Here is a 109,860-nt window from a genome sequence, read left to right on the forward strand (position 1 = left end):
GGTGATCGCCTTGGCGTTGTGTACCGAACCAGATGTGATCATCGCTGATGAACCGACCACAGCGCTGGATGTTTCGGTTCAGGCGCAGATTTTGGACCTGATCAAGGAATTGGCGCGGGAACGGCAGGTCGGCGTCATTCTGATCACCCATGACATGGGCGTCATCGCCGATACGACCGACCGCGTGACCGTTATGTATGCTGGCAAGGTTGTCGAAACCGGAACAACCGCGCAGGTGATGGGGCAGCCCCAACACGAATACACGCGGTCGCTGATCGCGGCGGTGCCACGGCCGACGCTCAAGCTGCACCGTTTCCCTCAGATCAGCTATGGCGGTCGTGAGACGCGCTTTGCGATCGAGGATATGGCGCGCCATTGGCCGAAAGTGGACAATGACACATCCAAGCCCGTGTTCGAAATTCGCAACCTGACCAAACGCTTCCTGCAACGGCGCGGTCTTTTGCCTTGGGATCGGACCTATTTCACCGCCGTCGATGATGTGAGCTTTGATATCCGCGCGGGCGAGGTTTTCGGCGTGGTGGGTGAATCCGGCTCGGGCAAGTCCACCGTGGCGCGGATGATTGCTGGCTTGTACCCGGTCGATGGCGGCTCGATCACGTTTGACGGGCAGTTGGTCAGCGATCTGGGCGACAAAGCTGTGCAGGACGCGTACCGCAAGAACATCCAGATGATCTTTCAGGATCCCTATTCCTCGCTGAACCCCAGAATGCGCGTGGACGAGATCGTGGCAGAACCGATCCGTCATCACCGCCTCATGAGCGGTTCAGACGTCAAACGTCGGGTGGATGAGCTGTTGGATCAGGTGGGTCTGGGTTCGGAAGCGGGCCTGAAATACCCGCATGAGTTCTCGGGCGGGCAGCGTCAGCGTATCTCCATCGCGCGCGCCTTGGCGACGCAGCCTCGGTTCCTGATCTGCGATGAGCCGACCAGTGCGCTAGACGTCTCGATCCAGGCGCAGATCCTGAACATCCTGAAGGACCTGCAAGAGCATCTGGGCCTGACGATGCTGTTCATCAGCCACGATCTGCCGGTCGTGCGGCAGATGTGCGACCGCGTTGCCGTGATGAAGGCAGGGCAGATGGTCGAGATCCAAGAAACCGATGCCCTGTTTGCCAATCCGCAGACGGACTACGCTAAGGAACTATTGCACCTGATGCCACGACTTGATGATCTGTCGACCGAAGGACTGGACGTTTAGGTCTTGGTTCTGGGGTCCACATAAGTCCAGCGATAGGCGGGCGGGGTCGGTCCCTTATTGCGGCCACCTTGCTCCATCTGCTCCCATGCATGAGTCAGGATGCCGACCGAACGGGAAAGACAGAACAACCCGCGCGCCAAGGGTGGGGCAAAGCCCAACTCGGCATAGATCACTGCCGTCGCGCCATCGATATTCATGGGGACGGGCTTGCCTTTGCGATGGGCCAGCTCGGCCTCAATCGCCTGCCCGATCCGCATGAAATCACCGCTGCATGCCCCTTGATCGACGGCTTCCGTGACCAGCGCCATCAGGCGCGGCGCGCGCGGATCAGTCGGGGTGTGAAAGCGATGGCCAAAGCCCGGCAGGATCTTTCCGTGAGTGGTGATCCAATCATCCAACGCTTGCCCCAAATCGCCCGAATGTCCTGCAACAAAATGATAGAGCTGCACGGCCTGCTCTCCGGCCCCGCCATGCACATCGCCCAGCATGTTGACCGCGCTGGCCATCGCGTTGTTCAGGGGCAGACCGCAGGTCACGGCCATTCTGGCGGCAGCAATTGAGGGCGCTTGCGGACCGTGATCGACCGCCGCAACCAAAGCTGCTTCGAACAAACGGGCTTGGGCGTCGGTCGGTTTCTCGCCGCGCAGCATGAACCAGATCATTTCGGCGAAACCCAGATTGCCGATCAAATCCTGGATTGGCTCTCCGCGCAGGTGTATCCGGCCAGGCTCCATGTCGATGATCGAGGTTTGCCACCAATCGGATACATCGCTCATATGATGCCCTCCTTTTTCAAGGCGTCGATCTCATCCTGCGACAGCCCGAGTTCAGACCAGATTGCGGAATTGTCTGCGCCCAATTCCGGCGGTGCAGTCCCAGGATGTTTGCGCGACCCGTCCATGACAATAGGGCTGCCAGCGAGCTGTAGGTCTTCACCGTGAATGTCCAGCGTACCGATCAAACCCCGCCCAGATAATTGCGGGTCGTCGAGTGCATCGGCGACGGTCAGTACCTGCCCGGTGGGCACTCCAATATCATTCAACTCTCGCACCCATTCCTTTGCCGGTCGCGTGGTCAGCGTGAGCTCCAATTCCGCGCGCAAGGCGTGACGATTGGCCTTGCGATCCTCTCGTGTTGTGTAGGCTGGATCGTCCAGCAGGTCGTTCCGACCCAGTTGCCGAGCCAGTGCTTGCCATTGTTCATCCCGATTTGCAGCGATGTTGATCGGACTGTCTGCAGTGGCAAAGGTGCCCGAGGGGGCCGAGGTTGTGTTTTCGTTCCCATGCGCGGCAGGCGTGACGCCCCCGATCAGGTGGTTTGACACCACCCAACCCATTGTGGAAATCACCGCCTCGGTCATCGCAACATCGAGAAACGCGCCACGCGGGGTCGCGTTCAGGGCGGATGAGATGGCGAATGCTGCGGTCAGCCCGCCGACCGTATCCGCTAACGGAAACCCGACGCGATAGGGGGCGGTTTCGGGCGCGCCGGTGATGGACATGACACCGCTGATGCCTTGTACGATCTGGTCATAGGCGGGATCATTCCGGCGTGGCCCGTCCTGCCCAAAGCCACTGATTGCGCAGTAGATCAGTCGCGGGTTTTCAGCTTTCAGGATTTCATAGCCCAGACCTAGTCGATCCATAACGCCGGGCCTGAAATTCTCGACCAGAACATCGGCGTTGCGAACAAGCTTTTTCAGCAGCGCTTTTCCGTGCTCATGTTTCATATCCAGCGTCACGGATTTCTTCGCGGCATTTTGCGCAAGAAAGCTGATCCCCATGCCAGCTTTGTTGCGATCAGGATCAGCGCCCAACACCCGGGCAAGATCGCCCGAGCCGGGGCGTTCGACCTTGATCACCTCGGCGCCCATCAGCGCCAGCTGATAGCAGCAATAGGGGCCAGCAAGCACGTTCGTCAGATCCAGAACGCGGATGCCGGCCAGAGGGTCAGTCCCCATCCGCAATCCCCGCAGCCCGTGCCCGCGCACGGCGCGCGCGGTAGCTTGGCAGCAGCACCAGAAGGACGGCGATCACCAGCAGGCCTAGGGTCATCGGGCGCTCCCATATGAAGGCGATACCGTCATAGAGCTGCATCGAGCGGGCAAAGTTGTCCTCCATCATCCCACCAAGGATGAACCCGATCAGAAGTGGGGCGAGGGGGTAGTCCGCGAATTTCAACGCGGTGGCGCAGATGCCGAAGCCGACGAGGAGCAGTAGCTCGGTCGCGTTGTTCTGGCCGATATAGGCACCCATCAGGGTGAAGAACAGGATGAACGGGATCAGGAAATTGCGCGGTACGGCCAGCACTTTGGCGATGTAGGGGATCAGCGGCAGGTTCAGGATCAGCAGCACCAGGTTGCCGATGAACATCGACATGATGACGGCCCAGAAGATCTGAGGCTCATCCACCATCAGGCGCGGGCCGGGTGTCACGTTCAGCGCGATCAGAGCGCCCAGCAGGATGGCCGTCGTGCCCGACCCCGGGATGCCCAGCGTTAGCAGTGGTACGAATGACCCGGTACAGGCCGCGTTGTTGGCAGATTCCGGTGCGGCCAGACCTTTGATCGAGCCTTTGCCAAACTCTTCCTGTTCCTGCTTCGGTGCAATATTGCGTTCGACCGCGTAGCCAAGGAAGCTGGCAATTGTCGCCCCAGCCCCAGGCAAGACGCCGATGAAAAAGCCCTGAACTGACTGACGGCCAATGACGGGTGCAATTGCTTTCGCTTCGTCCTTGGTGATGCGGAGGTCCTTGATTTCTCCGTCGTCGCCTTTCAGGTCTTTGGGTTTCAAGACGAGAAACAGCGCCTCGGGCAGGGCGAACATCGCCATAGCCAGCGTAATGAAGCCAAAGCCGGACTGAAGGTCCATGATCCCCATGGTGAAGCGGGGCAGGTTGAACAAAGCGCCTTCGCCCACGGTTGCCATAATCAGGCCAAGGATCGTCATGATCATGGCTTTGGCGACCTGACCCGACCCCGCAAAGGCCGCGATAGCGGACAGGCCCACGACCATAAGGGCGAAGTACTCGGCCGAGTGGAACAGCAGCGCGACCGAGGACAGTGCTGGCGCAAAGACCATCAACAGAATAGCGCCGAGCGTACCCCCGGCGAAACTGGCGATGGCCGCGATAGTCAGAGCCTTACCGGCCTTGCCTTGCCGCGCCATTGGGTAGCCATCGAAACTTGAGGCCACTGTGCCCGCTACCCCCGGTGCGTTCAGCAGAATGGAAGAGGTCGATCCGCCGAAAATCGCGCCATAGTAGACGCCTGCCAGCAGGATCAGGGCCGCGGACGGATCGCCCATTGAAATTGCGACCGGGATCATGATGGCGATGATCGACATCGGGCCAAGGCCTGGAAGCATGCCGATGAAGGTGCCGATCAGACAGCCCGCGATGACCATCAGCAGGTTTTGGATTGAGAATGCCGTTTGCAGGCCGATCAGAAGTCCTTCAAGCATGTCATCCTCCGAAAATGCCTGGCAGGGGGCGCATGTAGATGCCCAGGACTTCCTGAACCAGATACCAGACCGCGCCTGTGGCGATGAAGGCGACCGGCAGCATGAGGTGCCACTTGCGCTCGCCCAGAATGAAAGAGCCGAGGATTAGGAAAGCAGAAGTTGAGATCAGAAAGCCGACGGGACGAAGGCACAGGGCGTAGATCACCATAAGGGCCAGCAGCATCAAAGCTTGATCAAGGTGGTAGTCACCTAGTCTGCGATAGTCGATATCGGCCGCTTTGGGCTCGGATTTCTCAAACCCCAGCAGGATGATCGTGCAGGCGATGATGCCCAGAACAGACAGCACTTTGGGGAAGGTGCTTGGCCAAATAGGGTTGCGCTGCATGAAAGGGGGCAGGCTGCCATCCATCGTAAACCAGGCGGCGTAGCCATAGGCCAGACAGACCCCAAGCAAAACAAGCGCGATCCAGCGATCCAGCGCCATGACATCCCCTCCCTCGTGTTTTTGTTGATTGTGGCAGAGCGGGCGGGCCGCTCTGCCGTGAGTGGTGCCTAGAGGAAGCCCAGTTTTTTCATCAGATCGCTGATCTGCTGTTCTTGCTGCTCGAGGAAGGTCGAGAAATCATCGCCTGAGTTGTGGATGTTCACCCAACCATTGCGCGCGCGCACTTCTTCCCACTCGGGGGTGTCATACATCTTGGCGATGGCGTCTTGGTAGGCGGCCAGCTTGTCTTCGGGCAGGCCGGGCGCTGCGAAGAAACCGCGCCAGTTGACGAAGGTGGTGTCGATGCCCTGTTCCTTCATGGTCTGTGCGTCGGGCGCTGCGTCCACACGCTCATCCGCAGTCACACCGATGATTTTCACCTCGCCTGCATTGGCCAGATCAACCGCTTCCGAGAAGCCAGTGGAAAGCGCTGCGATCTCACCCGACAGCAAGGCTGCCATGGCTTTGCCGCCTGCATCATAAGGAATGTACTTCACGCCAAGCGCGTCCTTACCCGCTGCTTCCATCACCATGGCCGCAACCAGATGGTCCATTCCGCCCGGAACCGAGCCACCGCCGATAGCTGTTGCACCTGGGTCCGCGTCATAGGCGGCCAGCAGGTCCGCCATCGAATTGATCGGGCTGTCCTTACCGACAACAATGGCCGCGTAATCGCCGATTGTGCCCGAGACCAGCGTCAGGTCGCGGAAGTTGTGCGGAAACACACCCGTCAGTGAGCGGATCACGATGGGCGTCGAGTTCACCATCAGCGTGCCATGGTTGCTGTCGGCGTTTTCGATCAGATAGCCGATGGCTTTACCGCCGCCGCCGCCCGACATGTTCTCGTAGGACGCGGTGCCGACAAGCCCCGCTTTGGTCAGCGCCTCGCCGGTGCCGCGGGCGGTACCGTCCCAGCCGCCGCCTGCGCCGCCGGGGATCAGGAAGTGGATGCTGTCCACGACCTCGTGGCCGTCAGCCAAAACAGGTCCCGCAAGACCAACAGCGGCCACAGCCGCGATCAGGGCGCGACGGCCCAGTTTGAAAGTTGTCATGATGTCCTCCCATTTGACAACTGGCCGCTTGACGGCACAGATTGTGATCAAGAAAACACATCAACCTGACATCAACCTGTCATGCGCGAAAATACTGCGAACGCCTCATGAAATTCCTGCTGGTCGAAGACAATATGGACCTCGCGAACGCTATCGGTTCGCGGATGCGACTGGACGGCCATGTCGTTGATCATGCTGCAACTTTGGACGATGCGACCGCGTTTGTCGAGGCTGAGGAATATGACCTGATCCTGTTGGACATCATGCTGCCCGATGGGGATGGGCGCGATTTCCTCAAACGCCACCGTGCAAGTCATCTGGACACACCTGTCATCGTTTTGACCGCGCGCAGCCAAGTCTCGGATCGAATCGGGTCGCTGGATCTGGGGGCCGACGACTACGTCACCAAACCCTTCGATCACGCAGAGCTCGAGGCCCGCTGCCGCGCCGTTTTGCGCCGCAAATCCGGGATCGCCAAAACGACGATCGAGATCGGCGGTATCGTTTTCGACCCGGTTGCCGGTCACCTGATTGTCGGCGGTGAGACGCTGTCGCTGCGCAACCGGGAACTGCGCCTGTTGGAGTTCTTCATCAATGCGCCCGGTCAGGTGTTCTCGAAACAAAAACTGGCGGACAGGCTGTTTTCCTACGATGACGATGTCTCGGACAATGCTATCGAGGTGTATGTCGCCCGCCTGCGCAAACATCTCGAGCGTTCGGAGTTGAAAATTACCACGTTGCGTGGCCTGGGCTACAGGTTGGATCATGTCAGCTAGCCCCGCGGTTTCAGGATCTCTTCGTAATCGTCTGGTGCTGACCCTGATTGGCGGCGCGGCCATTCTGGCGTTGCTTTTGTTCTTTACAGTGCGCAGTTATGCCGCTCGCGTCGCGCAGCAAGGGCAGGACAATATCCTTGGTGCCTCCGTCACCTCGATCCTCGATGCCGTCGCTCTGCGGGACGGAGAGCTTGAGGTCGACATCCCCTACGCCGCCTTCTCGATGCTAAGTACGCCGTCGGATGATCGGGTGTTTTACGCCATCTTTCAGGACGGAGAACTGTTGTCCGGCTACGACGATCTTTCAGCCACGAATGGAACGCCCAATGGCGAATGGGTTTTTCAATCGGGCGAGGTGCGCGGAGAGAGCATTCGCCAGGTCAGCGCCAGCCGCACTCTCGTGGGTTTGGGAACCCGGACCGAAGTCGAAGTGGCCCTTGGTCAAACGCAAGACGCATTAGCCGAAACCCTCAGGCAGATTTCACGAAACGCGGCGTATTTGGGGATAGGTTTCTTCACGCTGGTCGCCGGGTTATCGTTCTGGGCAACGTCTGCCACCATCGGGCAGTTGAACAAGCTGACGACGTCGGTGACACGTCGGGGCCCACAAGATCTCAGCCCATTCAGAAAACCGGTGCCGCGGGAAATGGCCCCGCTTGTGTCGTCGCTGAACTCTTTGATGGGGCGTTTGGATCAGTCGCTCAGCCAGTCCGAGGATTTCATAGCCGAGGCGGCACACCGGGTTCGGACGCCATTGGCAACGGTTCGGTCTTATGCGGACGCGACGTTGCAACGCGTTGAAAAGGAAGAGAATCGAGAGGCTTTGCGCTCGATGGTGCGAGCAATTGACGAAAGCTCTCGGGCGGCGGGGCAATTGCTGGATCATGCGATGATCACCTTTCGCGCCGATCATCTGGAGCGGGAAGAGATTGATCTAGTCGCTCTCGTCCGCGATCTGGTTCAACGCCTCACGCCCATTGCCGAGATGAAGGACCTTTCCCTGACCTTGGTCGGAGACCCCGTTGTGACCTATTCCGGCGATCCGATCCTGATCCAGAATGCCGTGCGCAACATGGTCGACAACGCGCTGAAATATGCCCCCGCCGAAAGCGTGGTCGAGATCGAGGTCTCGCAAGGGGCGCAAGCGCAGATCAGCGTGAGCGATCAGGGGCCGGGCTTTCCGCCAAGTGAAATCGACACACTCACCCGGCGGTTCGAGCGTGGGAAGAATGCGGCCGGGACCATTGGCTCGGGGCTTGGCCTGACCATCGTTCAGGATGTCGCAAAGGCCCATGGCGGCGATCTGATCCTGACCAACCGGAAAGGTACAGGCGCATGCGTTACCTTATTGCTTTGATCGTCACACTTTTGGCCTCAGCCTGCGTGGCCGAGGAGTGGGAGGACCAGCGGGTGTTCAACGCCGCCGCTGAAGGCCCGCATTTGCGTATCATCTCCAGCACCGACACCGCGCTTTTCGCGCCGTTGATCGAGGGGTTCCTGACGCAAAATCCAGATGTCTCCGTCGAGTATCTGGTGACGGGAACCGCCGATCTGAATGCGCGTGTGCGGGCTGCGCCTGAGGCGTTTGATGTTGTCATTTCCAGCGCGATGGATCTGCAGCTGAAGCTTGCGAATGATGGGTTTGCAATGCCTTTGAAGGATATGCCGGGCGCGGAATGGGCCCAGTGGCATGACAGCCTGTTTGCCTTTACCCAGGAGCCGGCGGCCATCGTTATCAACCGTGCGGCCTTCGCAGGGTATCCCGTTCCGCAAACCCGGCAGGAACTGATCGAGGCCCTGCGCGCGCGCCCCGAAGCCTTCCGTGGGAAAGTCGGTACCTATGATGTCCGCCAATCTGGCTTGGGCTATTTGTTCGCCACGCAAGATGCTCGCGCCTCCGAGACCTTTTGGCGTCTGATGGAAGTCATGGGCGGGCTGGACCTGCGTCTGTATTGCTGCTCGGGCGACATGATTGACGATCTGACAAGTGGCTCGATCGCGGTGGCCTACAACGTGCTTGGTAGCTACGCAACGGCACGGGTTGAAGGCAAAGAGGCGCTCGAAGTCATTCTGCCCAGCGATTTTCAGACAACCATGATGCGAACGGCAATGGTGGTTAAAAACACGCGATATCCTGCTGTCGCCAAGGCGTTTGTCCGCAACCTGATCGTTGCAGTGCCTGAGCTGGCACCTTTGCCCTTGCTCACCTCACAGCAGGCGCAGGAGGCCGCAGTTATCACGCTGGAGCCCGCTTTGTTGACCTATCTCGACACGCTCAAACGCAGGAAATTCCTGACGGCCTGGGAAGACGCCGTCATTCAGAAATAGCGCGATCCTCAAGGGCCTTTAGCTCAAGCTGCAGGCCTTTTTCATAGTCTGTTGATCCGTTCTCAAATCGCCACAGGCAATAGGCTGCCATTCGCCACGCATACCACGGACGTAGTGCTTCGTAGCGGGCAACTGTTTTGGGGCAGTTATACTTGGCCAGGAACTGCGCGTGTTCATCTGGGTTAAGCGGAGCGCCGCGATACAGATGCTGCATGGCAGACGATAGGAACAGGGCCAGATCCTCGCAGGGATCGCCAATTGCCGGGCATTGCCAGTCGATCAGGGTCAGGTTGGAGCCGTCCACCAGAATGTTCCCGGCCACAGGGTCGCCGTGGATCATACACGTTCTTTTTGTTGGAGGCACAGGTTCCTCGGGCCGCATCGCGGTGACGCGATCTTTAAAGCCAGAGGAACACAACGCCAAGAGCTCAGCCCCGTGGCGAGCCAGATCAGCGCTGCCGTTCCGTCCTGTAGGCAGCGGCAAATCGACCGTCGCACCATGCAATCTGCGCAGCAAAGAGGCGACCTGAGCCGTTCCACTTTCCCACGGGCGACCCGGTGCGTGATCGTACAGAACCCAGGCGTCGCCCTGATGTTGCCCAGTTGCCCGCAACCGGGGTACGAACCCGTCCTGCTCAAACGCGCGCAGACACAGCGCTTCGAGTTGGGCGTCATTGCTGAACATGGGGTTGCGCAGTTTGGTTCTGTAAAGCTTCAATACCGTGTCGCCACTCTCGCCCAGAACTTTCCACACCATATTGGTCCGACCCCCAAACAAAGGTTCGAACCGCACGGATCCCGTGATCAGCCCGCGCGTGCGCAGCTGGTCAATCAGGTCTGGTAGAGGCGCGTTGACATGGGGCAGGGGATGTACCGCTCAGCAAGGGAATCGTGATTTGCCAAGGTTTGGACTGCCAGCCCGATCAGATCAAGCGCCTGTTCGGATCGCCGTCACCTCGTCCGAGCGGACAGTGGCCCCACTTTGCAGGGACAGATGCACCGTGCCATCCGCGATTTGCGCCTCAACCACGCGGTTGTAGCTAGCGGCCAATCGCTGCGATAACAGTTCGTCATTCTTGTAACTCTCCAACGTGGCGGAATACATGCCCTGTCCCAGCGGATCGCCAGAAGCATCGGTGCCGGCCCAGAGGAGTTCGGTGTCTGTGTGATTGACTGGAATGCGGTCGATTACGGTGCCGGTTGAATTGCGGATCACCATGATGGCTTCATCACTTGTTGCATCGGCCTGAGCAAACAGAGTGACCGGCTGGCCTTCGAATCGAAAGGCTGAAGCGGATCGAACATCAACGCCCACCCAATTGGAAAGCTCACTCAGCTTTTGCCCACCCAAGGCCGTGCTCAGGGAAGACAACAGGTCATTGGTCTGAACCTGCTGTTCGACCATCGAGAACTGGGCCAGCTGAGATGCGTATTCCGAGGAATCCATAGGCTCCAACGGGTCCTGGTTTCGCGCTTGTGCGGTGAGCATCAGCAGAAAGGTCTCAAAATCCGAGGTCAGCTTGGATGCCTGCGAGGCAGCCGAGGTCGGGGTCAGTATCGGGGTCTGAGCGGAACTTGTAGGAGTGATCATCTGTCAAAGCCTCATATCAATGCCACGACCCGAGAGATTTCGGGGAATGATCGGAGTGTTTGGCGCGTCCGGTTCATTCGAATAGGAAGGTCCATAGTCGCTTGCCTTCGGGTTTGCAGTATCATCCTGCGCATCGTCCGATGTGCTTAGGTCAAACGAGATGTCGCCATATCCAAGGTTTTGGAATTCAGCCTCCAAGACGGCGAGATGTCGGCGTATCAGGTCCAGTGTTTCGGGGCGCTCGGCGGCTATGGTCAGAACCATCCCATCCTCGCGACCGTTGAGCGTGATGGAGACCCGCCCCAGTTCCTCGGGGCTGAGCGCGATCTCGATCGTACCGGAACCCGCCCGAACCTGAATCGCCGCCGCCATCTGCCCGGCGATGGCTCGGGTGATCTCAGCCTTGGCAGCCTGTGAGGCTGGCTGCGCAACCGAAGCCGTGTCGCGGACGTTTTGAAACAGCGGTTCTTCGCGCGTGGCAATCACACCATCCGTTTCAGGAATCACTGCGGCGGTTTCGGCATCTGCGTTCCGAACTGACGCCATCACCTGCATCTGCGCGAGAGTCGGTGTGGGTCTGGGAGATTGAGGCGCAGTTGGAGCCGCATTTATCTGGGGCGCAACCGTTGTATCAGCGGGTAGCGCCGAAGCGGAAGGTTGCGCACGCTCAGCTATAACAGGCTGCCCAGCAATCGGCTTTGCAGGCAAGACCTGACCGTCCGAGGCCTTGGCCGAATCCTGTTGGACCGTGTTGGGTTGTGGCTGAACAGGTGAACTGCGCGTGTTTTCGACTTCGGGCCTTTGCGGTGCGGCATTCGAAACCTGTTGCATTGCGCACGGGTCGGTTTTCGGCGCCTCTGTACGCTCGAGATTCGATGGAATAGGCGCAGTTTCAGACCCTTGCGTTACCTGCGTCGCGCTCTGCACGGGCAGTACGACCAAGTCCCCAAACACGTGTTCCTCAGGAGCGTCAGGCTGGGTTGACAGAGGGTCAGCAAGAACCTTTTCTAGGGCAGGATCCTCCGGCACGACGTCCTGCTCAACGGCGGTTTCATCCTCGGCTACAACCTCAGATTCAGGCTTCGGCGTCTCTTCCTTCAGAACATCCTGAAAGCGCGTAGACGTCTCCGATGTGGTTTCGCGTGTCCCCGGTTTCGTGGCCGCAGTTTGCGTTGGTGTCATCAGCGTAAGAGGGTTGGGCATTTTGCTCCGGCTCCGTAGTGGTTGACCGTCAAACTGCCCAAAGGAGGTTACGTTTATTTTAACCGCTTTCGTCTTTGATCAAGAAAGTTCGATGCAATTTTCGGAGAAGCCGATGAATATCCCTCCCCTCCAGTCGATGCCGCCGCCCTCAACCCAAGACCGCCTGCAAGCCGCTGCAGTCGAGCTCGAGGCGGCGTTTCTGGCCGAAATGCTGAAATCCGCAGGCTTGGGAAAAGCACGCGATTCGTTCGGTGGCGGTGCAGGTGAGGACCAGTTCTCGTCCTTTCTTTTGCAGCATCAGGCCCGGCAAATGGCGCAATCCGGCGGAGTTGGCCTGTCTGAACTTCTGTTTCAATCCTTGATGGAGAATTCCGATGACACATGAATCTAACCTTCTGATCAAATCACTGGAGGAGGTCCTTGATCTTGAGCGCTCCGCGCTTGTGGACGGTGATCTTGAGCGACTCAATCATATGGTCCCTGAAAAAGAGAAACTGATTGGTGCGATCAACGATCTTCAGGTGCTGAGCAGCGATGATCTACTTCGCGTCCATAAAAAAGTGGAACGCAATCAAGCGCTTCTGGACAGCGCGGCCGAAGGGATTCGCGCGGTTGCAAGCCGCATGGCAGAGCTGAACCGCGTGCGGCAGGAATTCAGCACTTATGGGGCCGACGGGCAACGCAACGGCTTTGCCGTGCGGAGTCAGGTAAAGCTTGAAAAACGCGCATAGGGCCGGAGTTGATTCAAATCCAAAATTATGAGTCGGGCCGCTTTAGCACTCCGTTAGGGGATCGAGGTCAAAGGTGGTGCTGCACCTGAAACATCGGGTGGCGCGACGGGCCGGACGGCGCGTCGCACAGGTCAGAAAGACACCAAAGCCCGCTTGTCTAGCGGGGTGATCTTGGGCGCTGAAGCCCTAACGCAAAAGGATGGAATTATGTCCAGTATTCTGACAAACAACGGCGCGATGGTTGCGCTGCAGACCCTGAAATCGGTCAACAAAAACCTCGAGATGACCCAGAACGCTATCTCGACCGGCAAGGATGTCGCAACAGCAAAAGACAACTCGGCCGTCTGGGCGATTTCCAAAGTGATGGAATCGGACGTCAAAGGCTTCAACGCGATCAAAGACAGCCTTTCGCTGGGTGAATCGACGGTTGCCGTCGCACGGAACGCGTCAGAAACTGTCACCGACCTTCTGACCCAGATGAAGGAAAAGATCGTCGCGGCGCAGGAAGACAACGTGGATCGTGGCAAGATCAACGATGATGTAACTGCGCTGAAGAACCAGATCACTTCGGTCGTGGGGGCTGCCCAATTCAATGGGTTGAACCTTGTTGATGGTTCGGCTGGCTCGGCGTCTATTTTGGCCTCTTTGGATCGGGACAACACTGGTGCTGTGACGGCTTCTTCCATAACGGTAGCGGGTCAGAACCTGTCGACTGGTGGCTACACCTCAGCGGCGGTATTCGACGGCTCGACCGGCTCGTCGACAGCCAATGACCGCGTCGGTGCCACCATTGCCGCTGGTGCTACATCGGCAACCGCACTGGTGACCGATGAGTCCAGTGGTGCCTTCGCGGCGGGCGATAAGGTGGTTGTCGCTATTGATGATCAGGTTGTGTCCTACACCGTGTCTGCGGCAGATGCGGCAGCCACCACAACCGGTGACCTTGTTGCCGTTGGTTTGAAAGCCAAGATCGAAGAATTAGGCATAACTGGTCTGACCGTTGACTACGACTCGGGCACGGCAGGCACTCTGTCCGTTACGAATGGCACGGGTTCAGACGTTTCGTTCTCTGCTCAGTACGTGAACGCAGGCTCGGGTGGTCTGGGAGCGCTGACTGGCATTGACGTGTCGACCGGTCCGGGGGCAACCGCCGCGCTGGCGGCCGTTGAATCGCTGATCGACACCTCGATCGACGCTTCGGCCGCCTTCGGTTCGGCCCAGGGTCGGATCGAGACCCAGAAAGAGTTTATTTCGAACCTGACTGACTCGTTCAAATCGGGCATCGGCTCTCTGGTGGACGCCAATATGGAAGAAACCTCGGCCCGGTTGCAGGCGCTGCAGGTGCAACAGCAGCTGGCCACCCAGTCGCTGTCGATTGCCAACCAGGCGCCGCAGTCGATCCTGTCTCTGTTCCGCTAAATCCGGAACCTGGCCGGGGCGTAAACACCGCGCCCCGGTCCTGACTGCCTGAAGACGGCCTATTGGAAGGATTTCAAGTGACACCGCAAAGCTACGCTCAACGCGCCTATGCGCAATCTGCAGCTCCGACCCGCACGCCGCGGGACACGGAGTATGAGGCGATCTCGAAGATCACGCATCGGCTCAAGGCAGCGGCAGCCCGGAAGGCAACGGATTTTTCCGAATTTGTGCAGGCATTGCATGAAAATCGGCGGTTGTGGACCGTGCTGGCGACCGGCGTGGCGGACTCGGATAACTCGCTTCCGAAGGACCTGCGCGCGCGGATTTTCTACCTGGCCGAGTTTACGGAGCAGCACAGCGCACAGGTTTTGGGGAACACTGCGACGGTAGAACCTTTGCTGGAGATCAACATGGCCGTTCTGCGCGGTCTGCGACACATGAGGGCCGCCGGATGAGTGGCCTGGTCCTGAAACTTGCCCCGAAAGAGCGGGTGTTGATCAATGGTGTAGTGATCGAAAATGGAGACCGCCGCAGCCGGTTTTCGATCATGACACCGCAAGCCAACGTTTTGCGACTGCGCGATGCGATCCACCCGGACGAAGTCACAACACCTGTGCGCCGCGTTTGCTACGCTGCTCAATTGGTATTGTCTGGTGATATGGAGCCTGATCAGGCGCGCCAGCAATTGCTGCGCCGGGTTGAGGAACTAAGCCAGGTGTTCACGGATTCAGACAGTCGTCGTGTTCTGAGCGAGGCGACCGAAGCACTGGTGGCCGAGCAATACTATAAATGCCTCAAGTCCCTCCGCTCTTTGTTGCCACGGGAAGAGCGGCTGATGGCGTACCAGCAATGACGTTCCAGCCTGTCATACCCTCTGGCGGTATTGTCGGCTGGCGTTTTTTGCAGCGGACCTATGAGGCGCAGCTGGAGAGCTTTACGAACTCCAGCGTCAACCAGAGGGACAGGCAGTATTTTCTGGAAAACATAAGCAAGGTTCAATCCGCCGAAGACCTTGTGTCGGATCGTCGGTTGCTACAGGTTGCTTTGGGCGCTTTCGGGTTGGAAGAGGACATCAACAATCGGTTCTTCATCCAAAAGATATTGGAGGATGGAACCAAAGCCTTTGATGCCCTGTCCAACCGATTGTCCGACAAACGGTATCGCGAGTTTTCTCAAGCGTTCGGTTTTGGCCCCGGAGAGGTGCGCAAGACCGGTCTGATCACGAATATGGAGCAGATCGCCGAAGACAATCTGGTGTCCCGTTTCGAAGTTTCCGTGGGTGAGACGAATGAGACAATGCGGATTTCCCTCTACGCGCAACATGCGCTTGGTGAACTGGCTGCCGGTGACAGCAGCGCGGACACAAAATGGTTCGACTTGATGGGCTTGCCACCCTTGCGTAGCATGATGGAGACTGCGCTTGGCCTGCCATCCTCGTTTTCGCAGCTCGATCTGGACAGGCAGCTTGAGGTGTTCAAGGACCGTTTGTCAGGCTTGACCGGATCGGATGATCTGGCCCAATTCACTGAGCCTGAAACCATTCAGAAACTGACGGATACGTATCTGGCCCGCAGTCAGATCGCGCAACTGCAAAGCACAATATCACCGGCCCAGACCGCTTTGATCTTGTTGGGTGCGGGCTAAAGCTGGTGCATCTTGCACCAATCGTCAGGGTGGCGGGACGGGACCCAATCCATTCTGCGCATCATATGGTCGAACTAAATCAAACGCAGCGAGCTTGATATTTCGCCGAGCTTAAGCTGGGTCCCCGACTTCAACATCAGCCGCTGTACGCAGGGCAAAACATGTGACCGGCTGCGACACGTTGCGCAGTTTGATGTCGCCGAGCGGGATTGCATTGCAGCAGGCAGGCTCAATGTCTTGCGAGACGACAATGCGGTAACCGGTCGATTTACTATGCTCACCCAAACGCGCGGCGACGTTGGCGGCTTGTCCGATAACGGTGAAATCCAGCCGTTCGCGCGAGCCGACATTGCCATAGGTCACCCGGCCATAGGACACGCCGATCGAGCAGTCGCAGTGGATATCAGGATCTTCCGAACGCAGTTCCGCGAGTTTTTCGACGATTTCTGTTGCCGCCTGTTGGGCATTCGCGCGGGCTTGCGCGGGTTCCTCACCCGCTGGGAAAACGGCCAAAACGGCGTCGCCGATGAATTTCAGAACTTCGCCCCCGTTTTCATCCACGATACCCGAGACCGTCTCAAAGAACTCGTTCAGCAGATTGATATAGGCATCCCGGCTAAGGCTTTCTTCCAGGCTGGTCGAGTTTCGCAGATCGCAGAACATGATGGCCGCATCAATCTCATCCCCGTCGCCGCGTCGGATCTCTCCGCCCAGCACGCGCGCGCCTGAGCGCTTGCCGACATAGGTTTCCAGTAGAACCTGTGCGTTTTCGCGCTGCATGAACACCTCATAAAAGCGGGCGATCACGGCCGAGCATTCGAACACCAGACCAAGATTCTCCGTCGTGAACCCATCGGGATGATCGCAGCTGAGCGTCAGCACGTTTGTTCGACCGTCCGAGAAGGGCAGCGGCATGGCGACATAGTCCGTGGCCCCTTTGGCGCGCAGATCTTCAATGATGGGAAAGCTGTTATGCGGGTTCTCGTCGTTCACCCTTTGGCGCACGCCGCCCAACCCGTTCGAGACATGGCGCAATGGGCTGTTGATGAACGCAGGGTGGTCGTAGATTTCATAGGTGGGCGCGCGGGTCAGAATCTCATCCTCGCCCTTTTCCCAGATGAAGTGTTTCCCCGCGATCAGAGGATGCAGGGACCATGCAAGAATGCTGAGGCGCTGGATCGCGATACCGTGTTCCAGCATCTTTTCGGCCAGCGCCTTGGTGAATGCTTCGGGCGTATCCGACAGCGACGCCCCACGCATCAGCCAGTCGATCAGCGGACCGCTGATATTGGTGTCTTCGATGTCGCGCAGTTGGTTATTGCCCAGGTCGATATCCGTATAGGCACTGGGCATGAACCCAATATGCCCCCGAATTGCAGCGCTCTCTGGCAGGGCGTCGTCATAGGCCCATACCGAATTGGCCAGGCGATCTCCGGGCAGGTTGATATCGTGATAGGTCGCGGTTCCCTTGAAGGGGCAAAAGGTTTGCAGGCCGGTTTCACCGCTCAGGTCGACGCACACATCCGCGCGTGGGACGTAGATCGTCGGCGGCAGCCGGGTTTCATACATCACCTTGGCGTTCTGGCTTTCGGCCAACAGGAGGCCATCGCGAAAAATCGCGATCCTGTCGGACAGATGTTCGACCGAGATGTCATAACCGTTGGATTTTGGTGTGGTGTGGACGTTCATCGCCATCCCTCCCTTGCCCGGGGTCCCTATAGAATGGGCGTTTTGGTCGGGCATTCCAAGAGGGGCGCGGATTCTAAACCATCTGAATGACGTCTTTTTCGATCGACAGCATATAGCCCTTTTTTGCGATGTTCTTGACCAGCAACTCACTGACCATCTGATTGCCCAAGGCGTCGCGCAGCCGTTTGATGCGGGTGGCGCCTGCTGCCTCGTCACAATCGGCTGCATCGCGCCCCGATATCGTCGCCTCGATCTGAGCGCCTGACAGGACCTCATCATCCAAACGGGATTCCGCCAGCACCGAGAGGGTCTCCATGGCCGCTGGGGTCAATTTGAAGTCCATGTTGTTCAGGTAGACGGTGTTTTCCTCGCGGCTGATCAGCAGCGATGTCACCTGGATGCCGGTGCGTTCGATCTGTGCCATGCGCCGGTTCAGCAGCGCAAGCATCACCAGAAACACAAGGGCTGAGATCATCATCGCGCAGGCAAAGACCAGCAGTACATAGATCACCATGCGGTAGCTGGACAGCGTATCGGCAAAGGCCGTTCCCGATTGGGCCAGAATCTCAAGCAACCGGATTTCGGTTTGTGAGGTCAGATCCGCCTCAACAAATAACCGTTCGACGCGAGCGTTGAAGGCATTGGCATCGGGCAGTGTCCAGAACAGGAACAGCGCGGCGGTGATTAGGATCACGACAATGGCGGCAATGCCCAGACCGACAAGGCGCACGCCCGAGCGTCGCGCCTCAGAAACGGAGATAGAATTTTCCGGCATTGGCCTTCCTTTGATCTAACCCTTCCGGCCCAAAAACGGACTGGACATTCAGCAGGGTCCACCCTGAACCGCTGAGGCGCTGGGCGACTTCACTCGTTGCCTGTCCCTTGTCGCAGGACGAAACCTGCATCACGCCATAGTGCAGGCGCAGCGGGTTGTCCTGTTTGGCCTTGTAATCGGCATAACATTCCGCAGCCAACGCCACCGGGGCCACCGATATCAGCGCAGCTGCGACCAGAGAAGAGAAGATCTGTTTCATAAGCTGCATCCTGCGCATGGCTTGGGCTGATATTCAATGACCAAAGGGGTTTGCGGCGCCTGATATCCAATAACACGGGGCCGATATTGCTTGTCTGAGGGGGGTGGACCCAGTGTTGAGGCATCAAAGACGCGGTCCATCACGGGGTCGCCAAAAATCTCGGAAAGGACAGGCATCATGCACAAGAAATTCATCGCTCTGATCATCGCGACGGCTATGGCGATTACCGGCGTGTCGGCCTCAAAGGCGCGTGCTGCGGACACTGGGGATATCCTCGGGGGGTTGGCCGCGATCGCGATCATTGGCGCAGGTGTGCACTACTATAACAAGGAAAAGCGCAAGGATCGTGAGAAAGCCGCGCGGCAATACAACCATGTGCAAACTGCGCCTCAGGTCAAGTATCCCAAGGTGAAGCCTTTGCCCAGACACGTGGCACGCTATGACCTTCCACAACGCTGCCTGCGCCAGCATGACAATTACGGGCCGCGTCCGCTGCTGGGAACAAAGTGCCTCAACAAGCACTACAAACATTCCAAAAGCCTGCCGCAAGAGTGCAAGGTCGGTTTCTGGAATGGCAACAAGGTTAAGCGGGCGTATGAACCTGCATGCCTGCGTCATCACGGATACCGCGTCGTTTACAAGTAACACGGTCGAGCAGGAGCGGTGCGAAACAGCACCGCGCTGAGAGAGGGTGGCGCAAGCTGCCCTCTCTTTTTTTGTTGCGGCGGCTGTGAAAACGCGGTTTTCCGAAGGGATGATAAAACCGACTTTTGAACTTGAACAGGGGCTGCACGCGCGGGGCTATGTCCGGGTTGCAGGCGTGGATGAGGTCGGGCGCGGCCCGTTGGCCGGACCTGTGGTTGCCGCCGCCGTGATCCTGAATCCAGACGATATTCCCGAGGGGCTGAACGATTCCAAGAAGCTCTCGCTCAAGCGACGCACAGCGTTGGAGGCAGAGTTGCGGGACCGGGCCGAGATCGCCGTGGCCGAGGCCTCGGTCGCCGAGATTGATGAGCTCAATATCCTGCGCGCTTCGCATCTGGCCATGGTGCGCGCGGTGCAGGCACTGGATCCGGCACCCGATTACCTTCTAATCGACGGGAACATGATTCCAAACGGGCTGCAGATCCCGTCCGAGGCTGTGATCAAGGGGGATGGCAAATCCGTGTCGATTGCGGCGGCTTCGATCATCGCGAAAAACTGGCGCGATCAGCTGATGGTGGATTTAGCGCAACAGCATCCCGGCTACGGCTGGGAGGCAAACGCCGGATATCCGACAAAACAGCACCGCGAGGCGCTGCAAAATCTTGGCTTGACCCCACATCATAGGCGTTCGTTCAAGACGGTACACAATATCTTGTATCAAGAGTAAATCGTAAGTCTCTGATTCAAAAAAAGAAATTGACGGCGAATCGTCTTTGACTCATCCTTGTCTCAACCAAATGAGCGCAAAAGCGCCGTGGATACTTGAGGCAGTGATATGACAACGACCACCAAAAAGGGCGCAAAAGCGCTCCCTTTAAACACGATTCTATCTGGCGACTGCATCGATGTGATGAACAGTCTGCCCGAGGCGTCGGTTGATCTGATCTTTGCGGATCCGCCCTATAATTTGCAGCTGAAAGGCCAGTTGCATCGCCCCGACAACAGCCAGGTGGATGCGGTTGACGATCACTGGGATCAATTCTCAAGCTTTGGGGCCTATGACCAATTCACCCGCGATTGGCTCAAAGCGGCGCACCGGTTGCTCAAGCCGAACGGCGCGATCTGGGTGATCGGCTCGTACCACAACATCTTCCGCGTAGGCTCAGCCCTGCAGGACGCGGGATACTGGATTTTGAACGACGTCGTATGGCGCAAGTCGAACCCGATGCCGAATTTCCGCGGCAAGCGTTTCACCAACGCGCATGAGACGATGATCTGGGCCTCGAAGCGCGAAGGCGCGAAATACACGTTCAACTATGAAGCTCTGAAAGCGCTGAACGAAGGGGTGCAGATGCGCAGTGACTGGGTTCTGCCGATCTGCACAGGGCACGAGCGCCTCAAGGACGAAAACGGCGACAAGGCGCATCCGACACAGAAGCCCGAGTCTCTGCTGCACCGCGTTTTGATTGGCTCGACCAATCCGGGTGATGTGATCCTCGATCCGTTCTTTGGCACAGGCACAACAGGGGCCGTCGCCAAGATGCTGGGGCGTGAGTTCATCGGCATCGAGCGCGAGGAAAGCTATCGCAAAGTGGCCGAGAAGCGGATCTCGAAGGTGCGAAAGTTCGACCGCGAGGCGCTGGAGGTCAGCGCCAGCAAACGCGCCGAACCGCGTGTTCCTTTCGGCCAGTTGGTCGAACGCGGGATGCTGCGCCCGGGCGAAGAGCTTTACTCGATGAACCAGCGCCACAAAGCCAAAGTTCGCGCCGATGGAACGTTGGTTGGCGACAACGTCAAAGGCTCGATCCATCAGGTTGGCGCACATCTTGAGAACGCCCCCTCCTGCAACGGTTGGACCTATTGGTGCTTCAAGCGCGATGGCAAAACGGTGCCGATCGACGTTCTGCGCCAGCAGATCCGGGCCGAGATGCACAACTGATATCACGAAAACCGCCGGTGCCTGTGGCCTGACACAAGGCACTACGCCTTGCCCCGCCGTTCTCGGCGGGGTCTTTTGTTTTCCAGTCAGAGGTGATTGCATGGGCGCGTCGCCAGCACTGCCTCAGAGGTTCCTGTCATGAGCGAGACAACTGCCAGCCCATCCAGACTGGAACGGTTCGCCGTTACCCAGCCGGATGTTGTGGATCTGGACAACAAATACACCGAAGCCGCGATGCAACGGCACAAGCAGGAGGGTCTGGAACTGGCCGTCCGCGCGCGCTGGATCGCGATGGCTTTGACCGGGGTTTTGTTGATCTTTCTGAACCCGCAATGGGAGGTGCTGTGGTATCATTTCATCCTGCTTCTCATCTGCGCAAATGGCTGGTTGATCCGGCGCGCAGGGCGGGTTGGACAATCGCGGACCGAGCTGTTGCTGATCTTTGTCGATCTTCTGATCATGACGCTTGGGATGATTGTGCCAAACCCGTTCAGCGATGATGTGCGGCCGCTGGCCATGCAGTACCGGTTCGACAATTTTCAGTATTTCTTCATTATTCTGGCTGCTGGGACGCTGGCCTATTCGTGGCGCACGGTTGTCGCGATTGGCTCCTGGACAGCACTAATTTGGACGGCGGGTTGGATCATCGCCTGGTGGGTAGCCACGCCGATTCCGGGGATCAGCCAGAAGGTGGCCGCGGCTCTGCAGGGCTATCCGGACGTCGCAGAACTGTTGGATCCCAACAGTTTCGATATCCCGCAGCGCATTCAGCAGGTGATCGTGTTCGTCATGGTCGCGGTGACGCTTGGCGTGTCGATGCGACGGCTAAATCGCTTGTTGATGAGCAATGCAGGGCTGGAGCGGGAGCGGGCGAATCTGTCGCGTTACTTCTCGCCCAATGTGGTCGATGAACTCAGCCAGAACGACGAGCCGCTGAAACAGGTGCGCAAGGCGGATATCGCGGTGCTGTTTATCGACATTGTGGGCTTTACGAAATTTGCAGCCGGACGGGACCCCTATGAGGTGATTGAGGTGTTGCGCGGGTTTCATGCGCGGATGGAGGCTGAGGTGTTCCGTCACCATGGCACGTTGGACAAATATCTGGGTGACGGGCTTATGGCGACTTTTGGCACGCCGGTCGCAACGCCTTTGGACGCCAGCAATGCGCTGGGCTGCGCGCGCGCGATGGTTGGCGTCATCGACGATTGGAACCAGGAACGGCTTCGTGCGGGAGAGCATGATATCCATGTCGGGATCGGTGTGCATTTTGGTTCGGTCGTTCTGGGGGATATCGGGGCCAACCGGTTGGAGTTCGCAGTCATTGGAGATGCGGTGAATGTCTCGGCCAAGTTGGAGGCGATGACCCGTGATTTTAACGCCCGGATCGTGGTCAGTGATGCGTTGCAAGAGCAGGCATTGCGCGAGAATCCGAATAGTGGATCGCTGATGGATGGGTTCCAGAAACGCACGGGTCAGACCGTTCGCGGAGTTGAAACCCCTATGGATATCTGGGTTTTGTGAACAGCTCCCGCCTGTTTGGGCAGCATCAAAGATGCAGCCCCTCCAGTTGGGCCGGGCAGCGCGCGCTGCGCGCTGCGGTCACGCCCTTGGGCCGGGGTTCAGTGCTTTGTTATAGGGGTGCCAGTCGGTGATCTCGGGGTAGTAGTGCCGCCGCCATGCACGGACGCGCGGGTTCATGACGCGGCGCCACAGCGGCGGGATCATCGCGGCGACGGTCATGACCGGATAGCCGTAGGGCAGTTGCGGCGCGTCCTCTTCCGCGTGGTTTTGCAGCAGCGGGAAGCGACGGTTGGGTTTGTAGTGGTGGTCCGAGTGGCGCTGCAGGTTGATCAGCAACCAGTTCGACGCTTTTTGTGAGGCATTCCATGAATGCCGGGGCAGAACATGTTCGTATTTGCCCTCGCCCAAATGTTTTCGGGTCAGGCCGTAGTGTTCCACGTAGTTGACCAGCTCTAACTGCCAGATCGCGACGCCCGCTTGCAGCAGGAAAAGTGCGAGGCCGGGCCAACCTCCGATCAGGGCGGCGAGGATCAGCATGCCGCCTTGCAGCGCCCAGTAGCGCCAAAACGGGTTCGAGCTGTCAGTCCACGGTCGGTCCTTGCGGGTCAGCCTGTCCCGCTCGGCCCGAAAAGCTGAGATCAGGCATTGCAGCAGGACGCGGGGGTAAAAGCGGTGGAAGCCTTCGTTGTAGCGCGCCGTCACTGGGTCGCGTGGGGTGCCGACGTGGCGGTGATGGACCAGCAGATGCTCGGACCGGAAATGAGAATAGAGGACCATCGCGAGAAGAAGATCGCCCATCCAACGCTCAGAGCGGGATTTCTGGTGCATCAGCTCGTGGCTGTAGTTGATCCCGATCGTGCCTGAAATGACCCCCATACCGAAGAACAGCCCGATCTTCGACCAGTTCGACAAGTGTTCGCTATCGGTTGCGTACCAGATCAGGCCAAACAGCGTGAGGAATTGGACAGGCGCCCAGAGCTTGGTCAGCAGGATATACCAATGCAGCGCATCATCAGGGGTTTCAGGGTCGGCGTTTTGCAGGTTGAGGCCGGTCAGGCGGTCCAGAACCGCAAAGGCCCACCATGTGGAGAGGGGGATCAGCAAAACCCACCACCCCCCTGCAAAGGCCGTTGCCCAGATCAGCGGGATCAGCAAGAAGGACACCCAATAGGGCAGGGCAGCTTGCCAGCGCGAGAGGGTTTGAGTCGCGATCATCCATGATGCTCCGAATAGGCAGGTGAACCCTAGCCGGACAGACCGGGCTTGCCCAGCGGGCTTATTGATCCTGCCACAGGTCGTAGGCTTTGCGCATCACTGTCGGCAGGTCGCTGGGTTTGAAGTCATGCTTGGGCAATAGGGTCAGCCCGTCGGGTTCGGTGCCCTCGGGCAGCGGTGCGGTCCAGATCCGCAACACCAGATGGAAATGCGTGAATGTATGGCGCACCTCGCCGTTCAGCGCGCGCCACTCTGCCGAAAACGGCGGGGCCTCGGGCGGGGTCTCGGACCAGTCCGAGCCGGGCCAGCCCAACATACCACCCAGCAGACCCTTGTCGGGGCGGCGTTCCAGCAGGAACGCTCCGTTTGGGTGTTGCGCGATGTAGACATGGCCGAATCGCGTGGGTTTGGGCTTTTTGGGCGACTTCTTCGGCAGCTCAGGTTGCGTGCCTGCAGCGCGGGCAAGGCAGGGGGTCTGCACGGGGCAGATTCCACAGGCCGGGGATTTGGGTGTGCAGATTGTGGCTCCCAGATCCATTACGGCCTGCGCGTAGTCTCCGGGGCGCCGCTCGGGTGTCAGAGCGGCCGCTTTCTCTTTCAGAACAGGTTTTGATCCGGGCAACGGGTCGTGAATATCGTAGAGCCGGGCCATCACCCTCTCGACATTGCCATCTAGCACGGTTTCGGGCTGGTCAAACGCAATGGCCGAGATCGCGGCGGCGGTGTAGGGGCCGATCCCCGGCAGCTCCAACAACGCGCAATAGGTGTCGGGGAACTGTCCGTCGTGCTTCTCCGCTACAACACGGGCGCACTTTAGCAGGTTGCGGGCGCGGGCATAGTACCCGAGGCCCGCCCATTCCCCCATGACCTGATCATCGGGGGCGGCAGCCAGCGCCTGCACGGTCGGCCAGCGCGTGGTGAAGCGGGTGAAATAGTCCCGCACAGCGGCGACGGTTGTCTGTTGCAGCATGACCTCGGACAGCCAGACCCGGTAAGGGTCCGGCACCACGCCTGCGGCGCGATCGGCAGGGCCGACACGCCATGGCATCTCGCGCGCGTGGCGGTCATACCAGTCGAGCAATTCAGCGCTCAGGTTAAATTCGGGGCTGTCACGCAAGTTTTATCTATCTCACTGTCGGGTTTCGCTGGCGCCTGCTGGCCTGCCTACTACAATAGCGGTGCAGGAGTTGGAAACCAGATGCAGCGCAGACGTTCTTCGACCCGCGGGTTCAAACGCACCGCGACATTGCTGAACGATCAGATCAGGCGCGCCGGCGAAAGCCGGGGCTTTGCCGTTTCGCGCCTTCTGACCCACTGGGCCGAGATCGTGGGCCAGGACACTGCCGCCATCGCAAGACCCGTGAATGTGGGCTATGGCAGGAACGGGATGGGGGCGATCCTGACCGTGCTGACAACAGGGCCGCAGGCCCCCATGCTGGAAATGCAGAAAGAACAACTGCGCGGCAAGGTGAACGCCGTCTACGGCTACAATGCGATCAGCCGAGTGCGCATCACCCAGACCGCTCCGACCGGATTTGCCGAGGGGCAGGCCAGTTTCGACCACAAGCCGAAACAAGCGAAACCAGAGATCAAACCTGAAATCATGGCCGAAGCGGGCAGGGTCTCGCAGGATGTCCATGATGAAGATTTACGTGCGGCCCTTGAACGTTTGGGCCGCAACGTTTTATCCAAGCAGAAACGCTGAGAAAGGGCTGAGAATGAGCCGTATTGCAACCGTAATCTGTGCGGCTGTCGCCGTAGCCGCTGGTGGCTATTGGATGACAGCTTCGAACACGTCTTCCGTCAATCCTTTGGTTGGCAGCGCCATCGCGCAAGAGGCCAATCTCGACACCTCTACGATCATCGAGATGGTGCAAGGGGCCGAGGATGCGCCGGTCGAGATCATCGAATATGCCTCCTACACTTGTCCGCATTGCGCCACCTTCCATCAGGGTGCCTATAAGCAGCTGAAGAAGGACTTCATCGACACCGGCAAGGTCAAGTTCATCTATCGTGAGGTCTACTTTGACCGCTATGGCCTGTGGGCGTCGATGGTTGCGCGCTGCGCAGGGCCTGAGAAGTTTTTTGGCATTACCGATCTGATCTATCAGGGCCAGTCCGAATGGACCCAAGCAGGTGGTCCAACCGAGATCGTGGACGAGCTGCGCAAGATCGGCCGTCTGGCGGGTATCGACAATGACCAACTCGAGGCCTGCCTGCAGGACGGCACGCGCGCCCAGACTCTGGTGGCGTGGTATCAGGAAAACGCTGAGCGCGATGATGTGACGGGCACTCCGTCCTTTGTTGTGAACGGCAAGAAGGTTTCGAACCAGTCCTATGAGGATTTCAAGAAGCTGATCGAAGACGAATTGGGCAGCTAATTGCTCTTTGGTCGGCCTGTTCTCGGGCCGACCATTTCCGTCACTTAGGAGATGGGGCCGCTTTCAGGATCATCTCTTTGACCTGCTCGGGGTCGTTCACTTGCAGCCGGACGGGCAGGGTGACGACCTTGTTGCGGAAAGCTTGCGGCAGGCGCACTGCGTCTTTTTCCGTTGTAACCATCTGAGCGCCAAGCAGGCGCGCCTCGTTTTCAAGCCGGGTCATCAGCGCCGAGGTCAGTGGTTGATGATCGTCGAGCGCCTCGGCACGCAAGAGCTCGGCCCCTTGCTGGCGCAGGGTCTGAAAGAATTTCTCAGGGTGGCCGATCCCGGCAAAAGCCAGAACCCGCGATCCAGCCCAGTCCATGCCGGTTTGCAACGGCGCGACAACGCCCGTTGCATGGGGCACCGTTAGCTTGTGACCCCATTGTGCCGCGAAGTGCTCTTGCGCTTGCGTATCGCCCAATGACAGAACCAGATCGGCGCGTTTCAGGCCGACCTCTACGGGTTCGCGCAGAGGACCGGCGGGCAGGCACAGGCCGTTGCCGAATCCACGCTGGGCATCCACCACAATGATCGAGAAATCCTTAGCGACCGCGGGATTTTGAAAGCCATCATCCAGAACAATCACGCTTGCGCCCGCCTCGGCCGCGGCGCGCGCACCCGCGGCACGGTCCTTGGAGACCCAAACCTCGGCGAACATGGCCAGCAGAAGCGGCTCATCCCCGACCTGCGCGGCGCTGTGTTTGGTGGGGTCAACCCGAACAGGGCCTTCCAGCGACCCGCCATGGCCGCGCGTGACGACATGCGGCTCGTGCCAGGCATTGCGCAGCTGTTCCAGCACCCAGATCACCGTAGGGGTCTTGCCGGTTCCGCCAGCATTCAGGTTGCCGATGCAAATCACTGGCACACCCGGCTGCAGTCCAGAATTAGAGCCGACCCGTCGCGCAGTGGCCGCCGCATAAAGCCGCCCCAATGGGCTGAGCAGTCGGGCACGCAGCGCCGGGCGCGCGGGGTCCGAGTTCCAAAAGTCAGGGGCGCGCATTGTGGTTACTCCGCTGGTCCAGAAGGTCCTGCAGCAAGTCGACTAACAGCTCGGCCTGAGGTGCCCCTTCGGTGATCGCCTGCCATCCCGCCAGCGCCATCCCCGCCGCGCGATCCGGGGCCAGAAGGGCGACGACCGCATCTCCAAGCTCGGTCGCGGTTTTGACCGGATGGGCGGCACCGGCCTCGGCAAGGCGAGCATAAACCGACTGATAGATATCGATATGAGGGCCATAGATAACCGCCGATCCCAGTGCGACAGCATCCAGCGGGTCCTGCCCGCCCGCGCCGCGTTCCAGCGAGCTAGCCATGAAGGACACCGGTGAAACGCGTTGCCAAAGGCCAAGATCTTCGGGCTCAGAGCTGACAATCACCTGCGTCGTGTCCTCGATAGGGCCGCCGTCATCCCAACTGGAACAGCGCAGATCCATGGTTTCAAGCCGCCGCTGCAGCGGCGCGGCCTCGGCCCGATCCGCCACGTGCAAGATCAGCGCCAATCGCGGCAGAATGCGCAGCGCTTGCCGATGGGCACTGAGGACCGAGATGAACTCTTTCGCCTGAACCCGCGCGGCCAGCCAGACCGGACGTCCGGCGAGGGCGTGGTTGGTCTCGATCAATTCGTCCTCGGGCCAGGGGTGCGGGTTCGGACTGAACTGCAGTGGGGGCGCCTTGCGCACTTTGGAGGAAGCAACCCCCATCCGCCGGATCTGGCGGGCCGTTTCGTCGGTGGTGGTGAGGATATGCTCGAAGCAATCGAACGTATATCTGCTGATATCCGGCAGCCACCGCGCATTGCGGGACAAGACGACGTCCAACTGCGCCTCGATCAGAAGCATCGGGATTTTGCGCTCTTCCGCGCGGGTAATGATGCTGGGCATCAATCCCCCTCCGACCCAAAGACCCAGTTCGGGGTGCCAATGGTCCAGAAAGGCCCGCGCCGCCCCGGTTTGTTCGGCGGGTAGGTTGACCATGGGAAAGGGGCTTCCGGTCCAGCGGCTCAGGTCGATCTCTGGCGGGGTGCTCAGCAGAATCGACAGGCCGGGTCGGGCCTGTTGCAGTCTGAGGCAAAAGTCACTGATCGCACGCAAGCGGTCGCGTGTTGCGATGTGAACCCAGACAAGCTCTCCGTCCGGGCGGGGCTGATCTGGTCGGATGTTTTGCTGTGCACCCCCCCACGACAGGACCCGGTAGGCCGCAAGACTCAGAGATCGCGGTTTGCTCATGGGGCGATGCCAGGGCCGTTCGGATCAAGCCGGGACGAAAGCTGGTTGTGGATGTCCTGCGCCGCGGCCAGAACGCCGTTTAGCCGAGGCTGCGCGTTGTTGAACCGAAGGGGCTGGCCTGCGCGGTCGGTACAGATCCCTCCGGCCTCGCGAATGATCAGGTCGCCCGCCGCGATATCCCATTCCCAACTGGGTCGTAGGGTCAACATGCCGTCAAAACGCCCCTCACCGACCAGGGCCATGCGATAGGCCAGCGACGGGCGATAGGCACGGTCAAACTCCGGCACCTCGCCATCGCGCCAGTGTTGGCTGTTCATGTTGGGTTTGGCGGCAAGAATTGTGGCAGCCCCAAGCGCCGAAGCCTCCGAGGCGCGGATTGGCGCACCATTCAGGGTGGCGCCCTGACCTTTCGCCGCCGCATAGAACAGGTCGCGAAGGGGCAGATAGATCACGGCTGCGGTGACTTCTCCGTGCTCCGTAACGGCCAGCGAATGCGCCCAGGTGCGCGAGCCTTCGGCAAAACTGCGGGTGCCGTCAATCGGGTCGATAATGAAGGCGCGGTCCCGCGACAGGCGGTCCGGACTATCCTCGGTCTCTTCGCTGAGCCAGCCATAGTCGGGCCGCGCTGTGGGCAGCATATGTTCCAGCATTTCGTTGACGGCCAGATCGGCCTCGGTCACTGGTCCGGCACCGTCGGGCTTGTCCCAACGCTGGGCCTGCGCGCCCGAGAAACGGGTTGCGATCTCTCCAGCCTTGCGTGCGGCGTCAATCAGCAGTGGCAGGTCAGTTGCCGGCAAGGGTCATCCCTTCGATCAGCACCGAGGGCACAACGCGCGACAGATAATTGCGCGCGTCATTGGCCGGGATGATCCGTTTCAGCATGTCGCGCAGGTTGCCCGCGATGGTGCATTCATTGACTGGATGCGTAATTTCACCATTCTCGACCCAAAACCCGGAGGCCCCGCGCGAGTAATCCCCCGTATTGGGGTTGATCGTCGATCCGATCATCGAGGTGACCAGCAACCCGGTACCCATATCGCGCATCAGATCCGCGCGGCTTTGGGTGCCTTGGGTCAGGCTGAGGTTCCAGTTGCTGGGCGAGGGCGGCCCAGAGACACCGCGCGCTGCATTGCCGGTTGAGGTCATGCCAAGCTTACGTGCGCTGGCCAGATCCAGCGTCCAGCCGGTCAGCACTCCGTTCTCGACAATCGCCCGGCGGCGCGTTGCCAGCCCTTCGGCGTCAAATGGGCGCGAGCCTGAGATACGTGGGCGGTGCGGGTCTTCGACCAGCGACAGATGTTCCGGCAATACCTGTTCGCCCAAACAATCCTGCAGCCACGACGCCCCACGCGCGATCGCTGCGCCGTTGCTGGCGGCGAGTAAGTGCCCGATCAACGATGATGAAATCCGCTCGTCAAACAGTACCGGAAAACTGCCCGTTGCGGGCTGGCGCGCGCCAACCTGTTCGACCGCGCGTTCCCCGGCCTTGCGTCCGATCTCCTCGGCGTCCCGCAGGTCGGCTTGGAAGGTGCGGCTGTCGCCGTCATAGTCCCGCTCCATTCCGGTGCCTTCGCCCGAAATCGCAACGCAGGATGTTGATCGGCTACTGCGCGCATACCCGCCCGAGAAGCCGTTGGTGGCAGCCAGATGCACCCGATGTGTGCCATAGCCCGCCGCCGCATCCGAGACTTGCGATACGCCGGAAACAGCCAGAGCTGCGGCCTCAGCCGACAGCGCATCTTGCATCAGCGCTTCGGCAGAGGGTTCGGGGGAGGGATCAAAGAGCTCAAGCGCGTCGAGATCCCAGCTGTTGGTCAATTCCTCGCTGGCCGCCAGACCGGTAAAAGGATCTTCGGGCGCTTCGCGCGCCATGGCGACGGCCCGTTCGGCCATGGCCGTCAGCGTTTCGGGACGGCTGTCAGAGCTTGAAACAATGGCCTGTTGCTTTCCCAGAAACACCCGAAGCCCCAGATCGGTGCCTTCTGAGCGTTCCGCATGTTCCAGCGCGCCGCCACGTACCTCGACCGATACGGAAGATCCGTCGATCACGATGGCATCTGCCGCCTCTGCCCCGGCGAGGCGTGCGGCGTCAAGCAATAGCTGGCTGATTTCTTCTGGTGTGCGGGTCATGCGGCCTCCGGATGTGTTGCCAAGGACCTAGCCTTGCACCGCGCCTCTCGCAAGACCCTGACGGTATTGTGTGGGAGGGCCGATCACTAGCGGCCCTCTCTAATATCATTACTTAATGCGCTGACCATTGGCCTTAATCTGACCGTCTTCAGTGAATTCGATTGTCGAATTCAGCGTGTCGGGTTCATCACCCGGAACAGCCATCATGCCCATCATCATACGCGCACCCAAGGCGTCGTTGTCGGACATCAGGCCCATGCCGATCAGTTTGTCGATCAGTGCGTTGGCCCCAACCAATTGCAGGTTCGCAACGCCAGTCGGAATGGGCATGCCGAATTCGTCGAGATTCTCGTTGTCCAACGTAAAATCACCGTCCCCGGTCAAGCGCGCGCCAACCATCGAGACCAGCAATTCGTTGATTTTCAGCGAATGCAGCTCGGCTGGGACTTCTGCTTCTTCTTCAAGGGCTGCAGCCTGCTCAGGATCGAAGATGTTCAACAGAACTTTCGCCGTGCCGGTCGTGTCCAGCGCAATGGTGGCCGGATCGCGCGGCAGGTTGCCTGCCGGGTCGAAAATGCTCCAGAGGACATCTGACATGGTGAAATCGGTCAGGTTCAGGCCGAAGGCGAAGGGCGCGGCTTCCTCCGATTCTTGCACTGGGATGTCCAGGTTCAGACCCGCCTTAGCCATCGCGATCTCGATGGGAAAGGGCAGGTCACCGGTCGTCACTGCCAGTTTCGCGTCATTCTGTTCAAGGTCATAGGCCACACGCTCGCCATCTACGCTGGCCTCAAGTCGGCCACCTTGGGACGAGCTTGCCATGGTGAATTGCTCACCTTCGCTGACGCCGCTGATGTCTGTCTTGCCCGAGCCATAGGCGACCATGCCGGAAAAGGCGAAGCCTGCGTCATACAATGCCTGCGGATCAGCCAGATCGAACCCAGAGGGCAGGACACTGTCGCCGCTGGATGTCAGGCCGTTCAGTACCCCGTCAATCAACCCCGATTCCCCGGTTTCAGGGTCTTTGAAGCTAAACTTATAGGCCATTTGGTCGGCGTCGAGTGTCTGCGTGATCTCGCGATTTTCGCCGATCAGCATGCGCGATGTGCCTTCCATACCCGTAAACTCGATACCACCTTCCAGCGCATCTTCGGGAATTGGCTCGTCGCCGCCTTCGATCGAATCCAACACAATCCCGAGGGCTGCCGCCGAGTAGTCATAGGTCATGTCGGACGGATCACCTGACACAACCATTTCCAAATCTGTCTGGCTGTAGGTCAGGTTTGCTGTGAACTGTTCATCTTCGACGCCGCCCGAAATGACCATCGGAAAGCTACCGGGGAAGCCGACGTTGACGGTGCCATCGCCGTTTTCGGTCAACGTGACCTCGGGCATGGTCATTTGGAACTGTCCGTCCTCTTCGGGGAAGTCCATGGACAGGGTCATATCGTTGATGGTCATGACATCGCCAGCGCTGCTGGGTTCACCCTCGACCGTGTAACCTACGGACCGGAAATACTCTTGCCAGTCGTTCCAGACGTCATTTGCGGTAAGGTCGGCGTATGCACCTTGAGTTGCGACGGCATAGGCCAAAACGGCGCCACAGCTGCGGCGGATGAAAACAGACATAAGGTAACCCTTCTTGATCAATTTGCGCGCATGGTCGGGGTTGTGGCAGGCATCGTCAAGGGGGCAAGGGCTGGACCCTTTCCCCGTTTCCGCGTTACGCCTGTAGCCAAAGGTCAGCCCAAGACGTGAGGAGCGTTAAATGCAGGGAAAAACAGTACTCATAACAGGGGCCAGCCGCGGAATCGGTGCCGAGGCCGCGCGCGTGTTTGCCGCAGCAGGGGCGAATGTCGCGCTGGTGGCCCGTAGTCATGATCAGATTGACGCGCTTGCGGCCGCTTTGGGCGACAATGCGATGGCACTGGCCTGCGACGTCAGCGATTTCGCGCAGGTCGAACAAGCGGTGGCCGATTGCGTCGCGCGTTTCGGCGGTTTGGACGTTCTGATCGGCAATGCCGGTGTAATCGAGCCGATCTTTCACCTGTCGAACGCCGATGTCAGCGCCTGGAGCCAGGCCATTGATATCAACCTCAAAGGTGTTTTCTACGGAATGCGGGCCGCTCTGCCGGTGATGCGGGCGGCGGGCGGAGGGACGGTTCTGACCGTTTCCTCCGGCGCTGCCTCGAACCCGGTTGAAGCATGGAGCCATTATTGCAGTTCCAAAGCAGGTGCGAAAATGCTGACGGAATGCCTGCATCTGGAAGAGGGCCATAACGGCATCCGCGCCATGGGCCTGTCACCGGGCACAGTGGCAACTGACATGCAGCGTGTCATCAAGGCCAGCGGCATCAACCCTGTCAGCCAGCTGGACTGGGATGTTCACATCCCGGCGGATTGGCCCGCACGGGCATTGCTGTGGATGTGTTCTTCGGACGCCGACGAATACCTGGGGGCTGAGATTTCGCTGCGCCAGGACGACATTCGCCAAAGGATCGGCCTGACGTGATTGAACTGACCAAGGAAGACGGGTTATGGACCGTCACGATCAACAATCCGGGCAAGGCCAATGCACTGACAGGCGCGATGCTGACCGAACTGGCCGAAATCGCCGAGGCCGCAACCGAGGCGCGCGCCCTGATCCTGACCGGCGCGGGCAAGGTCTTCAGCGCCGGTGCTGATCTGGACGAAGCCCGCGCGGGTCTTGCCACCTCGGTCGTCTGGGAGCGGTTGTCGGGTGCAATCGCGGCACTGCCATGCCTGACCGTTGCGGCCCTGAACGGAACGCTTGCGGGTGGCGCGAACGGCATGGCCTTGGCCTGCGACCTTCGAATCGCGGTGCCTTCGGCCAAGTTCTTCTATCCGGTGATGAAGCTTGGTTTTCTACCGCAACCTTCCGATCCCAAGCGCATGGCCGCATTGATTGGTCCGGCGCGTACCAAACTGATTCTGATGTCGGGCCAGAAGATCTCGGCTGACGAGGCGTATGTGTTCGGTCTGGTGGATCGCATCGTCTCGTCGGACGATCTTTTGTCGACGGCGCGCGAGATGGTGGCCGACAGTCTGGCTGCCAAACCAGAGATCGCAGCAGGGATTGCAGAGCTGTGTCGCTGAGATTGTCCGCAGTCAGGCTGCGCGTCGCTGATCCGGCTCGTCTGGCCGGGTTCTATCGAGATGCTTTGGGTATGTCGGTGCAGGAAATCGGCGAATCCTGGCGTGTGGGATACGCCGGCGAAGATGCTGATCTGCTGCTGCTACCGGGGGGTACGGGGTATTCCCACGATCAGGGGCATCGCTATTGGAAGATCGGGATCACTCTGCCCGATGTCGATCTGGCCGCCGAGGCGCTGCGGGCCAAAGGTTATACAGTCAGCGAGCCGCGTCAGTTCCTCGATATCGGGTATATGGCGCATCTCAGCGACCCCGAAGGCTTTGTGATCGAGCTTTTGCAACATGATTTTGAAGGCAACCGGCTGGAAAATGCTGCCGACCCTGCGGCCCCGTTCGCCGGGGCGCGAGTGGGTCAGATCACCTTGCGCACAGGGGATATCGCCGCCGAGGATGCGTTTTGTCGTGCTCAGGGTATGAAACTGCTGTCGATGCAGGATGTGGCGGCCCATGGGTTTGACCTGCATTTCTATGCCTTCACGCATGAGTCTCCGCCCGATCCTGACCTTTGGGCGGTCGAGAATCGCGAGTGGCTCTGGAAACGCCCTTACACAACTCTTGAGTTCCAGCATGCGCAAGGAGCCCAATTTGCGCCTGTTCCCGACTATCAGGGGATCGAGGTCGAGGGTCTGCCCGCCCCACTTTCGGATACCTTTGGTGATCCGTTTCTGCCCGGCTAAAGCGTTTTTGCGTTTTACTTGAGGTGAGATCATCGAAATGCGCGTTCGACCGCAGGGAGAGGCAGCGTATTTCGATTCAAATCGAACGCAAAGCGATCTGATCAGCGCCCGCGCCGTTTACCCGGAACTTTTGAACGGAAACCGGGCGGGCGTTTGCGCACCCAACTCAGAAATTTCTCAAGCCTTGGATGGGCGCGCAGGGCCTCAATCGTGTTGAAGCTGCGCGCCAGCTCTGCCTCGGACAGGGTGGCGTGGACCTCTTTGTGGCAGATTTGGTGCAGCAGAACGGTCGGTCCGCCCTTGCCTCCTTTGAGTTTTGGGATCAGATGATGCAGGCTGCCGCCGCCATCGGGAATGGGGCGGTCGCAAAGCGGGCAGATCGGATCGCTGTTCGTCATGGTTGGGAATGATGCGCCTGCGGGCGGCGAAGGCAAGAGGGCGAGGATGGCGCAGGCAGTTGTGATCGGGGCGGGACCGGCCGGGTTGATGGCGGCTGAGCAGCTTGCCCTTGCAGGTCACTCGGTTCTGATGGCCGAGGCCAAGCCCTCGGTCGCGCGCAAGTTCCTCATGGCGGGCAAGTCGGGTTTGAACCTGACCAAGGATGAACCCCTTGAGACCCTGATCCAATCCTATGATGAAGCCGCAGACTGGCTGCGCCCGATGCTGGCCGAGTTTGATGCGCAGGCCGTGCAGAACTGGGCGCGCAAATTGGGGCAAGAGCTTTTCACTGGCTCCACAGGCCGTGTTTTTCCGACCGTTATGAAGGCCTCACCCTTGCTGCGTGCATGGCTCGCGCGTCTGGCTGATCGCGGTGTCGAGATCCGAACCCGCTGGCGATGGACCGGGTGGGAGGGGGAAGCGCTGGTTTTTGATACCCCGGATGGTCCGCAACGGCTGCAGCCCGACGCAACCGTGCTTGCCATGGGCGGGGCCAGCTGGGCGCGGTTGGGCTCGGATGGAGTCTGGGTGCCATGGCTGGCAGATAAAGGTGTGCAGCTTGCGTCATTTGCACCCGCAAATGCTGGGCTTTTAGTCGACTGGTCGGATCACATTACCGCGCATTTCGGCGCGCCGATCAAAGGGGTCGCGCTGCAAGCCGGAACCCAGCGCACACGGGGCGAGGCGGTGATTTCGACCCGCGGGTTGGAAGGCGGGGGTATCTACTCTATCTGCAAGCCCGTGCGAGAGGGCGCGCCCCTGACGATCGACCTGATGCCTGACCTGCCTGTCTCAGAAGTGGCCGCACGCCTGGCAAAACCGCGCGGCAAGATGAGCCTGTCCAATCACCTGCGCAAAGCTCTGAAACTCGGGCCGGTGCGAACCGCGTTGTTGATGGAATTTGCCCGGCCCCTTCCAGACGCACCCGACGATGTGGCCGCATTGATCAAAGGCCTGCCGGTACGCCACGCAGGATTGCGCCCGATGGATGAGGCGATCTCAACCGCCGGAGGCCTCACGCGCGCTTCTGTGACCGACGAATTGATGCTAACCGCGATGCCCGGAGTGTTCTGTGCCGGTGAGATGTTGGATTGGGAGGCGCCTACTGGCGGCTACCTTCTCACGGCCTGCCTGGCGACGGGGCGATGGGCAGGAAGGTCGGCGGGCGACTGGCTGAGTCGCTAACGCGACCGGGCCAGCATCGCCAGCCGGATCATCGCGCGTTCGACCAAGGCCATCGCAGGGGCCGTTTGTCCGGCCGAGCGCAGCGACAGGTCGGTATCTGTCAGTACTGTCAGCGCCGTCTGTAGCTTTGGCGCACCCCATCCTTGAGCCTGCCGCAAAATACGGTCGCGTCGTTTGCCATAGACGGGCGGGCGCAGTTTGCCGATGCCTTGTGCCGCCCCACCGGGGTCTGAGGCACAGGCGTAAAGCGTGCGGAAATGCCGGGTCGCGCCGATGCACAGCGTCACCCCATTGGTGCCCTGCGCCTGCAGACGACGGATCAGCGGCCCGATCTCTCCGGCGCGGCCTTCGGCGACCACGTTCAATACATCATCCAGCGCCGCCTCGGTCGAGCGGGGCGCGCAGGCTTCGATATCTTCCAGGCTGAGTTCGCTCTCGTCGCCACGTTTATAAAGCGACAGCTTCTCAACCGCTTGGGTGAAATCACCGGGGCTGAGGCTAACCGCCAACTCTCCCAGCGCTGACATCGCGTCGCGCGGGATGTTCTGCAAGCCGGCTTGAGTCAGGATCCGTTCAACCTCGGCCCGAGAGGGCGGATCGTCGTAAATGCCCACCGCATAGGCTGCCGGATGCGATTCGAAGGCCTTGCGGATTTTCGAGCTGGCTTTCAGCTGGCCCGCCGTCACAATGATCTGAGCATCTCCGGGGGCCCAATCCTCAAGCGCGGCAAGGATCGACGGGGCGGCAGTATCTGTAGACTCTTCCACGAACACCGCGCGGGGGCCGGGGAAAAACCCAACCGCTTTGACCGCATCCAGCAGCAATGCCGGGTCGCCGCGCAGATCGCTGCCGGGTATCCGGGTCAGGCGCATTTCTTCTTCGGCGTTCGCCCCAAGCAAGGCGGTCAGTACCTGCTGTCGTTTCAAAGCCACGCGCATGGTATCGGCGCCGTAGATCAACAACCCGGTTTTGTCCGCGTCCGGTCTGGCAAAATACCCGTCAGCCTCGCGCGGGCTCAACTTCATGAGGTCAGGCCCGGCGTCGCATAGAGGCGATTGACGATCTGGTCGGACAGAATCACCATCAAGCGCTCTCGGGCGTCGCGCTCATCCGCCAGGGTCGAAACGCTGGAACCTGCCGCCGAGTAACCTACGAAATCCGTGACGGCTCCCGAGGCCAGAATCTGCCCGGTTTCATTCGATTTCAGCGTGTATTCGGCGCGCCCGTCTACAGATAAGCGGTTGATTTCATTGGTGGACGTGATTGCAGCAGCCTGGACGGCGGTCTCAACACGGACATCCAGACGGTAGGCATTGCCTGAGGTCGCGCTGCGCCCCAGCTTTTGTTCGAGGTTCTGAACCAGCAGGTAACTCTCGACCGTGTTCGGGGCCGATACCTCAACCTTGCCAAACAGTTCCGACCCCGCCCCACCGGGCGCATAGATCGGTTCAAACCCGCAGGCGGCCCCAAGAAAACAGGCAGCCAGCGGGGCAAACAAAAAACTTCTGCGGTTAAACGACGACATTCACGATCCGGCCCGGGACAACAATCACCTTCTTCGGCGCGGCTCCCTCCAACGCCTTTTGCACAGCTTCGGTGCTGAGCGCGATTTTTTCAACCTCATCCTTGGGCATATCCTTGGGCACGCTGATTTCCGCGCGGCGTTTGCCGTTGATCTGGATCGGCAAGGTGATGGTGTCATCGACCAGCATCGCCTCATCCGCGACCGGCCAAGCAGCTGTTGCCACAAGACCCTCACCACCCAGCAGCTGCCAGAGCTCCTCGGACAGGTGCGGCGTCATTGGCGACATCAACTGTGCCAAAGTCTTAGCGGCTTCACGCTTGGCCTCGGTCCCTGCTTTCGACTTCGCCAGAGTGTTGGTGAAGGCATAAAGCTTGGCAATCGAGGCGTTGAAGCCAAAGGATTCGACTCCCCCTGAAACATCATGGATCGCTTTGTGCATCTCGCGCAGCAGGGTTTCGTCTTCTCCATTGCCCGGAACGTCCGACTCGGCGATCTCGGACGCGATGCGATGCACACGGCTAAGGTGCTTGAACGCGGCCTCGGCGCCGGAAGCTGTCCATTCCACGTCCCGCTCGGGCGGCGAATCGGACAGGACGAACCAACGGGCAGTATCTGCGCCGAACGCCGAGATGATGCTGACTGGGTCCACGACGTTTTTCTTGGATTTCGACATTTTGGCCGACGGGATGATTTCGACCTCGGTGCCATCGGCCAATTTGCCGTCGGTCACGTCCTCGGGCAGGTGATAGACCGGGCGGCCATTCGCGTCGCGCGTCTGGTAGATCTCATGCGTTACCATGCCCTGAGTGAACAGTGCATTGAACGGCTCGATGGCCTTTTTCGGTAGGTGGCCGGTGATCTGCATCGCCCGTGCGAAGAAGCGCGAATAGAGCAGGTGCAGAATGGCATGCTCAATGCCGCCAATATACTGGTCGACATTCATCCAGTACTCGGCTTCTGCCAGATCGGTCGGGGTTTCCGCGCGTGGGGCGGTGAAGCGCGCGTAGTACCAAGACGAATCGACGAACGTGTCCATCGTATCGGTTTCACGCTTGGCCGGAGCGCCACAGGACGGGCAGGGCGTATCCCGCCAGCTGGGGTGGCGGTCCAGCGGATTGCCGGGGATTGAGAAGTCGATGGGTTTGCCGTTGCCGTCATCATAGGGCAGCTCGATCGGCAGATTCTCTTTCTTCTCGGGCACCGTGCCGCATTTTTCGCAGTGGACCACGGGAATCGGGCAGCCCCAGTAGCGCTGGCGGCTCAGACCCCAGTCGCGCAGACGGAATTTGGTGACACCTTCGCCCCAACCCGCCTTTTCGGCAAAATCGACAGTGGCGTTGATGGCCTCTTCGCCGGTTGCCTCGGTCAGACCCGCGAAATGGTTCACCCAGCGGACTTTCTCGGTTTTTGGCGGAACGAATGCGAGCTTGTCGACCGGAGACTCATCGTCCAGCGCAAAGAACGTATCGACCACGGGCAGGCCGTATTTGCGGCAGAAATCCAGATCGCGCTGGTCATGGGCCGGGCAGGCGAAGATCGCGCCGGTGCCGTAATCCATCAGGATGAAATTCGCGATCCAGACCGGTAGTTCCCAATTCGGATCCAGCGGGTGCTTCACCTTGATGCCAGTGTCATAGCCCAGCTTCTCGGCGGTCTCGATCGCTTCTTCGGTGGTGCCACCCTTGCGGCATTCAGAAACGAATTCAGCGACTTCCGGGTTTTCGGCCTCAAGCTTTTTGGCAATCGGGTGATCTGGTGAGATACCGACAAAAGACGCGCCCAGCAGGGTGTCGGGGCGAGTCGTATAGACGGTGATCGGCTCACCTCCGTCGGTGCGTTCAAAGCCAAATTGCAGGCCACGCGACTTGCCGATCCAGTTCTCTTGCATCAGGCGGACTTTGGCGGGCCAGTTTTCAAGCGCGTCTAGCGCATCCAGCAATTCCTCGGAATAGTCCGAGATCTTGAAGAACCATTGCGTCAGCTCGCGCCGTTCCACCAGCGCGCCCGAACGCCAGCCGCGCCCGTTTTCAACCTGCTCATTGGCCAGAACGGTCATATCGACCGGGTCCCAGTTCACGACGGCGTTCTTGCGATAAACCAGACCGGCTTCGAGCATATCGAGGAACAGCGCTTGCTGCTGGCCATAATATTCCGGGTCACAGGTGGCGAATTCGCGCGACCAGTCGATCGACAGGCCCAGAGGTTTCATCTGCCCGCGCATGTCGGCGATATTGCCATAGGTCCAGTCTTTGGGGTGGCCGCCAATCGCCATCGCGGCGTTTTCGGCCGGCATACCGAACGCGTCCCACCCCATCGGGTGCAGGACGTTATGGCCGGTCGCCAGCTTGTGCCGCGCGATCACGTCGCCCATCGTATAGTTGCGCACATGCCCCATATGGATTCGGCCAGATGGGTAGGGAAACATCTCAAGCACGTAGTATTTCGGCTTGTCCGCCGTGTGGTCGGCGGTGAAGATTCCGGCCTTGTCCCAGGCCTCTTGCCATTTTGTTTCGATTTCACTGGCCGAGTAGCGCGACATCATGCGGTCCTTCGTAACTGAAAACGCCGGGTAGGAACCCGGCGTGGTCTTTAGAGCGATTTTGATCGGGTTGCTAGAACTTGTTGTCTGCAATCCGTAGCTGTCTTGCGCGCGAGAGGATCGCATCCTCAACCGCGCGGGTCGTTGCGGCGCTGACCGGAGAGCCCCCGCTGGACTGCAGCGCAACCGAAAGGGAGCGCGCCGCAAGCGCCGGGTCACTTATATGCACGGTGGCGCGATACTGCCGCCCACCGCCCGGAGGGGTGCCGTAACCCGTTACGATTACACCGGTAAAGGGATCAACCTCTTGCACGGGCAGGAAATTCAGAACATCCAATGACGCCGCCCATAGGTAACGGTTCACGTTGGTGGTCTGCTCGGCATTGTTGGGGCCGAAGATATCCCAGATCGACGTACGTTCGGGATCATCCAGCTCGCGCTCATCGGTGCGGGTGCTGTTGGAAGTAAGTAGGTCCGGGTTCGTAACGGCGCTGCGATTCTGTCCGCATGCTGCAAGAGTGGCAGTCAGAAAGATCAAACCCAAAGTCGTCGGCAAGCGCATCGTTGGTCGGTCCTGTTTCGCTATAATTGCGGTCATTGGAAGCTACTCCTAGCCAAGGACCCTTTGCGCAACAAGCCTATTCTTATCAAATCCCACTATATCCGCGTGACAGGGCGGTGATCAGGACTGTGGCATCCTTGCACCAATCCAACTTCAATGCGGTCCCGGTATTTAGGCCAACCTTGCACAAAGGGGGGGAAAAGAGCGAAACGATGTCCGTGCTGAGACATATGCTTTGCATGTGTCGAGTAGATAAAACTTTTTGAAACCGAGGGAAACAAGATGAAAAAAGTTCTCTTCGCAACGACGGCGCTGGTAGCGACCGCAGGCGTTGCAGCAGCTGAAGTTAACTTCAGCGGTTACGGCCGTTTTGGTCTGGGTTACGTTGAAGATCGTAGCCGCACCGTAACTGCTACCGGTCCTGGCGCCGATGGCCTGAACGGAACCGCCGACGACGTAAGCGCGTCCGGTTCGATCGAATCCGATGACGTTATCCTGGTCTCGCGCTTCCGTCTGAACATTGACGGCATCGCAGAAACCGATGGCGGCGTTCGCTTCGAAGGTCGTATCCGTGTACAGGCTGACGACGATGGCCAAGGTGAAGCTGGTACAGCTCAGCTGAACGGCGCACGTTACTCGGTTATCTTCGGTGGTCTGCGTGTTGACGCTGGCAACATCGCCGGTTCGTTTGACAACCTTGCAAACTACTACGGCTACGAAGTTGGTCTGGAAACATTCCTGGGTCAGTACTCGGGTGTTGACTATAGCTTTGCGACCTACAGCTCGTCGGGCGCAGGCGTAAACGGCGTCTTCTTCCAGTACGCTGTTGGTGACTTCGCATTCGGCGCGTCGTACGACCAAGCCGCATCGATCACTTCGACTGGTACAGCGGGTAGCCCCGACCTCGTTCTGACCGAAGAAGATGCAGACCGTTGGGACATCAGCGCGACCTACACCTTCGACAACATCACTGCCGCTCTGGCCTACGGTCAGACCGACGGTGGTTCGGGTGACGACCCAAGCCTGCTCGTTTTCACCTTGGGTGCTGAGTTTGGTGACTTCGCAGGTACTCTGTTTGTTGCAGACGATAACACCGAAGTAGATGCCACCGACGGCACTGCATACGGTTTGTCGGTTGCCTACAACGTTGGCGCTGCGACCACCATCCAGTTCGTCTACGGTGACGGTTCGGCTGATGGCGATACCCGCAACGTTGGTATCGGCGCTCACTACGACCTGGGTGGCGGTGTATCGCTGCGCGGTGGTATCGGCCAGATCAAAAACGGTGAAGACGACAGCTTTGTCCGCGCCGACTTTGGTGCCCAGTTCAACTTCTAAGTTGATCTGAACCACACGGTTCTAGGGCGGGTCTTCGGACCCGCCCTTTTCTTTTGCGCCGACTTGGTGTTTGTCTCGCTGCAAACCAGATTTAAGGATCGCTATGTCGCTGTCAGAGATTTCCGCCCGTATCGCAAAAGCCGAAGCCAAAGCCGGGCGGGCTGCGGGGTTGGTGAAGCTGATCGCCGTATCCAAAGTGCAACCAAACGAGCGTGTGCAGGATGTGCTGGAACAGGGCCACCGGTGCTTTGGCGAGAACCGCGTGCAGGAAGCGGCCGGTAAATGGCCCGCGTTCAAGGAACAATTCGAAGGAATTGATCTTCACCTAATCGGCCCTTTGCAAACCAACAAAGCCCGGCAGGCGATGGAGCTTTGCGATGCCATCCACTCGGTCGATCGCCCGAAATTGGCAAAAACTCTGGCGCGGTTGGCGCAGGAGCTGGGGTCCTGTCCGGACCTGTTCATCCAGGTCAATACGGGCGAAGAGGAACAGAAGGCCGGTATCCTTCCTGCAGATGCGGATGGGCTCATTGCAGAATGCCGGACGCTGGAACTGCCAGTTCGCGGTCTGATGTGCATCCCGCCGGTCGAGGAAGAACCCACGCTGCATTTTGCCTTGCTGGCCAAGATTGCCGCCCGCAACGGCCTCGAGGGTCTTTCGATGGGCATGAGCGGTGATTTCGAACAGGCGATAGCGCTGGGGGCTACCCACGTGCGCGTTGGCTCGGCGATCTTTGGCGAACGGGTCAGACCTCAGGAATGATCAGGCGGGTGCCGGGCGTGATCCGCTCGGCTATCCAGCGCAGGTGGTCGCGACGGAAGGCGACACAGCCCTCGGTCGGATAACCCAACCTCCGCCATTGGTGCAGGAAGATGGCAGAGCCTTTGTCCGGCACCGCATTCGGCCAGTTCCAATCGGTCAGCAGCACCAGATCATAGAGAGGGTCCGCGCGGCGTAGCCGTTCATGGCTGAACGGATAGGGGGCGGTGACCAGTTGGTTATAACGACTGTCCTTCGAATCGTCCGACCACAGGTCTTGCGGGCCGATCGGAATGGCCCATGACGTGGGGGCCGAGATCCGATCCGCGCGGTAGAGCATGCCGACAATGCGATGAACACCGACTGGCGTGGCGCCATCGCCTTCGCGTTTAGTGGTACTTCGCCCGCCTTTCCCGATCGAGCAAGGAAAGGACCGCCCCCGGAACCGAATGCCCCGTGGGGTCAGCACCAAGTCTTCGGGCGTCACAGCAAATGCCCGGATTTCGAGGCCTTGGTCTCAAGATATCCGCGGTTATGGGCGGTTTCCCCGACCTTCAGCGGAACCCGCTCTGCGACGGCGATTCCAGTGCGCTCCATCATGGCGATCTTCGCGGGATTGTTGGTCAGCAACCGGACCGAGCTGAAGCCCAGCGATTTCAGAATATCCGACCCGAGGCGGAAATCGCGCTCATCATCTTCAAATCCAAGGCGATGGTTGGCTTCGACCGTGTCAAAGCCCTGATCCTGCAGGAAATAAGCGCGCATCTTGTTGGCCAGTCCGATTCCGCGCCCTTCCTGGTTCAGATAGAGCAACACGCCTGCACCCTCGGTACCCATCTGAGCCAGTGCGCCGCGCAGCTGAGGGCCGCAGTCGCATTTTAGGCTGCCCATGATGTCGCCGGTAAAACACGCAGAATGAAGCCGCGCCAAGACGGGCTTGCTGCGATCCGGTCGCCCGACCTCGACCGCGTAATGCTCTTCCCCGCCGTCTTCAGGGCGGAAAACGTGCAACCGACCGGCCTCGGACACTTCCATCGGCAAGCGCGCGGCGACAACCGGGTGCAACGCGCTGCGATCTGCCAGATGCGGCGCGGCGCGTGTGTGATCTATGCAAGTCAACCCGTGGGTCGCCACAAAACTGCGGCCATCTTCGACCGGCAGCACCACGGCAGCAGGCAGCAATCGGGCGGATTTGGCCAGAGCGATGGCAATGCGGTGCAGATTGGCATTGCCCTGCCTTTCGGTCATCAGAGGGCCCTTCATCGGCGCATTCAGATCGTCTGATGGGTCCGCCACGGCTTGTACCCATGCCATGTCAGCATCTGCCGGGATCAACACCCGCGCCAGATCGCCATCGTAAGCGCGTGCTTTCAACGTTTCCGCCCGTCGCCCGGTGATCGCAACCACAGGTGCCCCACCCAAGCTGCGCAGATCGGCCAGTCGCTGGGGCGTGATCGTCTCGGCCGAGATGGCCAGAACGCTGCCGCCATTGTCATCCACCAGCACGATTGGCACGCCCATCCGCAGGTCAGCCCGCGCGCGCGCCAGCAATTCGGTGATATCGGGGATGAGACTCATCTATGTTACCCTATAACGTTCGACCCTTTTCCTAGCGCTTTCGGCTGGAATTGTGAAACATTTCCGCTGCGTCTGACACGAAGGCGTGAGACGGTTGCAGTAAATCTTGTTGATTGCATATTCCACACGCAAGTGATGGGAAAGGCTTTGGAGGACCCAAGAATGGCTCAGCTCAAGAAAATCCTGTTGGTGGATGATGACGAGGACCTGCGCGAGGCGCTCAGCGAGCAACTTGTGATGACCGAGGATTTCGACGTGTTCGAAGCCTCTGACGGAGCGTCCGCGATGGAGCGTGCGCGCGAAGCGATCTATGACCTCGTGATTCTGGATGTGGGTCTTCCCGACACGGACGGTCGAGAGCTGTGCCGCCTGATGCGTAAGCAGGGCGTCAAAAGCCCGATCCTGATGCTGACCGGCCATGATAGCGATGCTGACACGATCCTGGGTCTGGATGCCGGTGCGAATGACTATGTCCCCAAGCCGTTCAAATTCCCGGTTTTGCTGGCCCGTATCCGCGCCCAGTTGCGTCAGCATGAACAGTCCGAAGACGCGGTATTCGTACTTGGCCCCTACACGTTCAAGCCTGCCATGAAGATGTTGATCACCGAGGAAGACCGGAAAATCCGTCTGACCGAGAAGGAAACCAACATCCTCAAGTTCCTCTACCGCTCGACCGATGGCGTGGTGGCGCGCGATGTGCTGCTGCATGAGGTCTGGGGCTACAACGCGGGTGTTACGACCCACACGCTTGAGACGCACATCTACCGCCTGCGTCAGAAGATCGAGCCTGATCCGTCAAATGCGCGCCTTTTGGTCACAGAGTCAGGTGGATATCGACTGGTATCTTGATCTGAGGTGGATTGATTTGGATCAAAGTGATACCCTGAAGTCATAATTAGGTTACTCCCAACCCGTGCATGTCCGGGTAATGACATGTACCTCCCTGTTGGACTGCCGGGCCAGATGGCCCGGCTTTTTTTGTTGAGCGCGTTCGCGATCACTCTTTCTTGGGTTGTGAGCCGGTTATCACTACACGCTCAGAAAAAGCTTGGTTCACCGGGCTAGATGCGTCATTTGAACCAGTGTCTGAGTCATCGGCCCTTCCACGACCTACGCAATTCAGGGGTTGCACTACGGTCGACGGACTGTCATTTGTTCCTGATATGTTCTATCTATTTCGCGAGGTATACTATGTCCCTAAATTACGTGATGATCGGTTCAAACGATGTAGCAAAGGCGAGGGATTACTTCGATGCCGTCCTGCCTTTGATTGGTGGAACGGTGGTCATGGAATTCATGCCCCATGGGTTTTGTTATGGTCTGCGCGGTGGTGGGCGGATTTGGGTCGCTCCGCCGTATAACAAGGAAGCAGCAACGCCAGGCAATGGGAATATGGTCGGTTTGCTGTGCGAAAGTGAAGAAGAAGTGCAAGCAGCCCATGCGGCGGCTCTCTCTGCTGGTGGAACCAACGAAGGGGAGCCGGGTCCACGCCCGCAATATGGCCCTGACTTCTATGGAGCTTACGTGCGGGATCTTGATGGCAACAAAATGAGTTTCGTCTATTTCGGCGATGCGGGCTGATCGTAGCAAAAGCTCGTATCGCCCGCATAGCAGTCATTGACGAACCCTAGCCGTTTGTGGCCTGTTCTCGTGGCGCCCAACGCCGTGCCACGCCAAGCCCGACTTCGACAGAGGATTCCCCTATCATGCCCTTCACCCTTGCCACCTGGAACATCAACTCGGTCCGCCTGCGCGAGCCTATCGTGCTGAAATTGCTGCAGGAAGAGGCTCCGGATGTGCTGTGTTTGCAGGAATGCAAATCTCCGGTTGAAAAGATCCCGACCGAAGGCTTCGCGGAGCTGGGGTACACCCACATGGTGGCCCGAGGGCAGAAGGGCTACAATGGTGTCGCCATTCTATCGCGCATCCCGATGGAGGAAATCGGCGACAAGGATTTTGCCGATCTCGGCCATGCCCGTCATATCGCGGCGCGGTTGGAAAATGGCGTCACCATCCAGAACTTCTACGTCCCCGCGGGAGGGGATGTGCCGGATCGTGAGGTGAACGAGAAGTTCGGGCAAAAGCTAGACTACCTCGCCGATATGCGCGACTGGTTCCATTCGGAAAAGCCCGCGAAATCCATTCTGGTCGGCGATCTTAACATCGCCCCACGCGAGGATGATGTCTGGTCGCACAAACAACTTCTCAAGGTCGTCTCGCACACGCCGATCGAGGTTGAGGCGCTGGCCGAAACACAAGATGCGGGCGGTTGGGTCGATATCACCCGGCAGGATATCCCCGAAGGGCAGCTTTATAGCTGGTGGTCCTACCGGGCGCGCGATTGGGACGCTGCTGACAAGGGCCGGCGCCTGGATCACGTTTGGGCCACCCCGGATATCTCGAACGCGGGGCATTCCAGCCGTGTCCTGCGCGATGCGCGCGGATGGGAAAAACCAAGCGACCATGCCCCCGTTTTCGCCAGTTTCGACCTTTAGACCTGCAACTCGGCTCTTGGTTTCTGCAGCAAGGGACTGCATATAGGGCGCACGTTTGAACCGGAGAGTGAATGCCATGGACCTTCTGAGCGGCGCAGAAAGCACCTCAGCCACCGATCTGATCAAGGACAGCAGCGAAGCCACCTTTATGGAAGATGTGGTTGAGGCGTCTCAGGATCTTCCGGTGATCGTGGATTTCTGGGCACCTTGGTGCGGCCCGTGCAAGACACTTGGACCCGCGCTGGAAGAGGCGGTGACCGCTGCCAAGGGTGCGGTCAAGATGGTTAAGATCAACGTAGACGAGGCGCAGATGATCGCGTCTCAGATGCGCATTCAGTCGATCCCAACAGTCTATGCGTTCTTCAAGGGTCAGCCAGTGGACGGCTTTCAAGGCGCTTTGCCGGGTTCCGAGATCAAGGCCTTTATCGACCGCGTGATCGAGGCGGCCGGTGGCGAAAGCCCCGGTGGTCAACTGGAGGATGCCGTACAGGCAGCCGAGGAAATGCTGGCAGAAGGCGCGGCCGTAGATGCAGCGCAAACCTTTGCCGCAATTCTGGGCGAGGACCCCAACCATGCCGCTGCCTATGGTGGTCTGGTGCGTGCGCATATTGCCTCGGGCGATCTGGAGCAGGCCGAGGCGATCCTGAACGGTGCGCCTGCCGAGATATCCAACGCTCCGGAACTCGAAGCCGCTCATGCCCAGTTGGAGCTGGCCAGGCAGGCGGCGGATGCGGGCCCGGTGGCCGAGTTGACCGCGGCCGTTGAGGCCGATCCCGACAATCATCAGGCCCGGTTCGATCTGGCGCAGGCCTTGCACGCCAATGGCGATGTAGAAGATGCTGTGACACAGCTGTTGGAGCTGTTCCGCCGCGATCGTGAGTGGAACGAGGGCGCTGCCAAAACGCAGTTGTTTACGATCTTCGACGCGCTCAAGCCCAACGATCCGATTGTTCTGAACGGGCGGCGCAAACTCAGCTCGATGATATTTGCCTAATTTCGGATCAGAGCTAGACTCGGGACTATGATTCATCCCGCCGACTTGCCGGATACGATATCCGTGTTTCCACTGCCCGGGGCGCTGTTGCTGCCCCGGTCGCGACTTCCGTTGCACATCTTCGAGCCACGCTACCTGCAGATGCTTGACGATGCCCTGAAAACGAAGGAGCGGCTGATCGGAATGGTTCAGCCGAACCCCTCGCTGAGCGATGAAACAAAGCTACATCGTATCGGTTGTGCTGGTCGCGTAACGCAATTCTCCGAGACTGAGGATGGCCGCTATTTGATCACCCTGACCGGTGTGTCCCGGTTCCGTATCAAATCCGAACTGGACGCTTTTACGCCGTATCGCAGGTGCGAAGTGTCCTGGGAAGGGTTTGACCGCGATCTGGGCAAGGCCGAGAAGGACGACGTGTTCGACCGCAGCCGCTTTCTGAACCTGCTGGAACGCTTCTTCGACTCGCGTGATCTGTCGACCGATTGGGATTCGCTGAAAGAAGCTGATGATGAGCTCTTGGTGAATTCGCTGTCGATGCTGATGGATTTCGATCCCGAAGACAAACAGGCCTTACTAGAAGCCCCCTGTCTGCGCACAAGGCGTGAGACACTGGTGACATTGATCGAATTCGCGCTGCGGGGCGGATCAAACGAGGAAAAATTGCAATGAGCGAGCCTGAACACGCTTTTGACCGCCACATGCTTGAGGCGCTGATTTGCCCTCAGACGCATACGACGCTGCACTATGATGCGGACAAGCAGGAGTTGGTGTCGAAGGCTGCCGGTCTGGCCTTTCCGATCCGCAACGGCATCCCGGTGATGCTGGTCGATGAAGCCCGCGCGTTGGACTGAGCGTTTTTGAACGCTAAAGAACGCTCTAGATCGGCCGTCCTTGCAACAGCTTCGGCAGGTCGCCGGTCAACCCGGCGGCTTCGCGAACAAAGCCCCGGCGCAGGCCGGGCAGGGATCCGACAATGCCCATCCCGATGTCCCGCCCAAGGCGCAGCAGCGGGTTGTCGTTCGAAAACAGCTTGTTGAACATATCGGTCGCCATCGCCAGCGAGGCCGTGTCGAACCGCCGCCATTCCTGATAGCGCTCCAGCACCAGAACCGAGCCGATATCCTCGCCGCGCCGTCCGGCCAAGGTCAGCACTTCGGCCAACGCACCCACGTCCCGCAGCCCGGCGTTCAGGCCCTGGCCTGCAATGGGGTGCATCCCGTGTGCGGCGTCGCCAACAAGGGCCAGTCGATCCGAGATGAAGGAATTGGCGATGGTCAGGTTCAACGGATAGGTGAAGCGGTCGCCCTGCAGACGAATGTCGCCCAGAAAATCTCCAAACCGGGGGCGCAAGACCTGCAGATACTCGGCCTCGGGCAGGGTGTTGATACGCTGTGCGACTTCGGTGCGTTCGCTCCAGACGATCGAGCTGCGATTGCCGGTCAGTGGCAGGATCGCAAGTGGGCCGGGAGGCATGAAGAACTGATGGGCAATGCCGTGATGCGGCAGTTCGTGTTCAATCGCGCAGACAAGGGCAGTCTGGCCGTAATCCCAACCGGTACGCTTGATCCCGGCGCGGGACGCGGTTCCGCTGCTGCGCCCGTCGCAGCCTACGATCAGATGGCCGTCAACACTCGCACCATCATCCAGCTTCAACGTCACGCCGGTTGCATCGACCTGTTGCGAAACGACCGTTCTGCCGTTGATCTGGGTGATCGCTTTGTCTTGCGCCATCGCCTCAAGAAACGCGCGGCGCAGGTGGCGATCTTCGACCATGTAGCCCATCGGGCCTTCCTCGATCTCGGTATGGTCGAAATGCATGAAAAAGGGTGATGGCCCGATACCCGCATGGCCGTCGGTGACCTTGATCTCAAGCATGGGCTGGGCATGTTCCTCGACCCGCTCCCACACGCCGATTGCATCGAGCAACCGCTTTGACGCCAGCGCCAGCGCATAAGACCGCCCGTCGAATGCCGCGTTTTTGCGGACCTTTTCGCCCAACGTGTCTATCACGCAAACAGAATGCCCGGTTTGCGCCAGTGCCAATGCCAGGGCCGCGCCGTTCAGGCCTCCGCCCACGATCAGGATTTTCGATGCCTGTGTCATGCCCTGCAATATGCGCGCCCTTTCGGGATTGTCCATGTGCGGTCCTGTCGCTACCGTCCCAGAAAGTCAGACGCAAGGAGGGGTGTGATGCAGGAATGGCTAACCATGACGGCCTGTGATTTGGGCCGTGGTATCGGTATGGGGCAAATCGACCCCGTTGAATTGACCGAGACCTATCTGGCCGCCATTGACGCCCATCCCCATCGCGACCGTATCTATGCGCGCGTCACCCATGACCGCGCCCGGTCTGATGCGAAAGCCGCGAAAGAGCGCGCCGCCTTAGGCTTGCGTCGATCCTTGCTGGATGGCGTGCCGATCAGCTGGAAGGATCTGTTCGACACGGCTGGTATTGGAACCGAGGCGGGCTCGGCCCTGTTGAAAGGGCGCGTGCCGGACGCGGATGCGGTGGTTTTGCGCAACGCAACGGCCATGGGCACCGTTTGCCTTGGTAAAACCCATATGAGCGAGCTGGCGTTTTCAGGGCTTGGCCTGAACCCGATCACGGACACCCCGCCTTGTGTGGATGATGAGGACGCCGTGCCGGGCGGCTCATCCTCGGGGGCCGGGGCCTCGGTGGCTTGGGGGCTGGCGGCCTGCGGGATTGGCTCGGACACGGGCGGGTCGGTGCGAATCCCGGCAGCCTGGAACAATCTGGTGGGGCTGAAAACCACGGCCGGTCGGCTCAGCCTCGAAGGGGTCGTGCCGCTCTGTCTGAGGTTCGACACGGTTGGCCCTCTGGCGCGTTCCGTCGAAGACGCCGCGCATATGCTGGCCTTGCTGGAAGGCGGTACACCTGCGGATCTGCGTGGTGCAAGCCTGAAAGGCCGCCGCTTTGCCGATTTGCAGAACGTCGCCAAGGACGACCTGCGAGATGCGCCGCGAAAGGCGTTCGACAATGCGCTGGATCGCCTGCGCGATGCCGGGGCAGATATCGTGCCGCTGGAGGTGCCTGAACTGCACGATGCTATGGCGCTTTCGGGTGTTCTCTATACGACCGAGGCCTACGGGCTGTGGAAAGACGTCATCGAAGCCAAACCCGAGGCGATGTATCCCGAAATTCTTGAACGGTTCCGCACTGGCAAGGACGTGTCAGGCCCCGACTATGTGGCCGCGTGGTCCAAGCTCAAGGCCTGTCGCGCAGCGTGGGACGTGGCGACCGCCGGGTTTGATGCGGTTTTGGCCCCAACCGCACCCATCCTGCCGCCCAATCTGGAGAGGCTCCTCAGCGATCACGACTATTACGTGACCGAGAATCTGCTGGCCCTGCGCAACACGCGTATCGGCAATCTGATGGGGCTTGCGGCGCTGACTCTGCCGACGGGAACTGCGGGTTGTGGCTTGATGATGCTGGGTTACCCCGGCTCGGAAGAAGCACTGCTGCGGTTGGGTTCGGCGGCGGAAACCGCATTGGCGTGAATGCCACAATCCCCTGATTCGGAACCTCTTTGTCTGGACGGGGCGGGGTCTGATCTGTAATCTGCCAATCAAACGGGGCGAAAACGATCCCGATATTGAGGCAGTAGATATGAATTTCCCCGAGCGGTTTTCGAACCTACCGGAATACGCATTCCCGCGTCTGCGCACCCTGTTGGACCAGCATCAACCGGGCGGAGACGTGATTCACATGACCATCGGCGCGCCGATGCATGATTTCCCCGCTTGGGTCACAGACGTCATCACAGAAAACGCGGCCGGGTTTCAGGGCTATCCCCCGAATGAAGGCTCGCCCGAGCTGCGAGGGTCGATCACCGACTGGATCAAGCGCCGCTACGGCGTGACGATGGACCCCGATACCAATGTGATGGCCCTGAACGGCACTCGTGAGGGGCTGTACAATGCGGCGATGGCGCTGTGCCCTGAACAGAAGAACGGGCGAGATCCCATCATTCTGTGTCCGAACCCCTTTTATCAGGTCTATATGGTCGCCTCCATCTCGGTCCGGGCGCAGCCCTATTTCGTATCCGCCACCGCGGCGACCGGCCATTTGCCGGACTATACCAGCCTGTCTGAGGATGTGCTGAACCGGACGGTTGCCGCCTATATCTGCTCGCCTGCGAACCCGCAGGGGGCTGTCGCCTCGCGCGACTATTGGGCCGAGTTGATCGGGTTGGCCGAGAAATACGATTTCCGCATTTTCGCCGATGAGTGCTATTCCGAGATTTACCGTGATGAGGCCCCAACTGGTGCCCTGACCGTCGCGCAAGAGCTGGGCGCGGATCCTGAGCGGGTCTTGCTGTTCAACTCTCTTTCGAAACGGTCGAATTTGGCCGGGCTGCGCTCGGGCCTGATTGCTGGCGGGCCGGACAGTATCAAACGGGTCAAACAGCTGCGCAACTATGCGGGTGCGCCATTGCCGCTGCCGCTACAGGCTGCTGCCGCGCGCGTCTGGGCCGACGAGACGCATGTGGTCGAGAACCGCGCGCTCTATCAGGAAAAATACGCCATCGCGGATGAGGTCTTCTCGGGCCTGCAGGGCTACATGCCGCCCGAGGCCGGGTTTTTCCTGTGGCTGCCCGTTGAGAACGGCGAGGAAACCGCATTGAAGCTGTGGCAGGAGACCGGCGTTCGGGTCCTGCCGGGTGCATATCTTTCTCAAGGTGACCCGGGGCAAAACCCGGGCGAGCAATTTATCCGGGCCGCCTTGGTGGCTCCAAAAAAAGAGTTGCAGCAGGGGCTGATCAAGCTTCGTGACTGCATCTATTCGTGAGGTACGAGGGCAAAATGGCATCATTGAACGCGCGCAACCGCGATCCATTACTGGACAGCACGACTCAAGCCGCGATTGAGCGGCGCACGAAGGAATTGATCGGGATCGCTCTGATCCTGTTGGGGCTGGCCGCTGCGGCAATGATATGGTCCTACACGCCGGAAGATCCGAACTGGATGGTCTCGACCGATGCGCCGGTGCAGAACTGGATGGGTCGGATCGGTGCCTCGATCGCTGCGCCGTTGTTCATGATCGTTGGCTGGGGCAGCTGGGGGATCGCGCTGGTTCTGATTGGTTGGGGTGTGCGTTTTGCCGGTCATTTCGGCGAAGACCGCGCCGTGGCGCGGCTGATCTTTGCGCCGATCTGGATCGCCATCGTCTCGGTTTACGCCGCCACTCTGGTTCCGGGCGAGGTCTGGCGCGCGACACATAGCTATGGGTTGGGCGGACTGTTTGGCGACACCGTCATAGGGGCTTTGCTGACGCTTCTGCCGATCTCCTCCCATTTCCTGGTCAAGCTGATGTCGCTGGCCATGGCCGTCGGAATGCTGTCGTTGGGTATTTTTGTTCTGGGCTTCACCAAAGCTGATGTCGCGCGTGGAACGCGTGCTTTCCTACTGGGGCTGGTGATGTCCTACGACATGCTGATGAACCTGCTGGGTCGGGGTGCCTCGGCCACGGTACAGTCAGCGCGAGAGCGTCGTGAACAATGGAAAGAGCACCGCGCCGCGCGGATCGAACCCGTTTTCGACGATGAGATCGCGTTTGAAGACCCAATCTTCGAAGACGCCGAGGAAGAACCCGAACCTGCCCCCAAAACCGGCCTGCTGGCCCGGATGCCGGCCCTGATCCGTCGTCCTGAGCCGCTGCCAGAGCCTGAATTGGTCGAAGCCATGCCTGTGCAGGGTTTTGATGAAATGCCGGGTGAAGATCGTATCCGCTCGAAGATTTCGGCCGCTGTGCGCAATCGCAAGGTGGCGACCGGTGAGATGGCCCCGGAACATGACCCCAATCTGCCTCTGACCAAGGGCCGCGGTCGTGGACCGGACCCGCTGATCTTCAATCCCAGAGGGGCGGGTGAATTGCCACCCGAGCCGCCCATGACCGCTGCTGGCCTGCCGCCCGAGCCTGTTTTGTCGGCTGAGCCGACGTGGCAAGACACGGCGCATGACTATCAGCCCGAACCCGACTATGTGCCCGAGGCGAACTACATGCCCGAGGATGACTACGCCGCCCATGCCTACGACGATGACGCGGTGTTCGAAGATACGGCGACACCTGAGCCGGTTGTGCCACAGCGCCCAGCCGTGAAGATCCCAGTGGCCGAGCCGCGCAAGCCTGTTGTTGCCCAACCCGTCCGACGCACTCCGCCGCCATCCCGTCGGGCGCAGGCCGAGGCGCAGCCGACCCTGTCCTTCGAAGAACGGCATTCCGATTTCGAACTGCCCCCTTTGGGCCTGTTGTCCAACCCGGCCAGCATTCAGCGTCATCACCTGAGTGACGAGGCGCTGGAAGAAAACGCGCGGATGCTGGAGAACGTGCTAGACGACTACGGCGTGAAGGGTGAGATCGTCAGCGTCCGCCCCGGTCCGGTGGTCACCATGTACGAATTGGAACCTGCTCCGGGCCTCAAAGCCAGCCGTGTGATCGGTCTGGCCGACGACATCGCGCGCTCGATGTCAGCGCTGTCGGCACGTGTTTCAACCCTGCCGGGCCGCTCGGTCATCGGGATCGAACTGCCCAATGAAAACCGCGAGATGGTGGTGCTGCGTGAAATCCTCGCCAGCCGTGATTTCGGCGATGGCAACCATGCGCTGCCCTTGGCGTTGGGCAAGGATATCGGAGGCGAGTCCGTTGTCGCGAACCTCGCAAAGATGCCTCACCTGCTGATCGCGGGGACGACCGGCTCGGGTAAGTCGGTGGCGATCAACACCATGATCTTGTCGCTGCTCTATAAGCTGTCGCCGGACGAATGCCGCCTGATCATGATCGACCCCAAGATGCTGGAACTGTCGGTTTATGACGGCATTCCGCATCTGCTGTCGCCCGTTGTGACCGACCCGAAAAAGGCGGTTGTCGCTCTGAAATGGGTCGTGGGCGAGATGGAGGATCGCTATCGCAAGATGTCCAAAATGGGGGTCCGCAACATCGCAGGTTATAATGGCCGGGTGAAGGACGCGCTTGCCAAAGGCGAGATGTTCAGCCGCACGGTCCAGACGGGCTTTGACGATGAAACGGGTGAACCCACCTTCGAGACGGAAGAGTTCGCGCCCGAGGCGATGCCCTATATCGTCGTCATCGTCGACGAGATGGCCGACCTGATGATGGTCGCAGGCAAGGAAATCGAAGCCTGCATTCAGCGTCTGGCGCAGATGGCGCGGGCATCGGGTATCCACCTGATCATGGCCACGCAGCGTCCCTCGGTCGATGTGATCACAGGTACGATCAAGGCGAACTTCCCGACACGGATTTCGTTCCAGGTTACCTCGAAGGTCGATAGCCGCACCATCTTGGGTGAGATGGGCGCTGAGCAACTGCTGGGGCAGGGTGACATGCTCTATATGGCGGGTGGCGCCAAGATCACCCGCTGCCACGGCCCGTTCGTCTCGGACGAAGAGGTCGAGGAAATCGTCAACCACCTGAAGCAATTCGGTCCGCCCGATTACATGAGCGGTGTGGTCGATGGCCCTGCTGAGGAAAAGGCAGACAACATCGACGCCGTATTGGGCCTGAGCACCGGTGGCAACACCAACGGCGAGGATGCCCTGTACGACCAAGCGGTGGCGATTGTAATCAAGGATCGCAAATGCTCGACCTCTTACATCCAGCGGAAACTTGCCATCGGCTACAACAAGGCCGCCCGGCTGGTTGAGCAGATGGAGGACGAAGGCGTTGTTTCGGCAGCAAATCATGTTGGTAAGCGGGAAATCCTCGTCCCCGAGCAGTAGGATATTTAATAACAAGGGCAGAAGCCTTATCTGAGTCGTATGAAACAGATTGCTTTTGCCCTTGCTTTGACACTGGCCGCGCCTGCCGCATGGGCGGCGGACAAGCTGCCGCTGTCGGAGATCTCCAATTATCTGAACAAGATGAAAACGGTTCAGACCAGCTTTACCCAAGTGAATGATGATGGCTCGCTCAGTACCGGCAAGCTATGGATCCAACGACCCGGTAAGATGCGGTTCGAATATGATCCGCCCGACAGTGCTGTTGTTCTTGCGCGTTCGGGGAGTGTTCAGATCTTTGATCCGAAATCCAACCAGCCACCTGAACAATACCCGCTGAAACGGACGCCTCTGTCACTTGTGCTGGCTCGGAACGTAAATCTGGGGCAGGCCAATATGGTCGTTGGTCACGACTTTGACGGGACCGCGACCGTGGTGACGGCACAGGACCCAAAAAACCCTGAATCGGGCCGGATTGAGCTTATGTTCACGGACAACCCCGTCGAGCTGCGGAAATGGGTCATCCATGACAACGCAGGCACCCAAACCACGGTTCTTCTGGGGGAACTGACCGAGGGCGGACGCCTCGATCAGAGCTTGTTCTCGAACGGAAAGCGGGTCGGGTCCAGCGATCGCTGACCCGCCCAATTCAGTAGCGGCAGCTGGCTAGCTGAGCCTGATACAGGTTGGCCCGTGCATCGACATCGCTAGCCACATTCAACAGCCAGGATTTCTGGTTGTAGCTGCCGCGCGCATAGCCTGTGTGGCCTTCGTGATAAGCCAGATACTGGTTGCGAGTGTCACCCAGGTTGATGCCGTTCCGCTCGTAGGTTTTGTTCATGTACCAGCCGATGAAATCGGACGCGTCGCGAATACGGTCCCGCTTGGCGCGGCGTTTGCCGGTTTCACGCTGGTATTCTTCCCACGTACCGTCCAGGGCTTGGCTGTAGCCAAAGGCGCTGCTCTGCCGCCCCATCGGGATCACGCCCAGCACATAGCGGTGCGGGGTGCGCGCATCGTGGCGGTAACGGCTTTCCTGATAGATCGTCGCCATCTGAACGTGAACGGGGACACCCCATTTCCGCTCGGTTTTTTTGAAGGCTTTGATGTAGTCAGGTTTCTCGCGCGCAATGCTGCACGCGTCATTTAGTCTGCTGGGTGGCTGTTTAGACCCGCCACCACAGGATGCCAAAAGCAGCACCCCTAGGAGTACGAATAGAATTCTGCTCATGTGCCTCGTGCCTTTTTTCTGGCATTCTAGCGCAGATTGAGCGCTGAGGAAATCACAATCGTTACAGAACGATAGCCAAAACACCCGGTAACGCGGCGACAGACAGCACCGTTGAGACCATAACCATGCCTGCTACGGCGTCTGCGTCGGCCTCAAACCGCTCGGCCAGCAGGTATGAAGTGACAGCGACTGGGGTACACATTTGCAAGACCAGAACACCGAATGCGATGGTTTCAAGCCCGAAGAGGATGGCAACGCCCCATCCAAGGGCGAAGCAGACCACCAGCTTGAGAAGCGACAGCCAAATGGCCTGGTGAAGACTGCGAGAGGTTAGTCGCGCGATTGCCACACCAACGGTTACAAGCATCATCGGAACAGCCATTTGCCCCAGCAAATCCAAGGTGTTGGTTAGGAACAGAGGTGTTTCCCAGTCTTGCCACAAGAACAGCGCCCCCAGCAGCGTGGCCCAGACCATGGGCTGACGGATGACCTGTCCAAAAGCGCCTTTGCCCGCGACCAGATAGATCCCGTAGGTAAAGGAAAACAGCGCGGTCACGGCCAGAAAGATCACGGCATATCCCAAACCGGCCTGACCAAATGCAAAGATGCATAGGGGAAGGCCCAAATTGCCGGTGTTTCCGAAGATCAGCGGCGAAAGGTAGGTGCGTTGCTCAAGCTTTAGCACCTTTACAATGAACCAGAACACGACCGCGAGAACCAGATTGGCCGCAATGGTGGCCAGAGTGAACCTTGACAGGTCACCACCCGGAATTTCGGTCTGCATCAAGGCCACGAAAATCAGGCTGGGGACTGCCAGCGTCATTGCAAAACGCGTCACAAACTGTAGGCGGTATTCAAAGCCAAGCTTGACCCAGACAAAGCCGATTGCTGACAAAAGGAACACGGGTGCCGCAATTTCGAACACTGTCAGTAAGAGGTTCACAGACTGTTTCCCTTAATTTCACATCAATGATTGGCTTTTCTGCCCGGAAAGAGGTAGTAACTGCTTTGGGGGCTGAAACAATGCTAAAGACACATGCCAAGTACGGCCTGGGACAAATTGTGCGACATAAGAAACATCCCTTCCGAGGGGTGATTTTTGACGTGGATCCAGAGTTTTCGAATACCGAGGAATGGTACGAAGCCATCCCCGAAGACAGTCGGCCGATCAAAGATCAGCCGTTCTATCACCTGTTGGCTGAGAACGACCAATCCTTCTATGTGGCTTATGTTTCAGAACAAAATCTGATTGAGGACCGATCGGGTGAGCCGGTTGAGCATCCTGACATCCCCAACATGTTCGGCCCTTTCGAGGATGGGTCATACCCGCTGCACTTCCATCTGAACTGAGCGGGGCGACGCGTCGGCGCGTTTATCAATATCCCAACGCGCAACCGTCCTTTCTGGGGTCACTGGCCCCCTCCAAAACACCGTCTTCACGGATTCGTATGGCCTGTGCGCCACCCAGTGGAGTTTCTGGTGTTTCCACAGTGTGACCCAATTCGCTTAATTGTTGAGCTTCCGCTTCGGGGAACCCGCGCTCGAGCTTCAGGATGCCTCCGTCGGCGAAGGCGCGGGGGGCGTTGATGGCCTCTTGTAGGTCAAAGCCGAAATCCATCAGGTTTGACACGAACCGCGCATGTCCTGTGGGTTGATACGCCCCGCCCATAACACCGAAGGGCATCATCACGCGGTTGTTCTCGGCCAGCATGCCGGGAATGATCGTGTGCATCGGGCGTTTGCCGCCACCCAGCTCATTTGGGTGCCCGGCTTGCAGGGTGAAGCCTGCGCCGCGGTTTTGCAGCAAGATGCCGTATTTCTCGGATGCGATACCCGAGCCGAAACTGTGGAAGATCGAATAGATCAACGACACGGCCATCTGATCGCGGTCGACGACTGTAATGTAGACGGTGTCCTTGTGGATCGCTTCGGTCAGCGGGGCGGCAGCGGGCATGGCCTGTTTCGGATCAATCAAAGCCGCGAGGGATGTGGCGATGTCTTTGTCCAAAAACTGCTCGGCCCGCGCCATATGATCGGGATCTGCGATGAAGCGGTTGCGTGCGTCATAGGCCAGTTTCGTAGCTTCGGCCTCGATGTGGACCCGTTCCGCGCCCAATGGGTTCATGCTGGCAAGTTCAAAATGCTTGAGGATATTCAGTAGCAAAATCGCCGTTGCGCCTTGGCCGTTGGGGGGATGCTCGACCAGATCAACGCCCTGATAGGTGCCGCGCATCGGATCGGAGGGGGTGCATTGGGTCGATTGGAAATCCTCGGTGGTGTGGAGGCCCCCCAAGGCGGAAAGGGCGGCGATCATATCCTCCGCGATTTCACCAGAATAGAAGGCATCCCGGCCATCCTTTGCCACCCGTCGTAGAACCTCGGCCTGTTTTGGCGCTCGAAAGACCTGACCTGTCTTGGGTACTTGCCCCTGTATCAAATAGTGATCCCGCGCGGCCCCTTGGAGGGTCGGCTCGCCGTTCTGCCAGTCGAAGGAAACGCGTGGAGCAACCGGCACACCCTGTTCCGCATAGTGAATGGCCGGTTGCAGTATTGCATCCAGCCCCAGTCGGCCTTCGGTTTGACTGAGATGGCAGAACGCATCGACCGCGCCCGGAATTGTAACCGCGTCTGGTCTGGTCAGAGGCACCGAAGTCAAGCCCCGATCCCGTAGTGCGCTGGCTTGCGCAGCAGCAGGAGCCCGGCCCGAGCCATTCAAAGCGCGAATCTGCTGTTCCCCCGCACGGTTGTAGAGGACAAAGCAATCGCCGCCCAAACCGGTCATCTGCGGCTCGCAAATTCCCAGCAAGACCGCCCCGGCAATGGCTGCATCCATGGCATTGCCGCCGCGTTCCAGAATGTCGACGGCGGTTTTCGCTGCAAGAGGGTGCGAAGTCGCACACATCCCGTTTGTGGCCAGAACTTCGGACCGGCCCGGCTTGTGTAAATCCCGCATCATCATCCCCTTACTTTGAACACCAGGAAACTATCGCGCTGGGAATGATTGTCCAGTTCTTCAATGAGGGGAGGGAGGTTCCTCGGCGCCGTTCACTGGGTGGGGGCTGTGACACTTGGCGCCGAGGGAAGCTATCTGAGCTACGGTGATAGGTTTGGCAGTCGTTTGGGGCGGCGTAATGGTTCGAAAAAGGCCTTATTGTGGCCATTTCGCGTCAAATACTCTGGTTCATTCGGGTATTGGGACGTCAAACCGTAGCGACAACAGATTGCAACCATCACGACGCTCATACCGAATCTCGCTTGTCAGTTCGTGAATCAGATACCAACCAAAACCCCCTTCTGGCAGGTTCTGCAGGCTGGTCTCAACCGAGGCCGGGGTCCCATCCGGAGGTTTGCAGCCGGGCAGCGGACGCCCCGTATCCGATATCAGAATGTCCAGTTGGTTGTGCTCCAACCGGCAACAGACCTGCACTTTGGCGGGTTCGATGCCAGAATAGGCATGCTCGACGACGTTGTTGATCGCTTCCGCCAAGGCAATCTTCACGTCATCCGCTTTTTCGACAGGCAAGCCGTGTCGGGCCAGGTCTGCGCTCAATTCCGCAATGCCAGTGCTGGCTTCCGCTTCAATCGCCGGAAAGCTCAACTGCAGGCAGGTTTGATCACTGGACAGCGGTACACACATCTACGTTGGCCGCATTACTCTGCTTGCGCCGACAGCGCGTCGTCGAGGGAATCGAACAACCTGAAAACGGTTTCCATTCGCGTCAGGCGAAACACTTTTTCGACCACGGGTTGCAACCCGGCCAGATCCAGGCGGCGTTCGCTTCCGATTTGTTTCATCGAGGCGACAATGGCCCCCAATCCGCTTGAATCAATGAATTCCACGCCTGCCAGATCCAGAACGAAGCGCGTTGCGTCGGTTTCTGTTTCGCGGCGCATGTCTTCCTTGAACTGGATCGCGATGGCCGCATCTATCCGTTCCGAATGAACGGTGATGATCTGTGCCCCTTCGTTAGTTGTGCTGGTCAGCCCCATGATTGACCGCCCTTTTCAGCTGAAATTGCGTCGTAGAAATACGCTAGACGGCAAATCTTACCATTCGGTATTCAAGTCCCGGCAAGAGGAGGGATTTCCGATGAAAGACGTTGTGATCGCAGGCGCGGCCCGTACACCTATGGGAGGGTTCCAGGGCATGTTCGAGGGTGTTCCCGCTGCCGAACTTGGCGGAACCGCGATTCGCGCCGCCTTGCAGCAGGCGGGCGCGGAAACTGTCGACGAAGTCCTGATGGGCTGTGTGCTTCCGGCGGGGCAAGGGCAGGCTCCGGCGCGTCAAGCGGGGTTTGCCGCCGGGTTGGGCGAAGAGGTGCCCGCCACGACCCTCAACAAGATGTGCGGTTCGGGTATGAAGGCCGCCATGATCGCGTTTGATCAGATCGCATTGGGCCACACGGATACCATGATCGCGGGCGGGATGGAGAGTATGACGAACGCGCCCTACATGCTGCCCAAGATGCGCGGTGGTGCGCGGATTGGGCACGGGCAGGTTGTGGACCACATGTTTCTGGACGGGCTTGAAGATGCCTATGACAAAGGCCGTCTGATGGGAACTTTCGCAGAAGACTGCGCCGATACCTATCAGTTCACCCGTGAGGCGCAGGATGACTACGCGCTGCGATCCCTCTCGAACGCGCTGGCCGCGCAGGACAGTGGCGCATTTGATGGGGAAATCGCAGCGGTTACGGTGCAAACCCGCAAGGGGGCGTTGGTGCTCGAGGCGGATGAGCAACCCAAATCCGCCCGACCCGAGAAAATCCCGACACTGAAACCAGCCTTCCGTCAGGATGGCACGGTGACGGCGGCAAACTCCTCTTCCATTTCCGACGGAGCGGCGGCTCTCGTTCTGGCCTCGGCAGACGCTGCCAAAGCACAAGGACTGACCGTCCGTGCACGCGTTTTGGGCCACGCCAGCTATGCGCAGGCCCCGAGCCTGTTCACAACCGCTCCGGTTCCTGCAGCGCAAAAGCTGTTGGAGCGTCTGGGCTGGACCAAAGAGGATGTGGACCTGTGGGAGGTGAACGAGGCCTTCGCCGTGGTCCCGATGGCTTTCATGCACGAAATGGGCTTGCCGCGCGATAAGGTCAACGTCAATGGCGGAGCCTGCGCACTGGGCCACCCAATCGGCGCATCGGGTGCCCGGATCATGGTCACCCTTCTGAACGCTCTGGAAAAACGCGACCTGAAACGCGGGATCGCTGCGATTTGTATCGGTGGCGGAGAGGGCACGGCGATCGCCATCGAACGCGTTTGACCCTCTGCGCTTTTGCAAATACTCCGGGGATGGGGGGCGGAGCCCCCAAGATCCGGATCGGAGCAGTGCTAACATGACCGTCGACTATGACACCCTCACCAAAACCATCGCCTCGTTGACCGAAGGTGAAACCGATCAGGTCTCCCTGATGGCGACCATCGCGTGTGAGGTGCATCATGCCGATGATCGCTTTGACTGGACAGGGTTCTATCGCGTCACCGAACCGGGCCTGCTGAAGATCGGCCCGTATCAAGGCGGTCACGGCTGTCTGGTCATCCCGTTCGATCGCGGCGTGTGCGGTGCAGCCGCGCGCACGGGTGAGGTGCAGCTGGTTCCGGATGTGGATGCCTTTCCGGGTCACATCGCATGCGCGTCTTCCACAAGGTCAGAGCTTGTTTTGCCGGTGCACGATGCCTCGGGCGCCGTTATCGCTGTGTTTGACATCGACAGCGACCAGCCGGATGCTTTCACGGATGTGGACGCGTCCGAACTGACCAAAATTCTCCAAAACGTGTTCTCTGCCTAAACCTCTGTTATGTTTGGGTTTGGTCGCTGACTTGCGACCTGCCGTGAAAAAATACTTTGAAATTTCACGGAACTGAGGCATCGTGAAAAACGTAAACGGAATTTCACGAGAATCGGAGTCTGGCTTTGAACACGCAAACCCCTCAGCGCGCGACGCTCGGAGCGGACTTGCGGGCCTTACGCAAGGCAAGGGGCTTGACGTTGACTGAAATTGCCGACCGCCTGAACCGCTCGGTCGGGTGGCTAAGTCAGGTGGAAAGGGACATGTCCGACCCTTCAATCTCGGACCTGCGTCAGATCGCGGAATGCCTGGGCGTTCCCATGTCGATGCTGTTTTCACATTCCGCCGCCCCGGTCGAGGAGCAAGGCTATGTGGTTCGCGCCGTGTCACGACGCCCGATGGGTTCAGGCGAGGAAGGCTTGATCGAGGAACTTCTGTCGCCAGACCTGACCGATGATTTCGAGATGGTGCATTCCACCTTTGAGCCCCGATCCAAAATGCAAAAACCCGCGGACCGACCAACGCAGGAGGTCGGCTATATCATCTCGGGTCAACTGGACCTGACGATCGGCGTGCGGCACTTCACGGTCGGGCCGGGCGACAGTTTCCGCATCAAGCACGAACCCTATCAATGGGCAAACCCCTATGATGAGCCCGCCGTGGCCATCTGGGTCATTGCACCACCGGTATACTGATGAGCTTTGAGGCCTGGACCGTATTCGCGCTGTTCTGGGTGGTGTTCGTCACCACTCCGGGCCCGAATGCGGTCAATTGTATCTCAAACGGTATGAGCTTACCCTTCCCGAAGGCGATGCTTGGGGTGCTTGCGATCCTGACACAGGCGAGCGCGTTTTTGATCTTGTCGGCATTGGGTATAACGGCCCTGATCGCAGCCTCACCTACCGCCTTCTTCATCGCTAAACTGGTCGGGGCTGGGTTTCTGATCTGGGTTGGTATTCGCGGATGGATCAACGCGAAACGACCGGCGCCTGCCACGGAACGCCCCGCGCGGCATGTCTATCTGCATGCGCTGGCGGTGGCAACGATCAACCCGAAAAGCGTTGCTGGTTATCTGGCGGCCTTTTCGCAATTCGTGCAGCCCGACGTGCCGATCTGGCAGCAGATGGGGGTGATCATGCCAACCGCTCTGATCATCACGACGCTCAGCTATACCGGCTTTACCCTGCTGGGCGCGCTGATGGGCAAGGCGGCATTGGGGGCTGTGTTCAATATCTGGGTCCGCCGGATCATGGCGACCTGTTTCATCATCTATGGCGTGTTGCTGGGTGCCAGCTCTGCGCCCGCAGCAAGGGGGTAGCTATATGCAGACGGGATCCTGCCTTTGCGGCAAAGTTGCGTTTACGATTGACGGAGACCTCTCGCCGCCCTCTGCCTGCCATTGCGGTCAGTGCCGCAAACAATCGGGTCATGTCTGGTCATCGACATGGACGCATCAGGACAACCTGAGCTTCACCGCCAGTGACACGCTGCGTTGGTTCCGAGCCTCAGAGACCGCTCGGCGTGGGTTCTGCAGCGAGTGCGGCTCATTCCTGTTCTGGCAGCACAATGAAGAAGACACGATTTCGATCTCGATGGGGGCGCTCAGCGAACCAACGGGACTGAAACTCTCAAAGCACATCTTTGTCGCGGACAAGGGTGACTACTACGACATCTCAGACGATCTGCCCCAGCGGGCACAGTAACAGAGGATCAAAACACATGAGTGATTTTCCAACCAAGGCCCGTGTGGTCATCATCGGTGGCGGCGTTGTCGGCTGCTCGTCCCTGTATCATCTGGCGAAAAAGGGCTGGACGGACTGCGTTCTGCTGGAAAAGAACGAACTGACTGCGGGGTCTACATGGCACGCGGCGGGTAACGTGCCGACCTTCTCGACTTCGTGGGCGATCATGAACATGCAGCGCTATTCGACCGAGCTGTATTCGCGTCTGGCCGAAGAAGTCGACTATCCGATGAACTACCACGTTTCGGGGTCTATCCGTTTGGCGCACAGTAAAGAGCGCATGCAGGAATTCGAACGCGCGATGTCGATGGGTCTGTACCAGGGCATCCCGATGGAGATGTGGACCCCAGAGCAGGCGAAAGAGCGCTACCCGTTCCTGGAAACCCACGACCTTGAAGGCGTGCTGTACGACCCGACCGATGGCGACATCGATCCGGCGCAGCTGACACAAGCCTTCGCCAAAGGCGCGCGTGATCTGGGCCAAAAAATCATCCGCTTCTGCCCGGCCACCGATGTAACGCAACACGATGACGGCACTTGGACCGTTCACACCGAAAAGGGCGACATTGCCTGTGACTATGTCGTCAACGCAGCCGGATATTACGCGCAGCGTGTGGGTAAGATGTTCAAACCCTATGGCGGCCGCATGGTGCCCGCGATGGTCATGAGCCACCAGTACCTGCTGACCGATGAAGTCCCCGAGGTTGAGGCATGGTCGAAGGAGAACGGTGGCAAACTGCCTCTGCTGCGCGACGTGGATATCTCATACTACCTGCGTCAGGAAAAGAACGGCTTCAACCTTGGCCCCTATGAGCCCAACTGCAAGGGCGAGTGGATGACCGAAGACGATCCGATGCCCGAGGATTTCAGCTTCCAGCTTTGGAACGACGATCTGGACCGGATTGAGGACATCATCACCGACGCGATGGAACGGGTTCCGCTGATGGCAACCTCGGGGGTTGGTCGCGTGATCAACGGCCCGATCCCTTACGCGCCGGACGGTCTGCCGATGATCGGCCCGATGCCCGGTGTGAAGAACGCGTTTGAAGCGCACAGCTTTACCTTCGGCATCGCGCAAGGCGGTGGTGCAGGCAAAGTGCTGGCCGAATGGATCGTTGATGGCCACACCGAGTGGGATATGTGGGCCGTCGATCCGCGACGCTACACCGACTACACCGATCAGGACTACTGCAACCAGAAGGGCATGGAGGTCTACGGCAACGAATACGCCATGCACTTCCCGCACCATGAATGGCCTGCTGCGCGCGACAAGAAACTGTCGCCAGTCCATGCCAAGGTCAAGGAACTGGGCGGCGTCATGGGCGCTTATAACGGCTGGGAACGCGCAAACTGGTTTGCCAAGCCGGGCGACGACACCTCGCTTGAGGCCACGCATACATGGGGTCGCTCGGGCCCATGGGAGCAGCGCATCAAGGAAGAGTGCGAAGCTGTCCGCGACAATTGCGGCGTGCTGGACCTGCCGGGCTTCTCGCGTTTCATGGTCAAAGGTGAAGGTGCTGCCGAAACTCTGCGCGGCCTGATCACCGGTGGTCTGCCCAAGATTGGCCGCATCAACCTCGTCTACATTTCGGACGACCGTGGCCGTATCCTGACCGAGATGTCCTGTATCCGACTAGGCGAGGATGAGTTCGTGATGATCACGGCCGCTACCGCGCAGTGGCACGACCGCGACATCCTGATGTCAGCAATGCCAGAAAGTGTTTCGGTCGAGGACGTCACTACCACTCGTGACACGCTGATAGTGACCGGCCCGAAATCGCGCGAGATTCTCTCGGGCCTCAGCAATGCGGATCTGTCCACCGGCTGGCTGACGCATCAATCCGCGACCGTGGCGGGCAAACCGGCCTTCCTGATCCGCGTCTCCTTCGCCGGAGAGCTGGGGTGGGAGGTTCACGCCCTCAACGAAGACATGCCGGCGATCTACGAAGCGATCCTCGACGCGGGTGCGACCCCGTTCGGCATGTACGCCCTGAACTCGCTGCGTATCGAGAAAGGCTACCGTGCGTGGAAGGGCGATCTGTCGACCGACTACTCGCTGCTGGAAGGCGGGCTGGAGCGGTTCGTCAAACTGGATAAACCGCAGAACTTCCCCGGCAAGTCCGCAATCCTGAACGAAAAGCAACAGGGTGTGAAGAAATCCTTTGTCACGCTGACAGTGGACGCAGGCGATTGCGACGCGCCTTACATGTCTTGCATCTGGCAGGGCGATCAGATCGTGGGCGAGACGACCTCGGGCGCATGGGGCTATCGTGTTGGCAAGTCTATCGCGCTGGGCATGGTCAAGACCGAGGTCGCAAACCCGGGCACAGAGCTTGAGGTTGAGATCTACGGCCAGAAGTACCGCGCCGTGGTGCAGGAAGACCAGCCGCTCTGGGATCCCGCAAACGAGCGTCTGCGTGCCTGATCCCTTTGGGGATTGCCAAATTGGCACAAAACTCCAAGCTGGGGTCCATGGCGGGCCCCAGTCTGCCTTTCACCAAAGTCCAAATCGGAAGGCTGAAATGACGATCCCTGCACATATGTCCGGCGTTTACCTCACTCATCACGGCGGGCCGGAGGCTTTGCAGTGGCGCGAGGATATTCCCGTTCCAACGCCCGGTCCCGGGCAGGTTCTGGTCCGCGTCGCAGCTGCCGGGGTCAACAACACCGATATCAATACGCGGGTCGGGTGGTACTCTTCGGACGTGACCGGGGCCACCGATGACGTCGATCAGGATATCGATGCCGGAGGGTGGGGCGGCGCGCTTCAATTCCCTCGAATTCAAGGCGGCGACCTGTGCGGCATTGTCGAAGCAGCCGGTCCGGGTTCAGGGTTTCAACCCGGTCAGCGCGTGACCTGCCCGATCAATCTGCCGCGCCCGCGACCTGGCCATCCACAGGGGTTTATTGCCTTAGGCTCTGAGATTGATGGCGCCTTTGCCCAATACTGTCTGGTCGAAGCGAATGATCTCTACGATGTCTCTGCCTCGCCATTGTCAGATACCGAGATCGCGGCCATTCCCTGCGCCTTTGGCACGGCCGAGAACCTTTTGACCCGCGCCGGGGTCACCGCTGGCCACAAGGTGCTGATCACGGGCGCTTCGGGCGGTGTCGGTCTGGCGGCGGTGCAACTGGCCCGCCTGCGCGGCGCGTCCGTCTGGGGCATAACCGGTGCCGCCAAGGCCGAGGTTGTGAAATCCCAAGGCGCGGTTGAGACCTTTGATCGCGATGCTGCGTTACCTGCAGACATGTTCGACGTCGCGATTGACGTGGTTGGAGGCCCTAAATGGGCGCGCCTCGTGCTGGCCCTGAAACCCGGCGGGCACTACGCTGTATCAGGTGCGATTGCAGGCCCGATGGTGCAGGCCGATCTGCGCGACATCTACCTGCGCGATATTACCATTCACGGCTGCACTCACCAATCGCCTGAGGTGTTTGGCCGTCTGGCTGAGCTGATGAATGCCGGTCGGATCAAGCCTTTGATTTCCCGCACCTATCCCCTAAGGGATATTGCTAAGGCACAAGAGGATTTCCAATCCAAAGCGTTGCCGGGGAAATTGGTGCTGATCCCGTAAGGAGTTTATGACATGGCCGAAATTACTCTGTTAGATGGCTCGATCGGGCAGGAGCTGGTCAATCGCAGCGGTAATCAACCGACGCCGCTCTGGTCGACGCGGGTGATGATGGATCAACCGGAATTGGTGCGCGAGGTTCATGCCGAATACTTCCGGCGCGGGGCCACAGTTGCGACAACCAACACCTATGCCGTCCACCGCTCGCGCCTTGTGCGCGAAGGGATCGAGGACCAGTTGGCGCAATTGATCCACACCGCCGTGTCTCAGGCCGATCTGGCGCGCGCAGGGAATGGCGGGCGCATTGCCGGAGCGCTCGGGCCGCTATTGGCCTCCTACAGACCCGATCTCGAGCCTGATCCGGAGGAGGCCGGACGCAAATTCGCTGAACTGGTCGCGCTTATGGGGGATGGTGTGGACCTGATCCTGATCGAAACCGTCTCGTCGGTGATGGAGGCCGAAGGCGCCCTGAGGGGCACTGCTGGCTGCGGGAAACCTGTGTGGCTGGCCCTGTCTCCGATGGATGAGGACGGAACGCGTCTGCGATCCGGTGAGCCGTTGGATCAGATTGCTCCCTTGGTCGAGCGCTACAAACCGCAAGCCGTGCTGATCAACTGCACCCGTCCTGAAGCGGTTCCAGCCGGGCTTGAGATATTGTCAGGGATGGGGCTGCCCTACGGCGCCTATGCCAACGGCTTCACCCATATCGCCGAGGGGTTTTTGCAAGACGCCCCCACGGTTGATAGTCTCGCACAGCGCCACGATCTCAGCCCCGAGGCCTATGCCGACCACGCGATGGCCTGGGTCGAGCAAGGCGCAACAATCGTTGGCGGATGCTGCGAGATCGGCCCGGATCATATCGAGGCCCTCGCGCGTCGCCTGGAATCAGCCGGTCATCGGATCGTCTGAACCGACAAGGGAACGGTATGTCCGAGACACCATCGCCAGCCTCCGACACGCGTCAGACCAGTCCCGTGCATTTCGACATTCTGGTCGCGCCGGGCTTTGTGCTGCTGGAACTCGCGTCGCTGGTGGATGTTCTGCGGATTTCCAATCGGGTGTCTGCAACACCGCCGTTCACCTATACCTACCGATCCCTGCGTGGCGGTCCGGTGGCAAGCAGCAGCGACGCAACGGTCCAGACCGAAACCATCCCGAACCAACCCGATGCCACCTATCTGTTTGTGATCGGCAATTCGGACCCGGATCACCCCGACCTATCTTTGGGTCGGGTGGTGTCGAACTATACCTATCGCGGCGCGCAGGTGTTTTTGTTGGCCGAGGCGGCAAGCCGGTATATCGACGAGCAAGGTACAGCCGATCTGGCAACTCATTGGGAAAACGCCTCATTCCTGCGTGAGCGCGGTGCACGGTTCGAAGCGAAACTGTCCATCGCAACCGAGCGCGGCGCAGTCGTCACTTGTGCAGGTATGGGGGCCACCACCGATATCGCACTGGTCGTGATCGGGCGGCATATCTCGGGGCCCACGCAATTGACCGTGGCGGACGTCATGCTGCATGAAAATATCCGCGATTTTTCGTCGATGCAGCCGTTCTCGGGCGCGAAAAACACCGCGACTGGGGACAAGAAACTGGATCAGTGCATCAAGCTGATGCAGGCCAACATCGAAGACCCTTTGCCGATCCAGGACCTTGTGGACAGTCTGAATATCTCGAATCGATCGCTTGAGCGGAAGTTCAAAGCGTTCTTCGGCACCACACCCAACGGGTTCTATCGTGAAATGCGGCTGGCCAAAGCGAACAACCTTTTACTGAATACCACCATGAGCGTGCGCGAAATAGGTTTGGCCTGCGGTTTCCCGAACGGGTTCTCATCAGTTTACCGGAGTTTTTTCGGCGTGACGCCCTTTGTGATGCGCCAACAAAAGAGACAAGCCGCGCAGAGATGATTTTTGCGGATACGATGACGTTTTTGATAGATTCCGCGCCGATTTTTCATGCCATTCAGGGACAAACCTGAACGAACGGAGTCTGCATTATGGTTGATCTTCCCAGCAAGGCCCGCGTGGTCATCATCGGCGGCGGCGTGATCGGATGCTCGGTTGCCTATCACCTGACCAAGAAGGGCTGGAAAGATGTTGTGCTGCTTGAGCGTAAGCAACTGACCAGCGGCACGACCTGGCATGCGGCTGGTCTGATCGCCCAGCTGCGCGCGACGGCGAACATGACCAAGCTGGCGAAGTACAGTCAGGAACTCTATGGCTCGCTTGAGGAAGAAACCGGTGTTGCGACAGGTTTCAAACGCTGTGGTTCGATCACCGTTGCGCTGACTGAAGAGCGCAAGGAAGAGATTTACCGCCAGGCCGCCATGGCCCGCGCCTTTGGCGTTGAGGTCGAAGAGATCTCGAACGAGCGCGTGGCCGAGCTGTATCCACATCTAAATATCGAAGACGTCAAAGGGGCTGTGTATCTGCCGCTGGACGGGCAGGGTGACCCGGCGAATATCGCGCTTGCTCTGGCCAAAGGTGCGCGCCAGCGCGGTGGCATTGTGAAAGAGCGTGTGAAGGTCACCGATGTCGTCAAACAAGGACGCAAGGTCACCGGCGTCGACTGGGTGGCCGACGACGGCAGCGCCTCGGGCCATATCGAATGCGATATGGTGGTGAACTGCGCCGGGATGTGGGGCCACGAAGTGGGTCGCATGGCGGGCGTGAACGTTCCGCTGCATGCCTGTGAGCATTTCTACATCGTGACCGAGGGCATCGATGGCCTGACTCAGCTGCCGGTTCTGCGCGTCCCTGATGAATGCGCCTATTACAAGGAAGACGCGGGCAAAATCCTGTTGGGTGCTTTTGAACCGAACGCCAAGCCTTGGGGCATGAATGGTATCCCCGACAGCTTTGAGTTCGATCAACTGCCCGAGGATTTCGACCATTTTGAACCAATCCTCGAAGCGGCGGTGAATCGTATGCCGATGCTGGCCGAAGCCGGGATTCATACCTTCTTTAACGGACCGGAATCTTTCACTCCCGATGATGCTTATCACTTGGGTCTTGCGCCCGAGATGGACAATGTCTGGGTTGCGGCAGGCTTCAACTCGATCGGTATCCAGTCGGCCGGTGGCGCGGGCATGGCGTTGGCCGAATGGATGGACAGCGGTAAGAAGCCGTTTGATCTGGGCGATGTCGACATCAGCCGGATGCAGCCCTTCCAAGGCAACAAGCAGTACCTGTTCGAGCGCTCGAAAGAGACTCTGGGCCTGCTATATGCCGATCACTTCCCGTACCGTCAGAAAGCCACCGCGCGCGGAGTGCGACGAACTCCGTTCCACCACCACCTGCTGGAGCAAGGCGCGGTCATGGGGGAATTGGCCGGTTGGGAACGCGCCAACTGGTTCGCCAATGACGGGCAGGAACGCGAATATCAATATAGCTGGAAGCGTCAAAACTGGTTCGAAAACTCTGCCGCAGAACACCGCGCTGTGCGCGAGAATGTCGGCATGTATGACATGTCCTCCTTCGGGAAAATCCGTGTTGAAGGTCCGGATGCCGAGGCATTCATGAACTACATCGGCGGTGGTGACTACTCAGTGCCGAATGGCAAGATTGTCTACACTCAGTTCCTGAACCGCACTGGCGGGATCGAGGCCGACGTAACCGTGACCCGCCTGACCGAGACCGCCTATCTGGTCGTCACGCCAGCCGCGACCCGTCTGTCGGATCAAACATGGATGCAGCGCAATGCGAGCAACTTCAACGTCGTCATCACAGATGTGACCGCCGGCGAAGGCGTTCTGGCCATCATGGGACCGAACGCACGCGCTTTGCTCGAAAAGGTCTCGCCCAACGATTTCTCGAACGCGGCCAACCCATTTGGTACCGCGCAAGAGATCGAGCTTGGCATGGGCCTCGCCCGCGCGCACCGCGTCACCTATGTGGGAGAGCTGGGTTGGGAGATCTATGTCTCTTCTGACATGGCAGGACATGCGTTTGAGACGCTGCACGCAGCCGGGCAGGATATGGGGCTTAAGCTGTGTGGAATGCACATGATGGACAGCTGCCGCATCGAAAAGGGCTTCCGCCATTTTGGGCATGACATCACCTGTGAAGACCACGTGGTTGATGCCGGGCTTGGTTTTGCCGTGAAGGTCGACAAGGGCTGTGACTTCATCGGCCGCGAAGCCGTGATTGCGCGCAAAGAGACTGGTCCCAAAAACCGTCTCGTGCAGTTCAAACTGACCGAGGCCGAGCCGCTGTTGTTCCACAACGAACCAATTGTGCGCGATGGAGAGTATGTCGGCTACCTGAGTTCCGGCAACTACGGACACACTCTGGGTGGTGCTATCGGTCTGGGCTATGTGCCGTGCGAAGGCGAAAAAGCTGCGGGTGTTCTGGCATCGAGCTACGAGATCGACGTTTGTGGTGTCAAAGTGAAGGCCGAGGCGTCTTTGAAGCCGATGTATGATCCCAAGTCCGAGCGCGTGAAAGTTTAACTCGCAGAGCAGGGGGCTCTGCCCCCGCCGCGGCAAGCCGCGACTCCCCCGGGATATTTAGGGCCAGATGAAGCAGGGGATCCAGTCTTCATCTGGCTAAAAATATCCCGGAGCGCGAGGCAGAGCCTCGCTCAAAAGCGCGGTTTCGAAGTCGACCCATCACAATTCGTTATGTGCGACTTCACTGTTTTCAGAGTTTTCAACCCTTCCGGAACTGCCGTAAATGGGTCCGATACTTATCGGAGATTTCTCGTGGCGACTGCCTCCTCACCTTCACAGAATGCGGACACTCCAAAAGGGTTTGTGCTGGCGGTTTCTGCCTATGTCATGTGGGGTTTCCTGCCACTTTATATGAAAGCGCTTAGCCATATTGGCCCGGTCGAGGTTGTGGCGCATCGGGTAATCTGGTCGGTGCCGGTGGCAGGGCTTCTTCTGGTCATTCTGGGGCGGACCCGAGACCTTAGGGCGGCGTTGGGCAATCCCAAGATGTTGGGAATGGCGGCTTTGACGGCGGCGCTGATCTCGGTGAACTGGGCGATCTACGTCTGGGCGATCTCAACCGGCCATGCGTTGGATGCGGCGCTCGGGTATTATATCAACCCTTTGTTCAGCATCGCCTTGGGCGCTGTGTTATTACGAGAACCGCTTACGCGCATGCAACTGGTGGCCGTCGGTCTGGCAGCTTTGGGCGTTTTGGTTCTGGTGGTCGAGGCTGGGCGTCTTCCCTGGGCAGCGCTGGGTTTGATGGTGAGTTGGGGGTTTTATGCCTTTTTCAAAAGGTCTCTGCCGATTGGCCCCAATCAGGGGTTTCTGCTTGAGGTTCTGATCCTTTTGATCCCGGCGATCGCCTATGTGACCTGGCTGGCGTTTCAAGGGACTGGGCATTTCGGGGTGTTGGCATCGGATACGTTCCTATTGTCCTGCGCTGGTGTCGTGACGGCGGTGCCTTTGCTGGTCTATGCCAACGGGGCCAAACTCGTCAGGCTGTCGACGATGGGCATCCTGCAATACATCGCGCCCACCATGATCTTCATCACCGCAGTCGCCGTGTTCGGAGAACAGATTGACCGGGGCCGTATGATTGCCTTTCCTCTGATCTGGGCGGCGCTTGTGGTGTACTCGATCCCGATGATCCGACAGGCGCGGGCTCAGGCCTGAAGCAGAAGACGCGCGGCGCTTTCAGCCCAAATCGCGTAGGTTTTGGGGCTGGGGTGGTATCCATCCGGTGCAGCCAGTGCCGGATCATCCGGTAAATCCAGCGACAAGTGTCGGAGTTGCGGATGGGCGGCAACGACCTGTTGCAGACCACGATCCAGGCGCTCGGATTGTCGACCCAATACCCATGCCAAAGGATGGGGCAGGGACGGAAACCGATTCATTTGTGGCACTGCTGTCACCACAACGCGTCGCGCACCGAAGCGTTGGGTCAATATCCTGGCCAACTGGTTTTGCCGTTCGACGAAGCGGGCGTAGGTCACGCCTCGGGTCACGTCGTTTACGCCGAGCGCTGTCACAACCGCATCGAATGTGCCATCAATCGCTTGCAACCTCTCAAGCGTGTCTCGTGTCGTGTGTCCGGTTGTCGCCTCGAGCCGCCATTCGACCGAGTGATGCCGCGCCAAGTGTTTGACCAAACGGCCTGAAAGCGCCTGATCCTGTGTGCCCGCGCCTACGCCGGCGGCAGAACTGTCGCCCGCGATCAATAGGCGCAAGCGTGGCCCTCGGCCGGTTCGCCCTTCGCGCGGACCGATTGGTTCCGGCAGCAGCTGGGCCTTGCGGCGCACAGCCAAGCCCTGAGCTGCCAGAACCGGCAGCAGGGGCACACGCAGAATCTGATCGGCGGCAAGCGGATTTGACATGATCAGCTTAGGGCGGATTTGAATTCCAGAAACCGGGGGTCGGTCATCACACGGGCCATCATCGCTTCACGCAGGGCACCAATGGTCTTGTGAGGGCGCATCACAACCTCGAACTGCTGGATCAATCCGTCGTCGTTCAGCGTGATGAGGTCCACGCCGACCGCGTCCAGATCTCCGACCTTGCATTGAAACTCCAGCGCCCAGTCATTGCCGCTTCCCATGATCCGCCGGTAGCGGAAGTCGGAAAATACCTTGCCCACATGGCCCAACACCGCGGCAACCGGCGCGCGGCCGGTCCATGTGCTGTAGTATGTGGGCGGCATGAAGCTTACGTCCTCGGCCAAAAGCGCGTGAATGAGGGCTTCATCCCCTTTGGCGACAACCTCTTGCATACGTTCGATTGTTGGATGCATGACCTCTCCCCCTCTTTACCTCAACGGTTCACGATACGCGCGCCGCACGCAAGGACGACGTTGCGGGAAGTGGCGCTGTGGGATAGGCACGCGGGCATGAGCGAGACCTACGATCCCCCCCAGACACCGCTGGATGTGCTGCATGAAGATGCGCAACTGATTGTGGTGAACAAGCCCTCGGGCTTGTTGTCGGTGCCGGGGCGTGGTGCGCATTTGGCGGATTGCCTAATGACCCGCGTGCAGGCGGTGTTTCCGCAGGCCCTGTTGGTGCATCGGTTGGACCGGGATACCTCGGGCGTGATGGTCTTTGCGCAGACGCCCCACGCGCAACGCAATCTGAGCATGCAGTTCGAGCAGCGCCAAACCCGTAAAATCTACATAGCCCGCGTTTGGGGGCGGCTGGAGGCCAAGACGGGCACGGTTGATCTGCCGCTCATCGTCGACTGGCCGAACCGACCGCGCCAGATGGTGTGCCATAACACGGGCAAACAGGCCGTCACCGATTGGCGTGTTGTCAGATACGAAGGTGATACGACGCGCGTACGTCTGTTTCCGAAAACCGGCCGCTCGCATCAGTTGCGTGTTCACATGCTGGCCTTGGGCCACCCGATTCTGGGTGACCCGTTTTACGCCGAAGGCGCAGCGCGCGATTTCCCACGCCTCATGTTGCATTCCGAGGAATTGCGCCTGAAAAGCCCCGAAGGGGGCGTTGCGATGAAGTTTCGTGCCAAGGCGGATTTCTAGGTTCAGGCCACGTTGGTCCACAACAGTTTCAGGTTCCCGAGAGAAAACCTACGCGATCTTTTGCGGCGCGCGGGTTGTGCGCGGTGTCGATCTGCGGCTAGTTCACGCTCGATCTCATAGGCGCGAAGGGTGTGATCCTGCGACCAGCGTTCAAGTTTCAGATGCATCAGAACATGGTTGTCCAGATTGGGCATATCGGGCCTCCGATTTTTTGAAATCTGACCCAATCTCGCGCACCACTCCTGACACCCCCTTGTCAGGGGGATGTGCTAGGCTGTCAGCAGTTTGACAGGAGACCCCGACATGAGCCGCTCGACCCGGTTGTTCGAAATCATCCAGATGCTCAGGGCCGCAGATGCGCCCGTGACGGCCGATCAACTGGCCGAAAAGCTCGAGGTGTCCACGCGCACGGTCTACCGCGATATTGCCGAGCTACAGGCGCAGCGCACACCGATCGAGGGCGAGGCAGGCGTGGGCTATCTGATGCGGCGCGGCTATGATCTGCCGCCACTGAATTTCGACGCCGAAGAGGTTGAGGCGCTGTGGGTCGGGCTGTCGATGCTGGCGCGCACCGGGGACAGTCATCTGCAACGGGCAGCGCGGCGCATCTGTGACAAGATCGACGCGCTCCATTGTCCTGCCGATTGGCTGCAGGTCTCGACCTGGGGTGCGCCGGTTGATGATCCCGCGAAAGGATGCATCCCTGTGGCCAGTTACCGCGAAGCGATACGGGCCGAGCAGAAACTGCGCATCACCTATGTCAACGGTGCGGGCGAACGCTCGGAACGGGTCATTCGGCCTGTGGCTCTGATCTACCACATCGAATGCACGATGCTGGCCGGGTGGTGCGAGCTGCGGGGCGGGTTCCGGCATTTCCGGACGGACCGTATCTGGGCCTGTGAAGACACGGGCCAGAGTTTCCGTGGCCAAGGCAGTTCGCTCCGGGATTTGTGGAACGAGCAGGAGGGCAAAGATCCGGCCGCGCAGACCGTCTGAACAAGTATGGGCGGGGATTCGCCGACTTCACCGCTTTGTTGCTTGAGCCCGCGCAACGCTGCCGTGATATACTGATCTGCAACAAGGCAAACCCGATCAACGGGTGCCCGAGCAGAAGGTGATACTATGACGATTTCCAAGTTTTTTCTGGCAACCGGGCTATGCTCGGCCATGACTCTGGCGGCCTGTACCGATCCGGGCACGTTGAACCTGCCCTCCGATCCGAATCAGAATGCCAAGCAGGGCGCGGTTTTGGGTGGTTTGGTTGGTGCTGGTGTCGGCGCAATCGCGAATAATTCGAACCCTCTTTTGGGCGCGGTGGCAGGCGGTGCGATCGGCGCGGCTGGCGGAGGCCTGATCGGCAACCAACTTGATAAACAGGCCGCAGAATTGCGTCAGCAGCTGGCCAATGATGGGATCACCATTGTCAACGCGGGCGACCGGTTGATTGTGACCGTTCCCAATGACATCACCTTCGACACTGACAGTGCGACGGTCCGCCCGGCATTGCGCGCCGATCTGGTGCGAGTTGGTCAGAACCTCGTGAACTATCCGAACTCGAACGTGCAGATCATCGGTCACACCGACAGTGATGGCGAGGCCTCCTACAACCAAGGCCTGTCCGAGCGTCGCGCCAATGCGGTTGCTGACGTCCTTCAGGCGAACGGTGTGAACTACAGCCGGATCGTCACCATCGGACGTGGTGAAAACAACCCGGTTGCCTCGAACCTGACGCCGGAAGGCAAATCGCAGAACCGGCGGGTCGAGATCGTCATCGTACCCAGCGCAAACTCGTAATTCTATGTGCATTGCGGGCGGTCTTAGGGCTGCCCTTTTGCGCGCACGATCTGTGCAAGAAATGGGGTTTGGATCGGGCGCGTCTCGGTCTACCTATTGGGAAACACTGAAACGGAGTTTCCCGCAATGTCCCAACCGACCCTTCTTGGCCTGTCCGGTTCCCTGCGTCAGTCAGCAACAAACCGTAAACTACTGCGAGAGGCGGCACGCCTTTTTGATCCTGCCAGCTTTGTCGAAGCGGATTTGAACCTGCCCCTCTATGATGGGGATCTGGAAGAGGGTGAGGGCATCCCAGCCGCCGTGCAAACGCTGGCTGACCAGATCGCGCAAGCGGATGCGGTGATTATATCCACACCGGAATACAACAAGGGGCCGTCGGGCGTGCTGAAGAATGCTCTGGACTGGGTCAGCCGCACGTCGGGCAAACCTTGGGCCGACAAGCCGGTTGCGGTGATGTCCGCCGCGGCGGGTCGGGCCGGAGGGGAGCGCGCCCAGATGGTCCTTCGCGCCTATTTGGTGCCGTTCCAACCGCGCATTCTGCAAGGCCCCGAGGTCCATCTGGCCGACAGCTCCAACGCGTTTGACGACGGGGGACGGCTGACAAGTGAGCGCTACGAAAAGACCATACATGCGTTGATGCAAAAACTGCGGGCTGAGGTCGGGCGTCTTTAGGCGGATACGGTATGCATGAGGATCGGCAAAGCGATGTGATGGACCCGGCCCGGGCAGCGGCCTTGCAGGTTGCGCTGGGGGTGGAGCCTACGATCTCTGACGGTTCTGCGTTGCCGCCGTTCTTTCATCAGCTTTATTTCTGGTCTCCGCGCACGCCGTCTGATCTGGGGCGCGATGGGCACCCTCGGGTCGGGATTGATCTGATCCCGGACATGGGCCTGCCGCGCCGGATGTGGGCCGGGGGGCGGTTGCACTTCCATACCCCCTTGCGGGCAGGCGCAGAGGCACAGCGGCATTCCGTTCTCGAGAAGCAGAGCCGAAAAACCGGGCGCACTGGGCCGTTGGGGTTTGTCACGCTCAAGCATGAGATCTGGCAGCATGATGCGCTCCGCGTCACCGAATGGCAGGATCTGGTCTATCGCGAAGATCCCGCTCTGGACGAGGTGAAGCCAACGCCGCCCGTGGCGCGTCGTGACGAAACAGACCGACGTGAGGTGAGCTTCGACAGCACCCTGTTGTTCCGGTACTCCGCGCTTACCTTCAACGGCCACCGGATCCACTACGATCTGGACTATGCGCGCGATGTCGAAGGGTATGGCGGGCTGGTTGTCCACGGGCCGCTATTGGCGCAACTGCTGATGCTGTTTGCTGAGGAGGTGATCGGCCCGCTGACCCGTTTCTCTTTCCGGGCAACCGCGCCGCTTTTACACTTCGAGACGGCCACACTCTGCCGCAACGGGACGGACCTGTGGGTTAGAGGCCCCGACGGGCGACAGTGCATGCAAGCAGAAGCGCGGTCAGAGTGATGCTTCTGGCCGGAAGTCCGCAGGGATTTCAGCTCGACCGTCCAGCATCAGGTCCGCCATTACTTCGGCCACTTTCGGGGCCATGCCAAAGCCGATCTTAAAGCCGCCATTGGCGATGAACTGACCGTCGTGCAGCGGGTGCGCGCCCAGCATCGGAGCGCGGCTTTTGCTGCGGGGGCGAACGCCTGCCCACCGCTCGATCACCTCTGCTCCGTGCAGCACGGGAACCGCGCGAGTGGCGCGGTCGATCACATCTTCAAGCGCGTCGTCGGTGCTGGTTGGATCATCATAGTCCCTCTCCGAGGTCGAGCCGATGGCAAGCGTGCCGTCTGCATGCGGCACGATATGGATCGCATCTGCAAAAAGCTGCGGCACCGCGCCCGCATCAAAGCGAAGCAATGCCGCTTGGCCCTTGACGCCATTGCCAACAGTTTTCCCGAAGCTTTGGCTGAGCTCCTGCAACCCGGCGACACCTGTTGCATGCAGCACATGGCCCTTGTCCGGGGCCTCAGCGACCACCTCAACCCCCATGACCGAGAGCGCCGCAACCAGCGCGGCACAGGCTCGGCGTGGATGCATCCGCGCGGTCAGGGTGTCGTGGATGACATAGCCGGTCGGGCTGGGCGGGCACCATTGGCCTGCCTCCGACGTGGGCAGCACCTGCCATTCGGCCATACCTTGCCACAGCTCTTGCGCGGTGGCGTGCCGTTGGTGCGCCAGTTGCAGGCTGCGCTCATCCATGATGGGTTGAAGACGCCCCAGACGCCCATAGCCGGCTGAGACCCCTCCGGTTGCTTCGACTTGCGCCCAAAAGGGTTCGGCCATGATCAGGCTGTCGAACTGAAAGGCCTTCTTGGCATTCCAATTCTCGGGCACATGCGGGGCCAGGGCGCCGACCAACCCTCCGCTGGAGCCCGCGCCGGGGCCAAAGGGATCGACAACCTGCACCTTCGCGCCGCGTCGGGCGCAGGTCCAGGCGATGGACAGGCCAAAAATGCCAGCGCCGTGTACCGTCACATCGACCATTGCCAAACCCCTCTTCCTTGTTCAGTGTCGCGCCGCTTAGCTACAGGATTCCCCGATGGCAGACCAGCACGCCGAATTGACATGGAGAGAGGACCGGATTCCGGTTTCGGACCAGTTCGATGACCCATATTTCTCGTTGCAAAACGGGTTAGAAGAGACGCAGCATGTCTTTCTGTCGGGCAACGATCTGCCTGCGCGCTTTGCGCCAGGGTTTCATATTGCCGAACTGGGCTTTGGCACCGGCCTGAATCTGCTGACCGCCTGGTCCGCGTGGGAGGCCGCAGGCCAGACAACTCCGCTGCGATTCACCAGTTTTGAGGCCTTCCCCATGGCCCCCGAGGATATGGCGCGCGCCTTGGCCGCTTTCCCCGAGGTGCAACCCTGGGCCGACCGCTTCCTGTCGCGATGGCGCGGTGGGTCCTGTCAGTTCGACACGCTGCACCTTGAGGTGATCGAGGGCGACGCGCGTCAGACGTTGCCCGGTTGGACCGGCAAGGCCGATGCGTGGTTTCTGGACGGCTTCTCACCCGCCAAAAACCCCGAACTCTGGGGCGCGGATTTGATGCAGCAGGTATCCGATCACACGGCACCGGGTGGCACCGCGGCCACCTACACCGCGGCAGGCTTTGTCCGCCGCGGGTTGGAGGAGGCCGGTTTCTCGGTCACTCGCGCACCCGGCTACGGTCGCAAACGGCATATGACACGGGCGGTGAAAGCGTGACGCAGCAGAACAATATCTCGGCCGGGATCGCGCTGATGGTCGCCTCGACGGTGGTTTTCGCCCTACAAGACGGGATCTCGCGCCATCTGGCCGGGACGTATAACACCTATATGGTGGTAATGGTCCGCTACTGGTTCTTCGCCGCTTTTGTGATCGCATTGGCGGCGCGCGCTCCGGGTGGCTTGAAGGCTGCGGCGCGCACCGATCAGCCGAAACTCCAGATCTTTCGTGGTGTTCTGCTGGTGACTGAGATCTGTGTCGCCGTTTTCGGCTTCACCAAGCTGGGTCTGATAAACAGTATGGCGGTCTTTATCTGCTACCCCCTTTTGGTCGCGGCCCTCAGCGGCCCGGTTCTGGGTGAAAGCGTGGGTTGGCGACGCTGGACGGCGATCGGGGTCGGCTGCGTCGGCGTGCTAATCATCCTGCAACCGGGGGTCGGCGTGTTTAACCCGTGGGCGATCATTCCGCTGATCTCGGCCTTTCTGTTTGCGGTCTATTCACTGCTCACCCGCTATGCCGCGCGTCAGGACAGCGCCGCCACCAGTTTTTTCTGGACCGGCGTCAGCGGTGCCGTTGCCATGACGCTAGTCGGCATGTGGTTCTGGGAGCCGATGGCAAAGGCGGACTGGGCCTGGATGGCAACGCTCTGTGTCAGCGGGGCCTTTGGCCATTGGTTGCTGATCAAATGCTATGAGGCGGCCGAGGCCAGTGCGGTGCAGCCCTTTGCCTACCTCCATCTAGTATGGGTCGCGATCCTTGGTATCGCAATCTTCAACGAGGTCCTCCGCCCCGAGGTCGTCATCGGCGCAGGGCTGGTTGTTGCTGCGGGGCTGTTCACCCTATGGCGCGAACGCCGCAAGGGTTGATCCGGTCAGTTCCTGCGAGAAGGGCACGGGCAGGGCTGGTTTCCCAAGACGCGCGCGGTAGACCGGAAGGCTTTCGGTCACGCGCATCACATAGTTGCGCGTTTCGCTGAAAGGGATGGTCTCGATCCAGTCGACCACATCCACCTCACCGGCGCGAGGGTCGCCATAGCGCTCCATCCATGAGATCGGCCGCCGCGGTCCGGCGTTATACCCGGCAGCCATCATGACCACATTGCCGTTGAAATCCGCCGCAAGGCTGGACAGGTAGTTGGCCCCCAGCTTGGCATTGTATTCCCAGTCCGTAGTCAGCCGTCCGGTCTGATGTCCGCTAAGGATGCCCAGCTCCTGCGCGACCAATTTCGCGGTCGCTGGCATCACCTGCATCAAGCCTCGCGCGCCTGCGCCACTGATCACCACCGGATCAAATTCGCTTTCACGCCGGGCGATGGCCAATGTCATCTCTTTGGCCATAGGCAGGCCGATATCTGCGACCGGATGCACGGGGTAATAGGCTGCGGGCAGAACTGTTCCCGTGGTCGCGGCGCGTTTGGCGATCATCACGGCCAGATGCGGCTCTTTCAACTCGATGACCAGATCGCCCAGCTGATTGGCTTGCGCTGTATCAAGGCTTTCGACCAGGTGGGTCAGAAACCGTTCTGAGAGATTGTCCTCCCCTGCCTTTAGCAGCAGCAGACCGGCCTCCAAAACGCTGGAGTTCGCAAATTCAGCTTGCCGCCAATGCGCGGCGCGGGGCGGGTTGGCGAGGGTGCTGTCGAACGGTCGCCCGATCTGCTCGGCTGCCAGAATGCCGTAGAATGACGTTTGATAGTCTGCGCCCATGGCATAAGCGTCATAGGCTTTCTCGGCATCCCCTTGTGCCGCGTAGGCGCGACCCAGCCAATAACCAGCACGACCTCGTGAGATCGGAGACTTCACCGCGCCTTCGAAGTTCTGGAAATGCCGAACCGCCGTTGCCGGGTCGTTCAACTTGCGCAAAGCCAGGAACCCGGCCAACCATTCCAGATCGGCATAGCCATAGCCCATCTCGGGCGTCATGTGGTGATTGGCAGCAACCTCATAGGCGCGGGCCGCACTGCCCTGTCGCATCTCAAGCCGGGCCAGTCGGCGTCGCCCCTCAGCCCATTTGTCGGGCTCACCTAGGGCGTCCGGGCCAGTTGAGCGTGCCAGCATCAAATCAATGGCGCTGTCGTCCAGCTCTTTCTTGTCGCGCCAGACAAAGCGATCAAAAGCCAGTCCCGGAGACCCTGCCAGAGCCTTGGGTACGGCAGAAATCTTACCGTCCACGCCCGGTTCGCGTTTTTGAAGGGCAATGCGGGCTTCCGCCAACTTGCGTTGATCCGCGCTGACCAGAGGCAGCATACGCCCGGCGCTGACCAAGTGATTGTCCCACAGCATCCGATCCAGTCGCGCTGTGTGGTGCGGTTTCAGCAATTTGCCGAAATTCTCAAGATAGTCCTTCTGCAACCCTGACCCCATGGGCATGGTGCGCCAGGCTGTGACGATATCTGCCTCGGCGTCCCCAATCCGACCCTTGGCTTTCAGAGCGACCGCATAGTTGAGCGCGCCTTCGGCCGTTTGCGGTGGCTGATCGGCATAGAAGTTCACCACTCGATCCGGATCAGCCCCGGTAAAGGACGGCTCGCTCTTGCGGCGCAACCAGGCCAGTCCGGGCCAGTCGGGGCGACGCTCAAGAAACACCAGCACATCGCCTGAGCTGCCAAAGCCCTCTCGCAGCCAGTGCCACACGATGATGTCACGCGTAACCGAGCCGCGTGCGCCAGAAACCGCTAGCGCTTCGTTCCAGTCACCTTTGCGCATTTCGGCTAGCCCGGCGCGCAGATCACCGGCCGCATCGGCCCGCGCGGCGCTTGCCTGCATCCCAATACACAGAATCACTGTTGCCAAAAAGGCCAGAACGCGTGTCATCCCTTGCATTTCCCAACCAACCGAGGATAGAGCCATTCAGGATAAACCTTGCGCCGCCAGTATCAACTCACAAAGCCAAAAACGTGAGCGAGGATGGCGCAAATACTGCAACCGCACTTCAAGGAGCGCGACCCATGTTCAAAGGCTCAATGCCAGCCCTCGTCACCCCGTTCAGCAACGGCGAGTTGGACCTGGATACGCTCAAACACTTGGTAGAGTGGCAGATAAAGGAAGGTTCGACCGGTCTGGTTCCCGTGGGCACCACCGGCGAAAGCCCGACGCTGAGCCATGAAGAGCACGAAACCGTCGTGGCCGAAGTGGTCAAAGCTGCAGCAGGCCGGGTCCCGGTGATTGCGGGCGCAGGTTCGAACAACACGGTCGAGGCAGTTCGATTCGTCCAGTTTGCCAAGAATGTCGGGGCCGATGCGGCGCTGGTGGTCACGCCCTATTACAACAAGCCGACCCAAACAGGCCTGCTGGCCCATTTCCGTACCCTGCACGATTGCGCCGAGATTCCGATCATCATTTACAACATCCCAGGCCGTTCGGTCATCGACATGACCCCCACGACCATGGGTGAATTGGCAAAGCTGCCACGGATTGTCGGTGTCAAAGACGCGACGGGCGATCTGGCGCGCGTCAGCCAGCAGCGCGCAAGCTGTGGCGCCGACTTCTGTCAGCTGTCGGGCGAAGACGCCACCGCTCTGGGCTTCAACGCGCATGGCGGTGTGGGCTGCATCTCCGTTACGGCCAACGTTGCTCCGAAACTCTGCGCCGAGTTCCAACAGGCCACGCTGGCGGGCGACTATGCCAAGGCATTGGACTATCAGGACCGCCTGATGCCTCTGCACGAAGCGATCTTCATCGAGCCCGGCCTAGTCGGCGCCAAATACGCGCTGAGTAAACTGGGCCTGTGCAGCACCGAAGTTCGCTCACCTCTGACTGAACTGGAAGACAGCACCAAGACTGCGATCGAAGCCGCGATGGCGCATGCAGGACTGATCTAAACTAGACGTTCTAATGAAAAGGGCGGCCTCGAATATCGAGCGCCGCCCTTTTTCGTTTGCTGCAAAGGTGCTCAACGTTTGCCGTAGTAGAGCCCAACCACATGCTCCGCCTGCGCGAAGAACAGCCAGCGTGACGCGGCAACCCCTGCCAGGTGAGAAACCACTGCCAGCAGCGCAAGCAGGTGTTTTAGCGCGAGCCCTTCCAACGGAATCGCGATGAACACGACAGGCAGCGCAAAGGCCAACAGGAACGAGATGATCCGCAGCTTCTCGGCATGTTTGCGGCCAACCACGTGGACGAACTCTCGTAGCAAGTAGTTGGTTCCGGTATGCGGAGGCTCAAACGCACGCACCGACCCGCGCTGACCCAATCCTGTCGCTGTCCCAAGGTCAGTCCCCGAGCTGGCAAGCGCCTTGTCCCCCTGACGCCAATACAGAATCTGCACCAGAGCGGCGATCAACAGCAAAGGCAGCGCGACCGAGGTTTGACCGGCCATCAACGCCCCTCCGGCCAGGCTGAAGCTGAGGAACATGGCCGGTGTCAGTTTCATGTTCCAACGGGGGATCGTCTTGAGCTGGGTGTAGATCATCGACGTGGTGAACACCGTGGCGAGCGAGAACAACGCGCCGAGCCAACCCAAAAGACTCCAGCGTTCGCCCATGAAAACTGAACCGATTGCGAACAAGCCCATCAGGACTAGTGCGATCACCGCGCACCAGCCCTCGCGGCTGAGCCAGCTAGAGCGCCATTGCGTTAACGCCTTCCAAGCACGCTCTGGGTGACCGAGGTGAAAGGTTGACGCCAGCAATCCGCCGACGGCCAACCCATAGGCAATCAGGAAAAAGACAAAGGCGACCCAGCCCGTAACGTCTGGCATTCCGAGGCCTAGAAAGAACAGCAGTCCAAAGCCGAGGCCGGACAGTGTGGTGAAGATGATAACGGAAGGGGCCGGATGCATCAGAGCTTCTCCAGAGTTTTGTCAAGCCAGCCGAGGAACCCTTTGGGCTCTTCCGCGACGGGGACCAGAAGTGGGGCCAGAATGTCAATCTGGTCCTCGATCTGATCTTTGGGTCTGGGCGGCAGGTATTTGTTGACGGGTTTGGTGCCCATTTCGGGCATCAGGTCCATGCCGTCCCGTTCAGCGACCAGCTTGCTGACGTCGCTGTTAGGATCGCCGAGGTCCCCGAAATGACGCGCTCCGGCTGGGCAGGTGCGGACGCAGGACGGCACCCGATCCACTTCGGGCAGGTTTTCGTTGTAGATGCGATCGACGCAGAGGGTGCATTTCTTCATCACGCCCTCGGCCACATCCATTTCCCGCGCGCCATAGGGGCAGGACCAGGCGCAGAGGCCGCAGCCGATGCAGTCGCTTTCGTTGACCAGCACGATCCCATCCTCGACGCGTTTGTAGCTGGCCCCGGTTGGGCAGACCGTGACGCAGGGTGCGTCTTCGCAATGCAGGCAGGATTTGGGGAAGTGGACCAGTTGGGCGGGGCCCTCGGCCGGAGTGACCTCGTAGGAGTGGACACGGTTCAGGAATGTGCCCGAGGGGTTGCCGCCATAGGCATCCTGATCAGACAAGGGTGCGCCGTAGTTTTCAGTGTTCCAGCCTTTGCAGGAAATCACGCAGGCGTGGCAGCCGACGCAGGTATCCAAGTCGATGACGAGGCCCATTTTGCGATCAGTGGATTGGGGGAGTTGCGTCATATCCGGGAACCTCGGCTTTGGTGGGCGGGGCAGGGGGCCAGCCCCCTCTTGAGCCGTTGGCTCAATTCACCCCCGGGATACTTTTGGCCAGATGAAGATTGGATCATATGCCGACCTTCCACGCGATATCCTTCGGGCCGGTGCCGACTGGGGAATTGATCGGGGCAAATTCGGGTTGGCTTTCGGTATCCGCCGGAGGGGCGGCCTTTTCGATCCTGACTTTCAGGTCGAACCATGCGGCCTGACCGGTGATCGGGTCCGAGTTGGCCCATCGCATACCGTCCCCCTTGGGCGGTAGCAATTCGTGGATCAGGTGGTTGAGCAGGAAACCCTTGGTGGCCTCGGGCGCGTCCTCTTGCAGCGCCCATGCGCCTTTGCGCTTGCCGATGGCGTTCCATGTCCAGACGGTGTTTTCATTCAGTGCGGCCATTTCCATCACAGGGACGGTGATCTCGCCATGAGGAGAGGTGACCTTGGCCCAGTCGCCGTCTTGCAGCCCGTGTTCGCGCATCAGCTTCGTGGGGACGTAGAGCGGGTTGCGTCCGTGCAGTTGCCTCAGCCACGCGTTTTGGGTGCCCCAACTGTGATACATCGCCATGGGGCGCTGAGTCAGGGCGTTGACGGTGAAGCCCTCGTTGCCTTGTTGGTCGGTCTCGTACCAGATGGGCAGGGGGTCCATCGTGTGTTTCAGGCGGTCGCGCAGGTGTTCGGGCGGCTGGCGATCGCCATGCCCCTCGGCGGCCAGTTGGAACTTGCGCATCGGCTCAGAGTACAGCTGGAACAGGTAGGGCTGCGGGCTGTCATAGAGGCCCATTCCGACGGCCCAATCCTGATACGCGGCGTTCCACGGTTTATAGTAGTCCGCGCCTTCGGGGATGTGGGCGACGTAGAAGCCTCCGTTTTCAATATAGCGGTTCAACTGGTCCGGGTTGACCTCTCCGCGCCCTTCCTTGGTGCCATCTTCGCCCCGGAACCCGGCCAGAGGGCCGATACCCGGCTTGCGCTGGTGATTGACGATATAGTCGGCATAGTCCTTCCACTTGGGCGTGCCGTCTTCGTTGGTGAAGCCCGGCAGGCTCATGCGGTTGGCGAGTTGGATCAGCACAGACTGGAACCCGCGCACGTCACGGTCGGGTTCGACCACCGGCCAGCGGATGGCATCGGCGGCGGCGTCGGCCTCGCAGATCGGGCGATCCAGCAGCGAGATACAGTCGTGCCGCTCAAGATAGGTGGTATCTGGAAGGATCAGGTCGGCATAGGCAACCATTTCTGAGGAATAGGCATCCGAGTAGATGATATGCGGAATGACGTATTTGCCGTCTTCGGTCTTGGCCGACAGCATCTCCATCACACCTTTGGTGTTCATGGAGGAGTTCCACGACATATTCGCCATATACATGAACAACGTGTCGATCTTGTAGGGATCACCCGCGGCGGCGTTCGAGATCACCATGTGCATCAGCCCGTGGGCCGACATCGGGTTTTCCCACGTAAAGGCCTTGTCAATGCGCTGAGCGGTGCCGTCTTCATCTAGTAGCAGGTCTTCGGGGCCGCGCGGGAAACCAAGGTGAGGGCCTTCCAGCGGGCGGCCTGGGCGGCGGTCTCCGTGCGGTGTCGGGTGCGCCTCGACGGGTTTTGGGTAGGGCGGTTTGAAGCGAAAGCCGCCGGGAACCTCGACCGTACCCAGCAGGATCTGCAGCACATGCAGCGCGCGACAGGTCTGGAAGCCGTTGGCATGGGCCGAGATTCCGCGCATGGCGTGGAAGCTGACCGGGCGGCCTGTCATTTTGGAGTGCTTTTCGCCGCGGAAATCGGTCCATTCCTGGTCAAGCTCGATGGCCTCATCAAAGGCGACGCGGGCGATTTCGGCGGCGATGGCGCGGATTTTCTGGGCCGGAATACCACAGCGCTCGGCCACCTGTTCGGGGGCGCGATCGTCCGAGAGGTATTTCTCGGCCATCTGATGGAAGACCGGTCGGTGAGTTACGCCATCTTTGTCGTAGGTGGCGGACAGATCCGGGCGCACGCCGGGTTTGTCAAAGGCGGTCGGCTCACCGGTCACACGGTCGATCACCAAAGGCTTTCCGTCTGCATCGCGCAGGAAAAGGCCCTTCTCGGGGCCGTCAGAAGCATTCACCAGAACCGGCGCGTTGGTGTAGCGGGCAAGGTAGTCGAGGTCGATCTTGCCAGCCTTCATCAGCACATGGATCAGCGACAGGATGAAAAGCCCATCGGTGCCCGGCGTGATCCCGACCCAATCGTCAGCCACCGCGTTGTAGCCCGAGCGGATCGGGTTCACCCCGATCACCCGCGCGCCACGCGCCTTGATCTTGCCGATGCCCATCTTGATCGGGTTACTGTCGTGGTCTTCCGCCACGCCGAACAGCATGAACAGCTTGGTGTGGTCCCAATCGGGCTGGCCGAACTCCCAAAACGCGCCGCCCATTGTGTAGATGCCGCCCGCTGCCATGTTGACCGAGCAGAACCCGCCATGGGCTGCATAATTGGGCGTACCGAAATTCTGTGCCCAGAAGCTTGTGAAGCTCTGACTCTGGTCGCGGCCGGTGAAGAAGGCCAGCTTGTGCGGGGCAGTCTCGTGCAGCTCGTTCAGCCAACCGACGGCGGTGCTGATCGCCTCGGCCCACTCGATCTCGCGAAACTCACCCGAGCCGCGTGGACCGACCCGGCGCAGCGGTTTGCGCAGGCGTGAGGGCGCGTTGACCTGCATGATCCCGGCGCTGCCCTTGGCGCAAAGCACGCCTTTGTTGACCGGGTGGTCACGGTTGCCCTCGATATAGGCAACCTTTCCGTCCTTCATGTGAACATTGATGCCGCAGCGACAGGCGCACATATAACAGGTGGTGCGCCGGATCTCGTCCGAGACTTTCGGGCTGGTGTCGATCTTCGGTTGCTGGATTGTCATCTGGCGTCCTTATGTCGGGGCGGCGGGTCAGGTTAGGAATGTTAGTCCGGCGAGGATAATTCCTGCAATAAAAAGAGTTTCCACGACGATCAGGGCGATGGCTGCGCCTCCGACCGAGAGGATTTGTTTCAGGTTCGTCTTCATTCCAACCGCAGCGATCGCGATCAGAAGCAACCAGCGGGATGTCTGGCTGAGTAACTCGGACAGGAAGGGCGGGATCAGGCCGAACGAGCTGGCCGCAGCCAGCATCAGAAACCCGATCACAAAGCCGGGCAGGATGGGAGGGCGCTTGCCCGCTTCGTCCATGTCGGTGACGCTGCGGATGATCAGCGAGGCGACCAGGACCACCGGGGCCAGCATCGCCACACGGAACAGTTTGACCAGCGTGGCGGTGTCGCCGGTTTGTTCAGAGATTGAGAAGCCTGCGCCGACGACCTGGGCGACATCGTGGATCGTGCCACCCAGAAACACACCGCCCGCTACGTCATCCATGCCCAGTGTGCGCACCAGAATCGGATAGGCGATCATGGCGATGGTCGACAGGACGGTGACGCCCAGAACGGTGAAGATCAGGCGTTCCTCGGATCGTTCATCCTTGGGTAGGATGGCGCTGATCGCCATTGCCGCAGACGCGCCGCAGATGGCGACAGAGCCGGCGGTTAGGAATGCAAAGCGCCATTTGTGACCAAAGAACCGTGCGATTAACAAACCGAACGCGATAGTGGCCAATACGCCGCCAACCACAAGGGCGATCAGGTCCCAACCCAATCCCATCATCAGCGTCATGGAAATCCGCACACCCAAAAGCGCCACGCCAAGCCGCAGCAGGGATCGGGCTGCAAAACCGATACCGGGGACGGTTTTGCCCTCTTCGCCCAGAAAGCTGAGCGCGATGCCAAGCAGCAAGGCCATCAGCATGGCTGGGGTCGCGTAATGCTCCGACAGGAATTTCGCCGTCACGGCAACAGTGATGGCCACCATAACCCCGGGGAACAATGTTCGAGCCGTCTGGGCGACATCCGCGCCGAAGGAGCTTTTGAGTTCAGTCTTACCCAGCATCGGTTCGTTGATCTTTCTTGAACACGTTTACAGTTAAGCGGCAAAGCCGCAGAGGTTATGCAGTAGCTGGATGAACTGGCTCTTGCGATGAACCCACTTGTTGTGCCTGCACGGCGGTCACGGCGATCATGTGCAACACATCGTCTGAAGAACAGCCGCGCGACAGGTCGTTTGCGGGTTTCGCCAAGCCTTGGAGAACGGGCCCAATGGCCTCGGCCCCGCCAATGCGCTGGGCGATCTTGTACCCCAGGTTGCCCGCATCGAGGTTGGGAAAGACAAACACGTTTGCTTTCCCTTCCAGAGGTGAGTTCTTGGCCTTTTTACTGGCGACCTCTGGCACATAGGCAGCGTCGAACTGCAACTCTCCGTCGATGATCAGGTCCGGATTGGCGGTTTTGGCGATTTGTGTGGCCTCAACCACCTTTGACACTTTCGGATGGCTGGCGCTGCCGCTCGTCGAGAAAGATAGCATCGCAACACGAGGTTCTTTTCCTGTGAGTGTGCGATAGGACGCGGCCGACGCCTGAGCGATCTCAGCCAACTCGCGTTCGTTCGGATCAACGACCAACCCGCAGTCGGCGAAAATATGGGCGCCCTGAACCGTGTGGTGGTCGCGGTCATAGATCATCAGAAAGAAACTGGACACCATATGGGCGTCAGGTGCTTTGCCGATGATCTGCAAAGCGGCACGAACAGTGTCCGAAGTGGTTTCCACAGCACCGCCGACCGTGCCGTCAGCCAGCCCGATATGGACCAACATAGCGGCGTAGTTCAGACGATTTTGCACCAGAGACTTCGCAGTCTCAGCCGTTACGCCTTTGTGTTTGCGCAGTTCGAAATAGGCATTGGCAAAGCGATCCAAGTGGGGCGAAGTAGCCGGATCGTGGATGTCTATCCCGGCTACATCACTTCCGCCTTTTTCAGCCAATAACGAGGCAACTTTGGTCTGATCGCCGACAAGGATAATATCGGCTGCATCTTCGGCACGTGCTTTCAGCGCACCTTCTACAACACGTGGATCATCGCCCTCAGCAAGGGCGATGATCTTTTTGGAACTGGTCGCAGCCCCGAGAATTTGATGTAGGGGCTTCACCGCGATCAGGCCTCGACTTGCGGCTTCATGTCTGCTGCTTCGATACCCGCAACCGCAACCGGCTTCTTCATCGCGTCGCGGCGGAACGGCTCACCCAGTTCCTGGTTGATCATGGCTTCGATCAACGTGGTGATGCCGTTCTTCTGATCTTCGATCGCCTGGTTCAGCGCAGCTGTCAGTTCGTCCTGCGTACGTGCGACGACGCCTTTCAGACCGCAGGCCTCCGCGATACCGGCGTAAGAGACCTTCGTGTCCAACTCAGTGCCGACGAAGTTGTCGTCGAACCACAGGGTCGAGTTCCGCTTTTCCGCTCCCCACTGGTAGTTGCGGAAGACGATCTGGGTCACGGCGGGCCATTCTTCACGGCCGATTGCCGTCAGCTCGGTTACGGCGATGCCAAAGGCACCGTCGCCCGAGAAACCAACAACGGGCACATCCGGGCAGCCGATCTTGGCGCCGATCACCGACGGCAAACCATAGCCACAGGGGCCGAACAGGCCGGGGGCCAGATATTTGCGGCCTTCCTCAAACGAGGGGTAAGCGTTGCCGATGGCGCAGTTGTTGCCGATGTCGGACGAGATGATCGCCTCTTTCGGCAGTGCTGATTGAATCGCACGCCAAGCCATACGCGGGCTCATCCAGTCCGGCTTGGCCGCACGAGCGCGTTCGTTCCAGGTCGTGCCCGGGTCGTCCTGCTCGTGGTCCATTGAGGTCAGTTCCTGCGCCCAACGCGACTTGGTTTCAGCGATTTTCGCCTTACGCGCATCGCGGCCTTCATCGCCCGCAGTGCCTGAAAGCTGTGCCAGGATGCTTGTTGCAACGGTGGCTGCGTCGCCAACGATACCAACGGAGACCTTCTTGGTCAGGCCGATGCGGTCCGGGTTGATGTCGACCTGAATGATTTTCGCTTCAGTCGGCCAGTACTCCATACCGTATCCGGGCAGGGTCGAGAACGGGTTCAGACGTGTACCAAGGCACAGAACAACGTCTGCTTCCTTGATCAGCTCCATCGCAGCTTTCGAGCCGTTGTAACCCAGAGGGCCGGCAAACAGCGGGTGCGAGCCGGGGAAAGCGTCGTTGTGCTGGTAGCCAACGCACACGGGGGCGTCCAGACGCTCGGCCAGCGCTTTCGAAGCTTCGATGCCTCCTGCGGACAGCACCGTGCCAGCACCGTTCAGAATGACTGGGTTCTTGGCTTCCGACAGCAGCGCGGCAGCTTCGGTCACGGCAGAGGCGCCGCCCGAAGGCAGTTCGAATTCGACCACGGCAGGCAGCTCGATATCGACAACCTGAGTGAAGAAGTCACGGGGCACGTTGATCTGTGCCGGGGCGGAGGCGCGCTTGGCTTTGGTGATCACGCGGCTGAGGACTTCGGCCATGCGCGACGGGTCGCGCACTTCTTCCTGATAGCAGACGCAGTCTGCGAACATCCGCATCTGTTCCATTTCCTGGAAACCGCCCTGACCCATGGTCTTGTTCGCGGCCTGAGGAGTAACCAGCAGCAGCGGGGTGTGGTTCCAGTAGGCGGTTTTGACGGCGGTGACAAAGTTGGTGATGCCAGGGCCGTTCTGCGCAATCATCATCGACATTTTGCCGGTGGCGCGGGTGTAGCCGTCGGCCATCATCCCGCCCGAGCCTTCATGCGCGCAATCCCAGAAGGTGATGCCAGCTTTCCCGAAAATATCCGAGATCGGCATCATGGCAGAACCGATGATGCCAAAGGCATGCTCGATCCCGTGCATCTGCAGAACCTTAACAAAGGCTTCTTCCGTGGTCATTTTCATCGGTGGCTCTCCAAAACTGAATGCGTGAATTGGCCGGGGGGTTCAGCCCGGCCTTTGATACGGTTTTGGCGTATGGGTGCGGATGGCGTTAGGGCCAGATGAGGCGGCGGAATACGTCCAGCCGTCGGTCAACTGTCCCGGATCGCATCCGCGATCAGCTTCACCCCGGCCTCGATGCGGTCCGGCGCAATCGAGGAATACCCTAGACGGTAGAAATTCCGAGGCGGCTTCGGCCCCGAAAAGAACGGCGCACCGGGCTCGATATGCACCCCTTGCGCCTGCAATGTGGCGGCCAGTTGCGCGGTGTCTACATGCGAGGGGGCCTCCATCCAAATAGACGAACCGCCAAGCACGCCGCGCCCTGCGACCTGCAGCGCATGGGTTTGAACGGCTTTGTCCAACGCCTCTCGCCGTTGGGCCAAGGCGTTCGACATGCGCCGGATCTGTGCGTCGTAGTGCCCGAGGGACAGGAAATAGGCTGCCGTGCGCTGAACATGCCCCGGAGGATGCCGCAATACGAGCGATCGAAGCGCGCGGGCTTCGCGGATGAAGGTTTCAGACCCGACCATGTAGCCCAGGCGCAACCCCGGAAACAGCGATTTCGAGAAGCTGCCCACATAGATTACCCGCCCGTCGCGATCCATGGATTTGAGCGCGGGTGAGGGCGCGCCCAGATAAGCCATCTCGAACTCGTAGTCGTCCTCGACGATCATGGCGTTCAGCGCGGACGCGCGTTCCAAAAGGGCGGTCCTGCGGCTGACGGGCATGGTGGCCGTTGTCGGGCTTTGGTGGCTGGGGGTAGTAAAGATTACATCGGTGTCGTCTGGCAGGGCCTCGGGCGGCAGACCGTCACCATCCACGCGGATCGGGGCCATGGTGCAATCCGAATGGCTCAGCAGCTCACGCAACGCGTAGTAGCAGGGGTCTTCGATTGCCGCTGTGCGCCCTTTTTTCAGAAGAATGCGCGAGGCCAGCCACAACGCGTTCTGCGCGCCAAGCGTGATCAGGATCTCTTCGGGACGAGCGGTGATGCCTCGGCGTGGCAGGGTGTGGCGGGCAATAAACTCGACCAGCAGAGGATCGTCCTGATCAGCGTAGTCAGTCGTAAGGGACTCGAAATCCTTGTGTCCCAGCGCCCGAACCGCGCAAAGTCGCCAGTTCGCGTGGTCAAACAGAGTCCGGTCAGCCTGCCCGTAGATGAATGGGTATTTGTAGTTGCGCCAGTCCTGAGGTTTGGTCAGCACATTACCGCCCGAAAACCGCCGGGCCAGCGCATTGTCCCAGTCGACCGTCTCTTCGCTGCGCGGGACGGGCGTGTATTTCGGCGGGACCGGCGCGTTTTCGGATACATAGTAGCCCGAACGCCCTTTGGCGGTCAGATAGTCATTGGCCAGAAGCTCGGTATAGGCCAGCGTCACAGTAATCCGACTGACGCCCAGGTGGGTCGCCAGTTTGCGCGACGAGGGCAGCTTTTCCCCGATGTGGAACCGGCCCGACAGGATGCCTTCGGCGATCATCTGCTGGATTTGCGCCTGCAGCGTCCCCTGTCCGTTCAGCTCAAGAAAGAAAGTGTCAACCGAAATAGCCATGAGCGCTTATAGGTTGGACTTAAGGCGGTGGCAATCTGGACTTACATGCCTCGGAGTGAATTTGTGATGTGGCTTGACGAGGAAATTCGAATCACCTAAATAACTAGAAATCTAGTTTAATGGAGAATTCAGATGTGGGAAACCGCTGCAGCAGGATTTTCGGCCATGGGGTCCGAAGCCCGGTTGAAGGTTCTGAAAACACTTGTGAGGGCCGGGCAGGCCGGTCTGACCGTGGGTGAGATCCAGACACGTACCGGCATCGCCCCCTCCACGCTTGCGCATCACCTTCGGTTTCTGGCCGCAGGTGGTGTGGTTGAACAGGAAAAGATCGGGCGCACGACGATCAATCGCGCCTGTTTCAACGAGTTGCGAAACCTGGCGCAGTTTATTCTAAGCGAATGCTGCGCAGACGAAGTAGGAAAGGCCGCAAACGATGGCTGAACTATCACAAAACCCAAAAGCCTCGGCCAAACTCGCGCTGGATGTGATCAAAACGCCTTGGGCTTTGATCGTCGCGATACTGGCGTTGGTCGCAGTTTTCGATCCGGGCAACTGGGCTGAGGTCGTAAGTTTCGCCGCCAAAGCACTGGCGCATACGGGCCAGTATATCCTGTTCGCCGTCCTTCTGCTGTCCTATCTCAAGGCCACCGGCGCCGAAGTCATGGTAGCACGCGCGTTTGAAGGGCGAGAAACCCGGATGATCTTTCTGGCCGCCCTGTTCGGAGGGCTTGCGCCGTTTTGTTCCTGTGAGGTGATCCCATTCATCGCCGGGCTTCTGGCACTGGGCGCGCCGCTCTCTGCGGTGATGGCCTTCTGGCTTAGCTCTCCACTCATCGACCCGCCGACATTGCTGATCACCGCAGGCGCATTGGGGTGGCCTTTTGCCATCGGCAAGGCCGTTGCAGCGGTTGCCTTGGGCCTATTCGGCGGGTTCGCCGTGCGTCTTCTGATGCGCAACGGGGCCTTCGCTCAGCCCCTGCGGGAATACAAACCCGCCGGATGCTGTGGGTGCGGCCCCAAGCTGGATGACAAACCCGTCTGGACGTTCTGGCAGGAACCCGAACGCTGTCAGCGTTTCCGTTCTGAGTTCGTGCATAACGGTCTCTTCCTGCTGAAATGGCTGGCTCTGGCCTATGTGCTTGAGGCGCTTCTGGTCAGCTATGTGCCTGCCGACCTGATCGCAAGCGTTGTCGGCGGAGAAGGCGTGCTGCCCATCGTCGTGGCCGCGCTGGTCGGAATGCCCGCCTACCTGAACTCCTATGTCGCGCCGCCGCTTCTGGCGGGACTGATGGAGCAAGGCATGACGGCAGGCGCGGCCATGTCCTTCATGGTGGCAGGGGCGGTCAGCTCGATCCCGGCCATGGCTGCGGTCTGGTCATTGGTGAAACCGCGCGTCTTCGCTACCTATCTGACCCTCGGGGTTGGGGGCGCGATTGTCGCCGGGATCTTGTTCCAGATGCTCTGAAAAAGAAAACGCCCGGCGCAGTGCCCGGGCGTTTTCCTCTGGTTCGCTAGGGATCAACCAGCCTCGCAGAACCGAGGCAGTTTGAACCTGTATCGTGCTTCTCCGCTTTCCACGTAGACGCGTTTTTCCACACAAGCGCTGGTGCCGACCGATTGGGATACTGGAGCCTCGGTTGAGGTGATCGACGTGGCCGTCCCATCCGGCAGACGAACTGAGGCGATGACCCCGTTCTTGAGATCCCCGTTGATCGCTGTGGCTGACAAAACCGGGACGGTCATGAAGGAATGATGCTCATGCTCGCCGTCGTCCCCCAGTAGGAAAAGGCCGCCGACGATGAAAGCCATGACCACAGCAGCCGCCAGACCTAAACCCCAGGTTTTCAGAAAGGCGTAGATCGTAACGGCGCGGTGTGGGCCAAAGATGGCAGATAGAATGCTGAGCATGAGAGGTCCCGAGAAAACGCCCCAGCCAGTTTAGACCGGGGCGGGCCAGAAATCAGGGGCGCAGATCGTCTTCTTCTTCGTCGTCCCCGCCACCTTTGGGCAGGTTGAAGAAGCTGTCGGCGTCCACGATCGGATCACTGTCTTCCTTGTCGGATTCCGGCTCGTCCGACAGCGAGAAGGTTTCCAGACCTTCAATCGCGGTCGGGATCTTCGGTGCTGCGTCCATTTCCAGCGACTGCTCGGTCGAGACCAGCTTGCGGCGCTCGTCATCGCTCATCACGCCGCCTTCGGCGGCTTTCTTCGCAGCGGCCTTCTGCACCACGGCGTCCAGTTCGGACTGTTTGCACAGGCCCAAGGCAACCGGGTCGATGGGCTGCATGTTGGCGATGTTCCAGTGCGTGCGTTCGCGGATCGACTGGATGGTCGGCTTGGTGGTGCCAACCAGCTTGGCGATCTGACCGTCGCTAAGCTCGGGGTGGAACTTGACCAGCCACAGGATCGAGTTCGGACGGTCCTGACGCTTGGACAGCGGGGTGTAACGCGGGCCACGGCGCTTTTCCTCGCCCGTTGCCGACGGGTTGAACTTGAGCTTCAGCTTGTGCAGCGGGTTGTTCTGCGCTGCATCGATCTCTTCCTGCGTCAACTGGTTGTTGGCAAGCGGGTCGAACCCTTTAACACCAGCGGCCACATCGCCATCGGCAATGCCCTGCACTTCAAGCTCGTGCATTCCTACGAAATCCGCGATCTGCTTAAAGCTGATCGTGGTGTTGTCCACCAGCCATACGGCTGTTGCCTTGGCCATAAGCGGTTTTGCCATCAGCCCGTCTCCTATACATACATCTGTCCCGTCGCCGGAATTCGGCGGCCCCGGGGTTTTGGGGCAGGTTTCCGTTGTCGGGGAACTTGGGGTGTATATAGTCGCCGCGACGCAAGAAGGGAAGAGGCGAATGCGCCATGGGTTTTTAACGCTGGTTTTGTGGGTCACAAGCGCAGTTGCCGGGCTGGCCGAGGGCGAAAAGGCCGGTGAGTTCGACTATTACGTTCTGGCGCTCAGCTGGTCTCCGAACTGGTGCGCGCGCGAAGGGGATGCCCGCGGGTCGGACCAATGCGACGCCCGGCATGACCACGGTTGGATATTGCACGGGCTCTGGCCGCAGTTCCATCAGGGCTGGCCCTCCTATTGCCGCACGCCCGAGGCCCCGCCGTCGCGCGCGATGACCCGCGCGATGGAGGATATTCAGGGCAGTGCGGGACTTGCATGGCATCAGTGGAAGAAACACGGCACCTGTTCGGGCCTGTCGGCGCGGGGCTATATGGATTTGTCGCGCGAAGCGTATAGTCGCGTGACCCGGCCCGAGGTGTTCCGCCAGCTTGATACCTCGGTCAAACTGCCCGCGTCGATCGTGGAAGAGGCCTTTCTAAAGGCCAACCCTAAGCTCGAGCGCGACATGATCACGATCACCTGCAAACAGGGTTACATCGAAGAGGTTCGCCTGTGCCTGTCCCGCGACCTTGATCTCGTGCCCTGCGGCCGCGATGTCATCCGGGACTGCACGGCTCAGGACGCCCTGTTCGACCCGATTCGTTAAAGCTTTCTGTTCTGACAGTCTCGTGCGTATTCCAGCGCCTTTGCAGTGCCTTTGAGGTCGATGGCCATCACTACTTCGCCCGCCGGGTTGTAAACCGTCATCGTCTTGTTCTGAGCAATCGCAGTGACGAAATTCCGGTCAGTGAAAAAGACGGTCGCGCCGGGGACGTCACGCTCGTTGAAGCCAATGGCGGTAGCGTCATAGCTTTTGCCGTCCAGAGCAAACCGGATCGGGTAAGTTTTGCCTTGTTCGATATCGCCCCAGGCCTTGTTGTAGACGGCGAAATACCCGCGATTGCCTAGCGCGTCATAGCCGATCCGAACGACCGAGAGGTCCTGATACACCGTCTGGATCAGGCACCCATTGCCCAACGCGGGGTCCATCATGATATTCCAGCCGTCGACAAAGCCTTTGTCGATCAGTTGCTGAGAAAACGCTGCAGTGGCTGTAAAGGCGGCAAGTGTGAGGGCAAAAAGGCGTTTCATAACAGTTCCCAAAATCAAACGGATAAGGTCATAGCCATAGTACACGCCGCGTGCGGCAGGCAAAGGCCATTCTTGACTGATATCATCGCGAAAGAAGACCTATGTGCATGGCTGAACCCGGCTATGTCTCGCCGGGGAGGCGCTTGAAACTCGGCTGTGGCACAATAGTTTTGCCCCATAAAACAAGGAACGAGCCATGCCGCAACATCCAAGAACGTTCTCTCACATCGGATTGTCCGTCCCAAACGTTGACGAGGCTGTAAAGTTCTACTCCGAAGTCCTTGGTTTCTACGTGATCATGCCACCGACTGATGTGGTAGAGGATGACACGGATATTGGTGTCATGTGCACTGATGTGTTTGGTCCTGAGTGGAAAAAACTACGTATTGCGCATCTCGCGACTGCTGATCGCATCGGGTTCGAGCTTTTCGAGTTTGACGGGAATTATGTACCGGAAAACAATATCGATTTTCGCCAGAATGGTACGTTCCATTTTTGCGTCCAAGACCCGGATGTCGAAGGCCTGGTAGAAAAAATCGTTGCAGCGGGTGGCAAACAACGTATGCCGATTCGATACTATTATCCCGGAGAGAAACCCTACCGAATGGTCTACGTCGAAGACCCCTTTGGTATTGTCTTCGAGATCTACAGCCATTCTTACGAATTGACGTACTCTTCGGGCGCCTACACCTGAAATACGAGGCGGTGTCTCGTGTGCAACCGGAGGGGGTGAAAGCGTTCCGGTTGCTGTCATATTGCAATGCTCAGAGCTCTTTTCGTGCCCTCAGTGCTGCGGTAATCGTCCCGTCATCCAGATAGTCGAGCTCGCCTCCAATCGGCACGCCTTGCGCCAGTGAGGTCAGGCGGACCTGCCCCTCCAACTGATCGGCGATGTAGTGCGCTGTGGTCTGGCCGTCGACGGTGGCGTTCAGGGCCAGAATGATCTCGGTGACGCCTTCGGCCACAACCCGGTCCTTGAGGCGAGGAATGCGCAACTCATCCGGGCCAACGCCATCCAGCGCCGAAAGCGTGCCGCCCAACACGTGATAGCGCCCTTTGAACACGCCGGCACGCTCCATCGCCCAGAGGTCGGCGACGTCTTCGACCACGCAAAGCTCTCCGGTCGCGCGGGCCTCATCGTTGCAGATGTCACAGATGTCGGTGGTGCCCACATTGCCGCAATTCAGGCACTCGCGGGCTGTGATGGCGACTTGCTGCATCACGTCGGACAGGGGTGTCAGTAGCAGCGCACGTTTGCGGATCAGGTGCAGCACCGCGCGGCGGGCCGAGCGAGGGCCGAGGCCAGGGAGTTTGGCCATCAGGTCGATCAGATTGTCGATGTCGCTGTTGGAACTCACGGCCTGTCCTGTCTGGCGCCGGAGGGAGCCTCCGGCGGGAGAATTATTGAAAAGATGGAGATCAGAACGGCAGCTTGATGTCTGCGGGCAGGCCCATGCTTTCGGTCAGTTTGGCCATCTCGGCCTGGGAGCGCTCGGCGGCTTTGGTCTGAGCGTCCTTGATGGCCGCAAGGATCAGATCCTCGACCACTTCCTTGTCGTCGCCATTGAAGATCGACGGATCGATATCCAAGCCCTTCAGCTCTCCCTTGGCGGTTGCGGTTGCCTTGACCAACCCTGCGCCGGACTCGCCTACAACCATAAGGTTGTTCAGCTCTTCCTGCATCTCGGTCATCTTGGTCTGAAGATCCTGCGCGGATTTCATCATCTTGGCCATATCGCCCAGGCCGCCTAGTCCTTTGAGCATGTTGCTTCTCCTGTAGGTCCGGTTTTTGACTAGATACGGGGGTCACCGTGGTGACACAAGAGCAGAGCACACTCCCGCCCGTCGTCAAGGTCTTTGGCAAGACCTTTCCTCCCGTTGGGCCCGGCAGCGCTCGGGCAAAGCCCGAGCGCTGCCGGGCCCAAGGCCGCTCAGGGTGATCGGCGTCAGCCGATTGCCCGTGGCGGGCGCGGGAGGGTTTGGTTTTGTATAGAGGTCAGTCTTCTTCGAAAGGATCCCATTCATCTTCGACCTCGGGCAGGGCTTCGGTCTCGACTTGGGCGGCGCGTTGTTCCGGTGTTTCGATCCGGGTGATTTTGGCCTTGGGAAAACTTGCCAGAACGGCCTGAACCAGCGGATGCGCCGAGGCCTCTTCTTTCAGATCCAGTTCCGCTTTATCGCGGATTTCGGCGATCGTCGGAGCGTCGCCATCCGATACAATGGACACCGCCCATCTGTTGCCAGTCCAACGTTGCAGGGCCGATCCCAGCCGTGGTGCAAGATCGGTCGGAGCTTGCGACGATGGGGTGAATTCGATCCGTCCTGGCTGGTAAGAGACCAGCCGCACGCCGTTTTCGACCTCGACCAGAAGCTTGACGTCTCGGTTGTTCCGGATCAGCTCGACCACATGTTCGAAACTTGGGTATCGCGCCAGTGCCGTCTGGGTATCTTGCGCCAAGGCGGCGACTGGTGCGCCGCCGGACCCGCGTGGCGCAGGGGCGTAGCTTGTAGTGGCGCGGGCTTCGACCGGGGCCGCGCCGTTGCTTTGAATGGGCATCCCACCGCCAGGCCCGCCACCGGGGGGAGGAGGCGTATCCTGCAGCCGTTTGATCAGTTCTTCCGGGCTAGGCAGGTCGGCCACATGAGTCAGTCGGATCACAGCCATTTCGGCAGCCATCATGGCGTTGGGGGCGGCTGAAACTTCCTCAAGCGCTTTCAACAGCATCTGCCACATCCGAGTCAGTACCCGCATGGGGAGGGCCTCAGCCATCTGCTGGCCACGGGCGCGTTCATCCGGGGAAACAGTGGGGTCTTCGGCTGCGTCCGGGGTGATCTTCACGACCGAGACCCAATGCGTGATCTCAGCCAGATCACGCAGCACGGCCAATGGATCAGCCCCTTCGGCATATTGGCCACCAAGCTCGGTCAGTGCCCCTGCCGCATCGCCACTTAGGATCATGTCCATGAGGTCCAGAACCCGGCCACGATCCGCCAGGCCCAGCATCGCGCGCACTTGATCTGCCGTCGTCTCTCCGGCCCCGTGCGAGATCGCCTGATCCAGCAATGAAGTCGCGTCGCGGGCAGATCCCTCGGCGGCACGGGTGATCAGAGCCAACGCATCCTCGGCAATCTCGGCGCTCTCAGCCGAGGCGATCTTGCGCAGCAGGCCGATCATATCCTCGGGTTCGATCCGGCGCAGGTCGAAGCGTTGGCAGCGCGACAGAACCGTGACGGGAACCTTGCGGATCTCGGTTGTGGCGAAGATGAACTTCACATGCGCCGGCGGCTCCTCGAGCGTCTTGAGCAGCGCGTTGAAGGCGCTGGTCGACAGCATGTGGACCTCATCGATGATGTAGATCTTGTAGCGGGCCGAGGCTGCGCGGTAGCGAACACTGTCGATAATCTCGCGAATATCATTCACGCCGGTGCGGCTGGCGGCGTCCATCTCCATTACGTCGACATGACGGCCCTCCATGATGGCGACGCAGTGCTCACATTGGCCGCAAGGCTCGGTCGTGGGTCCGCCAGTTCCGTCCGGTCCGATGCAGTTCATGCCTTTCGCAATGATCCGTGCGGTCGTGGTTTTACCGGTTCCGCGAATGCCTGTCATGACAAAGGCTTGCGCGATGCGATCCGCCTCGAACGCGTTTTTGAGCGTGCGGACCATCGCATCCTGACCCACCAGATCGGCAAAGGTTTCCGGGCGGTATTTTCGGGCGAGAACCTGATAGGCGGGGCTGTCTGAGTCGGTCATGTCTGCTCTGGCGGATTCGGAACGTCACCGCAGCGTAGAGGCCCGCGCCGCCCGCGTCCACATGAGTTGAAGAACGATTTTGTTTTGGAAACTGGCACGTCAGGGGTACACTCTTCAGATAGTGAATCAAGCCTAGAGTCAGGATCAACGCTTCCGGGGGGATGCTGTCATGACGAATTTGGTCATTCATGCTTTGCAAGTGGGCGGGGGCACACTTGCCCTAACGTCGATGCCGGGAAAGGGCGGCGACTATGCAGGCGACCTTGAAACGATTGGAGATTGGAGGCCGGGGCTCGTGCTTTCGATGACAACCGACGCCGAGCTGGTCCAGTTTGGAGCCCGCGATTTTGGCCGCGACGTTCAGGGGCGCGCCAGCCGCTGGGTGCATCTGCCGATTCAGGATTTCGGCGTGCCACCGTCAGAGGTTGATGCGCAATGGCCCGATGTTAGTGCCGCGGCGCGGCAGGCTTTGTCTGGCGGAGGGCGCGTGCTTGTCCATTGTCAGGGCGGATGTGGTCGCTCTGGCATGGTGGTGCTGAGGTTGATGATCGAATGCGGCGAGGCTCCAACCCAAGCGCTGGATCGGTTGCGCAAGCTACGCCCCTGCGCGGTCGAAACCGATGCACAGAAGCACTGGGCCACCTTGCCCGCCCGAGCTTTGGCAGACTCCTAAGCCGACAGTTGCAGTTCCGCCGGGGTCGTTTTGCGCGGCGAAATCACTGATGCCTCGAGCATGGCGCAGGGCAGGGATGTCATCGCTGCGCTAGGCAGGCTGCTCGTTTCGGTACCGAACATAAGGTCGGCGTAGCGATCGAGGGTCTCGCTGTCGGCATTAGGATCCGCTCCGCAATAAACCCGCACCCGAGACTGGCTGGCCTGAAACCGGGCGTGGCAGCCGTCCGTGCAATGGGTCAGGTCGCTGCTGCCTTCGATTTCGAAATCCGATGTGGTCGCCGGACCGGCTTGGTCCAGCGCGTCGACCATTGAACGCGCCAGCCGCGCCAGTGCCGGGCAAGTTTTGCCCGTATGTTGGCAGATGGTTGCGGAGAACCTATGTGTCTTCGTCTTCCAGATCATCCTGCGCCCTCCGCGCGGTGGACAGGGGCTGGGATCAGGTGGGGCAGATAGGGTCTGCCACGGCCTGCCCGGACACCCCGCCCGAGTTTGGGTTATGTTGACGATGGCAGGTCTCCTGACTTGCGGGTCATCGCTTTGCCGACCTTCCCGGCCTTTCGGCCAGTGGCTCTTCGACATCGCTCGCCGCTTACAGTTGCGGGGGCAGTCGCGGATTTGGTTCGTCCCGAGCAAGCCGGGGAAAACCGCACCGTGTTCCCTTTTCATCCCGACCTCTTGTGAAAGCCGGGAACCATCGCATCATCGCTAGCGTTCATAACCATCCTGAGTCAAGTTGAACTTTCTGCGCTGCGGAAAGCCGATCCGCAAAGTGGACGCGTGGTCAAGCTGGATCGCAGTTGACTTGCATGGGCTGTCTGGGGTCAAGTTGCAATGTGAACTCATCAGTTCAGTTTCCCGCCGAGGATGCCCATGTTGGATTCAAACCAAACAGTGCTGATCGAAAATGTTCAGATCCCGGTGGGGGATGGCGCCCTGTCCGGGCGGATCTACCGACCCGTGGAGCAGCCCGAGACAGTGGTGGTGGTCAACAGCGCGACGGGTGTTCCGCGTGACTACTACAAGCATTTCGCACAGTGGTTGGCGTCGGATCAGGATATCGCCTGTCTGATCTATGACTACCGGGAATTCGGTCATTCGAAATCGGGGCCACAGCGTCGGTCGAAGATCTCGATGGCGGATTGGGCGTTGCAGGACATGCCCGCCGCGCGGGCCGAGATGCGCCGACGGTTCCCGCTGTCGCAGCAATGGTCAGTTGGTCATTCGCTTGGAGGGATGCTGGGGCCAGTGCAGCCGGATATCGACAAGATTGATCGCATGATCTGCGTCTGTTCCGGCCTTGTGACACTGCGCGATCATCCTTGGCCGTACCGCGCTTTGGCAGGGTTGTTCTGGTACGGGCACGTGCCTCTGGTCGTGCGCAGTTTGGGGTATTTGCCCGGCAAGGCTCTGGGGTTCGGGTCGGACCTGCCGCCTGCGGTCTATTGGCAGTGGCGTAAATGGTGCACCGCGCCGCACAGCTACCTGCCCGAGATCGGAGACACCCTGCCGCATGCCACATGGCAAGATGCTGACACTCCCGTCGACCTGTTTGCATTCACAGATGATGAGATGGTCCCCGAAGCCGCCGTTTGGCGGTTGGCCGAGCTTTATGGGCCGAAAGCACTTTGTCACCTGTTGTCGCCAGGAGAATTCGGCGTTCCGGAAATCGGCCATATTGGTGTGTTTGCCCGCCGCAATGCTGCGCTCTGGCACCGATTGATCGCTTGATGGGGGGCGCCGGCGGACCGGCGCCCTTTTTTTTAATCTCCGCGTCGCGCGGATTTTCCGTGCATCGCGGATCGGACCATTTTGCCGAAAGCCTTGTCGCGGGCCCGCGCCTCGGCCACGGTCTCAGAGTTGCGCTGATCCTCGCGCCTTAGCTTGCGCCAGCGTTCCAACCGATCTGCATCCAGTGTGCCTGCTTCAATCGCCGCCTGCACAGCGCAACCGGGCTCGGCCTCATGCTGGCAATCCGAGAACCGGCAGGTTTGGGCCAGCTCCAGAATGTCCGAGAACACTTCGTCCACCCCGTCGTGCGCGTCGAGCAGGCGCAGGGCGCGCATGCCGGGGGTGTCGACCAGCCAACCGCCATTTTGCATCGGATGTAAGGCGCGAGACGTCGTGGTGTGGCGGCCTCGGGCATCATCCTCGCGGATTGCCGCAGTTGCCTGATCCTGACCGGTCATTCCGTTGGCGAGCGTTGTTTTGCCAACCCCGGATGACCCGACCAAAGCCGCTGTCTGACTCGCCGGACACCATGCCAGAACCTGCTGCAGGTCTAACGCGTCATGCGCGTTGACCGTCAGGACTGTCAAAAACGGTGCCAGCGCTTCGGCCTGCTTGGCGTAGGCTGCGGGGTCCGAGCAGCTATCTGCTTTGGTCAGGACCACGACAGGATAGCAGCCCGCCTGATGCGCCAGTGCCAGATACCGTTCGAGCCGGGGCACATTAAAATCCGCATTGCACGAGCTGACGATGAACAGCACGTCAACATTGGCAGCAATCAACTGCGCCTCGGCCCCAGTTCCGGCAGCACGGCGTTTCAATAGGCTGCGCCGGTCAAGCGGATGCTGAACGCGATTCTTGTCATCGGCCAGCACCCAATCTCCGACAGCAAAGTCGCCGGTAGAGTGACCAGGGGCAAATAGAGATGTTTCACCGGTCTCGTTCATCCCGACCAGACGGTCCCGGTGAACAGCGGTGAGACGAAAAGGCGTAAGCTGCGCGTGCGCCGCGTGTTGCGCAGCAAAGTGAGAGGACCATCCCAGGTCCGAAAGAGTAAAAGACATTGGTTTGCCTGTGTTCAGATATAGCAATCCCATCGGATGGCAGACGCGCATCCGTTGGTGATGTGTTCAGGCAATCGGAGAGTTGGGTTTAGAACCGATCTGCCCGAAGGGAGTTTGCTACAATCATAAAGCCCTCCTGCGGCTGATGGTTTATATAAAGTGAGAGGTTGGACATCGACCCAAGCGGGGCTCGTTGTGGCTGCTTCCTTCCGGACCTGACCAGGTTGGCGAGGCGCTCGCCCGCGCCAACCTCTCAGGGCCTGATATAGGGAAGGGATGTGAAAATGACAACCCGTCACAAGGTTAGTCGTATCCTTTCAAAGCCCTCGGTATCAGGCCCCAGCAATTCCGGGGAGTACGCGCAGAGCTCAGGCAAATACTTCAACGCTCCGCTGCCGGTTCTGAGGATCGTTTTGGCACCATTCAATGGAGTTAAGGAGAACGGGTAAGGAGCCTGATCCAGTGGGTCCGCGGGCAGGCGATCTGACAGGTAGTCGCGTAATATCCCTTTGATATCTCTGGACGGCAGAGGAATGGCCCGGGCTTTTGTGACGAAAGGGAAACGCCCACCACCGCTGGCGCGATAGTTGTTGAGGGCGACGACAAAGTTCTGATCGTCGCGGACTGTTTGCCCGTCAAAGCTCAGGTTGCGAATGCGCTGGGCGGTTGGATCGGTCAAGGCGCCGTTGCTGTCGAACCGCGCCGGGCTGGACAGGTCGATCTGATAGGTCACGCCAAACAGGACGTCAAAATTATACCCTGCCCGGCGGGAATCGGTCAGCTCGGCCTGGGTGTCTGGGTGGATCTGGTTGAAAACACTTGCCGACATCTCAAGCCAATCCCGCAGTTGCGCGCCGGTGATTTCGACGGCCCGCAATTCGTTGGGAAAGACATGCAGGTCAGCGACGTGACGCAGGCAAATCTTACCTACAGACACGTCCGTATAGTTCCTCGGTCCGGCACGTCCGCCGAATTTGTAAGGAGATACCGCAGACAGAAGCGGCAGTTCGGCGAACGCGGTGCCGTTTAGAAACGGGCGCAAACCCGCCGCTTGTGCCGCCGCGACCAGGGCTAGCCCCCGATCCGGCGCGCAGAAGCTGAAATAGCTGTGCAGGCTCTGCGCGGTATGACTGACAGGTTCGGCCATCCTTACGCGCGTGGCCAGATGCGCGGGCTTGAGCATCTCGCACAGGTCCTTGTCTTCGACCTCATCGGCTGTGGCGACCAAGCTGCAGTGGCGATCCGTGATCTGCCAGCGCCCCTCGGGTACCTTGGTCAGGTGCAGGTCTATGACCCCCAGATAAGACCCAGCGGACCCGGCCATGACCACAGGTGTGCCGTGGACCAGACCATTTTCGGCATCAACGCCGTCAAGCCCGAGATGCCCCGCGCCCGGCATTGTCAGGTGCGTGTGACCGGCAACAATCGCGTCAATGCCCTCAATCTCGGCGAGGGGAATCACCGCATTCTCAAGCCCCGGCTGAGTCGTCGATTGCTCCAACCCCGAATGGGCCAGCGCGATGACCAGATCACAGCCTTGCGCGCGCAACGCCTCAGCCGTTCGTCGGGCGGCGGTCAGGATATCCTCGGCAATGAACGTGTCTTTTAGGTGATGCGCCTCCCACATCGTGGTTTGAGGCGGAAGCACTGAAAATACGCCGATTCGGATCGTTTCTTCCTGCGTAATGGACCGGGTCAGAACGACACTGCGCAGCCAAGGCTGCCGGTCGTTCACATGGTTCAGATTGCTGCAAATCACCGGGCAAGGGGCTTGGGTTATTACGCGCTCAAGTACATCCAGCCCGAACCCGAAATCATGATTGCCCAAGCCGATCGCGTCATATTCCAGCGCCTTGAAGGCCTGCATCATCGGGTGCGGGCCATCGTTTTCCACCGCCCAGTCCCCAATCGGCGTTCCTTGCAGCGCGTCGCCATTGTCCAACAAAAGGGTCAAGGCGCCTTCGGCCTGTTGACGGGCGTCTCGGATCGCCGACGCCGTACGCGTCAGCCCGATGATCGGGTCCGTTTTGTCCGCATAATAGTCGAACCCGGTCAGGGTCATGTGCAGATCGGTGGTTGCCAGAATGCGGATATGCACACCGGCGTCCTGCGCGTCTTTCATGCGCGGGGAGATTGCGGTCACGTTCGGTTGTCTACTTTTGCGCTATGAGAGTTAAGAAAATTTACCAAGAGGACAAATAAGTGAAAAATCCGAGGCGGTCATGCGGTGTTTCGGTGGCAACTGTCGATATGCCGCAGTAGTGAATTGACATTGCAACACCTGCGCGGACATGGCAGCCCTAGGCGCAAAAGGCCGAGGGGACCCCAATGAAAAACGCAGAAAACGTGACATTCGGAAGCTCAGGCCTTGAGCGTGCGGCCCATTTGCGGGGAGACGCGGACAAGCTGACCGAAGCGGCCCAAGATCCAAACGCTCGCTGCCTGTTGCTGTGGCGTGGAAAAGTGCTGGTGCAGGGCGAGGCTCTGGATCGGTTGGGTCTGGTCACAATGGCGCATCCTTTGGTAGCCGATGGTCCTGGTGGCGTGGTTGAGGCTCCGATCCTGCTGGGCTGTTCCGATGATGGGGCGGCGGTGTTTGCTGCCGATATCTCTGAATGGCAGGCCGAGGGGCTGGATCTGTCGAGCTTGGGCAATTTCATCGACCCGTCCGAGCAACAGCATCCCGATCTGCCCGAGGGCCATGTGTTTGCCGAACTGCGCCGGATCATGACGCGCCTTTCTGCCCGCGATGCCGAGCTTGCGGCGACAGCCAAGGCGGTGATCGGCTGGCACGAGACGCATCGCTTCTGTGCTCGCTGCGGTGCGCCAAGCGACGTATCGCAAGCAGGATGGCAGCGCAGTTGCCCGGCTTGCGGCGGCCAACACTTCCCGCGTACCGATCCGGTTGTGATCATGTTGATCACCCATGGCGACAGCGTGCTTATGGGTCGCTCACCGGGGTGGCCCGAGGGCATGTTCTCGTTGCTGGCAGGCTTCGTTGAGCCGGGCGAGACACTCGAATCCGCCGTCCGGCGCGAGGTGATGGAGGAGGCGGGCGTTCCCGTGGGCGCAGTGTCTTATCTGTCCAGCCAGCCCTGGCCGTTTCCGGCGTCGTTGATGTTCGGCTGCGCCGGTGAGGCTCTGTCTCGGGACCTCCAGATCGATCCGGTCGAGATCGAAGAGGCAATGTGGGTCAGCAAATCCGAGATGATGCAGGCTTTCGCGGGGGAGCATCCGCGTCTGCTGCCCGCTCGCAAGGGGGCGATTGCGCATTTCCTGCTGCAGAACTGGCTTGCAGATACGCTGGACTAAAGAAACACTAAACGGAAAGAACGAGCAGCAAAGGCCCACATGCAGTTTTCAGCGCGCGAAGATATCGAGGCTCCCATCCACTCGGTTTTTGACATGGTTGCCGATTTCGATCGGTTCGAACGTATGGCGATGCGCCGTGGCGTTGACGTGCGCCGTACCACCGGCGGGGTCGAACCTGCTGCAGGCATGGCGTGGGAGACCGAGTTCAAGCTGCGCGGTAAACCGCGCCAGATGTCCGTGCTGCTGACCGATTGCGACCACCCCTCGCAAATGCGATTCGAGGCGACTGGTAAGGGCATGACTGGGGTTACGGTGGTTGACTTCATGGCCCTGTCTCAGCGCCGAACCCGCTTGAGTGTGGACCTGTCACTCAGCGCCAAGTCCCTGCCGGCGCGGTTGCTGCTGCAGTCGATGAAGCTGGGCCAAGCGCGGTTTCGCAAACGCTTTCAAATGCGCCTTGCGGAATTCGCCCGAGAACTGGAGCAGCGCCACCGGCATGGCGCTTAGACTCTCCTTGATCTGGTGGGCAGCCCTAGCCGCGCGGCTGGGCTGCCGGGTAGACGCCAAGTATTTCTACATTGGTGGTGAAATGCTCAAGTTCGTCCATGGCCAGTTGCACGTTCCTGTCTTCCGGATGCCCGACGATATCGGCATAGAACTGGGTCGCAGTGAACGAGCCATCGACCATATAGCTTTCCAGCTTGGTCATGTTGATCCCGTTGGTCGCAAACCCACCCATCGCCTTATAGAGCGCCGCTGGAATGTTGCGGACCTGAAAGACAAAGCTGGTGATCATGCCGTGCT

113 protein-coding genes, 1 other RNA gene and 1 riboswitch (2 of these 115 only partly in view) are annotated in these 109,860 nt (G+C 59.7%); of the genes, 60 read left to right on the plus strand and 54 right to left on the minus strand.

The genetic code is table 11. The annotated features are described in order from the left end of the window. Positions 1-1,219, plus strand: partial view of an ABC transporter ATP-binding protein gene (locus ACR0I8_RS08840; protein ID WP_170375655.1) — the 3' portion only. 485 nt of this gene lie to the left of the window's left edge; only the last 1,219 of its 1,704 coding nucleotides appear in the window; its start codon lies off the left edge, out of view; it ends in the stop codon at positions 1,217-1,219. Here the strand turns inward: ACR0I8_RS08840 and ACR0I8_RS08845 are convergent. The 5 genes from ACR0I8_RS08845 to ACR0I8_RS08865 all read right to left on the minus strand — a co-directional run bounded on the left by ACR0I8_RS08845 (position 1,216) and on the right by ACR0I8_RS08865 (position 6,216). Continuing rightward, positions 1,216-1,995, minus strand: coding sequence for a citryl-CoA lyase (locus tag ACR0I8_RS08845; protein WP_170690732.1), 780 nt, complete (start codon positions 1,993-1,995; stop codon positions 1,216-1,218). The two genes, ACR0I8_RS08840 and ACR0I8_RS08845, sit on opposite strands and share 4 nt — an antisense overlap. After that, positions 1,992-3,179, minus strand: coding sequence for a CoA transferase (locus ACR0I8_RS08850; protein ID WP_170690730.1), 1,188 nt, complete (start codon positions 3,177-3,179; stop codon positions 1,992-1,994). Before ACR0I8_RS08850 ends, ACR0I8_RS08845 begins: the two co-directional genes overlap by 4 nt. Next, positions 3,169-4,680 (minus strand): tripartite tricarboxylate transporter permease, encoded by a 1,512-nt coding sequence (locus ACR0I8_RS08855; RefSeq protein ID WP_170471470.1) that lies wholly within the window; start codon positions 4,678-4,680, stop codon positions 3,169-3,171. Before ACR0I8_RS08855 ends, ACR0I8_RS08850 begins: the two co-directional genes overlap by 11 nt. Position 4,681: 1 nt before the next feature. Further along, positions 4,682-5,164 (minus strand): tripartite tricarboxylate transporter TctB family protein, encoded by a 483-nt coding sequence (locus tag ACR0I8_RS08860; RefSeq protein WP_170690729.1) that lies wholly within the window; start codon positions 5,162-5,164, stop codon positions 4,682-4,684. 68 nt (positions 5,165-5,232) lie between these two features. After that, on the minus strand, positions 5,233-6,216 hold the full coding sequence (locus ACR0I8_RS08865) for a tripartite tricarboxylate transporter substrate binding protein (RefSeq protein WP_170375647.1): 984 nt from the start codon (positions 6,214-6,216) through the stop codon (positions 5,233-5,235). A gap of 107 nt (positions 6,217-6,323) precedes the next feature. Between ACR0I8_RS08865 and ACR0I8_RS08870 the strand changes: the two genes are divergently transcribed. From ACR0I8_RS08870 to ACR0I8_RS08880, 3 genes are read left to right on the plus strand one after another with little or no spacing between them, the layout of a single operon-like run. After that, a complete protein-coding gene (locus tag ACR0I8_RS08870; protein WP_170690727.1) occupies positions 6,324-6,992 on the plus strand; it encodes a response regulator transcription factor in 669 nt (222 codons plus the stop codon). Beyond that, positions 6,982-8,349, plus strand: coding sequence for a sensor histidine kinase (locus ACR0I8_RS08875; protein ID WP_170690725.1), 1,368 nt, complete (start codon positions 6,982-6,984; stop codon positions 8,347-8,349). Before ACR0I8_RS08870 ends, ACR0I8_RS08875 begins: the two co-directional genes overlap by 11 nt. Further along, the gene (locus tag ACR0I8_RS08880) at positions 8,328-9,320 is read left to right on the plus strand and encodes an ABC transporter substrate-binding protein (protein WP_170690723.1); all 993 of its coding nucleotides are present in this window, start codon (positions 8,328-8,330) and stop codon (positions 9,318-9,320) included. The genes ACR0I8_RS08875 and ACR0I8_RS08880 overlap by 22 nt, the downstream gene beginning before the upstream one ends. On the opposite strand, the gene ACR0I8_RS08885 is transcribed toward ACR0I8_RS08880, so the two are convergent. The 3 genes from ACR0I8_RS08885 to ACR0I8_RS08895 form a co-directional block, all read right to left on the minus strand. Beyond that, entirely contained in the window at positions 9,307-10,113 is an 807-nt protein-coding gene (locus tag ACR0I8_RS08885; protein WP_480525700.1) for a phosphotransferase family protein, read from the minus strand. The genes ACR0I8_RS08880 and ACR0I8_RS08885 overlap by 14 nt on opposite strands. 135 nt (positions 10,114-10,248) lie before the next feature. Next, positions 10,249-10,911, minus strand: coding sequence for a flagellar hook capping FlgD N-terminal domain-containing protein (locus ACR0I8_RS08890; RefSeq protein WP_170690721.1), 663 nt, complete (start codon positions 10,909-10,911; stop codon positions 10,249-10,251). Between the two features lie 3 nt (positions 10,912-10,914). Then, entirely contained in the window at positions 10,915-12,114 is a 1,200-nt protein-coding gene (locus ACR0I8_RS08895; protein WP_170690720.1) for a flagellar hook-length control protein FliK, read from the minus strand. Positions 12,115-12,226: 112 nt separating this feature from the next. Here ACR0I8_RS08895 and ACR0I8_RS08900 point away from each other — a divergent pair, with 112 nt between their 5' ends. The 6 genes from ACR0I8_RS08900 to ACR0I8_RS08925 all read left to right on the plus strand — a co-directional run bounded on the left by ACR0I8_RS08900 (position 12,227) and on the right by ACR0I8_RS08925 (position 15,908). Continuing rightward, a complete protein-coding gene (locus ACR0I8_RS08900) occupies positions 12,227-12,499 on the plus strand; it encodes a rod-binding protein (RefSeq protein WP_170375641.1) in 273 nt (90 codons plus the stop codon). Beyond that, positions 12,489-12,845 carry a flagellar biosynthesis protein FlgN gene (locus tag ACR0I8_RS08905; RefSeq protein ID WP_170690718.1) on the plus strand — a complete coding sequence of 119 codons (357 nt, stop codon included), beginning with the start codon at positions 12,489-12,491 and terminating at the stop codon, positions 12,843-12,845. Before ACR0I8_RS08900 ends, ACR0I8_RS08905 begins: the two co-directional genes overlap by 11 nt. Before the next feature lie 207 nt (positions 12,846-13,052). Continuing rightward, positions 13,053-14,264, plus strand: a complete 1,212-nt coding sequence (locus tag ACR0I8_RS08910) for a flagellin (RefSeq protein WP_170375639.1) — start codon at positions 13,053-13,055, stop codon at positions 14,262-14,264. A 77-nt stretch (positions 14,265-14,341) separates the two neighbouring features. Continuing rightward, the gene (gene flaF / locus ACR0I8_RS08915; RefSeq protein ID WP_170690716.1) at positions 14,342-14,719 is read left to right on the plus strand and encodes a flagellar biosynthesis regulator FlaF; all 378 of its coding nucleotides are present in this window, start codon (positions 14,342-14,344) and stop codon (positions 14,717-14,719) included. Then, positions 14,716-15,117 (plus strand): flagellar biosynthesis repressor FlbT, encoded by a 402-nt coding sequence (gene flbT / locus ACR0I8_RS08920; protein ID WP_170375637.1) that lies wholly within the window; start codon positions 14,716-14,718, stop codon positions 15,115-15,117. The genes flaF and flbT overlap by 4 nt, the downstream gene beginning before the upstream one ends. Then, complete coding sequence (locus ACR0I8_RS08925; protein WP_170690715.1) at positions 15,114-15,908, plus strand: DUF1217 domain-containing protein; 795 nt, start codon at positions 15,114-15,116, stop codon at positions 15,906-15,908. The genes flbT and ACR0I8_RS08925 overlap by 4 nt, the downstream gene beginning before the upstream one ends. A 111-nt stretch (positions 15,909-16,019) precedes the next feature. Here ACR0I8_RS08925 and ACR0I8_RS08930 read toward each other — a convergent pair whose 3' ends face one another. From ACR0I8_RS08930 to ACR0I8_RS08940, 3 genes are all read right to left on the minus strand, one after another. Next, positions 16,020-17,597: a DUF427 domain-containing protein gene (locus tag ACR0I8_RS08930; protein ID WP_170690713.1), complete on the minus strand. Its 1,578-nt coding sequence runs from the start codon at positions 17,595-17,597 to the stop codon at positions 16,020-16,022. A 73-nt stretch (positions 17,598-17,670) separates the two neighbouring features. Continuing rightward, positions 17,671-18,372: a winged helix-turn-helix domain-containing protein gene (locus ACR0I8_RS08935; RefSeq protein WP_170460025.1), complete on the minus strand. Its 702-nt coding sequence runs from the start codon at positions 18,370-18,372 to the stop codon at positions 17,671-17,673. Next, positions 18,344-18,631 carry a hypothetical protein gene (locus tag ACR0I8_RS08940; RefSeq protein WP_170375633.1) on the minus strand — a complete coding sequence of 96 codons (288 nt, stop codon included), beginning with the start codon at positions 18,629-18,631 and terminating at the stop codon, positions 18,344-18,346. The genes ACR0I8_RS08935 and ACR0I8_RS08940 overlap by 29 nt, the downstream gene beginning before the upstream one ends. Before the next feature lie 177 nt (positions 18,632-18,808). Between ACR0I8_RS08940 and ACR0I8_RS08945 the strand changes: the two genes are divergently transcribed. The 4 genes from ACR0I8_RS08945 to ACR0I8_RS08960 all read left to right on the plus strand — a co-directional run bounded on the left by ACR0I8_RS08945 (position 18,809) and on the right by ACR0I8_RS08960 (position 22,736). Beyond that, complete coding sequence (locus ACR0I8_RS08945) at positions 18,809-19,276, plus strand: hypothetical protein (protein ID WP_170375632.1); 468 nt, start codon at positions 18,809-18,811, stop codon at positions 19,274-19,276. 109 nt (positions 19,277-19,385) lie between these two features. Beyond that, the gene (locus ACR0I8_RS08950; protein ID WP_170690711.1) at positions 19,386-20,003 is read left to right on the plus strand and encodes a ribonuclease HII; all 618 of its coding nucleotides are present in this window, start codon (positions 19,386-19,388) and stop codon (positions 20,001-20,003) included. A gap of 108 nt (positions 20,004-20,111) precedes the next feature. Then, positions 20,112-21,215: a site-specific DNA-methyltransferase gene (locus ACR0I8_RS08955; RefSeq protein WP_170552302.1), complete on the plus strand. Its 1,104-nt coding sequence runs from the start codon at positions 20,112-20,114 to the stop codon at positions 21,213-21,215. A gap of 138 nt (positions 21,216-21,353) precedes the next feature. Continuing rightward, positions 21,354-22,736, plus strand: coding sequence for an adenylate/guanylate cyclase domain-containing protein (locus tag ACR0I8_RS08960; protein WP_170690709.1), 1,383 nt, complete (start codon positions 21,354-21,356; stop codon positions 22,734-22,736). Positions 22,737-22,814: 78 nt separating this feature from the next. On the opposite strand, the gene ACR0I8_RS08965 is transcribed toward ACR0I8_RS08960, so the two are convergent. Beyond that, a complete protein-coding gene (locus ACR0I8_RS08965) occupies positions 22,815-23,951 on the minus strand; it encodes an alkane 1-monooxygenase (RefSeq protein ID WP_170690708.1) in 1,137 nt (378 codons plus the stop codon). Between the two features lie 61 nt (positions 23,952-24,012). Next, positions 24,013-25,068, minus strand: a complete 1,056-nt coding sequence (gene mutY, locus ACR0I8_RS08970) for an A/G-specific adenine glycosylase (RefSeq protein WP_170690706.1) — start codon at positions 25,066-25,068, stop codon at positions 24,013-24,015. A gap of 81 nt (positions 25,069-25,149) precedes the next feature. Between mutY and ACR0I8_RS08975 the strand changes: the two genes are divergently transcribed. Beyond that, positions 25,150-25,656 carry a DciA family protein gene (locus tag ACR0I8_RS08975; protein ID WP_170690704.1) on the plus strand — a complete coding sequence of 169 codons (507 nt, stop codon included), beginning with the start codon at positions 25,150-25,152 and terminating at the stop codon, positions 25,654-25,656. A 13-nt stretch (positions 25,657-25,669) separates the two neighbouring features. Continuing rightward, entirely contained in the window at positions 25,670-26,332 is a 663-nt protein-coding gene (locus ACR0I8_RS08980) for a DsbA family protein (protein ID WP_170552315.1), read from the plus strand. 40 nt (positions 26,333-26,372) lie between these two features. Here ACR0I8_RS08980 and lpxK read toward each other — a convergent pair whose 3' ends face one another. The 5 genes from lpxK to ACR0I8_RS09005 all read right to left on the minus strand — a co-directional run bounded on the left by lpxK (position 26,373) and on the right by ACR0I8_RS09005 (position 32,355). Continuing rightward, a complete protein-coding gene (lpxK, locus tag ACR0I8_RS08985; protein WP_170471430.1) occupies positions 26,373-27,374 on the minus strand; it encodes a tetraacyldisaccharide 4'-kinase in 1,002 nt (333 codons plus the stop codon). Continuing rightward, positions 27,361-28,596 carry a glycosyltransferase N-terminal domain-containing protein gene (locus ACR0I8_RS08990; protein WP_170690702.1) on the minus strand — a complete coding sequence of 412 codons (1,236 nt, stop codon included), beginning with the start codon at positions 28,594-28,596 and terminating at the stop codon, positions 27,361-27,363. The genes lpxK and ACR0I8_RS08990 overlap by 14 nt, the downstream gene beginning before the upstream one ends. Beyond that, entirely contained in the window at positions 28,593-29,393 is an 801-nt protein-coding gene (locus ACR0I8_RS08995) for a 3'(2'),5'-bisphosphate nucleotidase CysQ (protein WP_170375614.1), read from the minus strand. Before ACR0I8_RS08995 ends, ACR0I8_RS08990 begins: the two co-directional genes overlap by 4 nt. Further along, positions 29,380-30,726 (minus strand): TldD/PmbA family protein, encoded by a 1,347-nt coding sequence (locus ACR0I8_RS09000; RefSeq protein ID WP_170690701.1) that lies wholly within the window; start codon positions 30,724-30,726, stop codon positions 29,380-29,382. The genes ACR0I8_RS08995 and ACR0I8_RS09000 overlap by 14 nt, the downstream gene beginning before the upstream one ends. Before the next feature lie 108 nt (positions 30,727-30,834). Next, entirely contained in the window at positions 30,835-32,355 is a 1,521-nt protein-coding gene (locus ACR0I8_RS09005) for a DUF2125 domain-containing protein (protein WP_170690699.1), read from the minus strand. A 139-nt stretch (positions 32,356-32,494) separates the two neighbouring features. Here ACR0I8_RS09005 and ACR0I8_RS09010 point away from each other — a divergent pair, with 139 nt between their 5' ends. Genes ACR0I8_RS09010 through ACR0I8_RS09020 form a run of 3 tightly spaced genes read left to right on the plus strand, consistent with a single transcriptional unit; the run spans position 32,495 to position 34,577 of the window. Further along, positions 32,495-33,238, plus strand: coding sequence for an SDR family oxidoreductase (locus tag ACR0I8_RS09010; RefSeq protein ID WP_170642628.1), 744 nt, complete (start codon positions 32,495-32,497; stop codon positions 33,236-33,238). Next, positions 33,235-33,843 carry an enoyl-CoA hydratase/isomerase family protein gene (locus tag ACR0I8_RS09015; RefSeq protein ID WP_170642629.1) on the plus strand — a complete coding sequence of 203 codons (609 nt, stop codon included), beginning with the start codon at positions 33,235-33,237 and terminating at the stop codon, positions 33,841-33,843. Before ACR0I8_RS09010 ends, ACR0I8_RS09015 begins: the two co-directional genes overlap by 4 nt. After that, the gene (locus tag ACR0I8_RS09020) at positions 33,834-34,577 is read left to right on the plus strand and encodes a VOC family protein (RefSeq protein ID WP_480703045.1); all 744 of its coding nucleotides are present in this window, start codon (positions 33,834-33,836) and stop codon (positions 34,575-34,577) included. The genes ACR0I8_RS09015 and ACR0I8_RS09020 overlap by 10 nt, the downstream gene beginning before the upstream one ends. A 101-nt stretch (positions 34,578-34,678) precedes the next feature. Here ACR0I8_RS09020 and ACR0I8_RS09025 read toward each other — a convergent pair whose 3' ends face one another. Then, entirely contained in the window at positions 34,679-34,975 is a 297-nt protein-coding gene (locus ACR0I8_RS09025; protein ID WP_170471416.1) for an HNH endonuclease, read from the minus strand. A 46-nt stretch (positions 34,976-35,021) separates the two neighbouring features. Between ACR0I8_RS09025 and ACR0I8_RS09030 the strand changes: the two genes are divergently transcribed. Beyond that, entirely contained in the window at positions 35,022-36,200 is a 1,179-nt protein-coding gene (locus ACR0I8_RS09030; RefSeq protein WP_170690697.1) for a TIGR03862 family flavoprotein, read from the plus strand. Here ACR0I8_RS09030 and holA read toward each other — a convergent pair. From holA to ACR0I8_RS09050, 4 genes are all read right to left on the minus strand, one after another. After that, entirely contained in the window at positions 36,197-37,225 is a 1,029-nt protein-coding gene (gene holA / locus ACR0I8_RS09035) for a DNA polymerase III subunit delta (protein WP_170690696.1), read from the minus strand. The two genes, ACR0I8_RS09030 and holA, sit on opposite strands and share 4 nt — an antisense overlap. Continuing rightward, positions 37,222-37,725 (minus strand): LPS assembly lipoprotein LptE, encoded by a 504-nt coding sequence (gene lptE / locus ACR0I8_RS09040; RefSeq protein ID WP_170690694.1) that lies wholly within the window; start codon positions 37,723-37,725, stop codon positions 37,222-37,224. Before lptE ends, holA begins: the two co-directional genes overlap by 4 nt. Continuing rightward, positions 37,712-40,264 (minus strand): leucine--tRNA ligase, encoded by a 2,553-nt coding sequence (leuS, locus tag ACR0I8_RS09045; RefSeq protein ID WP_170690692.1) that lies wholly within the window; start codon positions 40,262-40,264, stop codon positions 37,712-37,714. Before leuS ends, lptE begins: the two co-directional genes overlap by 14 nt. 73 nt (positions 40,265-40,337) lie before the next feature. Further along, positions 40,338-40,826 carry a DUF3576 domain-containing protein gene (locus ACR0I8_RS09050; RefSeq protein WP_170376039.1) on the minus strand — a complete coding sequence of 163 codons (489 nt, stop codon included), beginning with the start codon at positions 40,824-40,826 and terminating at the stop codon, positions 40,338-40,340. Between the two features lie 282 nt (positions 40,827-41,108). Between ACR0I8_RS09050 and ACR0I8_RS09055 the strand changes: the two genes are divergently transcribed. Together ACR0I8_RS09055 and ACR0I8_RS09060 are read left to right on the plus strand one after the other, a co-directional pair. Continuing rightward, positions 41,109-42,164, plus strand: a complete 1,056-nt coding sequence (locus tag ACR0I8_RS09055; protein WP_170375596.1) for a porin — start codon at positions 41,109-41,111, stop codon at positions 42,162-42,164. A 103-nt stretch (positions 42,165-42,267) separates the two neighbouring features. Continuing rightward, complete coding sequence (locus ACR0I8_RS09060; RefSeq protein WP_170690690.1) at positions 42,268-42,927, plus strand: YggS family pyridoxal phosphate-dependent enzyme; 660 nt, start codon at positions 42,268-42,270, stop codon at positions 42,925-42,927. Here ACR0I8_RS09060 and ACR0I8_RS09065 read toward each other — a convergent pair. After that, positions 42,911-43,411, minus strand: a complete 501-nt coding sequence (locus ACR0I8_RS09065; RefSeq protein WP_170690688.1) for a L,D-transpeptidase family protein — start codon at positions 43,409-43,411, stop codon at positions 42,911-42,913. The two genes, ACR0I8_RS09060 and ACR0I8_RS09065, sit on opposite strands and share 17 nt — an antisense overlap. Next, complete coding sequence (ribA, locus tag ACR0I8_RS09070) at positions 43,408-44,502, minus strand: GTP cyclohydrolase II (protein WP_170690686.1); 1,095 nt, start codon at positions 44,500-44,502, stop codon at positions 43,408-43,410. The genes ACR0I8_RS09065 and ribA overlap by 4 nt, the downstream gene beginning before the upstream one ends. Before the next feature lie 162 nt (positions 44,503-44,664). Here ribA and ACR0I8_RS09075 point away from each other — a divergent pair, with 162 nt between their 5' ends. The 6 genes from ACR0I8_RS09075 to ACR0I8_RS09100 all read left to right on the plus strand — a co-directional run bounded on the left by ACR0I8_RS09075 (position 44,665) and on the right by ACR0I8_RS09100 (position 48,842). Next, on the plus strand, positions 44,665-45,351 hold the full coding sequence (locus tag ACR0I8_RS09075) for a response regulator transcription factor (protein ID WP_170375588.1): 687 nt from the start codon (positions 44,665-44,667) through the stop codon (positions 45,349-45,351). A 342-nt stretch (positions 45,352-45,693) separates the two neighbouring features. Next, a complete protein-coding gene (locus tag ACR0I8_RS09080) occupies positions 45,694-46,083 on the plus strand; it encodes a VOC family protein (RefSeq protein ID WP_170690685.1) in 390 nt (129 codons plus the stop codon). A gap of 125 nt (positions 46,084-46,208) precedes the next feature. Next, positions 46,209-46,997, plus strand: a complete 789-nt coding sequence (locus ACR0I8_RS09085) for an exodeoxyribonuclease III (RefSeq protein WP_170690683.1) — start codon at positions 46,209-46,211, stop codon at positions 46,995-46,997. A 76-nt stretch (positions 46,998-47,073) separates the two neighbouring features. Continuing rightward, entirely contained in the window at positions 47,074-47,991 is a 918-nt protein-coding gene (gene trxA / locus ACR0I8_RS09090) for a thioredoxin (RefSeq protein ID WP_170690681.1), read from the plus strand. Positions 47,992-48,018: 27 nt separating this feature from the next. After that, a complete protein-coding gene (locus tag ACR0I8_RS09095; RefSeq protein ID WP_170690679.1) occupies positions 48,019-48,660 on the plus strand; it encodes an LON peptidase substrate-binding domain-containing protein in 642 nt (213 codons plus the stop codon). Beyond that, positions 48,657-48,842: a Trm112 family protein gene (locus tag ACR0I8_RS09100; protein ID WP_170460087.1), complete on the plus strand. Its 186-nt coding sequence runs from the start codon at positions 48,657-48,659 to the stop codon at positions 48,840-48,842. The genes ACR0I8_RS09095 and ACR0I8_RS09100 overlap by 4 nt, the downstream gene beginning before the upstream one ends. A 25-nt stretch (positions 48,843-48,867) precedes the next feature. Here ACR0I8_RS09100 and ACR0I8_RS09105 read toward each other — a convergent pair whose 3' ends face one another. After that, positions 48,868-50,130, minus strand: a complete 1,263-nt coding sequence (locus ACR0I8_RS09105) for an FAD-dependent monooxygenase (RefSeq protein ID WP_480525745.1) — start codon at positions 50,128-50,130, stop codon at positions 48,868-48,870. Between the two features lie 51 nt (positions 50,131-50,181). Between ACR0I8_RS09105 and ACR0I8_RS09110 the strand changes: the two genes are divergently transcribed. From ACR0I8_RS09110 to ACR0I8_RS09125, 4 genes are all read left to right on the plus strand, one after another. Next, positions 50,182-51,510 carry an amidase family protein gene (locus tag ACR0I8_RS09110; RefSeq protein ID WP_170690678.1) on the plus strand — a complete coding sequence of 443 codons (1,329 nt, stop codon included), beginning with the start codon at positions 50,182-50,184 and terminating at the stop codon, positions 51,508-51,510. A 109-nt stretch (positions 51,511-51,619) separates the two neighbouring features. Next, positions 51,620-52,801: an aminotransferase class I/II-fold pyridoxal phosphate-dependent enzyme gene (locus tag ACR0I8_RS09115; protein ID WP_170690676.1), complete on the plus strand. Its 1,182-nt coding sequence runs from the start codon at positions 51,620-51,622 to the stop codon at positions 52,799-52,801. A 14-nt stretch (positions 52,802-52,815) separates the two neighbouring features. Continuing rightward, positions 52,816-55,749, plus strand: coding sequence for a DNA translocase FtsK (locus tag ACR0I8_RS09120; RefSeq protein WP_170690674.1), 2,934 nt, complete (start codon positions 52,816-52,818; stop codon positions 55,747-55,749). Between the two features lie 39 nt (positions 55,750-55,788). Then, on the plus strand, positions 55,789-56,385 hold the full coding sequence (locus ACR0I8_RS09125) for an outer membrane lipoprotein carrier protein LolA (RefSeq protein WP_170642640.1): 597 nt from the start codon (positions 55,789-55,791) through the stop codon (positions 56,383-56,385). 10 nt (positions 56,386-56,395) lie between these two features. On the opposite strand, the gene ACR0I8_RS09130 is transcribed toward ACR0I8_RS09125, so the two are convergent. After that, complete coding sequence (locus ACR0I8_RS09130) at positions 56,396-56,977, minus strand: transglycosylase SLT domain-containing protein (RefSeq protein WP_170375559.1); 582 nt, start codon at positions 56,975-56,977, stop codon at positions 56,396-56,398. Between the two features lie 61 nt (positions 56,978-57,038). Further along, positions 57,039-57,920, minus strand: coding sequence for an AEC family transporter (locus tag ACR0I8_RS09135; RefSeq protein WP_170552416.1), 882 nt, complete (start codon positions 57,918-57,920; stop codon positions 57,039-57,041). A gap of 80 nt (positions 57,921-58,000) precedes the next feature. On the opposite strand from ACR0I8_RS09135, the gene hspQ reads away from it, so the two are divergent. After that, positions 58,001-58,327 (plus strand): heat shock protein HspQ, encoded by a 327-nt coding sequence (gene hspQ, locus ACR0I8_RS09140; protein ID WP_170690673.1) that lies wholly within the window; start codon positions 58,001-58,003, stop codon positions 58,325-58,327. Between the two features lie 25 nt (positions 58,328-58,352). On the opposite strand, the gene ggt is transcribed toward hspQ, so the two are convergent. The 3 genes from ggt to ACR0I8_RS09155 form a co-directional block, all read right to left on the minus strand. Then, positions 58,353-59,930, minus strand: coding sequence for a gamma-glutamyltransferase (ggt, locus tag ACR0I8_RS09145; RefSeq protein ID WP_170690670.1), 1,578 nt, complete (start codon positions 59,928-59,930; stop codon positions 58,353-58,355). Positions 59,931-60,158: 228 nt separating this feature from the next. Continuing rightward, on the minus strand, positions 60,159-60,614 hold the full coding sequence (locus ACR0I8_RS09150) for an ATP-binding protein (protein WP_170690669.1): 456 nt from the start codon (positions 60,612-60,614) through the stop codon (positions 60,159-60,161). A 14-nt stretch (positions 60,615-60,628) separates the two neighbouring features. Further along, positions 60,629-60,967: an STAS domain-containing protein gene (locus ACR0I8_RS09155; RefSeq protein ID WP_170690668.1), complete on the minus strand. Its 339-nt coding sequence runs from the start codon at positions 60,965-60,967 to the stop codon at positions 60,629-60,631. A gap of 100 nt (positions 60,968-61,067) precedes the next feature. Between ACR0I8_RS09155 and ACR0I8_RS09160 the strand changes: the two genes are divergently transcribed. From ACR0I8_RS09160 to rarD, 11 genes are all read left to right on the plus strand, one after another. Beyond that, on the plus strand, positions 61,068-62,240 hold the full coding sequence (locus ACR0I8_RS09160; protein ID WP_170690666.1) for an acetyl-CoA C-acyltransferase: 1,173 nt from the start codon (positions 61,068-61,070) through the stop codon (positions 62,238-62,240). Positions 62,241-62,313: 73 nt separating this feature from the next. Continuing rightward, a complete protein-coding gene (locus ACR0I8_RS09165; protein ID WP_170690664.1) occupies positions 62,314-62,766 on the plus strand; it encodes a GAF domain-containing protein in 453 nt (150 codons plus the stop codon). A gap of 125 nt (positions 62,767-62,891) precedes the next feature. Further along, entirely contained in the window at positions 62,892-63,461 is a 570-nt protein-coding gene (locus ACR0I8_RS09170) for an XRE family transcriptional regulator (protein ID WP_170690663.1), read from the plus strand. Further along, positions 63,461-64,084: a LysE family transporter gene (locus ACR0I8_RS09175; protein WP_170690661.1), complete on the plus strand. Its 624-nt coding sequence runs from the start codon at positions 63,461-63,463 to the stop codon at positions 64,082-64,084. Before ACR0I8_RS09170 ends, ACR0I8_RS09175 begins: the two co-directional genes overlap by 1 nt. A 4-nt stretch (positions 64,085-64,088) precedes the next feature. Continuing rightward, positions 64,089-64,469: a GFA family protein gene (locus ACR0I8_RS09180; RefSeq protein ID WP_170375541.1), complete on the plus strand. Its 381-nt coding sequence runs from the start codon at positions 64,089-64,091 to the stop codon at positions 64,467-64,469. A gap of 16 nt (positions 64,470-64,485) precedes the next feature. Next, positions 64,486-66,933 carry a GcvT family protein gene (locus tag ACR0I8_RS09185; protein ID WP_170690660.1) on the plus strand — a complete coding sequence of 816 codons (2,448 nt, stop codon included), beginning with the start codon at positions 64,486-64,488 and terminating at the stop codon, positions 66,931-66,933. Positions 66,934-67,030: 97 nt separating this feature from the next. After that, positions 67,031-68,083 carry an alcohol dehydrogenase family protein gene (locus tag ACR0I8_RS09190; protein WP_170690658.1) on the plus strand — a complete coding sequence of 351 codons (1,053 nt, stop codon included), beginning with the start codon at positions 67,031-67,033 and terminating at the stop codon, positions 68,081-68,083. Between the two features lie 12 nt (positions 68,084-68,095). Further along, positions 68,096-68,989 carry a homocysteine S-methyltransferase family protein gene (locus ACR0I8_RS09195; protein ID WP_170375535.1) on the plus strand — a complete coding sequence of 298 codons (894 nt, stop codon included), beginning with the start codon at positions 68,096-68,098 and terminating at the stop codon, positions 68,987-68,989. 17 nt (positions 68,990-69,006) lie between these two features. After that, a complete protein-coding gene (locus ACR0I8_RS09200) occupies positions 69,007-69,990 on the plus strand; it encodes a GlxA family transcriptional regulator (protein ID WP_170375533.1) in 984 nt (327 codons plus the stop codon). Positions 69,991-70,079: 89 nt separating this feature from the next. After that, positions 70,080-72,533 (plus strand): GcvT family protein, encoded by a 2,454-nt coding sequence (locus ACR0I8_RS09205; RefSeq protein WP_170690656.1) that lies wholly within the window; start codon positions 70,080-70,082, stop codon positions 72,531-72,533. Positions 72,534-72,785: 252 nt separating this feature from the next. Further along, positions 72,786-73,691: an EamA family transporter RarD gene (gene rarD, locus ACR0I8_RS09210; RefSeq protein WP_480703054.1), complete on the plus strand. Its 906-nt coding sequence runs from the start codon at positions 72,786-72,788 to the stop codon at positions 73,689-73,691. On the opposite strand, the gene ACR0I8_RS09215 is transcribed toward rarD, so the two are convergent. Together ACR0I8_RS09215 and ACR0I8_RS09220 are read right to left on the minus strand one after the other, a co-directional pair. Continuing rightward, positions 73,682-74,392 (minus strand): SGNH/GDSL hydrolase family protein, encoded by a 711-nt coding sequence (locus ACR0I8_RS09215; protein WP_170690653.1) that lies wholly within the window; start codon positions 74,390-74,392, stop codon positions 73,682-73,684. The genes rarD and ACR0I8_RS09215 overlap by 10 nt on opposite strands. Before the next feature lie 2 nt (positions 74,393-74,394). Further along, positions 74,395-74,805 (minus strand): nuclear transport factor 2 family protein, encoded by a 411-nt coding sequence (locus ACR0I8_RS09220; RefSeq protein WP_170375527.1) that lies wholly within the window; start codon positions 74,803-74,805, stop codon positions 74,395-74,397. A gap of 96 nt (positions 74,806-74,901) precedes the next feature. Between ACR0I8_RS09220 and ACR0I8_RS09225 the strand changes: the two genes are divergently transcribed. After that, positions 74,902-75,549, plus strand: a complete 648-nt coding sequence (locus ACR0I8_RS09225; protein WP_170375525.1) for an RluA family pseudouridine synthase — start codon at positions 74,902-74,904, stop codon at positions 75,547-75,549. Between the two features lie 2 nt (positions 75,550-75,551). On the opposite strand, the gene ACR0I8_RS09230 is transcribed toward ACR0I8_RS09225, so the two are convergent. Beyond that, positions 75,552-75,743 carry a hypothetical protein gene (locus tag ACR0I8_RS09230; RefSeq protein ID WP_170375523.1) on the minus strand — a complete coding sequence of 64 codons (192 nt, stop codon included), beginning with the start codon at positions 75,741-75,743 and terminating at the stop codon, positions 75,552-75,554. Between the two features lie 109 nt (positions 75,744-75,852). On the opposite strand from ACR0I8_RS09230, the gene ACR0I8_RS09235 reads away from it, so the two are divergent. The 4 genes from ACR0I8_RS09235 to ACR0I8_RS09250 all read left to right on the plus strand — a co-directional run bounded on the left by ACR0I8_RS09235 (position 75,853) and on the right by ACR0I8_RS09250 (position 78,821). Continuing rightward, positions 75,853-76,545 (plus strand): helix-turn-helix transcriptional regulator, encoded by a 693-nt coding sequence (locus ACR0I8_RS09235; protein WP_170375494.1) that lies wholly within the window; start codon positions 75,853-75,855, stop codon positions 76,543-76,545. Positions 76,546-76,671: 126 nt separating this feature from the next. Then, positions 76,672-77,343 (plus strand): YiaD family glycine zipper/OmpA-like lipoprotein, encoded by a 672-nt coding sequence (locus ACR0I8_RS09240; protein WP_170375492.1) that lies wholly within the window; start codon positions 76,672-76,674, stop codon positions 77,341-77,343. Positions 77,344-77,469: 126 nt separating this feature from the next. Then, a complete protein-coding gene (locus ACR0I8_RS09245) occupies positions 77,470-78,015 on the plus strand; it encodes an NADPH-dependent FMN reductase (RefSeq protein ID WP_170552461.1) in 546 nt (181 codons plus the stop codon). Between the two features lie 11 nt (positions 78,016-78,026). Next, on the plus strand, positions 78,027-78,821 hold the full coding sequence (locus tag ACR0I8_RS09250; protein ID WP_170690651.1) for an FAS1-like dehydratase domain-containing protein: 795 nt from the start codon (positions 78,027-78,029) through the stop codon (positions 78,819-78,821). Here ACR0I8_RS09250 and ACR0I8_RS09255 read toward each other — a convergent pair. Next, on the minus strand, positions 78,813-79,847 hold the full coding sequence (locus ACR0I8_RS09255; RefSeq protein ID WP_170690649.1) for an NAD(P)/FAD-dependent oxidoreductase: 1,035 nt from the start codon (positions 79,845-79,847) through the stop codon (positions 78,813-78,815). The two genes, ACR0I8_RS09250 and ACR0I8_RS09255, sit on opposite strands and share 9 nt — an antisense overlap. A 55-nt stretch (positions 79,848-79,902) precedes the next feature. Here ACR0I8_RS09255 and mnmC2 point away from each other — a divergent pair, with 55 nt between their 5' ends. Further along, the gene (gene mnmC2, locus ACR0I8_RS09260; protein ID WP_170690647.1) at positions 79,903-80,568 is read left to right on the plus strand and encodes a tRNA (5-methylaminomethyl-2-thiouridine)(34)-methyltransferase MnmC2; all 666 of its coding nucleotides are present in this window, start codon (positions 79,903-79,905) and stop codon (positions 80,566-80,568) included. Next, positions 80,565-81,434, plus strand: coding sequence for a DMT family transporter (locus tag ACR0I8_RS09265; RefSeq protein WP_425083556.1), 870 nt, complete (start codon positions 80,565-80,567; stop codon positions 81,432-81,434). The genes mnmC2 and ACR0I8_RS09265 overlap by 4 nt, the downstream gene beginning before the upstream one ends. On the opposite strand, the gene ACR0I8_RS09270 is transcribed toward ACR0I8_RS09265, so the two are convergent. Continuing rightward, positions 81,408-83,381, minus strand: a complete 1,974-nt coding sequence (locus ACR0I8_RS09270) for a lytic transglycosylase domain-containing protein (protein ID WP_170690645.1) — start codon at positions 83,379-83,381, stop codon at positions 81,408-81,410. The two genes, ACR0I8_RS09265 and ACR0I8_RS09270, sit on opposite strands and share 27 nt — an antisense overlap. A gap of 134 nt (positions 83,382-83,515) precedes the next feature. On the opposite strand from ACR0I8_RS09270, the gene dapA reads away from it, so the two are divergent. Next, on the plus strand, positions 83,516-84,388 hold the full coding sequence (gene dapA / locus ACR0I8_RS09275; protein ID WP_170690644.1) for a 4-hydroxy-tetrahydrodipicolinate synthase: 873 nt from the start codon (positions 83,516-83,518) through the stop codon (positions 84,386-84,388). A 71-nt stretch (positions 84,389-84,459) separates the two neighbouring features. On the opposite strand, the gene ACR0I8_RS09280 is transcribed toward dapA, so the two are convergent. From ACR0I8_RS09280 to pdxR, 7 genes are all read right to left on the minus strand, one after another. After that, positions 84,460-85,347, minus strand: coding sequence for a DmsC/YnfH family molybdoenzyme membrane anchor subunit (locus tag ACR0I8_RS09280; RefSeq protein WP_170690643.1), 888 nt, complete (start codon positions 85,345-85,347; stop codon positions 84,460-84,462). Next, positions 85,347-86,096: a 4Fe-4S dicluster domain-containing protein gene (locus ACR0I8_RS09285; protein ID WP_170690641.1), complete on the minus strand. Its 750-nt coding sequence runs from the start codon at positions 86,094-86,096 to the stop codon at positions 85,347-85,349. Before ACR0I8_RS09285 ends, ACR0I8_RS09280 begins: the two co-directional genes overlap by 1 nt. A 103-nt stretch (positions 86,097-86,199) precedes the next feature. Next, a complete protein-coding gene (locus ACR0I8_RS09290) occupies positions 86,200-89,019 on the minus strand; it encodes a molybdopterin oxidoreductase family protein (protein ID WP_170690639.1) in 2,820 nt (939 codons plus the stop codon). Between the two features lie 27 nt (positions 89,020-89,046). Then, positions 89,047-90,078 (minus strand): putative sulfate exporter family transporter, encoded by a 1,032-nt coding sequence (locus ACR0I8_RS09295; protein ID WP_170690638.1) that lies wholly within the window; start codon positions 90,076-90,078, stop codon positions 89,047-89,049. A gap of 55 nt (positions 90,079-90,133) precedes the next feature. Further along, positions 90,134-91,171: a phosphate acetyltransferase gene (gene pta, locus ACR0I8_RS09300; protein ID WP_170690636.1), complete on the minus strand. Its 1,038-nt coding sequence runs from the start codon at positions 91,169-91,171 to the stop codon at positions 90,134-90,136. 5 nt (positions 91,172-91,176) lie between these two features. Then, positions 91,177-92,955, minus strand: coding sequence for a sulfoacetaldehyde acetyltransferase (xsc, locus tag ACR0I8_RS09305; RefSeq protein WP_170690634.1), 1,779 nt, complete (start codon positions 92,953-92,955; stop codon positions 91,177-91,179). Positions 92,956-93,083: 128 nt separating this feature from the next. Then, positions 93,084-94,544, minus strand: coding sequence for a MocR-like pyridoxine biosynthesis transcription factor PdxR (gene pdxR / locus ACR0I8_RS09310; protein WP_170690633.1), 1,461 nt, complete (start codon positions 94,542-94,544; stop codon positions 93,084-93,086). Positions 94,545-94,676: 132 nt separating this feature from the next. Here pdxR and ACR0I8_RS09315 point away from each other — a divergent pair, with 132 nt between their 5' ends. Both ACR0I8_RS09315 and ACR0I8_RS09320 read left to right on the plus strand, forming a co-directional pair. Next, on the plus strand, positions 94,677-94,985 hold the full coding sequence (locus ACR0I8_RS09315; RefSeq protein ID WP_170375462.1) for an ArsR/SmtB family transcription factor: 309 nt from the start codon (positions 94,677-94,679) through the stop codon (positions 94,983-94,985). After that, entirely contained in the window at positions 94,978-96,009 is a 1,032-nt protein-coding gene (locus ACR0I8_RS09320) for a permease (RefSeq protein WP_170690631.1), read from the plus strand. The genes ACR0I8_RS09315 and ACR0I8_RS09320 overlap by 8 nt, the downstream gene beginning before the upstream one ends. Before the next feature lie 53 nt (positions 96,010-96,062). Here ACR0I8_RS09320 and ACR0I8_RS09325 read toward each other — a convergent pair whose 3' ends face one another. Together ACR0I8_RS09325 and ACR0I8_RS09330 are read right to left on the minus strand one after the other, a co-directional pair. After that, positions 96,063-96,452, minus strand: a complete 390-nt coding sequence (locus ACR0I8_RS09325; protein WP_170552503.1) for a hypothetical protein — start codon at positions 96,450-96,452, stop codon at positions 96,063-96,065. Positions 96,453-96,504: 52 nt separating this feature from the next. Continuing rightward, entirely contained in the window at positions 96,505-97,269 is a 765-nt protein-coding gene (locus ACR0I8_RS09330) for a DUF1013 domain-containing protein (RefSeq protein WP_170690629.1), read from the minus strand. A 130-nt stretch (positions 97,270-97,399) separates the two neighbouring features. Between ACR0I8_RS09330 and ACR0I8_RS09335 the strand changes: the two genes are divergently transcribed. Further along, positions 97,400-98,041, plus strand: a complete 642-nt coding sequence (locus ACR0I8_RS09335; protein WP_170690627.1) for a ribonuclease T2 — start codon at positions 97,400-97,402, stop codon at positions 98,039-98,041. Here ACR0I8_RS09335 and ACR0I8_RS09340 read toward each other — a convergent pair. Further along, positions 98,038-98,526 (minus strand): hypothetical protein, encoded by a 489-nt coding sequence (locus tag ACR0I8_RS09340; RefSeq protein WP_170638333.1) that lies wholly within the window; start codon positions 98,524-98,526, stop codon positions 98,038-98,040. The genes ACR0I8_RS09335 and ACR0I8_RS09340 overlap by 4 nt on opposite strands. A gap of 196 nt (positions 98,527-98,722) precedes the next feature. Here ACR0I8_RS09340 and ACR0I8_RS09345 point away from each other — a divergent pair, with 196 nt between their 5' ends. Beyond that, positions 98,723-99,220 carry a lactoylglutathione lyase family protein gene (locus ACR0I8_RS09345; protein ID WP_170483306.1) on the plus strand — a complete coding sequence of 166 codons (498 nt, stop codon included), beginning with the start codon at positions 98,723-98,725 and terminating at the stop codon, positions 99,218-99,220. Between the two features lie 70 nt (positions 99,221-99,290). Here ACR0I8_RS09345 and recR read toward each other — a convergent pair whose 3' ends face one another. The 3 genes from recR to ACR0I8_RS09360 form a co-directional block, all read right to left on the minus strand. Continuing rightward, positions 99,291-99,884, minus strand: a complete 594-nt coding sequence (gene recR / locus ACR0I8_RS09350) for a recombination mediator RecR (protein ID WP_170638337.1) — start codon at positions 99,882-99,884, stop codon at positions 99,291-99,293. 61 nt (positions 99,885-99,945) lie between these two features. After that, complete coding sequence (locus ACR0I8_RS09355) at positions 99,946-100,290, minus strand: YbaB/EbfC family nucleoid-associated protein (protein ID WP_170328851.1); 345 nt, start codon at positions 100,288-100,290, stop codon at positions 99,946-99,948. A gap of 232 nt (positions 100,291-100,522) precedes the next feature. Further along, complete coding sequence (locus ACR0I8_RS09360) at positions 100,523-102,280, minus strand: DNA polymerase III subunit gamma/tau (RefSeq protein ID WP_170690625.1); 1,758 nt, start codon at positions 102,278-102,280, stop codon at positions 100,523-100,525. Between the two features lie 169 nt (positions 102,281-102,449). Between ACR0I8_RS09360 and ACR0I8_RS09365 the strand changes: the two genes are divergently transcribed. Then, positions 102,450-102,953 (plus strand): phosphatase domain-containing protein, encoded by a 504-nt coding sequence (locus tag ACR0I8_RS09365; protein WP_170690624.1) that lies wholly within the window; start codon positions 102,450-102,452, stop codon positions 102,951-102,953. On the opposite strand, the gene ACR0I8_RS09370 is transcribed toward ACR0I8_RS09365, so the two are convergent. After that, the gene (locus ACR0I8_RS09370) at positions 102,950-103,357 is read right to left on the minus strand and encodes a hypothetical protein (RefSeq protein WP_170690622.1); all 408 of its coding nucleotides are present in this window, start codon (positions 103,355-103,357) and stop codon (positions 102,950-102,952) included. The two genes, ACR0I8_RS09365 and ACR0I8_RS09370, sit on opposite strands and share 4 nt — an antisense overlap. Positions 103,358-103,445: 88 nt before the next feature. Next, positions 103,446-103,665, minus strand: a riboswitch (cobalamin riboswitch). Between the two features lie 160 nt (positions 103,666-103,825). Here ACR0I8_RS09370 and ACR0I8_RS09375 point away from each other — a divergent pair. Continuing rightward, positions 103,826-104,683: an alpha/beta fold hydrolase gene (locus ACR0I8_RS09375; RefSeq protein WP_170690620.1), complete on the plus strand. Its 858-nt coding sequence runs from the start codon at positions 103,826-103,828 to the stop codon at positions 104,681-104,683. Between the two features lie 32 nt (positions 104,684-104,715). Here the strand turns inward: ACR0I8_RS09375 and rsgA are convergent, their stop codons facing one another. The 3 genes from rsgA to ACR0I8_RS09390 form a co-directional block, all read right to left on the minus strand. Then, the gene (gene rsgA / locus ACR0I8_RS09380; protein WP_170690619.1) at positions 104,716-105,744 is read right to left on the minus strand and encodes a ribosome small subunit-dependent GTPase A; all 1,029 of its coding nucleotides are present in this window, start codon (positions 105,742-105,744) and stop codon (positions 104,716-104,718) included. A 157-nt stretch (positions 105,745-105,901) separates the two neighbouring features. Next, an RNA gene (ffs, locus tag ACR0I8_RS09385) (signal recognition particle sRNA small type) lies at positions 105,902-106,000 on the minus strand. Positions 106,001-106,039: 39 nt separating this feature from the next. After that, complete coding sequence (locus ACR0I8_RS09390; protein WP_480703062.1) at positions 106,040-107,887, minus strand: bifunctional 2',3'-cyclic-nucleotide 2'-phosphodiesterase/3'-nucleotidase; 1,848 nt, start codon at positions 107,885-107,887, stop codon at positions 106,040-106,042. A gap of 185 nt (positions 107,888-108,072) precedes the next feature. On the opposite strand from ACR0I8_RS09390, the gene nudC reads away from it, so the two are divergent. Then, complete coding sequence (gene nudC / locus ACR0I8_RS09395) at positions 108,073-109,056, plus strand: NAD(+) diphosphatase (RefSeq protein WP_170690617.1); 984 nt, start codon at positions 108,073-108,075, stop codon at positions 109,054-109,056. 39 nt (positions 109,057-109,095) lie between these two features. Next, complete coding sequence (locus tag ACR0I8_RS09400; protein ID WP_170690616.1) at positions 109,096-109,563, plus strand: SRPBCC family protein; 468 nt, start codon at positions 109,096-109,098, stop codon at positions 109,561-109,563. A 25-nt stretch (positions 109,564-109,588) separates the two neighbouring features. Here the strand turns inward: ACR0I8_RS09400 and ACR0I8_RS09405 are convergent, their stop codons facing one another. Then, positions 109,589-109,860: the 3' portion of a prephenate dehydratase gene (locus tag ACR0I8_RS09405; RefSeq protein WP_170690615.1), read on the minus strand. 562 nt of this gene lie beyond the right edge of the window; 272 of the gene's 834 nt are visible here — the last part of the coding sequence; its start codon lies off the right edge, out of view; its stop codon occupies positions 109,589-109,591.

Source organism: Ruegeria sp. BG9, assembly GCF_056538305.1.

What these genes read in the sequence shown, in the direction of transcription:
- ACR0I8_RS09270 (WP_170690645.1), bottom strand. Translation starts at nt 83,381, where the DNA reads ATGACACGCGTTCTGGCCTTTTTGGCAACAGTGATTCTGTGTATTGGG.
- ACR0I8_RS09075 (WP_170375588.1), top strand. Translation starts at nt 44,665, where the DNA reads ATGGCTCAGCTCAAGAAAATCCTGTTGGTGGATGATGACGAGGACCTG.
- ACR0I8_RS09225 (WP_170375525.1), top strand. Translation starts at nt 74,902, where the DNA reads ATGAGCGAGACCTACGATCCCCCCCAGACACCGCTGGATGTGCTGCAT.
- ACR0I8_RS09060 (WP_170690690.1), top strand. Translation starts at nt 42,268, where the DNA reads ATGTCGCTGTCAGAGATTTCCGCCCGTATCGCAAAAGCCGAAGCCAAA.
- ACR0I8_RS08875 (WP_170690725.1), top strand. Translation starts at nt 6,982, where the DNA reads ATGTCAGCTAGCCCCGCGGTTTCAGGATCTCTTCGTAATCGTCTGGTG.
- ACR0I8_RS09255 (WP_170690649.1), bottom strand. Translation starts at nt 79,847, where the DNA reads ATGGTCGATGTGACGGTACACGGCGCTGGCATTTTTGGCCTGTCCATC.
- ACR0I8_RS09400 (WP_170690616.1), top strand. Translation starts at nt 109,096, where the DNA reads ATGCAGTTTTCAGCGCGCGAAGATATCGAGGCTCCCATCCACTCGGTT.
- ACR0I8_RS09245 (WP_170552461.1), top strand. Translation starts at nt 77,470, where the DNA reads ATGTCCCAACCGACCCTTCTTGGCCTGTCCGGTTCCCTGCGTCAGTCA.
- ACR0I8_RS09320 (WP_170690631.1), top strand. Translation starts at nt 94,978, where the DNA reads ATGGCTGAACTATCACAAAACCCAAAAGCCTCGGCCAAACTCGCGCTG.
- ACR0I8_RS09315 (WP_170375462.1), top strand. Translation starts at nt 94,677, where the DNA reads ATGTGGGAAACCGCTGCAGCAGGATTTTCGGCCATGGGGTCCGAAGCC.
- ACR0I8_RS09195 (WP_170375535.1), top strand. Translation starts at nt 68,096, where the DNA reads ATGGCCGAAATTACTCTGTTAGATGGCTCGATCGGGCAGGAGCTGGTC.
- ACR0I8_RS09330 (WP_170690629.1), bottom strand. Translation starts at nt 97,269, where the DNA reads ATGGCAAAACCGCTTATGGCCAAGGCAACAGCCGTATGGCTGGTGGAC.
- ACR0I8_RS08960 (WP_170690709.1), top strand. Translation starts at nt 21,354, where the DNA reads ATGAGCGAGACAACTGCCAGCCCATCCAGACTGGAACGGTTCGCCGTT.
- ACR0I8_RS09050 (WP_170376039.1), bottom strand. Translation starts at nt 40,826, where the DNA reads ATGCGCTTGCCGACGACTTTGGGTTTGATCTTTCTGACTGCCACTCTT.
- ACR0I8_RS09335 (WP_170690627.1), top strand. Translation starts at nt 97,400, where the DNA reads ATGCGCCATGGGTTTTTAACGCTGGTTTTGTGGGTCACAAGCGCAGTT.
- ACR0I8_RS09365 (WP_170690624.1), top strand. Translation starts at nt 102,450, where the DNA reads ATGACGAATTTGGTCATTCATGCTTTGCAAGTGGGCGGGGGCACACTT.
- ggt (WP_170690670.1), bottom strand. Translation starts at nt 59,930, where the DNA reads ATGCGGGATTTACACAAGCCGGGCCGGTCCGAAGTTCTGGCCACAAAC.
- ACR0I8_RS09340 (WP_170638333.1), bottom strand. Translation starts at nt 98,526, where the DNA reads ATGAAACGCCTTTTTGCCCTCACACTTGCCGCCTTTACAGCCACTGCA.
- hspQ (WP_170690673.1), top strand. Translation starts at nt 58,001, where the DNA reads ATGCTAAAGACACATGCCAAGTACGGCCTGGGACAAATTGTGCGACAT.
- ACR0I8_RS09130 (WP_170375559.1), bottom strand. Translation starts at nt 56,977, where the DNA reads ATGAGCAGAATTCTATTCGTACTCCTAGGGGTGCTGCTTTTGGCATCC.
- ACR0I8_RS09235 (WP_170375494.1), top strand. Translation starts at nt 75,853, where the DNA reads ATGAGCCGCTCGACCCGGTTGTTCGAAATCATCCAGATGCTCAGGGCC.
- rsgA (WP_170690619.1), bottom strand. Translation starts at nt 105,744, where the DNA reads ATGTCTTTTACTCTTTCGGACCTGGGATGGTCCTCTCACTTTGCTGCG.
- leuS (WP_170690692.1), bottom strand. Translation starts at nt 40,264, where the DNA reads ATGTCGCGCTACTCGGCCAGTGAAATCGAAACAAAATGGCAAGAGGCC.
- lpxK (WP_170471430.1), bottom strand. Translation starts at nt 27,374, where the DNA reads ATGCGCGCCCCTGACTTTTGGAACTCGGACCCCGCGCGCCCGGCGCTG.
- ACR0I8_RS08890 (WP_170690721.1), bottom strand. Translation starts at nt 10,911, where the DNA reads ATGATCACTCCTACAAGTTCCGCTCAGACCCCGATACTGACCCCGACC.
- flbT (WP_170375637.1), top strand. Translation starts at nt 14,716, where the DNA reads ATGAGTGGCCTGGTCCTGAAACTTGCCCCGAAAGAGCGGGTGTTGATC.
- ACR0I8_RS08975 (WP_170690704.1), top strand. Translation starts at nt 25,150, where the DNA reads ATGCAGCGCAGACGTTCTTCGACCCGCGGGTTCAAACGCACCGCGACA.
- ACR0I8_RS09200 (WP_170375533.1), top strand. Translation starts at nt 69,007, where the DNA reads ATGTCCGAGACACCATCGCCAGCCTCCGACACGCGTCAGACCAGTCCC.
- ACR0I8_RS08910 (WP_170375639.1), top strand. Translation starts at nt 13,053, where the DNA reads ATGTCCAGTATTCTGACAAACAACGGCGCGATGGTTGCGCTGCAGACC.
- ACR0I8_RS09085 (WP_170690683.1), top strand. Translation starts at nt 46,209, where the DNA reads ATGCCCTTCACCCTTGCCACCTGGAACATCAACTCGGTCCGCCTGCGC.
- ACR0I8_RS09370 (WP_170690622.1), bottom strand. Translation starts at nt 103,357, where the DNA reads ATGATCTGGAAGACGAAGACACATAGGTTCTCCGCAACCATCTGCCAA.
- ACR0I8_RS09105 (WP_480525745.1), bottom strand. Translation starts at nt 50,130, where the DNA reads ATGGACAATCCCGAAAGGGCGCGCATATTGCAGGGCATGACACAGGCA.
- ACR0I8_RS09080 (WP_170690685.1), top strand. Translation starts at nt 45,694, where the DNA reads ATGTCCCTAAATTACGTGATGATCGGTTCAAACGATGTAGCAAAGGCG.
- ACR0I8_RS09295 (WP_170690638.1), bottom strand. Translation starts at nt 90,078, where the DNA reads ATGCTGGGTAAGACTGAACTCAAAAGCTCCTTCGGCGCGGATGTCGCC.
- ACR0I8_RS09030 (WP_170690697.1), top strand. Translation starts at nt 35,022, where the DNA reads ATGGCGCAGGCAGTTGTGATCGGGGCGGGACCGGCCGGGTTGATGGCG.
- ACR0I8_RS09115 (WP_170690676.1), top strand. Translation starts at nt 51,620, where the DNA reads ATGAATTTCCCCGAGCGGTTTTCGAACCTACCGGAATACGCATTCCCG.
- ACR0I8_RS08980 (WP_170552315.1), top strand. Translation starts at nt 25,670, where the DNA reads ATGAGCCGTATTGCAACCGTAATCTGTGCGGCTGTCGCCGTAGCCGCT.
- pdxR (WP_170690633.1), bottom strand. Translation starts at nt 94,544, where the DNA reads ATGGCTATTTCGGTTGACACTTTCTTTCTTGAGCTGAACGGACAGGGG.
- ACR0I8_RS09290 (WP_170690639.1), bottom strand. Translation starts at nt 89,019, where the DNA reads ATGACAATCCAGCAACCGAAGATCGACACCAGCCCGAAAGTCTCGGAC.
- ACR0I8_RS09360 (WP_170690625.1), bottom strand. Translation starts at nt 102,280, where the DNA reads ATGACCGACTCAGACAGCCCCGCCTATCAGGTTCTCGCCCGAAAATAC.
- ACR0I8_RS08935 (WP_170460025.1), bottom strand. Translation starts at nt 18,372, where the DNA reads ATGCCGGAAAATTCTATCTCCGTTTCTGAGGCGCGACGCTCGGGCGTG.
- ACR0I8_RS09100 (WP_170460087.1), top strand. Translation starts at nt 48,657, where the DNA reads ATGAGCGAGCCTGAACACGCTTTTGACCGCCACATGCTTGAGGCGCTG.
- ACR0I8_RS08950 (WP_170690711.1), top strand. Translation starts at nt 19,386, where the DNA reads ATGATAAAACCGACTTTTGAACTTGAACAGGGGCTGCACGCGCGGGGC.
- holA (WP_170690696.1), bottom strand. Translation starts at nt 37,225, where the DNA reads ATGAAGTTGAGCCCGCGCGAGGCTGACGGGTATTTTGCCAGACCGGAC.
- ACR0I8_RS09125 (WP_170642640.1), top strand. Translation starts at nt 55,789, where the DNA reads ATGAAACAGATTGCTTTTGCCCTTGCTTTGACACTGGCCGCGCCTGCC.
- ACR0I8_RS09325 (WP_170552503.1), bottom strand. Translation starts at nt 96,452, where the DNA reads ATGCTCAGCATTCTATCTGCCATCTTTGGCCCACACCGCGCCGTTACG.
- ACR0I8_RS09215 (WP_170690653.1), bottom strand. Translation starts at nt 74,392, where the DNA reads ATGTCAAATCCGCTTGCCGCCGATCAGATTCTGCGTGTGCCCCTGCTG.
- ACR0I8_RS08945 (WP_170375632.1), top strand. Translation starts at nt 18,809, where the DNA reads ATGCACAAGAAATTCATCGCTCTGATCATCGCGACGGCTATGGCGATT.
- ACR0I8_RS09095 (WP_170690679.1), top strand. Translation starts at nt 48,019, where the DNA reads ATGATTCATCCCGCCGACTTGCCGGATACGATATCCGTGTTTCCACTG.
- ACR0I8_RS09005 (WP_170690699.1), bottom strand. Translation starts at nt 32,355, where the DNA reads ATGTCTGTTTTCATCCGCCGCAGCTGTGGCGCCGTTTTGGCCTATGCC.
- ACR0I8_RS08845 (WP_170690732.1), bottom strand. Translation starts at nt 1,995, where the DNA reads ATGAGCGATGTATCCGATTGGTGGCAAACCTCGATCATCGACATGGAG.
- mnmC2 (WP_170690647.1), top strand. Translation starts at nt 79,903, where the DNA reads ATGGCAGACCAGCACGCCGAATTGACATGGAGAGAGGACCGGATTCCG.
- ACR0I8_RS08955 (WP_170552302.1), top strand. Translation starts at nt 20,112, where the DNA reads ATGACAACGACCACCAAAAAGGGCGCAAAAGCGCTCCCTTTAAACACG.
- ribA (WP_170690686.1), bottom strand. Translation starts at nt 44,502, where the DNA reads ATGAGTCTCATCCCCGATATCACCGAATTGCTGGCGCGCGCGCGGGCT.
- ACR0I8_RS09175 (WP_170690661.1), top strand. Translation starts at nt 63,461, where the DNA reads ATGAGCTTTGAGGCCTGGACCGTATTCGCGCTGTTCTGGGTGGTGTTC.
- ACR0I8_RS09000 (WP_170690701.1), bottom strand. Translation starts at nt 30,726, where the DNA reads ATGACCCGCACACCAGAAGAAATCAGCCAGCTATTGCTTGACGCCGCA.
- ACR0I8_RS08940 (WP_170375633.1), bottom strand. Translation starts at nt 18,631, where the DNA reads ATGAAACAGATCTTCTCTTCTCTGGTCGCAGCTGCGCTGATATCGGTG.
- ACR0I8_RS09205 (WP_170690656.1), top strand. Translation starts at nt 70,080, where the DNA reads ATGGTTGATCTTCCCAGCAAGGCCCGCGTGGTCATCATCGGCGGCGGC.
- ACR0I8_RS08925 (WP_170690715.1), top strand. Translation starts at nt 15,114, where the DNA reads ATGACGTTCCAGCCTGTCATACCCTCTGGCGGTATTGTCGGCTGGCGT.
- ACR0I8_RS09280 (WP_170690643.1), bottom strand. Translation starts at nt 85,347, where the DNA reads ATGCATCCGGCCCCTTCCGTTATCATCTTCACCACACTGTCCGGCCTC.
- dapA (WP_170690644.1), top strand. Translation starts at nt 83,516, where the DNA reads ATGTTCAAAGGCTCAATGCCAGCCCTCGTCACCCCGTTCAGCAACGGC.
- ACR0I8_RS09285 (WP_170690641.1), bottom strand. Translation starts at nt 86,096, where the DNA reads ATGACGCAACTCCCCCAATCCACTGATCGCAAAATGGGCCTCGTCATC.
- ACR0I8_RS08870 (WP_170690727.1), top strand. Translation starts at nt 6,324, where the DNA reads ATGAAATTCCTGCTGGTCGAAGACAATATGGACCTCGCGAACGCTATC.
- ACR0I8_RS09165 (WP_170690664.1), top strand. Translation starts at nt 62,314, where the DNA reads ATGACCGTCGACTATGACACCCTCACCAAAACCATCGCCTCGTTGACC.
- ACR0I8_RS08880 (WP_170690723.1), top strand. Translation starts at nt 8,328, where the DNA reads ATGCGTTACCTTATTGCTTTGATCGTCACACTTTTGGCCTCAGCCTGC.
- lptE (WP_170690694.1), bottom strand. Translation starts at nt 37,725, where the DNA reads ATGTCGTCGTTTAACCGCAGAAGTTTTTTGTTTGCCCCGCTGGCTGCC.
- ACR0I8_RS08865 (WP_170375647.1), bottom strand. Translation starts at nt 6,216, where the DNA reads ATGACAACTTTCAAACTGGGCCGTCGCGCCCTGATCGCGGCTGTGGCC.
- ACR0I8_RS09150 (WP_170690669.1), bottom strand. Translation starts at nt 60,614, where the DNA reads ATGTGTGTACCGCTGTCCAGTGATCAAACCTGCCTGCAGTTGAGCTTT.
- ACR0I8_RS08930 (WP_170690713.1), bottom strand. Translation starts at nt 17,597, where the DNA reads ATGAACGTCCACACCACACCAAAATCCAACGGTTATGACATCTCGGTC.
- ACR0I8_RS09230 (WP_170375523.1), bottom strand. Translation starts at nt 75,743, where the DNA reads ATGCCCAATCTGGACAACCATGTTCTGATGCATCTGAAACTTGAACGC.
- ACR0I8_RS08850 (WP_170690730.1), bottom strand. Translation starts at nt 3,179, where the DNA reads ATGGGGACTGACCCTCTGGCCGGCATCCGCGTTCTGGATCTGACGAAC.
- ACR0I8_RS09190 (WP_170690658.1), top strand. Translation starts at nt 67,031, where the DNA reads ATGACGATCCCTGCACATATGTCCGGCGTTTACCTCACTCATCACGGC.
- ACR0I8_RS09110 (WP_170690678.1), top strand. Translation starts at nt 50,182, where the DNA reads ATGCAGGAATGGCTAACCATGACGGCCTGTGATTTGGGCCGTGGTATC.
- trxA (WP_170690681.1), top strand. Translation starts at nt 47,074, where the DNA reads ATGGACCTTCTGAGCGGCGCAGAAAGCACCTCAGCCACCGATCTGATC.
- ACR0I8_RS09220 (WP_170375527.1), bottom strand. Translation starts at nt 74,805, where the DNA reads ATGCATCCAACAATCGAACGTATGCAAGAGGTTGTCGCCAAAGGGGAT.
- ACR0I8_RS08855 (WP_170471470.1), bottom strand. Translation starts at nt 4,680, where the DNA reads ATGCTTGAAGGACTTCTGATCGGCCTGCAAACGGCATTCTCAATCCAA.
- ACR0I8_RS09185 (WP_170690660.1), top strand. Translation starts at nt 64,486, where the DNA reads ATGAGTGATTTTCCAACCAAGGCCCGTGTGGTCATCATCGGTGGCGGC.
- ACR0I8_RS08895 (WP_170690720.1), bottom strand. Translation starts at nt 12,114, where the DNA reads ATGCCCAACCCTCTTACGCTGATGACACCAACGCAAACTGCGGCCACG.
- ACR0I8_RS08860 (WP_170690729.1), bottom strand. Translation starts at nt 5,164, where the DNA reads ATGGCGCTGGATCGCTGGATCGCGCTTGTTTTGCTTGGGGTCTGTCTG.
- ACR0I8_RS08990 (WP_170690702.1), bottom strand. Translation starts at nt 28,596, where the DNA reads ATGAGCAAACCGCGATCTCTGAGTCTTGCGGCCTACCGGGTCCTGTCG.
- ACR0I8_RS09375 (WP_170690620.1), top strand. Translation starts at nt 103,826, where the DNA reads ATGTTGGATTCAAACCAAACAGTGCTGATCGAAAATGTTCAGATCCCG.
- ACR0I8_RS08905 (WP_170690718.1), top strand. Translation starts at nt 12,489, where the DNA reads ATGACACATGAATCTAACCTTCTGATCAAATCACTGGAGGAGGTCCTT.
- ACR0I8_RS09160 (WP_170690666.1), top strand. Translation starts at nt 61,068, where the DNA reads ATGAAAGACGTTGTGATCGCAGGCGCGGCCCGTACACCTATGGGAGGG.
- ACR0I8_RS09345 (WP_170483306.1), top strand. Translation starts at nt 98,723, where the DNA reads ATGCCGCAACATCCAAGAACGTTCTCTCACATCGGATTGTCCGTCCCA.
- ACR0I8_RS09155 (WP_170690668.1), bottom strand. Translation starts at nt 60,967, where the DNA reads ATGGGGCTGACCAGCACAACTAACGAAGGGGCACAGATCATCACCGTT.
- ACR0I8_RS09025 (WP_170471416.1), bottom strand. Translation starts at nt 34,975, where the DNA reads ATGACGAACAGCGATCCGATCTGCCCGCTTTGCGACCGCCCCATTCCC.
- ACR0I8_RS09120 (WP_170690674.1), top strand. Translation starts at nt 52,816, where the DNA reads ATGGCATCATTGAACGCGCGCAACCGCGATCCATTACTGGACAGCACG.
- xsc (WP_170690634.1), bottom strand. Translation starts at nt 92,955, where the DNA reads ATGAAAATGACCACGGAAGAAGCCTTTGTTAAGGTTCTGCAGATGCAC.
- ACR0I8_RS08965 (WP_170690708.1), bottom strand. Translation starts at nt 23,951, where the DNA reads ATGATCGCGACTCAAACCCTCTCGCGCTGGCAAGCTGCCCTGCCCTAT.
- nudC (WP_170690617.1), top strand. Translation starts at nt 108,073, where the DNA reads ATGAAAAACGCAGAAAACGTGACATTCGGAAGCTCAGGCCTTGAGCGT.
- ACR0I8_RS09250 (WP_170690651.1), top strand. Translation starts at nt 78,027, where the DNA reads ATGCATGAGGATCGGCAAAGCGATGTGATGGACCCGGCCCGGGCAGCG.
- ACR0I8_RS09355 (WP_170328851.1), bottom strand. Translation starts at nt 100,290, where the DNA reads ATGCTCAAAGGACTAGGCGGCCTGGGCGATATGGCCAAGATGATGAAA.
- ACR0I8_RS08900 (WP_170375641.1), top strand. Translation starts at nt 12,227, where the DNA reads ATGAATATCCCTCCCCTCCAGTCGATGCCGCCGCCCTCAACCCAAGAC.
- ACR0I8_RS09055 (WP_170375596.1), top strand. Translation starts at nt 41,109, where the DNA reads ATGAAAAAAGTTCTCTTCGCAACGACGGCGCTGGTAGCGACCGCAGGC.
- ACR0I8_RS09180 (WP_170375541.1), top strand. Translation starts at nt 64,089, where the DNA reads ATGCAGACGGGATCCTGCCTTTGCGGCAAAGTTGCGTTTACGATTGAC.
- ACR0I8_RS09240 (WP_170375492.1), top strand. Translation starts at nt 76,672, where the DNA reads ATGACGATTTCCAAGTTTTTTCTGGCAACCGGGCTATGCTCGGCCATG.
- ACR0I8_RS09010 (WP_170642628.1), top strand. Translation starts at nt 32,495, where the DNA reads ATGCAGGGAAAAACAGTACTCATAACAGGGGCCAGCCGCGGAATCGGT.